The 113755-nt window shown below is 70.6% G+C and carries 111 protein-coding genes (2 of these 111 only partly in view); 60 read left to right on the top strand and 51 right to left on the bottom strand.

What is annotated here, in order from left to right:
- From DEU36_RS10380 to DEU36_RS10360, 5 genes are all read right to left on the bottom strand, one after another.
- Window positions 1-756 carry the 5' portion of an ABC transporter ATP-binding protein gene (locus DEU36_RS10380; protein ID WP_120264077.1) on the bottom strand. It extends 108 nt beyond the left edge of the window, so 756 of the gene's 864 nt are visible here — the first part of the coding sequence; the start codon lies at window positions 754-756; its stop codon lies beyond the left edge, outside the window.
- 17 nt (window positions 757-773) lie between these two features.
- The gene (locus DEU36_RS10375; RefSeq protein ID WP_120264076.1) at window positions 774-1772 is read right to left on the bottom strand and encodes an ABC transporter permease; all 999 of its coding nucleotides are present in this window, start codon (window positions 1770-1772) and stop codon (window positions 774-776) included.
- Window positions 1769-2743 (bottom strand): ABC transporter permease, encoded by a 975-nt coding sequence (locus DEU36_RS10370; RefSeq protein ID WP_120264075.1) that lies wholly within the window; start codon window positions 2741-2743, stop codon window positions 1769-1771. Before DEU36_RS10370 ends, DEU36_RS10375 begins: the two co-directional genes overlap by 4 nt.
- A 1-nt stretch (window position 2744) precedes the next feature.
- Window positions 2745-4439 carry an ABC transporter substrate-binding protein gene (locus tag DEU36_RS10365; protein ID WP_120264074.1) on the bottom strand — a complete coding sequence of 565 codons (1695 nt, stop codon included), beginning with the start codon at window positions 4437-4439 and terminating at the stop codon, window positions 2745-2747.
- A gap of 314 nt (window positions 4440-4753) precedes the next feature.
- On the bottom strand, window positions 4754-6001 hold the full coding sequence (locus tag DEU36_RS10360) for a serine hydrolase (RefSeq protein WP_120264073.1): 1248 nt from the start codon (window positions 5999-6001) through the stop codon (window positions 4754-4756).
- Window positions 6002-6079: 78 nt separating this feature from the next.
- Here DEU36_RS10360 and DEU36_RS16330 point away from each other — a divergent pair, with 78 nt between their 5' ends.
- Window positions 6080-6388, top strand: coding sequence for a DUF2470 domain-containing protein (locus DEU36_RS16330; protein WP_120264072.1), 309 nt, complete (start codon window positions 6080-6082; stop codon window positions 6386-6388).
- Window positions 6389-6457: 69 nt separating this feature from the next.
- Window positions 6458-7123, top strand: coding sequence for a heme oxygenase (biliverdin-producing) (locus DEU36_RS16325; RefSeq protein ID WP_120264071.1), 666 nt, complete (start codon window positions 6458-6460; stop codon window positions 7121-7123).
- A gap of 24 nt (window positions 7124-7147) precedes the next feature.
- On the opposite strand, the gene DEU36_RS10345 is transcribed toward DEU36_RS16325, so the two are convergent.
- The gene (locus tag DEU36_RS10345; RefSeq protein ID WP_120264070.1) at window positions 7148-8527 is read right to left on the bottom strand and encodes an ATP-dependent RecD-like DNA helicase; all 1380 of its coding nucleotides are present in this window, start codon (window positions 8525-8527) and stop codon (window positions 7148-7150) included.
- Window positions 8528-8569: 42 nt separating this feature from the next.
- Between DEU36_RS10345 and DEU36_RS10340 the strand changes: the two genes are divergently transcribed.
- Window positions 8570-9706, top strand: coding sequence for a hypothetical protein (locus DEU36_RS10340; RefSeq protein ID WP_259455304.1), 1137 nt, complete (start codon window positions 8570-8572; stop codon window positions 9704-9706).
- Between the two features lie 22 nt (window positions 9707-9728).
- Here the strand turns inward: DEU36_RS10340 and DEU36_RS10335 are convergent, their stop codons facing one another.
- From DEU36_RS10335 to rpmB, 7 genes are all read right to left on the bottom strand, one after another.
- On the bottom strand, window positions 9729-11705 hold the full coding sequence (locus DEU36_RS10335; RefSeq protein ID WP_120264069.1) for a cytochrome c oxidase assembly protein: 1977 nt from the start codon (window positions 11703-11705) through the stop codon (window positions 9729-9731).
- 220 nt (window positions 11706-11925) lie between these two features.
- Window positions 11926-12213 (bottom strand): HU family DNA-binding protein, encoded by a 288-nt coding sequence (locus tag DEU36_RS10325; RefSeq protein ID WP_036304753.1) that lies wholly within the window; start codon window positions 12211-12213, stop codon window positions 11926-11928.
- 233 nt (window positions 12214-12446) lie between these two features.
- Window positions 12447-13607, bottom strand: a complete 1161-nt coding sequence (locus DEU36_RS10320) for an alpha/beta hydrolase (RefSeq protein WP_120264068.1) — start codon at window positions 13605-13607, stop codon at window positions 12447-12449.
- Window positions 13608-13609: 2 nt separating this feature from the next.
- The gene (locus DEU36_RS16320) at window positions 13610-13732 is read right to left on the bottom strand and encodes a hypothetical protein (protein ID WP_259455303.1); all 123 of its coding nucleotides are present in this window, start codon (window positions 13730-13732) and stop codon (window positions 13610-13612) included.
- Between the two features lie 375 nt (window positions 13733-14107).
- Entirely contained in the window at window positions 14108-14413 is a 306-nt protein-coding gene (gene rpsN, locus DEU36_RS10315; protein WP_023953697.1) for a 30S ribosomal protein S14, read from the bottom strand.
- A 4-nt stretch (window positions 14414-14417) separates the two neighbouring features.
- A complete protein-coding gene (rpmG, locus tag DEU36_RS10310) occupies window positions 14418-14588 on the bottom strand; it encodes a 50S ribosomal protein L33 (protein WP_005051772.1) in 171 nt (56 codons plus the stop codon).
- A complete protein-coding gene (gene rpmB, locus DEU36_RS10305; protein WP_005051771.1) occupies window positions 14588-14824 on the bottom strand; it encodes a 50S ribosomal protein L28 in 237 nt (78 codons plus the stop codon). The genes rpmG and rpmB overlap by 1 nt, the downstream gene beginning before the upstream one ends.
- Window positions 14825-15054: 230 nt before the next feature.
- Between rpmB and DEU36_RS10300 the strand changes: the two genes are divergently transcribed.
- Window positions 15055-18093: a DEAD/DEAH box helicase family protein gene (locus DEU36_RS10300; RefSeq protein WP_120264067.1), complete on the top strand. Its 3039-nt coding sequence runs from the start codon at window positions 15055-15057 to the stop codon at window positions 18091-18093.
- Window positions 18094-18140: 47 nt separating this feature from the next.
- Here the strand turns inward: DEU36_RS10300 and DEU36_RS10295 are convergent, their stop codons facing one another.
- Genes DEU36_RS10295 through DEU36_RS10265 form a run of 7 tightly spaced genes read right to left on the bottom strand, consistent with a single transcriptional unit; the run spans window position 18141 to window position 24442 of the window.
- Window positions 18141-18878, bottom strand: coding sequence for a DNA-3-methyladenine glycosylase (locus DEU36_RS10295; RefSeq protein WP_120264487.1), 738 nt, complete (start codon window positions 18876-18878; stop codon window positions 18141-18143).
- A 35-nt stretch (window positions 18879-18913) separates the two neighbouring features.
- Complete coding sequence (locus tag DEU36_RS10290; protein WP_120264066.1) at window positions 18914-20344, bottom strand: hypothetical protein; 1431 nt, start codon at window positions 20342-20344, stop codon at window positions 18914-18916.
- Complete coding sequence (locus tag DEU36_RS10285; protein WP_120264065.1) at window positions 20334-21293, bottom strand: DUF1980 domain-containing protein; 960 nt, start codon at window positions 21291-21293, stop codon at window positions 20334-20336. Before DEU36_RS10285 ends, DEU36_RS10290 begins: the two co-directional genes overlap by 11 nt.
- Window positions 21286-22305, bottom strand: coding sequence for a permease (locus DEU36_RS10280; protein WP_120264064.1), 1020 nt, complete (start codon window positions 22303-22305; stop codon window positions 21286-21288). The genes DEU36_RS10285 and DEU36_RS10280 overlap by 8 nt, the downstream gene beginning before the upstream one ends.
- Complete coding sequence (locus tag DEU36_RS10275) at window positions 22283-22699, bottom strand: Fur family transcriptional regulator (protein ID WP_120264063.1); 417 nt, start codon at window positions 22697-22699, stop codon at window positions 22283-22285. Before DEU36_RS10275 ends, DEU36_RS10280 begins: the two co-directional genes overlap by 23 nt.
- A 10-nt stretch (window positions 22700-22709) precedes the next feature.
- A complete protein-coding gene (locus DEU36_RS10270; RefSeq protein WP_120264062.1) occupies window positions 22710-23591 on the bottom strand; it encodes a metal ABC transporter permease in 882 nt (293 codons plus the stop codon).
- Window positions 23588-24442: a metal ABC transporter ATP-binding protein gene (locus tag DEU36_RS10265; protein ID WP_120264486.1), complete on the bottom strand. Its 855-nt coding sequence runs from the start codon at window positions 24440-24442 to the stop codon at window positions 23588-23590. Before DEU36_RS10265 ends, DEU36_RS10270 begins: the two co-directional genes overlap by 4 nt.
- A 72-nt stretch (window positions 24443-24514) precedes the next feature.
- Here DEU36_RS10265 and DEU36_RS10260 point away from each other — a divergent pair, with 72 nt between their 5' ends.
- Together DEU36_RS10260 and DEU36_RS10255 are read left to right on the top strand one after the other, a co-directional pair.
- Window positions 24515-25360, top strand: coding sequence for a flagellin (locus DEU36_RS10260; protein ID WP_120264061.1), 846 nt, complete (start codon window positions 24515-24517; stop codon window positions 25358-25360).
- A gap of 97 nt (window positions 25361-25457) precedes the next feature.
- Window positions 25458-26519, top strand: coding sequence for a sugar-transfer associated ATP-grasp domain-containing protein (locus tag DEU36_RS10255; protein WP_120264060.1), 1062 nt, complete (start codon window positions 25458-25460; stop codon window positions 26517-26519).
- A gap of 7 nt (window positions 26520-26526) precedes the next feature.
- Here the strand turns inward: DEU36_RS10255 and DEU36_RS10250 are convergent, their stop codons facing one another.
- The 4 genes from DEU36_RS10250 to flgN are packed head-to-tail and all read right to left on the bottom strand — an operon-like array spanning window position 26527 to window position 29681.
- Complete coding sequence (locus DEU36_RS10250; RefSeq protein WP_120264059.1) at window positions 26527-26895, bottom strand: flagellar assembly protein FliW; 369 nt, start codon at window positions 26893-26895, stop codon at window positions 26527-26529.
- Window positions 26892-27773: a flagellar hook-associated protein FlgL gene (gene flgL / locus DEU36_RS10245; RefSeq protein WP_120264058.1), complete on the bottom strand. Its 882-nt coding sequence runs from the start codon at window positions 27771-27773 to the stop codon at window positions 26892-26894. Before flgL ends, DEU36_RS10250 begins: the two co-directional genes overlap by 4 nt.
- A gap of 13 nt (window positions 27774-27786) precedes the next feature.
- The gene (gene flgK / locus DEU36_RS10240; RefSeq protein WP_120264057.1) at window positions 27787-29190 is read right to left on the bottom strand and encodes a flagellar hook-associated protein FlgK; all 1404 of its coding nucleotides are present in this window, start codon (window positions 29188-29190) and stop codon (window positions 27787-27789) included.
- 8 nt (window positions 29191-29198) lie between these two features.
- Complete coding sequence (flgN, locus tag DEU36_RS10235; RefSeq protein WP_120264056.1) at window positions 29199-29681, bottom strand: flagellar export chaperone FlgN; 483 nt, start codon at window positions 29679-29681, stop codon at window positions 29199-29201.
- Window positions 29682-29915: 234 nt separating this feature from the next.
- Here flgN and DEU36_RS10230 point away from each other — a divergent pair, with 234 nt between their 5' ends.
- The 15 genes from DEU36_RS10230 to DEU36_RS10160 all read left to right on the top strand — a co-directional run bounded on the left by DEU36_RS10230 (window position 29916) and on the right by DEU36_RS10160 (window position 42144).
- Window positions 29916-30722, top strand: a complete 807-nt coding sequence (locus DEU36_RS10230) for a sigma-70 family RNA polymerase sigma factor (protein ID WP_259455302.1) — start codon at window positions 29916-29918, stop codon at window positions 30720-30722.
- Between the two features lie 91 nt (window positions 30723-30813).
- Window positions 30814-32193 carry a flagellar filament capping protein FliD gene (gene fliD, locus DEU36_RS10225; protein ID WP_120264055.1) on the top strand — a complete coding sequence of 460 codons (1380 nt, stop codon included), beginning with the start codon at window positions 30814-30816 and terminating at the stop codon, window positions 32191-32193.
- Window positions 32190-32567 (top strand): flagellar export chaperone FliS, encoded by a 378-nt coding sequence (gene fliS / locus DEU36_RS10220; protein WP_120264054.1) that lies wholly within the window; start codon window positions 32190-32192, stop codon window positions 32565-32567. The genes fliD and fliS overlap by 4 nt, the downstream gene beginning before the upstream one ends.
- A complete protein-coding gene (locus tag DEU36_RS10215; protein ID WP_120264053.1) occupies window positions 32564-32824 on the top strand; it encodes a hypothetical protein in 261 nt (86 codons plus the stop codon). Before fliS ends, DEU36_RS10215 begins: the two co-directional genes overlap by 4 nt.
- A gap of 110 nt (window positions 32825-32934) precedes the next feature.
- Complete coding sequence (locus DEU36_RS10210) at window positions 32935-33276, top strand: flagellar basal body protein (protein ID WP_120264052.1); 342 nt, start codon at window positions 32935-32937, stop codon at window positions 33274-33276.
- On the top strand, window positions 33273-33665 hold the full coding sequence (locus tag DEU36_RS10205; protein ID WP_120264051.1) for a flagellar basal body rod protein FlgC: 393 nt from the start codon (window positions 33273-33275) through the stop codon (window positions 33663-33665). Before DEU36_RS10210 ends, DEU36_RS10205 begins: the two co-directional genes overlap by 4 nt.
- Window positions 33665-33970 (top strand): flagellar hook-basal body complex protein FliE, encoded by a 306-nt coding sequence (gene fliE, locus DEU36_RS10200; RefSeq protein ID WP_120264050.1) that lies wholly within the window; start codon window positions 33665-33667, stop codon window positions 33968-33970. The genes DEU36_RS10205 and fliE overlap by 1 nt, the downstream gene beginning before the upstream one ends.
- Window positions 33970-35595, top strand: a complete 1626-nt coding sequence (fliF, locus tag DEU36_RS10195) for a flagellar basal-body MS-ring/collar protein FliF (RefSeq protein WP_120264049.1) — start codon at window positions 33970-33972, stop codon at window positions 35593-35595. The genes fliE and fliF overlap by 1 nt, the downstream gene beginning before the upstream one ends.
- Window positions 35592-36593 (top strand): flagellar motor switch protein FliG, encoded by a 1002-nt coding sequence (fliG, locus tag DEU36_RS10190; RefSeq protein ID WP_120264048.1) that lies wholly within the window; start codon window positions 35592-35594, stop codon window positions 36591-36593. The genes fliF and fliG overlap by 4 nt, the downstream gene beginning before the upstream one ends.
- A complete protein-coding gene (locus DEU36_RS10185; protein ID WP_120264047.1) occupies window positions 36583-37200 on the top strand; it encodes a FliH/SctL family protein in 618 nt (205 codons plus the stop codon). The genes fliG and DEU36_RS10185 overlap by 11 nt, the downstream gene beginning before the upstream one ends.
- Window positions 37197-38522, top strand: a complete 1326-nt coding sequence (locus DEU36_RS10180; RefSeq protein WP_120264046.1) for a FliI/YscN family ATPase — start codon at window positions 37197-37199, stop codon at window positions 38520-38522. Before DEU36_RS10185 ends, DEU36_RS10180 begins: the two co-directional genes overlap by 4 nt.
- Window positions 38519-38968, top strand: a complete 450-nt coding sequence (locus DEU36_RS10175) for a hypothetical protein (protein WP_120264045.1) — start codon at window positions 38519-38521, stop codon at window positions 38966-38968. Before DEU36_RS10180 ends, DEU36_RS10175 begins: the two co-directional genes overlap by 4 nt.
- On the top strand, window positions 38965-40437 hold the full coding sequence (locus DEU36_RS10170) for a flagellar hook-length control protein FliK (protein ID WP_120264044.1): 1473 nt from the start codon (window positions 38965-38967) through the stop codon (window positions 40435-40437). The genes DEU36_RS10175 and DEU36_RS10170 overlap by 4 nt, the downstream gene beginning before the upstream one ends.
- Before the next feature lie 13 nt (window positions 40438-40450).
- On the top strand, window positions 40451-40897 hold the full coding sequence (locus DEU36_RS10165) for a flagellar hook assembly protein FlgD (RefSeq protein WP_120264043.1): 447 nt from the start codon (window positions 40451-40453) through the stop codon (window positions 40895-40897).
- 86 nt (window positions 40898-40983) lie between these two features.
- Window positions 40984-42144 (top strand): flagellar hook protein FlgE, encoded by a 1161-nt coding sequence (locus tag DEU36_RS10160; RefSeq protein WP_120264042.1) that lies wholly within the window; start codon window positions 40984-40986, stop codon window positions 42142-42144.
- Window positions 42145-42246: 102 nt separating this feature from the next.
- Here DEU36_RS10160 and DEU36_RS10155 read toward each other — a convergent pair whose 3' ends face one another.
- The gene (locus DEU36_RS10155) at window positions 42247-42876 is read right to left on the bottom strand and encodes a hypothetical protein (RefSeq protein ID WP_120264041.1); all 630 of its coding nucleotides are present in this window, start codon (window positions 42874-42876) and stop codon (window positions 42247-42249) included.
- A gap of 105 nt (window positions 42877-42981) precedes the next feature.
- Here DEU36_RS10155 and DEU36_RS10150 point away from each other — a divergent pair, with 105 nt between their 5' ends.
- The 12 genes from DEU36_RS10150 (at window position 42982) to csrA (ending at window position 52779) form a co-directional block, all read left to right on the top strand.
- Window positions 42982-43248, top strand: coding sequence for a flagellar FlbD family protein (locus tag DEU36_RS10150; RefSeq protein WP_120264040.1), 267 nt, complete (start codon window positions 42982-42984; stop codon window positions 43246-43248).
- Window positions 43248-44051 (top strand): motility protein A, encoded by an 804-nt coding sequence (locus DEU36_RS10145; protein ID WP_120264039.1) that lies wholly within the window; start codon window positions 43248-43250, stop codon window positions 44049-44051. The genes DEU36_RS10150 and DEU36_RS10145 overlap by 1 nt, the downstream gene beginning before the upstream one ends.
- A complete protein-coding gene (locus DEU36_RS10140) occupies window positions 44048-44857 on the top strand; it encodes a flagellar motor protein MotB (RefSeq protein ID WP_120264038.1) in 810 nt (269 codons plus the stop codon). The genes DEU36_RS10145 and DEU36_RS10140 overlap by 4 nt, the downstream gene beginning before the upstream one ends.
- 587 nt (window positions 44858-45444) lie before the next feature.
- On the top strand, window positions 45445-46374 hold the full coding sequence (locus DEU36_RS10135) for a flagellar motor switch protein FliM (RefSeq protein WP_120264037.1): 930 nt from the start codon (window positions 45445-45447) through the stop codon (window positions 46372-46374).
- The gene (gene fliN / locus DEU36_RS10130) at window positions 46371-47021 is read left to right on the top strand and encodes a flagellar motor switch protein FliN (protein ID WP_120264036.1); all 651 of its coding nucleotides are present in this window, start codon (window positions 46371-46373) and stop codon (window positions 47019-47021) included. The genes DEU36_RS10135 and fliN overlap by 4 nt, the downstream gene beginning before the upstream one ends.
- Before the next feature lie 49 nt (window positions 47022-47070).
- Window positions 47071-47535, top strand: a complete 465-nt coding sequence (locus tag DEU36_RS10125) for a flagellar biosynthetic protein FliO (protein ID WP_183045338.1) — start codon at window positions 47071-47073, stop codon at window positions 47533-47535.
- A 26-nt stretch (window positions 47536-47561) separates the two neighbouring features.
- Window positions 47562-48266 (top strand): flagellar type III secretion system pore protein FliP, encoded by a 705-nt coding sequence (gene fliP / locus DEU36_RS10120; protein ID WP_259455358.1) that lies wholly within the window; start codon window positions 47562-47564, stop codon window positions 48264-48266.
- Window positions 48267-48278: 12 nt separating this feature from the next.
- The gene (fliQ, locus tag DEU36_RS10115; protein WP_023953659.1) at window positions 48279-48554 is read left to right on the top strand and encodes a flagellar biosynthesis protein FliQ; all 276 of its coding nucleotides are present in this window, start codon (window positions 48279-48281) and stop codon (window positions 48552-48554) included.
- A gap of 1 nt (window position 48555) precedes the next feature.
- The gene (locus DEU36_RS10110) at window positions 48556-49317 is read left to right on the top strand and encodes a flagellar biosynthetic protein FliR (RefSeq protein WP_120264033.1); all 762 of its coding nucleotides are present in this window, start codon (window positions 48556-48558) and stop codon (window positions 49315-49317) included.
- 13 nt (window positions 49318-49330) lie between these two features.
- A complete protein-coding gene (locus DEU36_RS10105; protein ID WP_120264032.1) occupies window positions 49331-50422 on the top strand; it encodes a flagellar biosynthesis protein FlhB in 1092 nt (363 codons plus the stop codon).
- Window positions 50419-52470, top strand: coding sequence for a flagellar biosynthesis protein FlhA (locus DEU36_RS10100; RefSeq protein WP_120264031.1), 2052 nt, complete (start codon window positions 50419-50421; stop codon window positions 52468-52470). The genes DEU36_RS10105 and DEU36_RS10100 overlap by 4 nt, the downstream gene beginning before the upstream one ends.
- Window positions 52471-52530: 60 nt before the next feature.
- Window positions 52531-52779: a carbon storage regulator CsrA gene (csrA, locus tag DEU36_RS10095; protein ID WP_396652159.1), complete on the top strand. Its 249-nt coding sequence runs from the start codon at window positions 52531-52533 to the stop codon at window positions 52777-52779.
- Window positions 52780-52798: 19 nt separating this feature from the next.
- Here the strand turns inward: csrA and DEU36_RS10090 are convergent, their stop codons facing one another.
- Together DEU36_RS10090 and DEU36_RS10085 are read right to left on the bottom strand one after the other, a co-directional pair.
- Window positions 52799-53821, bottom strand: a complete 1023-nt coding sequence (locus DEU36_RS10090) for a metal ABC transporter solute-binding protein, Zn/Mn family (RefSeq protein WP_120264029.1) — start codon at window positions 53819-53821, stop codon at window positions 52799-52801.
- A gap of 53 nt (window positions 53822-53874) precedes the next feature.
- A complete protein-coding gene (locus tag DEU36_RS10085) occupies window positions 53875-54615 on the bottom strand; it encodes a GntR family transcriptional regulator (RefSeq protein ID WP_120264028.1) in 741 nt (246 codons plus the stop codon).
- A gap of 183 nt (window positions 54616-54798) precedes the next feature.
- Here DEU36_RS10085 and DEU36_RS10080 point away from each other — a divergent pair, with 183 nt between their 5' ends.
- The 9 genes from DEU36_RS10080 to DEU36_RS10040 all read left to right on the top strand — a co-directional run bounded on the left by DEU36_RS10080 (window position 54799) and on the right by DEU36_RS10040 (window position 66215).
- Window positions 54799-55878 (top strand): substrate-binding domain-containing protein, encoded by a 1080-nt coding sequence (locus DEU36_RS10080; RefSeq protein WP_120264027.1) that lies wholly within the window; start codon window positions 54799-54801, stop codon window positions 55876-55878.
- A 44-nt stretch (window positions 55879-55922) separates the two neighbouring features.
- Window positions 55923-57416: a sugar ABC transporter ATP-binding protein gene (locus DEU36_RS10075; RefSeq protein WP_120264026.1), complete on the top strand. Its 1494-nt coding sequence runs from the start codon at window positions 55923-55925 to the stop codon at window positions 57414-57416.
- Window positions 57413-58384 carry an ABC transporter permease gene (locus tag DEU36_RS10070; protein ID WP_120264025.1) on the top strand — a complete coding sequence of 324 codons (972 nt, stop codon included), beginning with the start codon at window positions 57413-57415 and terminating at the stop codon, window positions 58382-58384. The genes DEU36_RS10075 and DEU36_RS10070 overlap by 4 nt, the downstream gene beginning before the upstream one ends.
- Window positions 58381-59451, top strand: a complete 1071-nt coding sequence (locus DEU36_RS10065) for an ABC transporter permease (protein ID WP_120264024.1) — start codon at window positions 58381-58383, stop codon at window positions 59449-59451. Before DEU36_RS10070 ends, DEU36_RS10065 begins: the two co-directional genes overlap by 4 nt.
- On the top strand, window positions 59444-60316 hold the full coding sequence (gene lsrF / locus DEU36_RS10060) for a 3-hydroxy-5-phosphonooxypentane-2,4-dione thiolase (RefSeq protein WP_120264023.1): 873 nt from the start codon (window positions 59444-59446) through the stop codon (window positions 60314-60316). The genes DEU36_RS10065 and lsrF overlap by 8 nt, the downstream gene beginning before the upstream one ends.
- A 47-nt stretch (window positions 60317-60363) precedes the next feature.
- Complete coding sequence (locus DEU36_RS10055; RefSeq protein ID WP_120264022.1) at window positions 60364-62016, top strand: glycerol-3-phosphate dehydrogenase/oxidase; 1653 nt, start codon at window positions 60364-60366, stop codon at window positions 62014-62016.
- Window positions 62017-62033: 17 nt separating this feature from the next.
- Window positions 62034-63524, top strand: a complete 1491-nt coding sequence (locus tag DEU36_RS10050) for an FGGY-family carbohydrate kinase (protein WP_120264021.1) — start codon at window positions 62034-62036, stop codon at window positions 63522-63524.
- Window positions 63521-65473, top strand: a complete 1953-nt coding sequence (locus DEU36_RS10045) for an SDR family NAD(P)-dependent oxidoreductase (RefSeq protein ID WP_120264020.1) — start codon at window positions 63521-63523, stop codon at window positions 65471-65473. Before DEU36_RS10050 ends, DEU36_RS10045 begins: the two co-directional genes overlap by 4 nt.
- 175 nt (window positions 65474-65648) lie before the next feature.
- Window positions 65649-66215 (top strand): manganese efflux pump MntP family protein, encoded by a 567-nt coding sequence (locus DEU36_RS10040; RefSeq protein WP_064955859.1) that lies wholly within the window; start codon window positions 65649-65651, stop codon window positions 66213-66215.
- 132 nt (window positions 66216-66347) lie between these two features.
- On the opposite strand, the gene DEU36_RS10035 is transcribed toward DEU36_RS10040, so the two are convergent.
- From DEU36_RS10035 to DEU36_RS10000, 8 genes are all read right to left on the bottom strand, one after another.
- Complete coding sequence (locus tag DEU36_RS10035; RefSeq protein ID WP_120264019.1) at window positions 66348-66599, bottom strand: DUF4287 domain-containing protein; 252 nt, start codon at window positions 66597-66599, stop codon at window positions 66348-66350.
- A 201-nt stretch (window positions 66600-66800) separates the two neighbouring features.
- The gene (locus DEU36_RS10030; protein WP_120264018.1) at window positions 66801-68237 is read right to left on the bottom strand and encodes an NAD(P)/FAD-dependent oxidoreductase; all 1437 of its coding nucleotides are present in this window, start codon (window positions 68235-68237) and stop codon (window positions 66801-66803) included.
- Window positions 68238-68319: 82 nt separating this feature from the next.
- Window positions 68320-71040 carry a DUF6923 family protein gene (locus DEU36_RS10025; protein ID WP_120264017.1) on the bottom strand — a complete coding sequence of 907 codons (2721 nt, stop codon included), beginning with the start codon at window positions 71038-71040 and terminating at the stop codon, window positions 68320-68322.
- Between the two features lie 84 nt (window positions 71041-71124).
- Window positions 71125-72297 (bottom strand): HTTM domain-containing protein, encoded by a 1173-nt coding sequence (locus DEU36_RS10020; RefSeq protein ID WP_120264016.1) that lies wholly within the window; start codon window positions 72295-72297, stop codon window positions 71125-71127.
- Window positions 72294-73034, bottom strand: coding sequence for a DUF5819 family protein (locus DEU36_RS10015; protein WP_120264015.1), 741 nt, complete (start codon window positions 73032-73034; stop codon window positions 72294-72296). Before DEU36_RS10015 ends, DEU36_RS10020 begins: the two co-directional genes overlap by 4 nt.
- A gap of 389 nt (window positions 73035-73423) precedes the next feature.
- On the bottom strand, window positions 73424-74770 hold the full coding sequence (locus DEU36_RS10010; RefSeq protein WP_120264014.1) for a dihydrolipoamide acetyltransferase family protein: 1347 nt from the start codon (window positions 74768-74770) through the stop codon (window positions 73424-73426).
- 31 nt (window positions 74771-74801) lie between these two features.
- A complete protein-coding gene (locus tag DEU36_RS10005; RefSeq protein WP_120264013.1) occupies window positions 74802-75782 on the bottom strand; it encodes an alpha-ketoacid dehydrogenase subunit beta in 981 nt (326 codons plus the stop codon).
- The gene (locus DEU36_RS10000) at window positions 75779-76915 is read right to left on the bottom strand and encodes a thiamine pyrophosphate-dependent dehydrogenase E1 component subunit alpha (RefSeq protein WP_120264012.1); all 1137 of its coding nucleotides are present in this window, start codon (window positions 76913-76915) and stop codon (window positions 75779-75781) included. The genes DEU36_RS10005 and DEU36_RS10000 overlap by 4 nt, the downstream gene beginning before the upstream one ends.
- Window positions 76916-77163: 248 nt before the next feature.
- On the opposite strand from DEU36_RS10000, the gene DEU36_RS09995 reads away from it, so the two are divergent.
- Window positions 77164-77610, top strand: a complete 447-nt coding sequence (locus tag DEU36_RS09995; RefSeq protein ID WP_120264011.1) for an SRPBCC family protein — start codon at window positions 77164-77166, stop codon at window positions 77608-77610.
- Window positions 77611-77775: 165 nt separating this feature from the next.
- On the opposite strand, the gene DEU36_RS09990 is transcribed toward DEU36_RS09995, so the two are convergent.
- Window positions 77776-79371 (bottom strand): alpha-amylase family glycosyl hydrolase, encoded by a 1596-nt coding sequence (locus tag DEU36_RS09990; RefSeq protein WP_120264010.1) that lies wholly within the window; start codon window positions 79369-79371, stop codon window positions 77776-77778.
- 160 nt (window positions 79372-79531) lie between these two features.
- Between DEU36_RS09990 and DEU36_RS09985 the strand changes: the two genes are divergently transcribed.
- The 7 genes from DEU36_RS09985 (at window position 79532) to DEU36_RS09955 (ending at window position 88169) form a co-directional block, all read left to right on the top strand.
- Window positions 79532-80554, top strand: coding sequence for a LacI family DNA-binding transcriptional regulator (locus tag DEU36_RS09985; RefSeq protein ID WP_147374380.1), 1023 nt, complete (start codon window positions 79532-79534; stop codon window positions 80552-80554).
- A 53-nt stretch (window positions 80555-80607) separates the two neighbouring features.
- Window positions 80608-82314: an ABC transporter substrate-binding protein gene (locus DEU36_RS09980; protein WP_147374379.1), complete on the top strand. Its 1707-nt coding sequence runs from the start codon at window positions 80608-80610 to the stop codon at window positions 82312-82314.
- Between the two features lie 3 nt (window positions 82315-82317).
- Window positions 82318-83304 (top strand): ABC transporter permease, encoded by a 987-nt coding sequence (locus tag DEU36_RS09975; RefSeq protein WP_120264007.1) that lies wholly within the window; start codon window positions 82318-82320, stop codon window positions 83302-83304.
- A 17-nt stretch (window positions 83305-83321) separates the two neighbouring features.
- Window positions 83322-84320 (top strand): ABC transporter permease, encoded by a 999-nt coding sequence (locus DEU36_RS09970; RefSeq protein ID WP_259455301.1) that lies wholly within the window; start codon window positions 83322-83324, stop codon window positions 84318-84320.
- Window positions 84317-86023: an ABC transporter ATP-binding protein gene (locus tag DEU36_RS09965; RefSeq protein ID WP_120264006.1), complete on the top strand. Its 1707-nt coding sequence runs from the start codon at window positions 84317-84319 to the stop codon at window positions 86021-86023. Before DEU36_RS09970 ends, DEU36_RS09965 begins: the two co-directional genes overlap by 4 nt.
- On the top strand, window positions 86020-87342 hold the full coding sequence (locus DEU36_RS09960) for a glucoamylase family protein (protein ID WP_120264005.1): 1323 nt from the start codon (window positions 86020-86022) through the stop codon (window positions 87340-87342). The genes DEU36_RS09965 and DEU36_RS09960 overlap by 4 nt, the downstream gene beginning before the upstream one ends.
- Window positions 87343-87662: 320 nt before the next feature.
- A complete protein-coding gene (locus DEU36_RS09955; protein ID WP_120264004.1) occupies window positions 87663-88169 on the top strand; it encodes a DUF1990 family protein in 507 nt (168 codons plus the stop codon).
- A gap of 118 nt (window positions 88170-88287) precedes the next feature.
- On the opposite strand, the gene DEU36_RS09950 is transcribed toward DEU36_RS09955, so the two are convergent.
- A complete protein-coding gene (locus DEU36_RS09950; protein ID WP_120264003.1) occupies window positions 88288-89352 on the bottom strand; it encodes a histidinol-phosphate transaminase in 1065 nt (354 codons plus the stop codon).
- A gap of 72 nt (window positions 89353-89424) precedes the next feature.
- Here DEU36_RS09950 and DEU36_RS09945 point away from each other — a divergent pair, with 72 nt between their 5' ends.
- On the top strand, window positions 89425-89826 hold the full coding sequence (locus tag DEU36_RS09945) for a phage holin family protein (protein ID WP_120264002.1): 402 nt from the start codon (window positions 89425-89427) through the stop codon (window positions 89824-89826).
- Window positions 89827-89877: 51 nt separating this feature from the next.
- Here DEU36_RS09945 and DEU36_RS09940 read toward each other — a convergent pair whose 3' ends face one another.
- A complete protein-coding gene (locus tag DEU36_RS09940; protein WP_120264001.1) occupies window positions 89878-91203 on the bottom strand; it encodes a hypothetical protein in 1326 nt (441 codons plus the stop codon).
- 5 nt (window positions 91204-91208) lie between these two features.
- Window positions 91209-91511, bottom strand: a complete 303-nt coding sequence (locus DEU36_RS09935) for a hypothetical protein (protein ID WP_147374378.1) — start codon at window positions 91509-91511, stop codon at window positions 91209-91211.
- A gap of 145 nt (window positions 91512-91656) precedes the next feature.
- On the opposite strand from DEU36_RS09935, the gene DEU36_RS09930 reads away from it, so the two are divergent.
- Together DEU36_RS09930 and purB are read left to right on the top strand one after the other, a co-directional pair.
- Window positions 91657-92133 carry a low molecular weight protein-tyrosine-phosphatase gene (locus tag DEU36_RS09930; protein WP_120264483.1) on the top strand — a complete coding sequence of 159 codons (477 nt, stop codon included), beginning with the start codon at window positions 91657-91659 and terminating at the stop codon, window positions 92131-92133.
- 27 nt (window positions 92134-92160) lie between these two features.
- A complete protein-coding gene (purB, locus tag DEU36_RS09925; RefSeq protein WP_120263999.1) occupies window positions 92161-93543 on the top strand; it encodes an adenylosuccinate lyase in 1383 nt (460 codons plus the stop codon).
- Window positions 93544-93661: 118 nt separating this feature from the next.
- Here the strand turns inward: purB and DEU36_RS09920 are convergent, their stop codons facing one another.
- Together DEU36_RS09920 and DEU36_RS09915 are read right to left on the bottom strand one after the other, a co-directional pair.
- The gene (locus DEU36_RS09920) at window positions 93662-94000 is read right to left on the bottom strand and encodes an amino acid transporter (protein WP_120263998.1); all 339 of its coding nucleotides are present in this window, start codon (window positions 93998-94000) and stop codon (window positions 93662-93664) included.
- A complete protein-coding gene (locus DEU36_RS09915) occupies window positions 93997-94647 on the bottom strand; it encodes an acyl-CoA synthetase (protein WP_120263997.1) in 651 nt (216 codons plus the stop codon). The genes DEU36_RS09920 and DEU36_RS09915 overlap by 4 nt, the downstream gene beginning before the upstream one ends.
- A 129-nt stretch (window positions 94648-94776) precedes the next feature.
- On the opposite strand from DEU36_RS09915, the gene DEU36_RS09910 reads away from it, so the two are divergent.
- On the top strand, window positions 94777-95700 hold the full coding sequence (locus DEU36_RS09910) for an NADP-dependent oxidoreductase (RefSeq protein WP_120263996.1): 924 nt from the start codon (window positions 94777-94779) through the stop codon (window positions 95698-95700).
- A 62-nt stretch (window positions 95701-95762) separates the two neighbouring features.
- A complete protein-coding gene (locus DEU36_RS09905) occupies window positions 95763-96188 on the top strand; it encodes a GIY-YIG nuclease family protein (RefSeq protein ID WP_120263995.1) in 426 nt (141 codons plus the stop codon).
- Window positions 96189-96207: 19 nt separating this feature from the next.
- Here the strand turns inward: DEU36_RS09905 and DEU36_RS09900 are convergent, their stop codons facing one another.
- Both DEU36_RS09900 and DEU36_RS09895 read right to left on the bottom strand, forming a co-directional pair.
- Complete coding sequence (locus DEU36_RS09900; protein WP_396652165.1) at window positions 96208-97008, bottom strand: alpha/beta fold hydrolase; 801 nt, start codon at window positions 97006-97008, stop codon at window positions 96208-96210.
- Between the two features lie 34 nt (window positions 97009-97042).
- Complete coding sequence (locus tag DEU36_RS09895) at window positions 97043-97375, bottom strand: DUF3140 domain-containing protein (RefSeq protein WP_120263993.1); 333 nt, start codon at window positions 97373-97375, stop codon at window positions 97043-97045.
- Window positions 97376-97544: 169 nt separating this feature from the next.
- On the opposite strand from DEU36_RS09895, the gene DEU36_RS09890 reads away from it, so the two are divergent.
- Together DEU36_RS09890 and DEU36_RS09885 are read left to right on the top strand one after the other, a co-directional pair.
- Window positions 97545-98915: an HNH endonuclease signature motif containing protein gene (locus DEU36_RS09890; protein WP_259455300.1), complete on the top strand. Its 1371-nt coding sequence runs from the start codon at window positions 97545-97547 to the stop codon at window positions 98913-98915.
- A 107-nt stretch (window positions 98916-99022) separates the two neighbouring features.
- Window positions 99023-99997: an intradiol ring-cleavage dioxygenase gene (locus DEU36_RS09885; RefSeq protein WP_120263992.1), complete on the top strand. Its 975-nt coding sequence runs from the start codon at window positions 99023-99025 to the stop codon at window positions 99995-99997.
- Here the strand turns inward: DEU36_RS09885 and DEU36_RS09880 are convergent.
- Entirely contained in the window at window positions 99980-101017 is a 1038-nt protein-coding gene (locus tag DEU36_RS09880) for a bile acid:sodium symporter (protein WP_259455299.1), read from the bottom strand. The genes DEU36_RS09885 and DEU36_RS09880 overlap by 18 nt on opposite strands.
- A gap of 39 nt (window positions 101018-101056) precedes the next feature.
- Between DEU36_RS09880 and DEU36_RS09875 the strand changes: the two genes are divergently transcribed.
- Window positions 101057-102079 carry a zinc-dependent alcohol dehydrogenase family protein gene (locus DEU36_RS09875; protein ID WP_120263990.1) on the top strand — a complete coding sequence of 341 codons (1023 nt, stop codon included), beginning with the start codon at window positions 101057-101059 and terminating at the stop codon, window positions 102077-102079.
- Window positions 102080-102143: 64 nt separating this feature from the next.
- Here DEU36_RS09875 and DEU36_RS09870 read toward each other — a convergent pair whose 3' ends face one another.
- The 5 genes from DEU36_RS09870 to DEU36_RS09850 form a co-directional block, all read right to left on the bottom strand.
- Window positions 102144-104186 carry an alginate lyase family protein gene (locus DEU36_RS09870; RefSeq protein ID WP_120263989.1) on the bottom strand — a complete coding sequence of 681 codons (2043 nt, stop codon included), beginning with the start codon at window positions 104184-104186 and terminating at the stop codon, window positions 102144-102146.
- A 29-nt stretch (window positions 104187-104215) separates the two neighbouring features.
- Window positions 104216-106471 carry an FAD-dependent oxidoreductase gene (locus tag DEU36_RS09865; protein ID WP_120263988.1) on the bottom strand — a complete coding sequence of 752 codons (2256 nt, stop codon included), beginning with the start codon at window positions 106469-106471 and terminating at the stop codon, window positions 104216-104218.
- Between the two features lie 102 nt (window positions 106472-106573).
- Complete coding sequence (locus DEU36_RS09860; protein ID WP_120263987.1) at window positions 106574-107860, bottom strand: extracellular solute-binding protein; 1287 nt, start codon at window positions 107858-107860, stop codon at window positions 106574-106576.
- 28 nt (window positions 107861-107888) lie between these two features.
- Window positions 107889-108791 carry a carbohydrate ABC transporter permease gene (locus tag DEU36_RS09855; RefSeq protein ID WP_120263986.1) on the bottom strand — a complete coding sequence of 301 codons (903 nt, stop codon included), beginning with the start codon at window positions 108789-108791 and terminating at the stop codon, window positions 107889-107891.
- Entirely contained in the window at window positions 108788-109723 is a 936-nt protein-coding gene (locus DEU36_RS09850) for a carbohydrate ABC transporter permease (protein WP_023953611.1), read from the bottom strand. Before DEU36_RS09850 ends, DEU36_RS09855 begins: the two co-directional genes overlap by 4 nt.
- 161 nt (window positions 109724-109884) lie before the next feature.
- On the opposite strand from DEU36_RS09850, the gene DEU36_RS09845 reads away from it, so the two are divergent.
- Complete coding sequence (locus DEU36_RS09845) at window positions 109885-110655, top strand: IclR family transcriptional regulator (RefSeq protein WP_120263985.1); 771 nt, start codon at window positions 109885-109887, stop codon at window positions 110653-110655.
- Here DEU36_RS09845 and DEU36_RS09840 read toward each other — a convergent pair.
- Window positions 110640-111986, bottom strand: a complete 1347-nt coding sequence (locus DEU36_RS09840) for an APC family permease (protein WP_120263984.1) — start codon at window positions 111984-111986, stop codon at window positions 110640-110642. The two genes, DEU36_RS09845 and DEU36_RS09840, sit on opposite strands and share 16 nt — an antisense overlap.
- A 110-nt stretch (window positions 111987-112096) precedes the next feature.
- On the opposite strand from DEU36_RS09840, the gene DEU36_RS09835 reads away from it, so the two are divergent.
- Window positions 112097-112843: an EI24 domain-containing protein gene (locus DEU36_RS09835; protein WP_120263983.1), complete on the top strand. Its 747-nt coding sequence runs from the start codon at window positions 112097-112099 to the stop codon at window positions 112841-112843.
- 18 nt (window positions 112844-112861) lie between these two features.
- Here DEU36_RS09835 and DEU36_RS09830 read toward each other — a convergent pair whose 3' ends face one another.
- Window positions 112862-113755, bottom strand: the 3' portion of a protein-coding gene (locus tag DEU36_RS09830) for a cation diffusion facilitator family transporter (protein WP_120263982.1). Its footprint extends 51 nt past the window's final position; 894 of the gene's 945 nt are visible here — the last part of the coding sequence; its start codon lies off the right edge, out of view — the gene reads right to left on this strand; it ends in the stop codon at window positions 112862-112864.

The raw sequence follows: 113755 nt of genomic DNA, 5'->3' as shown, positions 1-113755 counted from the left end.
CGTGTACTCCTCCTGGGGGTCGCTGAAGACCCCTTCGACGCTGCCCCGCTCGATCATGCGACCGGCTCGCATGACGACGATCTGCTCGGTCACTTCGCTCACGACCGCGAGATCGTGCGTGATGAGGATGAGGCCCGCACCCGTGTCGCGGCGGATCTCGGCCAGCAGGTCGAGGATCTGCGCCTGCACCGTGACGTCGAGGGCCGTGGTCGGCTCGTCGGCGATGATCAGCTCGGGCTCCATGCTCAGCGCCATGGCGATCATGATGCGCTGCCGCATCCCGCCCGAGAACTGGTGCGGGTAATGGTCGACGCGCTTCGCGGCATCCCGGATGTGCACGCGCTCCATCGCCTCGATCGCCACCCGTCGCGCCTCGCGCCGAGAGACGCCCGACCGGTGCGACCGATACGCCTCGGCGATCTGCGTGCCCACGGTGTAATACGGGTTCAGCGACGACAGGGGATCCTGGAAGATCATCGCGATGCGATCGCCGCGGACCTGACGCATCTCCCGTGCGGGAAGGGTGAGCAGATCGCGGCCGTCGAAGTCGACCGTGCCGGTGGCCGTGCCGCCCTTGGGCAGCAGCCCCATGATCGCGAGGCTCGTCATCGACTTGCCCGACCCCGACTCGCCGACGATGCCGAGGGCACCGCCTCGCGGCACCGAGAAGCTCAGGCCGTCGACGACGCGGACGGCGCCGCCGGCGGTGCGGAACTGCACGGTCAGGTCGTCGACCCGCAGGAGGTCGTCCGTCATCGGCATCCTTTCGCCGCTCATGCTTTCGCCGCCGTCCGCACGCGCGGGTCGATCGCCGCGTAGAGCAGGTCGACGACGAGGTTTCCGACGATGACGAAGAAGGCCGACAGCAGCGTCACCGCCATGATGACCGGCTGGTCGTTCGACGAGATCGAGTCGGCCGTCAGCTTTCCCACCCCGTTGATGCCGAACACGGTCTCGGTGATCACGGCGCCACCCAGGAGCCCCGCGACATCCATCCCGAAGATCGTCACGATCGGGGTCAGCGCCGGGCGCAGCGCGTGGCGACGCCACACCAGGCTCGGACGCAAGCCCTTCGCGTGCGCCGTGCGCACGAAGTTCTCCTGCAGGGTGTCGATGACGTTCGCCCGCGTCAGGCGCGTGTAGACGGCGGCGTACCCGACCGCCAGGACGATCCACGGCATGAGGAAGTTCAGGAACCACTGCACCGGGTCGTCGGCGAAGGGCACGGCCTGCGGGAACGGCAGCCACGCGAGCGAGACGACGAGGACGAACTGCAGCGCGAGGGCGAGCACGTAGTTCGGGATCGACATCGACCCGAGCGTCAGCCCGGCGATGAACCGATCGGTGAACCGCCCCTCCCGCACCGCGCTGAGGACACCGCCGACCACACCGCCCACGAGCCAGAGCACCGCGGCACCGATCGCGATCGTCGCCGAGATCGGCAGGCGCTGCACGATCATGTCTCCGACGAGCTGTCCCGTCTGGAAGGAGTAGCCGAGGCACGGTGCGCCGCACACGACGGTCGCCCCCGCGATCTCGTACTCGCGGCCGACGAACAGGCCCGAGAGGTACGTGAAGAACTGCGTGAGGAAGGGCTGATCGAGGCCGAGGTTCGCGCGGATCTGGTCGATGCGCTCGGGTGTGCAGTTCTTGCCGCAGATCTGCACGGCCGGGTCGGGCGAGAGCACGAAGAAGATCACGAACGTGAACAGCGTCACGAGGAACAGCACGACGACCATGCCGGTCGCACGCGAGAGGACGAAACGGGTCACGCGCGCACCTCCGCGCTGCCGACGAGCGCGCGGATGCGGTCGCCGAGGGTCGTGAACGAGAGCACCAGGAGGAAGAGGAAGGCGCCCGGGATGAGGAAGTACATCGGGTCGACCGCATACCAGGGCGCCGCCGAAGCGATCATCTGGCCCCAGCTGGGGGTGGGAGGCACGACGCCGACACCCAGGAACGACAGTCCCGCCTCGGTGCCGACGTAGCCGGGAACGGCGAGTGTCGCCATCACGATGATGGTCGATGAGAGGTTCGGCAGGATCTCGCGGAAGATGATCTGCACGCTCGAGGCCCCCGATGCGCGGGCGGACTCGACGAACTCCCGCTCCTTCAGCGAGAGCGTCTGCGACCGCACGATGCGCGCGAGGTAGGGCCAGCCGAACAACGAGATCACGACGACCAGCAGCAGCACGCGGTTGTCCGCCGGCAGCGCCGACAGGATCGCGATCATGAAGATGAGGGCGGGGAAAGCCATGAGGAACTCCATGACCCGCGAGATGACCGTGTCGATCCAGCCGCCGAGGTAGCCCGCGAGCATCCCGAGCACGACACCGAGCACGGTGGTCAGCAGCGTCGCCGAGAGGGCGACGGTCATCGACACCTGGGCGCCGTAGACGATGCGGGCGAAGATGTCGCGTCCGTTGCCGGGCTCGACGCCGAACCAGTGCTCGGCGCTGATGCCGCCGAGCGGACCGATCGGGATCGCACCCATGTTCGGGTCGATGGCGCTCTGGTCGAACTGGTACGGCGACCAGCCGCTGATCTGCACGATGAGCGGCGCGAACACCGCCATGAGCAGCACGAGCACGATGTAGGCCAGCGACAGCATCGCGGGCACATCGGCGAGGAAGCCTCTGAGGAGTTTCCGGCCGGACGCCGGACGGGATTCCACTGTCTCGTCGAGAGTGGAATCACCGCCCGGCGTGGCCTCGACCTCGAGGGGGGCCGAGCTGAAGGTCATGTCAGCCCTTCGAGGGGTCCTTCAGACCGACGATCGTGAGGTCGGTCATGTTGGTGTTGGGGATGTAGCCGGCGATGTTCGACCCCGGCAGGAAGATGCCGTTCTCGAAGACCATCGGCGCGATCGGCGCGAGTTCCATGATCTGCTTGTCGAGCTCACCCCATGCCTCGTTGGCCGCGTCGACGTCGGTCATCGCGCGGATCTCGGCGATCCGCTCGTTGACGGCGGGGTCGTCGAGCTGGGCGAGGTTCTGGTTGCCCTTCTCGGTGATGGCAGCACCGTCGAAAAGCGGCGGGATGAAGGTGCTCGCGCTCGAGGCCCAGTCGGGGCACCAGCCGGTGATCGCGGCGTTGTTCTGCTGCGACGGGGTGGCGATGGTCTCGTAGTAGATCGAGGTGTCGATGACGTTGAGCTTCACGTCGGCCCCGATGCGCTCGAGACCCTGCTGCACGGCTTCGGCCTGCGCCTGGGCGACGGGGTTCGAGCGGATGTCGAGGGTGAACTCGAACCCGTCGCCGAGTCCGGCCTCCGCGAGCAGCGCCTGAGCCTCGTCGACATCGCCGGTGTTGCCGTCGGACGGGTAGAGGTCGTAGTCGAGGTGTCCGCTGACAGCCGGCGGGATGATCGTCGTGGCGACATCCGCCAGCTGGTTGCCGCCGGAGGCGTTCTGGATGCTGGCACGGTCGAGCGCCCAGTTGACGGCCTGACGCACGCGCACGTCGTCGAACGGCGGCTTCGACGTGTTCAGCGACATGTAGGTCGTGCAGTAGGCGGGGGCCGTGATGGCACGCTCCTGCAGCTGCGGTGTCTGGATCCGGGGCAGCGTGGCCCCCGCGATCTTTCCCGCGATCGCGTTCTGGTCGGCGCCCTGACCGGCGATCATGCGCTCGTCGATCGTCGCGCCGTCGATGCCGATGTCGAACTGCCACTGATCGGGGTAGGCCTTGCGCACGTCGTCGGTCTCGGGCTCCCAGTGCTCGTTGCGCACGAGCTTGATGGTGCTGCCGGGGGTGTAGGCGTCGAGCGTGTACGGCCCCGACGCGATGACGTCGTTGATGAACTCGTCACCGCCGCCGGATCCGATCGGGAAGGGGACCGCGTTGGGCTGGGCGAGGACGTTGTCGAACTCGGGGAAGGGTGCCTTGAGGTGGAAGACGATCGTCTTCTCGTCGGGGGTCTCGATCGTGGGGAGGTCGCCCGAGACGTACGGGCCCTGGTAGTCGGCGGGCGCGTCGATGACGGACTTGAGGTAGGGCGAGCCGATGCCGATCTGCGGATCCCACGCGCGGGAGATGCCGAACTCCATCTCGGCGGAGGTGATGGGGTCGCCGTTGTCGAAGAAGAGGTCGTCTTTGAGCGTGTAGGTCCAGGTGAGTCCGTCATCGGAGACCTCGCCGAGACCCGTCGCGAGGTCGGGCACGATCGCGTTGGGGTCGGCGGAGTCGCCGGCCGCCTGCATGGTGAGCCCGCGGTAGAGCAGCCGGTAGAACGCGTTCACGCCGCCGTCCCACCCGCGGGCGGGGTCGAGGTACGAGAAGTCGGCGTTCTGGAGCATGTGGACGGTTCCGCCGGACTGGGGTGTGCCGTCGCTGCCGGTCTGCTGCGGCGAGCCGCCGCCGCCGGCGCACGCCGTGAGGGCGAGTGCCATGGCCGTTCCGGCGGCGAGGATGCCGGCGAATCTCCTGGTGGTGGTCATCGGTGGACCTTCCCTTTCTCTGCTCCATTGCGTCGAGTGCTGTCCATGAAACAACATCACGGTGCAATGTGCAATTGCACGATCACGCTGCATCCGTTCTACCGAGTGGAGCGGTGTCGTGCGGGCCCTGTGACACGATCGTCACGCGACGCGGCCGATTCTTCACATCCGCGAAACACAGCGAGCGGCGGCCTCGGCGCACGAGACTCGGAGAATGACGGCTACATCGGATGCCTGCGCGTCATCGCCCCGACGTTCGCGACATCCTCCGACGTTCGTCGAGGCCGCGCGAGCGAGCGAGCGAGCGAGCGAGGTCAGGGAAGCGGGCAGATCGCGACCGACGCGAGATCGCCGTCCAGCTGCTCCGCCGTCCAGGGCAGGCCCGAGGGCGGGGCGGTCTCGCCCGAGGCGGCGGGAGCCTTCGAGGCGATCGCAGCCAGCTGCCACCCGAGCACCCGGATCGCCTCAGCGGAGGCGCGGGAGTTGTTCAGCACGGCGACGACGGTGAGACCCGTCTCGCGGTCGGCGAAGGCCACGGTCTGATATCCGGGGATCGATCCGTACTGGCCGATCAGGGTTCCCGCCTGGTAGGCGCCGCCGTCGACGGTGTACCAGGTCGGCACGCCCTCGGCCACCGGGATCGGAGCACCGAATCGCTGCTCGTCATCGAAGGGACGCAGCCCCGTGGCGAGCGCACGGGCGTAACGGCCGAGGTCGCCGGCCGTCGTCACGACACCCGACGACGTGAACCCCGCCGTCGGCGACAGCGCGGTGAGGTCGGCCGCCGTCGCGCAATCGGCCGCGCCCTCGGGCGTCAGCACGGATTGCGTGCCATGCAGGCCCACATCGGCGGTGCGGGAGGGCAGCGACGATGTCCGCATGCCGAGCGGCTCGAAGACGTAGCGCTGGAAGAGCTCGGCAGCAGTGCTGTTGGCGGCCCGTTCGAGAGCCATGCCGAGGAGGACATATCCGGCATCGGAGTTCACGAAAGACGTCCCGCCCGTCGGCCCCGAGGCCGCCAAGCCATAGGCGAGAAGCTCGTGCGGCGCCCACGGGCGCGCCGGGTTGGCCTCCCACCGGCCCTGAAGCTGCGGCTGGTACGACCCGAGCCCGGACGTGCTGTCGCACAGCTGCTCGAGCGTGACCACGGGGGTCGCGGGGAACCCGACGATCCACTCCGTCACGGGGTCGTCGAGCTCGACGGTGCCGTCTGCGGCCATGCCGTACAACACGTCGCACGTCATCGCTCGAGTGACCGGCCCCGCCTTGAAGGAGTCGTCGGCGCTGACCTCGGTTCCGTCGGGATTCGTGCCGAAGCCCTGTACCCACTCGCCCGACCAGGGCACCCATACGCCGGCGATCGCGCCCGCCGACCCGGTCATCGCCATCGCGCGTTCGACCGCCGCGACGAGCTGCGCCTGCGTGTCGCCGCCGAGGTCGCCCTCGACCTGCGGGGGCGCTGCGACGGTGTCGATGTTCGCGGGCGCGCACGCCGATAGACCGAGTGCGAGAGCGACCGCAACGGCGATCCCCGCGCTCCGACGGCGTCGAGTCGCACGCATTCCTGAGCCACCCCCCGAGATGTATGCCTCCAGTGAATCACACCGCTCCTGTGGATACCGCGAACCTAGGGTGGACGCATGACACACGCTTTCGACGCCGACGCCATCTCCGGCGTGCTCGGTCACATGAACGACGACCACCGCGACGACAACCTGCTCATCGCGCGCGCGTTCGGCGAACCGGATGCCGCGTCGGCGACGATGACGCACTTCGACGGCGACGGCGGCGATTGGCAGGCGACGCGCGCGGACGGCGGCATCCGCGACCTCCGCGTTGCCTGGCCCGGCGGCCCCATCACCGAGCGCCGCGAGGTCCGTCGCGAGATCGTCGCGCTCTACGACGCCGCATGCGAGCGGCTCGGCGTCGAGCCGCGCCCGCACGACTGAGCGTTACGGATTCGTTAAGAGGTCGCGAAAACCTTCAGGTTAGCTGTACCTAAGTGCTATCGTCGGGCCATGCTCGAACCGATCCCGTTCTCGACCGCTCTCCGTGAGCGCTCCAGCTCCGCGCACTCCGGCAGCGAAGGCGCCGGGTTCATGTCCGACCTCATGCGGGGCAAGGGCACGCGTGACGACTACGTCGCGCTGGTCGCGCAGCACTGGTTCATCTACGCGGCGCTCGAAACCGCAGCCTCGCGCATGGCCGCCGACCCGATCGCCGCGACCTTCATCAGCGACAAGCTCACCCGGTTGCCCGCACTCGAGGCCGACCTCGACTTCCTGATCGGCTCCGACTGGCGCGAGCGGATCACCCCCCTGCCGACGACGGAGCGCTACGTCGCCCGCATCAACGAGGTCGGGGCGACCTGGGCCGGCGGGTTCGTCGCGCACCACTACACCCGGTACCTCGGCGACCTCTCGGGCGGCCTGTTCATCGGCAAGCTCATGGCGCGCCAGTTCGGGTTCGAGACGAACGGCATCGGGTTCTACATCTTCGGTGACATCGCCGACCCGGCCGCATTCAAGGAGCGCTACCGGGAGCAGCTCGACGCCGCCCCCTGGGACGAGGCCGAGCAGCAGCGGGTGATCGACGAGGTGCTCGTCGCCTACCAGTTCAACACCGACCTGTTCACCGATCTCGCCGCGGCGAAGGCCGCGCGCGCGGCATCCGTCGTCGCCTGACCGCGTCACGCGGCCGGCCTCCGGTCACATGCCGGCGGCGCGGACGGCGGCCATGAAACGGCGCACGTCGTGGTCGACCAGGATGTCGCTGGGCCGGAGCGGCCGCGACAGATAGAGGCCCTCGAGCGAGGTCAGGCGCGAGAGAGCGACGTAGGTCTGTCCGGGCGCGAAGGCGCCCGACCCGAGGTCGACGACCGCCCGGTCGTACGTCTTGCCCTGCGACTTGTGGATCGTCACCGCCCACGCCAGCCGCAGCGGGAACTGCGTGAACTCCGCGACGATCTCGCGGGTCAGCTTGCGCGAGCCCGGGTCGTAGGCGTAGCGGAACCGCTCCCAGACCGCCGGCTCGACATCGTGTTCCTCGCCGTCGAGTTCGACACGCACCGACGACCCCGCGATGCGGGTGACGGTTCCGATCGAGCCGTTGACCCAGCGCGGGCCGTCACCGGCGTAGCCGGCGACGTCGTTGCGGAGGAACATCACCTGAGCGCCGACCTTGAGCTGCAGCTCGGGGTCGGCCGGATAGGACGTCTCGCCCCGCCCGAAGTCGCCGCTCACGTCGGCCTTCGCCGTCTGCACCGGTCCGGTGAGCGCATCGAGATGACGCTGATTGATGCGGTTGACGGCGTCGTTGCGGGTCGCGAGCGTGATCACGGGCGGCTCATCGCCGGTGGGAGGGGGCGGCGTGCGGGCGCCCGCGGCGTTGAGGGCCGCCGCGATGTCGGCCGTGACGACGCCGTAGCGGACGGCGTTGAGCATCTCCTTGAACCCCGGGTCTGCTTGACGGTGGATCTCGCCGAGCTCGGCGATGTGCAGCGGGGCCCCCACCCGTCCAAGATCGAGCAGCCCGTCCGAGCGGATCGCACCGGCATCCGCCTTCGGCCCCGCCCACACCTGCGCGTCGAAGAACCAGAACGAGCGGTAGTGATCGCGGATGTACTTGAGCTCATCACCGCGCGGCGGCACCGGCGAGAGCTGATACGGGTCGCCGAACATGACGATCTGCACGCCGCCGAACGCCTCCGAACGCCTCCGACGCGCCTGCCGCAGCGACCGGTCGATCGCATCCATCACGTCGGCGTTGACCATCGAGATCTCGTCGATGACGAGCGTGTCGATCGCATTGAGGATGCGGCGCGTCGGCTCGGACTGCTCGAGTTCGCTGTCGGCGACCAGACCGATCGGCAGGCGGAACAGCGAGTGGATCGTCTGCCCCTCGACGTTGAGGGCGGCGACTCCGGTCGGCGCGCAGATGGCGATCTGCTTGTCGGTGTTCCACGCCAGGTGCTGCAGCAGAGTCGACTTGCCGGTACCGGCCCGACCGGTGACGAAGACGTGGTCGCGGGTCGACTCGATGCGGCGGAACAGTGCCTCCTGCTCAGCGGAGAGAGGAGGCAAGGTCACCGATTCATGGTAGCCACAGGTGAGCCTTCCTAGACTTGTGCTGTGCACGAGGCGCAGACGACTCCGGACGCCGCGATCGGCGACGATGCGTCGAGCGCGCCCTCGAGCACCCGTCGCCCCGGCCGGGGCGGTCGACGTGGCGCGCGCAGCGGTCGCCGGCTCGCCTTCGACCTCACGGCGATCGGGCTGCTGTCGGTGCTCGCGCTCGGCGCGCTCGGCGTCGGCGGAGTCGCGGTGTACCGCACCCTCTACAGCCCCGCCGCCTTCGTCGAGCGCTACCTCTCGCTGCTGAGCAGCGGCAGCGCCGCCGACGCGCTTCGCCTGCCCGGCGTTGCGATGGACTCCGCCGAGCTCGCCGCGGCGGAACTGCCGTCGACGACATCCGAGGTGCTGCTGCGCCGCGCGGCCCTCGCACCGCTGTCGGATGTTTCGGTCATCGGCGAGCGTGTGCGCGGCGACGTCACCGAGATCACGGTGACCTACCTCGCGAACGGACACCGCGGCCGCACGCAGTTCGACGTCGAGCAGGACGGCTGGATCGGGGTCGCCCCCGCTTGGCGCTTCGCCCACAGTCCGCTCTCGGCGATCGATCTGACCGTGCGCGGTGCCACCCGGTTCTCGGTCAACGGCTTCGAGCTCGACACCCGGCAGGTCGCCCCCGAGGGCGTGAACGCCGACCCGCTCGTCCCCGTCTCGATGCTCGTCTTCTCTCCTGGCGCCTACTCGATCTCGGTCGACACCCCGACGGCGCGGACGCCGGGGGTGGCCGTGCTCTCCGACGCCCCGCAGAAGGCGGTGCCCGTCGATCTGCAGACGGAGCCGACCCAGGAGTTCGTCGACGTCGTGCAGGACCGCGTCGACGAGTTCCTCGCGTCGTGCGCGACCCAGCAGGTGCTGCAGCCCACCGGATGCCCGTTCGGGTACTTCGTGCGCAACCGCGTCGAAGGCGTGCCGCAGTGGTCGATCGCACAGAACCCCGAGATCGAGGTCGTGCCGGACGGGGCGCAGTGGGCCATCCCGAGCACCCGCGCCGTCGCCCACATCGACGTCGATATCCGCTCGATCTACGACGGACGCCTCAACGAGGTGTCGGAGGACGTCGAGTTCTTCCTGACCGGATCGATCACGATCCTCCCCGACGGTACGGCATCCATCCAGGTGTCGGCCGACCAGGGCTGACGCGACGCGGTCGGCGCCGAGGTCACCTGCTGCGCGCGGCGTCCCGGCGGGCCAGCTCGGCGAGACGTTCGTTGTACTCGTCGAGCTCGGAGTCGCCCGCACGATCGACCTGGCGGTCGCGGCGACGCTGCATCCGGTCGTCCGAACGGCTCCACTGGATCGCCACCGTGACCGCGAGGATCAAGGTGGGGATCTCACCGACCGACCAGGCCACGCCGCCGCCGATGTACTGGTCCTCGAGCGGCGTCGGACCCCATGTTCGGCCCATCGATCCGAACCACTCCGCGGCGAACATGCCCGACGACATCATGATCGCGATGCCGAAGAAGGCGTGCATCGCCATGACCGCGATGAGCGTGAGCAGACGGAACGGGTACGGCAGACGGTAGGGCACCGGGTCGATGCCGATCAGTGACAGCACGAACAGGTAGCCCGAGATGAGGAAGTGGACGACCATCCACTCGTGCCCGATGTGGTCGTACAGCGACCAGCGGAACAGATCGGTGTAGTAGAAGACCCACAGCGACCCGATGAACATGATCGACGCGAACGCCGGGTGCGTCACGACTCTCGAGAAGGGCGTGTGGACGGCCCACAGGATCCACTCGCGGCCGCCCCGCGACCCGTCGTCGCGTTTGCGGATCGCGCGGGCCGCGAGGGTCACGGGCGCCCCGGCGACGAGACACAGCGGGATCGCCATCGACAGCAGCATGTGCCCGACCATGTGCAGGCTGAACAGGTAGTCCTGGTAGGCGTTGATGGGTCCGCTGGTGACCCAGAGCAGCACGAGCAGACCGAACACCCACAGCGCCGTGCGATAGATCGGCCACCTGTCGCCGCGCTTGCGCAGCCGCCGCACGCCGGCGAGGTAGAAGAACAGGCCGAACCCGACGGCGAACACCCAGAGCAGGTCGACGTCCCAGGTCGTGAACCAGCGCTCGATCGTCAACTCCGGCGGCAGCACGGTGCCGGTCAGGATCTGGGCCGGGGTCTGCTGCTCGGGAAGGGTCGTATCGACGGGCGGAGGCGTGCGGGCGAGAGCCGCGGCGGCACCGCTCGCGATGCCCATGAAGACGATCTCGACGGTGACGAGCAGCCAGAACACCCGTGCGGCGCCCGAAGACGCCAGCTTCGCGATGAGGCGACCGCGGTACGAGGCGCCGAGCACCCCCATCGCGATGAGGGCGACGACCTTGACGAGCAGCAGCGCCCCGTAGGGCGAGAACAGGTTGGCGGGAGAGAGGATCGCGACGGCGGCGCGGACCGTCCCCGACACCGCGACCACGATGAACGCGACGAGGGCGATGCTCGAGTACCGCGACACGACGGCGACCATGTCGGCGCGGTCGACGACGGGCCGGATGATCACGAGCAGCAGCAGGCCGCCGAGCCACACGGCCGCGGCGACGATGTGCAGCGCGAGGGCGGTGACCGCGATGTTGTGGTTCGCCTCCTCGCCGGAGTGCCCCTGCGTGGCCATCGGGATGAGGGATGCCGCAGCCAGGATGCCGACGATCAGGGTCGAGGTCCAGCCGCGCACGGCGAACGTCAGCACCGTCAGAACGGCACCGGCGATCGTCGTCAGCAGCCAGGCGCGCCCGGCCTCGGTGTCGACGAGGAACCGGCCGAGCTGCTGGCCGAACTCGGCGCTTGCGCTGGGCGCGGCACCCAGCAGGTTGAGGAAGGTGAAGAACGCCGTGCCCGCGCTGGCGACGGTGAAAACCGCCGCCGAGATCGACGCGGTGTCGAGGGCGGTGTCGAACGGGCGCTCCCCCGCACGCAGGGCGAACAGGGCCACGACGAGGGATCCGACCATGCCGGCCGCGGCGAGGTTGACCACGAGCTTGATGATCGGCAGTCCCCACCGCACGACGGGTCCGGGGTCGAGCAGCTGCAGCGGGGCCGCGCCGCCGCCGGCCGCGAGGCCGATGAGGACGACGATGAGAGCCGACACAGCGAGGATCGCCGGTCCGGCGAGACGCTGCGCTCGGGATTCCACCCCACAAGCCTACGGCGGTCGGCTGCCCCGGGAGGTCGGAGCCGCGAGGTCCCCCTTCGGCCGGGTATGCGGGCCGGGTTCCCGGCTCAACTGGGACCTCGCGGGGCGGGGCGGGGGCGGGGCGGGGGCGGGGGCGGGGACGGGGACGGGGACGGGGACGGGGACGGGGACGACGGAGGGGGATGCCGTGCGGCATCCCCCTCCGGTGAATCGTCGTCGATTACTTGACGGCGGCCTTCAGCTTCGAGCCGGCGGTCACCTTGACGCGCTTGCCCGCGGCGATCTTGATCTCTTCGCCGGTCTGCGGGTTGCGGCCGGTGCGAGCGGCGGTGTCGACCTGCTCGAAGGCGATCCAGCCCGGGATCGAGACCTTGCTGCCCTTGGCGACGGCCTCGGAGACGGTCGTGAAGAGCGAGTCGAGCACGCCCGAGACGGCGGCCTGGCTCTGACCGGTGGCGCTGGCGATGCTCGCGACGAGCTCGGTCTTGGTGATGGACTTGTCAGCCATAGGGTTGTCCTCCAGACGGCGGACGACGGACGCGCCGCCGACAGCGTGGGTGGTTCCCGGGGGACTCGCGTCCCACGGTTGGTCGTTCGACCGGTCCCGAATATACGCGGATTCCGCGGAATTTCGCGGATTTACCGGCATCCAGGGATGCTTTCACCCGGCGTGTCGCCCGTTTTCGGGGCGTGTGGGGCGAATGTGACGTCTGATCGGGGTCGCGGCAGCTGCAGCGACGGTCAGATCCGGCGCAGTGCCGCGACGACCTCGGCCTCCCAGCGGCGCGCCGCGGGAAGCGCCCCGACGAAGATCGGGGTGTCGTGCGTGACACCGAGATACCGGGTTGCGCTGGCCTCTACTCCGGCGCGGCGGAGCCTCGCGGCGTAGGCCGCGCCGTCTCCGCGCAGCGGGTCGTACTCGGCGGTCAGGATCACCGCCGGCGGTAGGTCGGCGAGCGAATCGGCACGCATCGGCGATGCGTACGACTCGTGCGCCCGCGCTCGATCGCCGAGATAGGTGCGGGCGACCGAAACGAGCTCACGCAGAGCGATGAAAGCCGGGATGCCGAGGGCGTACGTCGCACGCAGGTCGATGAAGCGCCCCGTGAGGTCGGTCACGGGCACCTCGAGGATCTGGACGGCGACAGGCAGCCGCGCGCGGTCGCGGTTCATCAGCGTCAGGACGGCGGCGATGTTGCCGCCCGCCGACGCCCCCGAGATCCCGATCCGGTCGGGATCGATCCCGAGGACCGCCGCCTGGTCGTGCACCCACTCCCACGCGGCGTACGCCTGCTCGATCTGAGTCGGATAGCGATGCTCGGGCGCGAGCGAGTAATCGACCGCGATCAGCACGACACCGGATGCCTCGGCACGGCGTCGGCACGCGGCATCCGCCGTCGGGTAGTCGATGCCGCCGATGCGGAAGGCTCCGCCGCCGAACACGAGGCACGCGGGCGCGGCCTCGCCCTCGACGAGGGCGGTGGGGCGGTAGACCCGGACGCGCACGTCGGGGTGGCCGGCGACCGGCACGATGTGCTCGGACGTCTCGATCGCGGGGCCGGGCGCGCCCACCGTACGGAGCTCCTGGCGGTCCCAGGCGAGCGCGGCCCTGCGGTGACGCTCGCGCGGGGTGAGGGGGCGCTTGGCGCCGGACTTCGCCGGGGCGGGGGCCGGGGCCGGGGCGGGCACGGGAGTCGCTGCGGAGGCGGCCGGCGCGGGGGTGGCCCTCGCGGGGGTGGCCGTCGCGGCGGGGGCCGTGCCCGGCACCCCGTCGGCGGCGGGAGATCGACGCGGTCGCGGCATCCGCTCTGCCACCGCTGATGTGACCGATCGCCATGCCTGCCGCAGGAGATAGCGGCGGTGGGTGCGCAGCCGTTCGGCGAAGAAGGGATCCAACGGCACAGTCAGTCTCCGTCCGGGCGCTCGGCGCGCTCGTCGAGTTCGCGCAGCCGCCGGAGCTTCGACCACGGCACGAAGACGATCCACATCACCGACGCGATCGCGCCGCCCATGATCATCGAGCTCATGTCCATCCTCCGACCGTAGTCGCAGTCGCAGTCGCGACGACCCGTCCCGAACACAGGCTCAGGGCCGACCTGGGGGTTCGGCCAGCAGCTCTCGCCGGCCTGGCCTGTCGACGGCACGGTCAACCCGGGTTGGTCCAACGCCCTGCGCGCCGAGCCAACGCCCGGACGGCCGAGCGAACCGACGCCGGGCGGTGTGCCGAACACAGGCTCAGCGGGGTCCATTCGCTGCAGCGGAGCGCCCGCGCGTGGCTGAGCCTGTGGACGGCACGATCGAGCCGGGCGATCCCGCTCGCCAGCCAGGGCCGAGCGCGGAAACGACGAAGCCCCCGGCCCGAGGAATCGGGACGGGGGCTTCGGTGCTGTGATGCAGGCGGCTTACCAGCTCGACTTGGTCACACCGGGCAGCTCGCCCTTGTGCGCCATGTCGCGGAAGCGGACGCGCGAGATGCCGAACTTCGAGAGGTGGCCACGGGGGCGACCGTCGATGGCGTCGCGCTTGCGGACGCGAACCGGCGACGCGTTGCGCGGCAGCTTCTGCAGACCGACGCGGGCGGCCTCGCGGGCCTCGTCGGTCGCGTTCGGGTCGACGAGGGTCTTCTTCAGCTCGGCACGCTTCTCGGCGTAACGGGCGACGACCTCTTCACGCTGGTTGTTGCGCGCGATCTTGCTCTTCTTAGCCATGAGATCAGCGCTCCTCTCGGAATTCGACGTGCTTGCGGATCACCGGGTCGTACTTCTTCAGCACGATGCGGTCGGGGTTGTTGCGACGGTTCTTACGCGTCACGTAGGTGTACCCCGTACCAGCGGTCGAACGGAGCTTGATGATCGGACGTACGTCCTGAGCCTTCTTCGCCATTAGAGCTTCACACCCTTCGCGATGAGGTCCTTGACGACCGACTCGATGCCGCGGGCGTCGATGACCTTGATGCCCTTAGCCGACACGTTCAGCGTGATCTTGCGACCGAGCGAGGGAACGTAGTAGGTCTTCTTCTGCACGTTCGGGTCGAAGCGACGCTTCGTCCGGCGGTGCGAGTGCGAGATGTTGTGACCGAAGCCGGGAACTGCTCCGGTCACCTGGCACACTGCTGCCATAGTGATTCTCCTTAGTACCGTGACACCGGACGGTGCCACCCAAGATCCCTTGTCTGCACCCGCGCCTCATCCAGCCGTTTCGGGCCTGTGATGGGGAGTGGGTACGTACTGCGTGCTGGAGTGCGCGCAGACAAACAGTCAGTCTAGCACGCGACGGCGTGTCGCCTTGACCGCGCACGGGTTCCGCTGGCCGGGGATGCCGCTCCCTGCCGGTCTGACATACTGCCGCTATGTCGTCGGAGGTCGATGCTCCCCTCCGGCGGTGGCGGTTCGACGGGAGGCTGCGGCACTACCAGGCGGACGCGCTCGAACGTGTCGACGCGGACGCCCCGGGGCCGCTCCACGTCGTGGCTCCCCCGGGCTCGGGCAAGACCCTGCTCGGCCTTCTGCTCGCGATGCGGCGGGGGCGGCGGACCCTCGTCCTCGCCCCGACGATCACCATCCGCGACCAGTGGGCGGTCGAGGCGCGGCGCCTCGCGCCCGTCGCCGCCGAGGTCTCGACCACGAGTGATGCGCCGGCCTCGCTGACGGCGCTGACCTACCAGTCGCTGAGCGTGCTCGACGGCGAGAACCCCCTCGCGGCCGTGGCTCACGACCGCTGGCTGCGTGAGCTCGAGACGGACGGACGGTCGACGGATGCGGCATCCGCCTGGCTCGACGCTCTGCGCTCGGGCAACCGTCGCGCCTATGCCGCGGGCATCGCCCGGCGCTCCCGCACCCTGCGGCGCCGCATCGCCCAGGAGGATCCGGATGCGCTGTCGCGAGCGCTGCATCCCAACGCCCGCGCGCTGATCGAGCGCCTCGTCGAGCACGGTGTCGACACGGTCGTGCTCGACGAATGCCACCACCTGCTCGACCACTGGGCGCTCGTGGTCGCGGCGCTCGTGACACGCCTTCGCGCTGCGGGGCGGGCTCCGCTCGTCATCGGCCTGACGGCGACGCTCCCCTCGCCCGACGACGGCAACGCCTACGACAACTACACGTCGCTGCTGGGCGGCGTGGACTACGAGGTGCCGATCCCCGCGGTCGTCCGCGAGGGGAACCTCGCTCCGTATCGTGAGCACGTGCGGTTCGTGGAACCGTCGACGGACGAGCTCGCGTTCCTCTCGGGCGCGGCGACCGGCCTCGGTGTCCTCATCCGCTCGACCTTCACGCGCGGCGACGGGGCCGACCACCTGGTGAGGATGCTCCAGCCGGCACCGGATGCCGCGGCCGATCACGGCGACGCGGCTGCCGCCGGGACGGGCGCCGCCGTATCCGGCACGGCAGCCGGGTCGTCGGCCCGGGCCCTCGCTCCGCCGCCGGCCCCGCCGGCACGCCGCGCGACGGACGAGAGCGGGACGGATGTCGACATCCGACTGTCGCGCGCGTTCGCCGACGACTTCGCGGCGGCCGAGGCGGCCGCCGCGATGCTCGCCACCGTCCATCCCGACCATCCGCTCGTCGCCCATCTCCCGCTCGCAGCGCGGCGACCGCCGACGACGGAGGAGGCGCTGCGCCTGCTGGGACGCTTCGCGCTCGACCGCATCCTGCCCGACCCGTCGGCACGCGAGCGATGGGAGCGGATCCGGGCGGCCCTCGCCGACTTCGGGTTCTCGCTGACTGATCGGGGCCTGCGCCGCACGCGCGACCCGATCGACACGATGCTGGCCTCGTCACTGTCGAAGGACCGTGCGGTCTGCGACATCCTCCGGCTCGAGCGCGATCGGATCGGGCCTCGCCTGCGCGCGCTCGTCGTGTCGGACTTCAGCGAGCACGGCAATCGACACGGCGGGCTGATCGGCCGGGCTGGCGCAGTGCGGACCTTCGACGTCGTCGCAACGGATGCCGCGACCGCCGACCTGCGCTGCGTGCTGGTGACCGGATCGACGACGCGCATCGCGACGCGCCACGCCGCGACGCTGTCAGCCGCCTGGTCGGCAGCGCTCGGCATCGAGGTGACGGCGGTCGCTGTCGCGGAGAGTCCGGCGGTGTCGGAGATCTCCGCGCCCGGCGTCGGTGCTGCAGGATTCGTCCGAGCCGCCTCGATCCTTCTGGCGCGGGGCGAGCTCGATGTCATCGTCGGAACGCGCGGACTGTTCGGCGAAGGGTGGGACTGCCCCGCCGTGAACACGCTCATCGATCTGTCGTCGGTGGCGACGGCTCCCGCGACGCAGCAGCTGCGGGGCCGCGCGCTGCGCCTGGATCCGGGCTGGCCGGAGAAGGTCGCGCACATCTGGACCGTGACGGCGATGCTCCCGCCCGAGTCGCCCATCTTCGCCGCGCCCGACCTGTCGCGGCTGCGCCGCAAGCACGAGCGGCTGTGGGGTGTGCACCGCGACGATCCGGAGCGCATCGTCCGCGGGCTCGCCGGGGTGTTGACGTCCGATCAGCGCCGCCTGATCGCGGCGGGCCCGCGGCCATCGGCGCACGCGCTCGATGCACTGACGGTCGTCGATCCGCGGGAGCACACGCGCGCCCTCTGGCGTATCGGCGATGACTACCTCGATCGAGAGTCGACGGATGCGCTGGTCGTGCGGCGCGTGAACGCTCCGACGTTCCGGACGCGCCTCCGAGCGGATGCCGCGCTCGGTGTCGGCACAGCGGCAGCAGGCGTCGTCGCCGTCATCGGGCTCGCTCTCATGATCGTCGGCGGGGCCGGGGCGCTGGGACTCGCGGGCCCCGTCGCCGGCGCGGCGGCCCTGATCGGGGCCCTGACCGCGGGGGCTCCCGTCGCTCGGGCCTGGTGGCTCGCCCGGCGCGCACACGCGGACGCTCCGGAACTGTACCGGCGGATGGCCGGCGTGGTCGTGGCGGCATTGCAACGATCGGGACGCCTCCGCGACGCCGCGACGCCAGAGGTGGTCGTCGCGCGGCCGGCGGGTGCCAGCGGCATCCAACATCTGGAACTGCGACTGACGCACGCTTCCCTCGATGAGCAGCGCGTGTTCGCCGCCGCGATGGCGGAACTGCTCGGCCCGGTGAAGACACCGCGATTCCTCCTTCAGGTGGATGCCGGCGGGCGGACACCGATCGTGCGGTGGCTGCTGTGGCGCGCGGCCCGGACCGGATCGTCGAGCGGTTCGGTCGGCTCGCAGTTCCTGCCGGTGCCTGCGGCGTTCGGCATGGCGGGACCGCGGATCCGCGCGTTCGCCGACGACTGGCAGCGGGTCGTCGGCCCGTGCACACTGCACTTCGTCGACAGCCCGGATTCGCTCGCTCTCCTCGCGAGGTCTCGTCGCGCAGGGGCCGTCGCCGACGACCTCACGGTCGTCACCCGCTGGGACTGACAGCCCCCTCCCCCTCCCCTGCCGCGCGAACCGACGCGAACGGCGCCTTATCCGGTGCTGACACGACCATTCGCGTCGGGTCGTCGCCGGGCGCGCGGCAGCGGGCGCGCGGCAGCGCGCGCGCGGCAGCGGGCGCGCGAAGCGGCTTCTGCGGCGCCGCGGCCCCACCGGAACGGCGAGACCGTCGGGTCACCGGCGATCCAGAACCTCCAGGGGAACGCGTCCGTTCCCGCGACGCCGGCGACGCCCACACGCGGGCCGGCCACGACCTCCGGCTCCGTGACATCCGGAAGATAGAGGCGGGCCGTGGCGCCGGCGCGCTCGACGCCCGCGACCGCGTCGATGCCGTCGTGGGCGGGATATCGGAGGCCGATGGCCTGACCGAGCCGTCCGGGGCCGCGGGCGAGGTCGCGCGGCGTGCGGGCCGCAGCGCGCCTCACCTGCGCGACATCCGCACCATCGACGATCTCCGCGGCGCGCAGCAGCACACCGCCGGCGACGCCCGCGGGGCCGCAGACGACGTTGACACACGAATGGATGCCGTGACTGAGGTACACGTACAGATGCCCCGGTTCGCCCCACATCGTGGCATTGCGTGCGGTCTGCCCCATGCGCGCGTGCGATCCGGGATCGGGCAGATCGCCCGTGTCGCGCCCGTGGTACGCCTCGACCTCGGTCAGCCGGGCCACGACCCGTGCACCGTCGACCGCGACCTCGAGCAGACCGCCGAGCAGCCGCGGCGCGACGTGCACCGGAAGTTCCGCGAGCTCCTCACGCGTCGCCAGGTGGAACCCGACGGGAACCCCACCCCCGCCGACGCTCACGGCCGTGGCGCGTTCTGGCACCACGAGATGTCGAATCCGCTGAGCACCGACACCTCCTCGCCCGTGCCGAGGTCGACGATGTGGGTCTGCACTCGCTCGGGCAACGGCAGCGCGTAGGCGTCATACGGATTCGAGACCGCGTCGGGGGCGATGAGGAACGCCGCGTAGCGGCTGCTCGGTGAGACACACGTGTGCAGCAGCAGGTCGTCCGGCGCGACGGTGAACACGTCACGCGTGGCCCCGTCGGCGCCGACGACGGCAGCCGAGGTCGACAGCACCGTGAACCCGTCGAGGCGGGAGAGCACGCGCAGCGTCTGGTCGGCGTCACCCGGCAGCGCCGTGACCGACTGGGTCTCACCGGCAGCGGCATCCGCGGCGCTCAGCGGCCGCTCCTCCGCCGTCGCCAGATCGATCGCCACGAGCCCGGTCGCGCGCTGCACGATGGCCTCCGTCGACCCGCGGGCGATGCCGTCGATCGTGATCGCATTGCCGAGCGACACCGGTTCACCGCCCGCAGCGGACACGAGGGTCAACGCGCCGTCGAAGCCGAGCAGCAGCACGGCATCCGTCCCCGGCACGAACCGCCAGTCGTCGACGCGCGCGTCGCCGCCCGCGAACTGCAGCTGCGCCGGCTCGTCGTCAGCGCTGGCCTCCGTGAGCGACGCCGTGAACAGCGCGCTCTCGAGACCACCCGACGAGCCGATACCCGCGTCGGTGTACGTGTAGCCGATCAGATCGCCGCGATCGGCGGTCTGCAGGTTGGTGACGAACCCGCGTCCGGGCAGGGCGAGCTCGCGCGCCCCCTCGCCGTCGCGATCCGTGACGATCAGCGTCGAGACGCCCTCGTCGTCAGCCGTCACGATCGCGAGATGCGTCGACGTCGCCCGGAAGTCCTCGATGTGCGGATCCGCGAACACGGGCACCGCGTTCGCGCCGTCGAGTCCCGTGCGGAAGATGGTGTCTTCGGCACCACCGCGCTGCAGGATGTAGGTCTCCAGCGCCGGCGTCGAGAACGACTCCTCGAGCGTGGCCGCCGGTCCCCCGCCCAGCCCCTGGACCCCGTCGACCCGCACGGTGTAGTCGGTCGCATCGCGCAGCGGCAGGGTGAAGCGGATGCCGATCTGTCGCCCCGACGTGTCGACGGTGAAGTCCGCCGCCGGCTCGATGTGCACCTGCGCGGGATCGACCTCTTCGAGCGACTGCGTCGTGGTGATGATCAGGCGCGACCCCGCGGACTCGATGCCGGCCTGCGGATCGACGCTCGTCGACGTCGCACGCGGTCCCTGCACCGTCGTCAGGACGCCGCCGGCCGCACCCACGAGAGCGAGAGCGCCCACGGCCGCCGCCATCGCGACGACGAAGCGCCGCGACCGCCGCTCGCGCGACCGTCCTCGCCGCGACATCCCGTCCGTATCCTCAGTACTCATACGGGTCCTCGGGCTCGCCGACGGTCTGCACCCCGGTGGCCTCGACGACGAGCGCACCGTCGCGGTCTCGGATGACGCCCGTGACCGTGACCCACTCCCCCGTCGCGGGGACGTCGGAGGCGTCGCCGATCGGGATGCTCGCGGGCTGCGCGTCGATGACGCAGTGGGTGATGACGAGCCGGGTCAGCCCGAAGCCCCCCGAGCTCGACGGCGTGACGAAGCCGGTCAGGCTGATCTCGTCACCCTCGAACGCCTCCGGGTTCGTCGCCGTCGCGAAGACGCTCGCCCACTCGCCGACACCGAACGACGACGTGTCGCCCGTCGTCGCGAGGGCGACCGTGTCGGCACCCTGGAAGAGCGGCGGCGTTCCGGTGTCGCGCGACATGGCGAGCTCGGCCGACAGCGTCGCCGGCGGCGTCACGAGCACCACGGCCACGATGCCGGTCGCGAGCAGCCCACCCGTTCCCGCAGCAGCGGAACCCAGCACGAGCCGCCAGTCAGGGCGAGGGCGCACGGGCGTGACGGCAGCACCCGGCGCGGCCGTGTCGCCGGCGAGGGCGGCGGTATCGGGTCCGGCGAGGACCGCGGCGCGGGCTGCGCGACGGCTGGTCGGCGGTGCGTCCTGGTGCGCGGACTCGTGCGCGGACTCATGCGCGTGCTGGTGCTCGTGCTCGTGTGTGTGCCCGGCGCCGTGGCCGTGCAGGTCGCCGTGCCCGTGCAGCTCACCGTGGTCGTGCCCGTGGTCGGCCTCGGCCCCGAGCGGCAGCGCGAAGCTCACGACGGTGCCGATGAGGCCGAGCACCGACATCCCGACGGCGAACCACGCCGATTCGGGGTTGATGTAGAGCCCGATACGCCCCGTGAGGGCGAGGGTGACCGTGATGGCCGCGAGCGCGGCGGCGAGCCCGACGCCGAACAGCCGGGTCAGCAGAGCCGATGACTTAGGCAAGGAGATTCACCATCCCTCCCACGGCGATCGCGAAGAGCACGACGATCACGACGAGCGCGACCAGCACGCGCGAGCGGAACGTCGTGCGCATGAGCGCGAGCATCTTCACGTCGACGAGCGGACCGACGAGCAGGAACGCCACGATCGAGCCGGGCGTGAAGGTCGAGGCGAACGACAGCGCGAAGAACGAGTCGACGTTCGAGCAGATCGACACGATCATCGCGAGCAGGATCATCGCGAGGATCGACAGCGCCGGGTTCGAGCCGATCGCGAGCAAGGTATCGCGCGGCACCAGCACCTGCACGGCGCCGGCGATCGCCGAGCCGAGGATCAGCGCGGGCATCACCGCCCGCAGCTCGACCACGAACTGCGCGAGACTGCGGCGTCCCTTTCCGCCCGGGTCCTCGGCCGCGAGCTCGCAGGCCGCGAGGAACCGATCGGTCAGCAGGCCGTCGGGATCGGGATGACGCGAGTACAACCAGCCGATGAGGTTCGCGACCGCGTACCCGCCCAGCAGACGCGCGATCAGGATGCCGTCGTCGAAGCCGAACGCCTGGTGGGTCGTGATGATGACGATCGGGTTCACGATGGGCGCCGCGATGAGGAACGTCATCGTCTCGGGAACCGAGAAGCCGCGGATCATGAGCCCGCGCGCGAAGGGCAGGTTGCCGCACTCGCAGACGGGGATGAGCATGCCGAGCAGCGACAGCACGGCGCGACGGGCCCACGCGCGGCGCGGCATCCAGCGTTCGATGACGCCCGGCGGCACCCAGACCTGAACGATGATCGACAGCGCGACGCCGAGCAGGACGAACGGCAACGACTCGATGAGGACGCTCAGTCCGAGCGTGACGCCGTCCTGCGCGCGGGTCGGCAGCGACGGCCCCGGTGCGAGTGCGGCGATGGCGACGAGCACAGCGACGACGGCCGCACCGATCCCGAGCGCGACGGCCGAACGCGTCGCGGGAGATGGCGCGAGCCGTGCGGTCTTAGGCGCCGCCACGCTTCTCATCGGCTCGGGCTGCGGAGCACGCGGCGCAGACGCCGAAGATGTCGACGATGTGCTCGGCCTGCGTGAAGCCGTTGGCGGCGGCGGTGCGGTGAGCCCACTCCTCGACGTCGGACGCCTGGATCTCGACGGTGAGTCCGCACGAGCGGCAGATCAGGTGATGGTGGTGACCGTCGCTCGAGCAGGCCCGGTAGATGGCCTCGCCCTCGGGGCTCTGCAGCTGGTCGGCCTCGCCGGAGGCGGCCAGGGTCGCGAGGGCGCGGTAGACCGTTGCCAATCCGATGCCGGTGTTGTCGTCGCGCAGCGACGCGTGGAGGTCCTGGGCCGAGACGAAACCGCGGGCGTCGGACAGCGCCGTGCGCACGCGCTCGCGCTGCCAGGTGTTCCGCTGAGCCATGGCGGCGAGTCTACTCGGCGCGCCTCGGCGTCGGCTGGGTGCGGAGCACTCTGCCGCGGCGGGCGCCGACGATGCGGCACACCAGGTAGATCGTGAACGAGATGGTGGTGATGTAGGGGCTCACCGGAAGCGTTCCGGCGACCGCGAGCAGGATGCCGCCGACGGCCGACACCACGCCGAACAGGGCCGCCAGCAGCGGTACCGCGAGGGGACCCGTCGCCACACGCACCGCCGCGGCGGCGGGGGTCACGAGCAGCGCCATGACCAGCAGCGCACCGATGATGTGCACGGCGACGGCGACGATGAGGCCGAGCAGCAGCATGAACCCGAGCGACACGGCCACTGTGGGCACCCCGCGCGCCGCGGCCGACTGCGGATCGAGCGAATCGAAGCGCAGCGGGCGCCAGATCAGGAGCAGGGCGATGAGCACGAACGCGCCGATGCCGATGAGCCATCCGAGCTGCCCCGACTGCACCGAGACGATCTGCCCGGTCAGCAGGCTGAACCGGTTGGCGCTGCGGCCGTCGTAGAGCGAGAGGAAGAGGATGCCGAGGCCCAGGCCGAACGGCATGAGCACGCCGATGATCGAGTTGCGGTCGCGTGCCCGCGAGCCGAGCCACCCGATGAGGGCGGCGGCGATCATCGACCCGACGATCGACCCCGTGACGACATCGACGCCGATCAGCAGGGCCGCCGCCGCGCCCGCGAACGAGAGCTCGCTGATGCCGTGGACGGCGAAGGCCATGTCGCGCTGCAGCACGAACACTCCGATGAGGCCGCCGACGAGGCCGAGGACGGCTCCCGCCCAGACGGAGTTCTGCACGAGAGCGAGGATGTCGCCGTAGACGGGGAGCCCGCCGAACATCGCGTCGCCGATGTCGCCCCAGTTCATGCGTGGTCTCCGTGGTCGTGGTGATGGTGCGAGGCGTCGGCGTCGGGGGCGCCGACGACGACCAGACGATCGCCCGCCCGCAGCACGAAGACCGGCGCGCCGTACAGGTCGGTGAGCACGGGCGAGGTCAGCACGTCCTTCGGGGTGCCGAGCGTGAACCGGCCGTTCGCGATGTAGAGGATGCGGTCGACCTTGCCGAGCACCGGGTTGATGTCGTGCGTCACCAGCAGCACGCCGGCGCCCGACCGTCGGTGCTGGTCGATGAGACCGACGACGGCTTGCTGGTTCGCCAGGTCGAGGCTCGTGAGCGGTTCGTCGCACAGCAGCAGCTGTGGGTCGTCGGCGAGAGCCTGACCGACGCGCAGGCGCTGCTGCTCGCCACCCGAGAGCACGCCGACGGGACGGTCGGCGAACGCCGTGGCGCCGACGCCGTCGAGGAGGCGGTCGACGCGCTCGCGGTCGCGCTTGCGCGGAAGCGGCAGACCGAACCGGTGACCGTCGACGCCGAGCGCGATGAGGTCGCGGGCGCGCAGCGCGGTGTCGCGCGGCAGCGGGCGGGCCTGCGGCAGGTAACCGATCGACCGGTTGCCCTTGTGTTTGACCGGCCGGCCGAGGGCCGTGATCGACCCCTCGCTCAGGCGCTCGAGCCCGAGGATGGCCCGCAGCAACGTCGTCTTGCCCGAGCCGCTCGGCCCGAGGACCGCGATGAGCTCGCCCGGCTCGACCGTGAGGTCGAGTCCGCTCCACAGTTCGCGCCCGGAACGCCGCAGCGCGGCACCACGGATATCGAGCAGGCTCACCGGGTCAGCGTACCCGCCTAACCGATCCGCCGAGGTGGCCGATAGAGGCATCCAGGAGTCCACGGACGGACTCCGGGAGCCCAGGACGGGCTTCCGCTCATCCCAATCACGGAGGAATGAACCATGGGAATGCAGATCGCCACCAACGTGGGCGCGCTCAACGCGTACCGCAACCTGTCCAGCACGCAGAACGATGTGTCGAAGTCGCTCGAGAAGCTCTCGAGCGGTCTGCGCATCAACCGCGCCGCGGACGACGCCGCCGGCCTCGCGATCTCGGAGGGCCTGAAGTCTCAGGTCAACGGGCTCAACGTGGCTTCGCGCAACGCTCAGGACGGCATCTCGGTCATCCAGACCGCTGAAGGCGCCCTGACGGAGGTCCACTCGATCCTCCAGCGCATGCGCGACCTGGCTGTCCAGGGCGGCAACGGCTCGAACAACGACAACTCGCGCGCCGCCATCTCGAAGGAGGCGGGCGAGCTCAGCCTCGAGCTGCGCCGTATCGCCGAGTCGACCAACTTCAACGGCATCGACCTGCTCAAGGGCGGCGACCTGACGTTCCAGGTCGGCGCGGGCGGCACCGAGAACGACGCGATCACGATCAACCTGGCGAACGTCGCGACCGCGGTCGGAACGCTCGCCTCCGCTGACGGCACCGCCGTCGGCGCCGGCTTCGTGATCACCGACAACGAGGCCGCACGCGGCACCGTTGACAACATCGACGCGGCGATCAACGCTGTCTCGACCGCCCGGTCGAGCCTCGGTGCCTCGCAGAACCGCTTCGAGTCGGCCATCAACAGCCTGAACGTGTCGGCGGAGAACCTGTCGGCGGCCAACAGCCGCATCCGCGACACCGACATGGCGGCCGAGATGGTCAAGTACACCGCGGCGAACATCCTGTCGCAGGCGGGCACCGCCATGCTCGCGCAGGCGAACCAGGCCAACCAGGGCGTGCTCCAGCTGCTCCGGTAAGCCTCGCGACGGTGGGTCCTGCGCCGCCCGACGCAGGACCCATCGCCGTCGCGGGCGCACCGCGGGAACGCGCCTGAGAGAACTGACGAGGAACCCGATGACATCCCCCCGAACCCTCACGCCCGGCCTCCCCTTCCTGTGGGAACGGGCGCGACGCGTGAACCCGAGCAGCCTCGTCGCCCGCGCGCGGCGGGCCGGGCAGCGGCACGGCCGCAGCACGCTCGGCGTCGTCGTCGACATGCTCTGGCAGGCCGGAGTGCGCGGTGTCGGGTTCCAGGACTACATCGACTACGACTTCGCGATGCTCACCCGTGCCGAGCGCGCGACCTACATGACCAGCCCCGTCTCGCACCGCCTCGCGGTGCGGTTCGACGATCCGGCATACCGTCATCTCTTCCACGACAAGATCGCCTTCAACGACACCTTCGCGCCGCATCTGCAGCGCGAGTGGCTGGTCGTCACCGACGACAACGCCGACGATGTGCGCGCCTTCGCGCTGCGGCACGGCACGATCGTGACGAAGGAGCCGTTGGGCCGGGCGGGCCTCGGCGTGCACCGCTACCTCGCCCGCGACGTCACCGACTGGACCCGTTTCCACCGCGGACTGCTCGAGCGCGGCGAGACGCTCGTCGAAGAGGTCATCCGCCAGCACGACGAGCTCGCGGCCCTCTGCGCCGGCACCGTCAACACGACGCGCGTCACGACGTACTTCGATGGCGAGCGCACGCACGTGCTCGCCATGGCGCAGAAGTTCGGCCGCGGCGCCGTGAGCGACCAGAACGCCTTCGGCGGCTTCTACGCGATGCTCGACGAGACCGGCCGGGCGACGGGCGACGGCTACGACTCGAACGACCGCGTGTACCCGACGCATCCCGACAGCGGCATCCGCATCGCCGACTTCCGCCTGCCGATGTTCGACGAGGTGCTCGACTTCGTCGACCGGCTCGCGCGCGTCGTGCCGCAGGTGCGCTACGTCGGCTGGGACATCGCTGTCTCGCCGACCGGCCCCGTGCTCGTCGAGGGCAACTGGGCGGCGGGCGTCTATGAGAACAAGCCGAGCGCGACCGGCATCCGCACGGGCCACAAGCCGCGTTACCTCGCCGCGATCGACGCGGATGCGGACGTGTCGGCGACGCCGCTCGCGCGCGCCGTGGCTTGAGCGCGGCTCAGCTCAGCAGAGCCCGGACGGGCAGATCCTGGCCCTCGAGGATGACCTGGGCGGCGACGCCGGTACGGCGGTTGATCACGACGGGCGCGAGGAGATTGACCCCGATGCCCTCATCCGTCATCCGAGCCACCACGAGCACGCGGGCGTCGGCCGACTCGGCGAGTCCGAGGTCGGCGACGTGCGCGTCGGAGAGCGTGGGCGAATAATCGTCGACGACCGCTCCGGGATCGACGGCGAACAGCCGCACCCTGGGATCGTCGGCGGCCGTCAGCGTGAACAGCCCGCCGCCGCCCTCGACCTCGTCGAGGGAGAACGACGTGTGCGGTGACAGTCCCGGCGGGGGCGTCACGAACTCGAGAGCGCTCATCGGAGGAAGTCCATCAGCGTCGGCTGCATCACCCGGGCGGTGACGGCCAGGGCGGACTGGTAGACGAGCTCCTGCGACTTCAGGGCGACGAGCACCTCGACGGTGTCGATGTCTTCGATCGCCGCGCGCTGGGCTTCGAGAGACACCGTCGCGTCGGCCGCCGCGTCTTTGGCTCGCATGATCTGATTCTGCCTCGCCCCCACCGTGCCCTGCACCCCCAGCATCGCGTTCATGCGGTCATCGATCTGGTCGATGCGGCCGCGCACGTCCGCTCCGCCGCGCAGATCGGCGACGATCGATCCGATCAGCGCGAAGACCGAGTCCTCGCCCGAGCCGAACACCTCGGCGCCGCTCGCGTCGACCCGCACCGTCTCGCCGTCGGCGACACGTCGGCGCACCTCGCTGCCCGGCACCCCCGCAAAGGCGAAGTCGGGCCCGAAGGCGCTGCCTTCCGCGGTCCCGGCGAACACCGACCGTCCGAGCAGCGTGGTGTTCGCCTGAGCGAGCAGCTCGTCGGCGATGGTCTCGAGCTCGAGCGCGATCGCCTCGCGGGCGTTGGCGTCGAGCGCCCCGGAGTTGGCACCGCGCAGCGTCAGGTCTCGCGCTCGCCCGAGCAGCGACGTCGACGCCGAGATGGCGTTGTCGACGGTCGTCACCCACGTGAGACCGTCGCCGATGTTGCGCGCGTACTGGTCGTTCCGGCGCTGCGCGGCGTGGAGGTCGAGGGCGGCTGCCGCCGCGGCCGGATCGTCGGACGGAGCGGCGAACGCCCGCTGCGAGGTCGCCTGGTTCTGGAGGCGGGCGAGGTCGCTCAGACCCGATTGCAGATTGCGCAGGGCGGACTGGGCGAGCGTCTGCGACGTGACTCGGCTGATCATGGCGCTCCGGGTGTCAGCGGCCGACGAGGCCGGTGCGGTTGATGAGGACGTCGAGGGCTTCGTCGACGGCGGTGAGGACGCGGGCGGCCGCCTGGTAGGCGGTCTGATACGTCAGCAGGCTCATGGTCTCCTCGTCGTTGTCGACTCCTGCGACCGACTGCTGGGCCGCCGCGGCGGCGACCGCCGTCGTCTCGGCGCGCGCCGCCCGTCCCGACTCGGCGGATGTCGCGACCGCGAGACGCGACACGACGTCGCTCCAGAGCGCATCGGGTCCGTCGGACCTCTTCCCGATGCCGGAGAGGGCGTCGGCGTTGCCGCCGTCGAGGGCTCCGGCGCCGGGAGCGGCGATCGCCAGTTCGTCGCGGCCCCGGGGCACGACGCTGAGTCCGAGCGCGGCGGGCGCACCGGCTGCGACGGCGAAGAAGTCGCCGCCCGGCGCTCCCGATGCGGTCGACCCGAGACGGTGCTGGGCGTTCACGGTCGCCGCGAGAGAGCTCGCGAGCTCGTTGTACGAGGCCGCGAGCCCGGCCAGTACTCCCCCGGACTCCGCGGGCGCGAGCACGGACAGGGTGCCGGCCAGTTCCCCGCTCGAGACGCCGACCGGCGGGGCGCCGGGCTCACGCCAAGCGAGTACGACCGGCTCACCCACGCCGATCGATCGGGGTCCGGTGACGTCCAGCTCGCGAGCGCGCGTGCCCGATACGAGGGCGTTCCCATCGACCCGCAGGGTGAGGGTGCCGTCGGATTCGACCGTGCCGACGGCACCGGAGAGCCGCGCGACCGTCTGCGCGAGCAGGTTCCGTCGGTCGATGAGCTCGTTCGCGGAACCGCCCGCGACGCCGACCTCGCGGATGCCGGCATTGAGCTCGGCGATCTCGGCCGCGGCGGCGTTGATCTGATCGACCGTCAACTCGGCGGCGTCGCGCGCCGACGACCACTGCTCGGCGACGGAACGGTAGCCGTCGGCGATGCGTGCCACGAGCGTCTCGCCCCGTGTCACCACCGCAGCCGCCGCCGCGGTGGAGTCCGGAGCATTCGACAGGTCTTGCCACGCGGTCCACAGCTGTGAGAGCTGATCGGCCAGACCGTTCTTGCCCGGCTCGGCGAGCGACGCCTCGGCGCGCACCGCGGCCTGCGCCCGCGCGGACCAGTACCCGGATGCCGCGAGGGTGTCTCGCACTCGCGCGTCGAGCACGGCATCGCCCAGGCGCGCGATCCCGTCGACGGCGACGCCCTGGCCGGCGACCGGCCCGAAGCGCGTCGAGCCCGCCGGGGGCGCGACGGCGGAGGTCTCGAGGCGCTGCCGCGTGTAACCGGGTGTCAGCTGGTTGGCGACGTTCTGCCCCGCGAGATCCATGCCGCGACGCGCGGCGGCGAGCGCGCTCGCCGCCGTTCCCAACCCGCTGAATGTCGACATCTGCGTCCTCACATCTCCCTGTCGACGATGCGCGCGGTGTCCTCGCGGACCCGCCCACCGCCGGTGGTGTACTCGCCCGTGCCGGATTCGAGCCCGGCGAGCGTCTCGTCGACTGCGCGGCTGGCTGCGCGCAGGTGCGTCTCGTTCGCCTCTTTCAGCTGCGAGACCTCGGCCATGCGCTCGGTGAGCGCGGCGCGATGCTCGGCGAAGACGTCGCGCCAGGTGCCCGTCGGCGCCGAGTCGAGCAGCTCCGCGAGTGTGGCGGCTTCGGGGACGCCCCACTCGCGTGCCACCGCGGCGACCTCGACGTCGCGGCCCAGGCCCGACTCGCGCAGTTCTTCGAGCACGCGCTCGATCTCGCGTGACGCGAGATGGATCCACCGGGTGTTCCCGGCTTCGAGCAGCAGACGCTGCTCCTCGAGTTTGAAGATCAGCATCTCGAGCAGTTCTCGCTCGCGCCACAGCTGCATCGACAGTTCGTTGGCTCCCACGGTTTCCCCCTTACCTGAGCAGCCCCCCATGGACCGCATCGAACGACTCGCTCTTCTGACGAACCGTTCTGAAGCGATCATCCTCGACTATCGGCGCATGAGTCGATCACGTTACTTCTGCTCAGGATTCCGTATGAGATCTTTCTCATTTTGCTTATGATGGCCTCAGCCGGCGTGACGGCTTCCGCGAATTCGGGCCGCGGGAGCGGGTGCACGCCACGAAAGAGGCCCCCTTTGCACATCCTCGGTCACGCGGAACGCAATCGACTCATCGAAGAGAACCTGCCCCTCGTGGGCTATCTGGCGCGCGATCTCCACTCGCGGGCCACGCACGTGCCGTTGGAAGAGCTCGCCTCGGTCGGAGCGCTGGCCCTCGTCACGGCCGCGGACGCGTTCGACCCCGCTCTGGGCGTCCCCTTCGGCGCCTACGCGCGGCGGCGCATCCTCGGCGCGTTCGCGGATGAGATGCGTTCGATGGACTGGGCGTCGCGCGGCATCCGCAAGCGCATCAAAGAGACGACGGCCGTACGCGATACCTTGACCGCACGCCTCGGCCGCGTCGCCGGCGTCGACGAGATCGCGGCCACCATGGGCCTGCCCCGCGCCGCAGTCGTCGAGGCCCTCGACGACGCCGCGCGCACGGTCACGAGCATCGACGACGCCACGGCGCTCGAGGTGCCGAGCGCGATGGTCCTGCCCGACGAGGCCGCCGTGCTCCGTGAGCGGCGCGAGGTGCTCGAACGTGCCGTCGCGGCCCTGCCCGAGCGCATGCGCGCCATCGTCCAGGCCGTCTACATCGACGAGCGCCCCGTCAAAGAGATCGCGGCCGAGCTCGGCGTCTCGCACTCCGCCGTCTCGCAGCAGCGCGCCGAGGCCATCCGGCTGCTCCGCGACGCGCTGGAACGATTCGTCGCCGAGGAACAGGCCGAACCCGTCTCGCGCGTGTCGGTCGAGACACGCGAGGCCTACTTCGCCCGGATCACCGCGATGCTGCCCCGCAGCGGCCGGGGCGTCGCGCCCGCGGCATCCGTCGCGCTCTGACATCCGTCCCGCTAACGCTCGCGCCCGCGCGGCCGATAGAGCGAACGGACGGCGCGCACGCGGCCGCACGGATGAACGACAGGACGGGCAGATGGCGATCTCGATCGACGGCCTCGCCTCGAAACTCGACACCAAGGCGATCATCGACGCGCTCATGAACGTCGAGCGCCTGCCGCGCACGATCCTCAGCGCCAAGTCCGACGACCGCAAGGCCGTCATCGCGCAGCTGCAGGCGCTGAACGCGTCGCTGCAGTCGCTGGCGACGAAGGCGAAGGATGCCGCCGGCCCGACGGCCCTGCTGCAGCGGAAGGCGACGAGTTCGGACGACAGCCTGACGGTGACGGCATCCGCGGGGGCGCCGGTCCTCCGGGCCGACGTCGTCGTCGACCGCGTCGCCACGGCCCACAGCATCGTCACGGGGCCGTTCGGCTCCGCCGCGGACGACCCGCTCGTCTTCACGGTGGTCGGCACCGACGGCAAGCCCGTCGAGGTCCGACCGACGTCGGGTGCGGCCGCGGACATCGCGCACGCGCTGAGCGCAGCCGGCACCGGCATCACGGCGTCCGCGGTGTCGGCGGGGGTCGACGCCGACGGCCAGGCGCTGTGGCGCCTGCAGATCACCGCCACCGAGACGGGCGCGGAGAACGCGTTCCAGGTGTTCCGCGGCGACGCCGCCGCGGTCGCTGCCGGCACAGCGAGCGATCTCGCCTCGGAACCCGCATCGGCGATCGTGACGGTCGGCACGGACGCGCAGGTACGGCTGTGGGCCGGAACCGCCGCGGAGCAGACCGTGACCTCGGCGAGCAACACCTTCACGTCGCTGTTCGCCGGCGTCGACGTGTCGGTGACCCGCGCATCGGCCACCCCGGTGTCGGTGACCGTCGCCGCGGACGCCGACGGCAGCGCCGCGGCCGCGAAGGCCTTCGTCACCCAGATCGGCACGCTGCTCGCGGGGATCGCCCGCGGGTCGACCGCGACCACCGCCACGACGCCCGGCGAGCAGACCCGACTGGGCGTCTTCACCGGCGACAGCACCGTGCGCGCCCTCCACCAGGCTCTCACCGGTGCGGTGCAGCTGCCGCTCGACGGGGTCGCTCCCTCGACCATGGGGCTGAGCGTCGACCGCTGGGGCGCGTTGACCTTCGACGAGGAGGCGTTCACGAAGGCGCTGGCGGACGATCCGGCCGGGGTGCAGCAGGTCTTCGCCGGCGTCGCCGCGCGGGTGCAGGATGTCGCAGACCGCTACTCCGACAAGTACGACGGTCTGCTCACGGCACGCATCACCGGACAGGAGTCCGAGGTGAAGATGCTCGGCGAGCAGCTGACGCGCTGGGACCTCCGGCTCGAGCAGAGACGCGCGACCCTCGAGCGGACCTACGCCGCGATGGAGACCATGCTCTCGAGGCTGCAGACCCAATCGTCGTACCTCGAGTCGCAGCTGTCGGCGATGTCGGGAACGGGCAACAAATGAACGCCGCCCTGCGCGCCCAACAGCGCTACCGCGAAGAGACGATCCTCTCGGCCAGCCCGTCGCGCCTGGTCACGCTCCTGTTCGACCGGCTGCTGCTCGACGTCGAGCGCGGCGAGGCGGCGCAGCGCGCCGCGGACTGGCAGACCGCCAACGATCAGCTGCAGCACGCCCAGCGGATCCTCGTCGAGCTGACCGGCTCGCTCGACGACAGCTGGAGCGGCTCGGCGGCACTCCGGACGGTGTACGACTACATCACCCGCACGCTCATCGGGGCGAACATCGGGCGCGACCCCGAGCGTACCCGCGAATGCCGCGACCTCATCGCGCCGCTGCGCGAAGCGTGGCACGGCGCGGCGGAGGCGATGCCCGCATGACGTGGGCCGACCTGCTCGACGGGCTCGAGGCGGAGCTGATGGGCGACCCCGCCGGCGCCCTCCCGTGGCACCCGCCCCCCGGGCTCGGCCCGCTCCCCGCGCATCTCGAGGACCGGGCGCGGGCGGTCGTGCGCGCGCAGGCCGACCGGTCGCGGCAGCTGCGCGCCGAGCTCGACACCGTCCGCGGGCACCTCGACGCCCTCGACCGCATCCCGCAGCGGCATCCCGACGCCGTCTACCTCGACCTCGACGGCTGACCGCGCTCGCGGCTTACGCCGTCGCTGCGGCGGCCGATAGGTGATGCTGAGCACGGATCGCTCATCCATCGGCCAGGGATCGGCCACATCGTTCGACGGAAGACGCCTTCGTGCTCGAATCTGTGACCACCACCGCGCTCACGAGCGCCCTCTCGGGCCTCGCGGAGCGCCAGCGCGCCATCGCGGACAACATCGCGAACGTCAACACCGCCGGCTACCGGGCCAAGGTCGTCAGCTTCGAGAACGCCCTGGCCCGCTCGGTCGAACGCGGCGACGGCGCCGTGACGGCGACCGTGCGCGAGTCGACCGCCGCCACACGCCTCAACGGCAACAACGTCAATCTCGACACCGAGACGCTCGCCAACATCGAGGCGGTGCTGCGGTACCAGTTCGCCGCGCAGGCCGTCGGCGGGACGTTCAGCTCGATGCAGACCGCGATGAGGACCTCATGACCTTCGACGCCATCGGCATCGCCGGGTCGGGCCTGACGGCCCACCGCACCTGGCTCGACGCCCTCAGCGACAACATGGCCAACATCAACACCGCGGTCGCGCCCGGCGACGACGCGTTCCGCCAGCGCTACATCGCGGTCGAGTCGGCCGGCGATCCGGGCGGCGTTCGCGTCGCCGGCGCCGTGTGGGGCGGCGCGGAGGGCCGGCTCGTGCACGAGCCGAACAACCCGCTCGCCGACGCCGACGGCTACGTCCGCTACCCCGACATCGACCTCGGCGAGCAGATGAGCCACCTGATCCTCGCGCAGCGCGGGTACCAGGCCAACGCGGCGGTCGTCGACCGCGCCAAGGCCACCTACGAGGCCGCCCTGCAGATCGGACGCCGCTGATGCCGCCGCTGTCGGGCATCGACGCGCTGGGCGCGGCTGCATCCGCCCTCACCTCGAGCACCCGCGCACCCCAGCAGACCGGCGGCGCCGACTTCGGCGCGAGCATCACCGGCGCGGTCGACGAGCTGCGCGCGATGCAGTCGACGTCGAACGAGCTGGCCGTCGCGGCCGTCACGGGTGACCTCGACGACATCCACTCCGCGATGATCGCGTCGTCGCGCGCCTCGGTGACCCTCGAGCTCATCGCCGCCGTACGCAACAAGGGCGTCGAGGCCTTCAACGACATCATGCGGATGCAGGCCTGATGCCCGCCGCCGTCACCTCGCTCTGGACCCGCCTGCGCGCGACGATCGCCGGGTTCACCCTCGCCCAGCGCACGATCGCGATCATCGGCATCGCGGTGCTCGCGATGGGTGTGTTCGCCCTGGCGAGCTGGATGTCGCGTCCGACCCTCACCCCGCTGTTCTCGGGGCTGTCGGCCTCCGACGCCAGCGCTGTCGTCGAGCAGCTGCGCTCCGGCTCGATCCCCTACGAGCTGACCGACGGGGGCTCGACCGTGCTCGTGCCCGAGACCGCCGTCTACGAGCAGCGCCTCGCGGCCGCGGCGGCCGGCCTGCCCAGCGCGGAGTCATCGGGGTACTCGCTGTTCGACAAGATGGGCGTGACGAGCTCGGAGTTCCAGCAGTCGGTCACGTACAAGCGTGCGATCGAAGGCGAGCTCGCCCGCACGATCGGCGCTCTCGAGAACGTGACGACGGCCTCGGTCCAGCTCGCCCTGCCCGAAGAGAGCGTGTTCGTCTCGCAGAAGATCGAGCCCACGGCATCCGTGTTCATCGAGACGTCCCGCGGGGTCGCCTTGCCGCCCGAACAGGTCGAGGCCATCGTTCACCTGACCTCGGCGGCCGTGAGCGGGATGAAGCCCGAGAACGTCGCGGTCGTCGACGCCGCCGGCCGCACCCTCTCGGCGATCGGCGGCGATGCCACGCGCAACGCCGACCAGCAGGCCGGGGCATACGAGACCCGCATGGCCGCGAGCGTGCAGCAGATGCTCGACACCGTGCTCGGCACCGGCAACGCGACCGTCTCGGTCGCCGCCGAGATGCAGCAGGCCGCGACCGAGCGCGTCGACGAGACCTACACGCCGGTCGAGGGCGCCCTGCCGGCCACCGAGGAATCGAGCACCGAGAGCTACACGGGCACGGGTGGTCAGACCGGCGTCCTGGGCGCGGAGCTGCCCGCGGGCGTCGGCGGCGCCGGCACCTACGAGTCGACGCAGACGAACCGGTCGAACGTCGTGAACAAGACCGTCGAGAGCACCTCGACCCCGGCGGGGTCCGTCGCGCGGCAGACCGTCGCCGTCGCGGTCAACGCCGACGGCACCGACGTCGTCGACGTCGCTCAGCTCGAAGCCCTCGTGATGTCGGCCGCCGGAATCGACCGCGCCCGCGGCGACCAGGTGACCGTCGAGCTCGTCGCGTTCAGCGATCAGGGCGCCGCGGCCGCCCAGGCGGCTCTCGACGCCGCTCGCGAGGCCGACGAGGCCGAACGCTCCGCCGAGACGCTCCGCACCGCGATCGTCGCCGCCGTCGTCGTGCTCGGGCTCATCGGAGCGACGATCGCCGGTATCGTCATCGTCCGCCGCCGTCGCGCGGCCGCCGAGGACGAGTCGGTGCTGACCCTGACCCCTGTCGACGAGCCGCTCGACCGATTCGACGCGCTCACCCGCGGCCTCGCGACCCCGCTCCTCGACGAGGCGCCCACGGTGCCGCTGCCCGCGGTGGCGCTCGACCCGGAGCCCGAACCCGACCCGGAGCCCGTACAGGTCGCGCTCGACCGCCGTCGCGCCGAGATCGGCGACTTCGCCCGCCGCGACCCCGCCCGCACCGCCGACCTGCTGCGCCGGCTCGTCCGGGACTCGACCGACGCATGAGCGAACTCACCGGAACCCAGACGGCGGCCGTGGTCATCATGAACCTCGACCGGGCGCAGGCCGTCGAGGTGCTCAAGCACCTCTCCGACGACGAGGCCGAGGCGATCGCGGCGGAGATCATCCGGCTGCGCGACCTCGACCTCGAGACCACGCGCGATGCGCTCACCGATTTCCAACGGGTCGTTCGGGGACACCTGCCGCCCGTCCGCGGCGGACGCGACCTGGCCACGGGTCTGCTCGAGGCCTCGCTCGGTCCCGAACGCGCCGCGGGGGTGCTGACGAAGGTGTCGTCGTCGATGACGAGCTCGTCGTTCGAGTTCCTCACCGCCGTCGAGCCGGCCCAGGTCGCGAGCATCCTCGACGGCGAGCTTCCCCAGACCGTCGCGCTCGTCATCGCGCATCTGCCCGTGGAGCGCGCGGCGGCCGTCCTGGCCGAGATCACCGACCCGGCCCGCACCGACGTCGCCCAGGCGATCGCGACGATGGGGACCGCGTCGCAGGATGCTGTCGCAGTCGTCGCAACCGCGCTGCGCGCGCGCTCGGGAGCGCTGACCACACGCGATGCCCGCGAGACCCTCGGCGGCGTGCAGCCCCTGGTCGACATCATCAACCGGTCGGATGCGACCGTCGAAAAGGCGCTGCTCGCGAGCATCGAGGCGCGCGACAGCGCTCTGGCCGAAGACATCCGCTCGCGCATGTTCACCTTCGCCGACATCGTCGTGCTCGACGACCGTGACGCGCAGCGCGTTCTGCGCGGCATCGACGTGCGCGTGCTCGCTCTGGCGCTGAAGGGCTCGTCGGGTCCCGTCGCAGACGTCATCCTCCGCAACATGACCGAACGCAACCGCGAGGCGCTGCAAGAGGAGTCGCGCCTGCTCGGAACCGTACGCGTCTCGCAGGTCGAGGAGGCCCGCGCGGCGATCGTCCGGACCATCCGCGAGCTCGAGGCCGCCGGCGACATCCGGGTGCAGCGGGTCGAGGAGGAGTATGTCGTCTGACGCCTTCACCCGCCTCGAGATCCCTCGACTGTCGGGGCCGTCGCTCACCGACGAACGCGACCGGGCCCGCGCCCGCGGTCACGCCGCCGGGTACGCCGACGGGATGCGGCTGGCCGCGGCCCACGCCGCGCGGGAAGCCGCCGAACGCGACGCGCGCGAGGCTGCCGCGACCGCGACCGAGCGCGCACGCGTTGCCGCCGCCATCGCTGCGGTCGAGCGCGCATCCGACCGGTTCGACGCCCGCGCGGCGGAGCTGACCGCCCCGGCGGTCGCGGACCTGCACGCGATGGCGATCGAGCTGGCGCAGGCGATCGTCGAGCGCGAACTCTCGGATTCCGTGCGGTCGGCGCTCACGACCGCGGCTCGGATCGAGAACGCTGTGGCTGACGTCGAGGCTCCGGAAGTGCGCGTGGTGCGACTCAACCCTGCCGACGCGGACGTCGTCACCTCTGCCCTCGCCGAGACGCTGCCGCGATCGGTGGCGTTCGAGGTCGACCCCGACCTGGCGCCCGGCGACGCGACGATCCGGCTCGCCGACGGTGCGATCGATCTGCGGATCGCAGCCGCGTTCGCGCGGGCCCGCCGTGCCCTCGAGGAGCGCGCGTGAGCGGGGGCTGGCCGGCGGTCATCGAGGCGGTGAGACCGATCCGGACCGGCGCGGTCTCGCGGATCGTCGGGCTCGGTGTCGACATCCGCGGCGTGCACGGGGCGGTGGGCGATCTCGTCGAGCTCGGCGGGCAGACCGCCGGGGCCTCCGGCATCCCCGGCATTCCCGCGGAGGTCGTCGCCGCCGACCGCGGCGTCCTGCGCTGCATGCCGCTCGGAGTCACCGACGGGCTGCGGGTCGGCGACCCGGTCCGCGCCCTCGCCGGCCGTGCCCGAGTGCCGGTCGGACCCGCTGCGCTCGGGCGCGTGCTCGACGGCCTGGGTCGCCCCATCGACGGGCGCGGCCCCCTCGTCGCCCCGCGCGTCGACCTCGACCATGCGCCTCCCTCTGCGATGGGGCGCGAACGCATCACCGACCCGCTCATCACCGGGGTCCGCGCGATCGACACGCTCACCCCCCTCGGCCGCGGCCAGCGCGTGGGCCTGTTCGCCGGGTCGGGTGTCGGCAAATCGTCGCTGCTGTCGATGATCGCGCGCGGGTCGTCGGCCACCGCCAACGTCATCGCCCTCGTCGGCGAGCGCGGGCGAGAGGTGCGGGAGTTCCTCGAAGACGACCTCGGCCCGGACGGTCTCGCCCGCTCGGTCGTCGTCGTCTCGACATCCGATCAGCCGGCCATGGCGCGGCTGCGGGCCGCGTCCACCGCGACACGCATCGCCGAGTCGTTCCGCGACGAGGGGCAGCACGTGGTCCTCATGATGGACTCGATCACCCGAGTCGCCATGGCCCAGCGCGAGATCGGACTCGCCGCCGGCGAACCGCCCGCGACGCGCGGCTACCCGCCCTCCACCTTTCCCGTGCTCGCGCGTCTGCTCGAACGCGCCGGCACCGATCGCCGCGGGTCGATCACGGGCATCTACACGGTGCTCGTCGAGGGAGACGACCACAACGAACCCGTCGCCGACACCGTGCGGTCGATCCTCGACGGGCACCTCGTGCTCGATCGGACGCTCGCCGTCACCGGCCATCACCCGGCGATCGACGTCCTGGGCTCGGTGTCGCGGCTCGCCGGCAAGGTCGCGACCGGTGAGCAGCGCCGCCTCGCGACGACGCTGCGGTCGGTGCTCGCCGCGCGCCAAGAGGCGCAAGACCTCATCGGTGTCGGCGCGTACCAGTCGGGAGCGAACCCGCGGGTCGATGCCGCCGTGGCGTCCGCGCGCGCGATCGACGCCTTCCTCCGCCAGGATCTCGACGACCGCTCCCCCGCGGGCGAGTCGTGGCGCCGGCTCGGCGAACTCGTCGCATCGTTCGGAGACGTCTCATGAAGCGCGGCTTCCCCCTGGCCGGACTGCTGCGCATCCGCGGCATCCAGCAGCGCGCCGCCGCGGCGCACCTCTCGCGCGCGGCGATGGAGCAGCAGCGCACCGAGGCACGTGACCGGCAGCTGCGTGCAGCGCTGACGACGTCGGCCGACGCCCCGGGCGACGTCCGCACCCTCGCGGCTCTCGCCGCCAGTCGTGTGGCCGCCCGCAGCCTGCTGACCGACCTCGACACGCTCCGCAGCGCGCAGCGCGACGAGGTCGACGCGGCGCGCGCCCGGTTCACCGACGCCCGCCGCGCGGAGCAGGGCATCGAACGGCTGGCCGACGCGTTCCACGATCGAGAGCGCGCGAGACGGGATGCCGCCGAGCAGGCCGTGCTCGACGAGGTCGCGCTGCGCTCGACGGCTGACGACTATCCGGCACCAGACGCACCGGAGGAGACGCCGTGAACCTGTGGGGAATCGCCCCCGCGGCGACGGTCGCGGTCGCGCGCCCTCGCGGCGGGCCGAACGATGGCGGCGGCGACGGTGCGGTGGCCGCGGATGTCTTCGCGCTCGTACTCGCCGGTCAGACCGCGACCGCGCCGATGGGCGGCGAGGACGCCTCCGGGGTCGGTCGGGATGTCGCCGGGGTCGGATCCGAGGTCGAGGCCGGGGTCGGGTCCGGGGTCGAGGCGGCGACCGGGGAACTCGCGGCGACGGCCGCGCCCGCGGCGCCTCGGGCGGGTTCGAATGCAGCCGGCGTCGGGGATGCCGGTGCCTCCGGCGATCCGGTGGTCGGGAGTGCGATCAGCGGGAACCCCGTCGTCGGAGACGCCGTCAGCGGGAACACCGTCAGCGGGAGTCCCGTCAGCGGAGATGTGATCGCGGAGGAGGCAGGGGCGACGGCCACCGTCGCCCGGGTCGTGGCGGCGACGGCCACCGCTGAGGATGCTTCCAGGGTCGCTGCCGACCCGCGCCGGATCCTGACTTCCGACGTCTCGCAGCTCGAGGCCGACCGGGCGGGAGCGGCGACGGGAGAGACCGCCGTCGCGGCGACGGGAAGCACTGCGGCGACGGCAGGAACAGGAGGATCGGCTGCAGCGGGATCGGGGCCGACAGTCGGCGTCGATGCGGAGATGCGCCTGGCGCCCGCGGGACCCGCCCCCTCGTCAGGGTCTGCGGCGACACCGAGGCCGTTCGTCACTCCCGAGGCCACGGACGCGTTCGCCTCCGACAGGGTGGCCGTTCAGCCCGGCGCGTCCGAGGCCCCGCAGACCACGCGAGTCGACGTGGCCTCGCCGTCGACGGTTGCGGCTCCTGCGGGCGCAGCCGCGGCATCCGCTGCTCCGATACCGACGACGGCGCCGCTCGGACCCGCACCATCCTCCGCGTCCGCGCCCGCACCGACCGCACCTCCCGCGCCGACGGCCGCGCCGCCTCTCGCACCGCAGCTGCGCGCGCCCGTGCTGTCACTCGTCACCGCCGAGCCCGGACGTCACACCATGGTGCTGCGCGTCTCACCCGAGAGCCTCGGACCGATCACCGTCACGGCGCACATCTCCGGATCTGCCGTCACCGTCGAGCTCGCCACCGGCACGCCGGCGGCGCACGATGCGATCCGCGCGCTCCTGGGCGAGCTGCGGCGCGATCTCGCCGCGCTCGCACCCTTCTCGTCCGTCAGCCTCGCCGCGGGCGACGATCCGTCGCCGACACCGTCGTCGCTGCCGACCGTCGGCCACCAGGCGACGCCGAGCGGTCCGGGCGGTTTCGGCGCGCAGACATCCGGAGGCGGCTCGTCCGGCGGAGCATCCCCGCAGAGCCCCGGCGTGCACGGCAACGAGCACACCGGTCGTGCGTCCGACCCCGACGACACCGGCATCGCCGGGCCCCACCGCCCCGCGCCTCTCGAGGCCGGCCGCATCGACCTCTACGCCTGAATCGGAGAATCCCATGAGCAGCATTCCGCCCGTCGGCGTCGTGGGCGCCACGCCCACGGCATCCCCTCCCCCCGCCGCCCCGAAGCAGACGCTCGACTCGGAGGTCTTCCTGCAACTGCTCGTCGCGCAGATGAAGAACCAGGACCCGAGCTCGCCGCTCGACACCAACGAGATGATGGCGCAGACGACGCAGCTCGCGATGATGGAGCAGCTCGTCGCGCTCACCACCACCTCGTCAGAGCACTTCGCCCTCACCATGCGCCAGACCGCCGCCGCGCTCGTCGGTCAGCAGGCCTCGTACGTCGACGCGGACGGCACGACCCGCGGCGGTCGCGTGACCCAGGTGTCGTTCGAGAAGGGCGTCCCGCTCGTCACGATCGGCGGCACCGCCGTGCCCCTCGACGTCGTGTCGGGGATCTCCGTGACGGATGCTGCGGCGCCCGCGGCATCCGCATCCTGAATCACCTCGCCGACGCCCCGCCCCTCGCCCCCGCGCATCCCGCCAGTCCCACCGAAAACGTCAGCCCCCTCACCGAAGGACACACCATGCTCCGCTCGCTCTACGCCGGCATCTCCGGCCTCCGCTCGCACCAGACCATGCTCGATGTGACGGGCAACAACATCGCCAACGTCAACACCGTGGGGTTCAAGGCGGGATCGGTCCAGTTCCAGGACACGCTCTCGCAGATCGTGCAGAACTCCCGCGCGGCGCAGGCCGGCGCCGGCGGCACGAACGCCGCTCAGGTGGGCCTGGGCACCCAGGTCGCCGCCGTCCGCACCAACTTCACGCAGGGGTCGCAGCAGGCCACCGGCGTGCCCACCGACCTCATGATCGCCGGTGACGGCTTCTTCGTCGTACGCAACGGGGCCGAGACGCTGTACACGCGCAACGGCTCGTTCGGCTTCGACTCCGCGGGTCGCCTGACCACCAAGGACGGCGCGCTGGTCCAGGGCTGGACCGCCGTCGACGGCGTCGTGCCGACGGGCGGGCCGGTCGGCAACATCGCCCTCCCCGTCGGCGCGACCTCGCCCGGGCGGCGCACCGAGAACGCCAGCGTCACCGGCAACCTGCCCTCCGGCGCCGCCGTCGGCGAGAAGCTCGTGCGCGATGTGACCGTGTACGACGCGCAGGGCGAATCGCGGCAGCTCGCGCTGACCTTCACGCGCACCGCGGGCGGCTGGGATGTCACCGACGGCGCCGCGACGACGCAGCTCGCCTTCACCGACGGACGCCTGACCACGACGCCCGCCACCATCACCTCGGGGGGTGTCGCCGTAGACCTCTCGGCCATCACCGGTTACGCCGACCTCAGCACCGTCAAGCTCGGCGGGCAGGACGGTCGCGCGCCCGGCAGCCTCGTCTCGTACACCCTGTCGGCCGACGGCAGCCTCGTCGGCGCGTTCAGCAACGGGGCGACCTCGGTGCTCGCGCAGATCGCGCTCGCATCGTTCGACAACCCCGAGGGGCTCGAGAAGGCCGGCTCGTCGCAGTATCGCGCCGGAGCGAACTCGGGCGCGGCCGCGGTCGGCACCGCGGGCACCGATGATCGCGGCGGGCTCGTCAGCGGGGCGCTGGAGATGTCGAACGTCGACCTCTCGCAGGAGTTCACGAACCTGATCGTCGCGCAGCGCGGATTCCAGGCTAACGCCCGCATCATCACCACGAGCGACGAGGTGCTGCAGGAGCTGACCAACCTCAAGCGCTGATCGCCGCGGAGCGCAACTCCTCAGAATCCCCGTGGGTTCGCCCGCATGACCCGCAGGCGGCGCCGGCTGCGACGGTTTCTGAGGAGTTGCGCGCGCGGCCGGTCAAAGCCACAGCGGGCGCGCTCGCGCTGATGCCGCGTCGAGCGCCTCCGCATCGAGCTCGGTGACCGTCTCGGGTATGCCCCGGGCGGTCCACTCGACTCCGACCTCGAACGTCGCGCCGGGGGGCGTCGGCCAGACCCAGAACTCGCGCTCCCAGCTGTCGGCGTAGCCCTGCGGGCGGGCGAGTCCCTCGAGCACCGGCCCCTCGACCTGCGTATCGGTCACGTCGCCCCGCGCCCACGGCGAATCGTCCTGCGTCGTGACGGTGCGCCCGTCGGCGAAGCGGACGCCCCAGCGCAGGCCCGTCGGATCGAACCGCTCGTCGAGCTGACCCCGGCCGTGGGCGCGGTCGAGGTATCCCCAGATCCGCTGCCGCGCGAGCCGACCTGTCTCGGCGACACGCACCGCCAGCCGCAGTGCCACGCCCTCTCGGTACACCCGCGCGAGGACGAGCGACACCACCGTGTCGGACGAGCGACCCACCTCCCGGTCGAGCGCCACGATCGCGGGCGCGACGTGCCACGGCGGGCCCATCCATGGCGGCATGTCGAGCGCCGGATGATCGTCGTCGGGGATGTCCCGCGGTGCGACGGGTCGGAAGAACGAGGGCTGCGGTGACGACGCTGACACGAGCGCAACGCTAACCGACCGCCGCGTCCTGCCGACAGTCCTCTCGGAGCCGCCGTACCCGCGACGACCCCGATCCCCCACGCGCCGACCGACGAGAAGGGCGACATGATCGTTCTGACACGACTGAACCGCCACCGGTTCGCCGTGAACCCCGACCTCGTCGAACGCATCCAGGCGAGCCCGGATACGACGCTGACACTGGTCGACGGGGCGACGTTCGTCGTCGCCGAGACGATGGATGCCGTCATCCAGAGCATCGTCGATTTCCGCGCCCGCGTGCTCGCGACGGCGCTCGGCCATGCCGCGGCCTCCGGGTCGGCATCCGGTTCGGCCTCCGGGTCGGCCTCCCCGGTCACGGGGGGCGAGCGCTGATGGATCCGTCACTGCTCATCGGCATCCTGCTGGCCTTCGGCGGCCTGTGGGCGATGATCCAGCTCGAGGGGGCGAGCCTCAACGCCCTGCTGCTGCCGGCGCCGATGGTGCTGGTGTTCGGAGCGACGATCGCGATCGGGATCGCCGGAGGCACGCTGCGCGATGCCGCGGGCGCCGTGCGCGCGCTGCCGCGAGCGTTCGTCGGCATCAAGGGCTCCACCGAGGCGCTCATCGACACCGTCGTCGGTTATGCCGAGAAGGCGCGCGCCGAGGGCCTGCTCGCGCTCGAGAGCGCGGTGGCGGACGAGAAGGACCCGCTGCTGCGCCACGCCCTCCAGAGCATCGCGGACGGCACGGATGCCGAAGACCTCCGCGTCGTCCTCGAAGACCGCGTCGCCACCGTCGCCGCGGAGCGCCGCACGGCCTCGCGGTTCTACTCCGCTCTGGGCGGGTACGCCCCGACGGTCGGCATCGTGGGAACGGTCGTCTCGCTCACCCACGTGCTCGAGTACCTCGACAAGCCCGACCAGCTCGGCCCCCTCATCGCGGCGGCCTTCGTCGCCACCCTGTGGGGCCTGCTGTCAGCGAACTTCATCTGGCTGCCGATCGGCACCCGCCTGCAGCGCCTCGCCGAGATCGAGGTCGACCGCATGACGCTCGTGACCGAGGGCATGCTCGCCGTCCAAGCGGGCAATCCCCCGATGCTCGTCGCCGAGCGCTTGCGCGCCCTCGCCCCCGAGACCAAGCCGGGCCGCGGTCGCGCGAAGGCGACGGCCGACGAGCCCGCGGACGCCGGGGTATGAGCGCGCCGCGTCGCCGCCGCGTCATGGAGTCCTCGCACGAGGGCCCCGACGAGCGCTGGATGGCGTCGTACCTCGACATGATCACCGTGATGATGTGCATGTTCATCGTCATGTTCGCGATGTCCAACGTCGACCAGGAGAAGTTCGAGCAGCTGCGCGCCTCGCTCGCGACGGGGTTCGGTTCGGAGATCTCCGAGACCCGTGACGTCTCGGAGGGTGTCGTCGTGCCGCCCGAGCTCATCGACGAAGAGGGCGAGGGGTTCGTCGAGACGCCGACCGGGCCGACGCCGGCCGAGCAGGAGTACAGCTCGCTCGACGACCTGCGCTCACGACTCGAGGGTGCTCTCGCCGAGCAGGGCCTGGGCGACGCCGCGACCTTCACGATCGACGACCGGGGTCTCACGATCGGTCTCGTGAGCGCCGAGACGTTCTTCGACACCAACAGCACCGACCTGAGCGATCGCGCCCGGGCCGTGCTCGACGCCGCGGGAGCCGTTCTCGCCGCCGACACGCACCTCATCTCGGTCGAGGGTCACGCCGACGCCCGACCCGCCATCGCGCCCTTCGTCGACAACTGGGAGCTCTCGACCGCGCGGGCCAACGGCGTGCTCGGCTACCTCGTCGACGCGCGCGGCGTGGCCCGCGAGCGCATCAGCTCGGTGGGCTTCGGATCGTCGCGGCCCCTCGCGGAGGGGTCGAGCGCGGAGGCCCTCGCCCAGAACCGTCGCGTCGACATCGTCGTGCTCTCGGATGCCGACGCCCAGGTGCGCGGCGAGCTCGCCGGCCTCGCCGCCGCCGACGGCTGACCCCGCGCCGCGCCGTCGCGCTGGCCAGCGCTCACCTGGCAGCTCCCACCTCATCCCAGGCCCCGAGCGGGCAGCAACTGCCAACCCAAAGCCGACGCGCGCCCACACCCAGCATCCAGATGGCAACTCCCGCCCCAAACCGGGCTCTGAGTGGGCAGCCACTGCCAACCCTGGTCCAGCCCGCGCCCGAACCAGAGCCCTAGCCAGCATCTGCCCGCCAGCTCCCGCCCCAACCGGGCACTGAGTGCAGCACATGCCAACCCAACCCTGGCGCGCGCCCGCGGCCAGCACTCACCTGGCAGCCCCCACCCCAACCCAGGCTCCGAGCGGGCGCGAACTGCCACCCCAACCCGAGCCCACACCACCCCCAGCACCCACCTGGCAGCTCCCACCCCAACCCGAGCCCCGAACGGGCGCGAACTGCCACCCCAACCCAAGCCCACACCACCCCCAGCACCCAGCTGGCACCTCCCGCCCCAACCCGGGCCCCGAACGGGCGCGAACTGCCACCCCAACCCAAGCCCGCGACGCCGAGCGTGCGCGGCCCGCGCCTAACGGAGCCGCACGCGTGACCGATAGTCCCCGCCGTGCAGACCGTGCCGATCGCCCCGAGCGCGCGAACCGAGGATGCCGCGACCGCGGCCCCGGAACGCTACGACTTCGGCCGACCCGCGGCGCTGTCCCGAGAGCACACGCGCGCCCTGGCGGGAGCCTTCGACGCCTTTGCACGTCAGTGGGCGATGCTCCTCGCTGCGAAGGCCCGCGTGCGCGCGCACATCGCCCTCGAACGGGTGAGCCTGGAGACATACGACGAGTACGTCGCGACGGTCCCGCCCACGACGACGCTCGTGCTGTGCTCGGATGCCGCTTCCGACGACCGCGCCGTCATCGAGTTCCCCCTGCCGTCGGCCCTGTCGTGGATCGTGAAGATGCTCGGTGGCGACGGCTCGCAGCGCCCGGAGGCCCGCGCTCTCACGGCGATCGAGCAGGCGCTGATCCGGTCGCTCATGGACGAGACCCTCGGGCATCTCCGCACGGCCCTCGGCTCGCTGCTGCCCCGCGAGCTGAGCGTCGGCGCGGTGCAGTACAACGCCGCCTTCGCCCAGGTCGTCGGCGGTCAGGACCTCGTGGTCGTCGCCCGGTTCTCGATGCGCCTGGCCGACCGCACCGAGACCGCGACGATCGCCCTCCCCGCCGCGACGTTGCTCGAACGCCTGTCCGACAGCGCTTCGGCGCCGCGTGCGACGAACGACCCCGGCCTCGTCCGCCGGCACATCGAGCAGACCCCCGTCGAGGTGACGCTGCGGCTCGCGCCGCGCGCCGTGCGGCCCGCCGAGGTCCTCGACCTCGCGGTCGGCGACGTCATCTCGCTCGCACACGCGGCCGAGCGTCCCCTCGATCTCGCCGTCGACGAACACGTCGTCGCATCCGCTGCCATCGGGTCGCACGGCGCGCGCCTCGCGTGCGTCGTGACGGCATCCGATCTCTCCCCCGCGCTGTCCGAGGAGTCGTCATGACCAGCACCACCACCCACGAGGCCGCGGCCGCGGCCGCATTCGCCGACCGGCTGCCCACGGCGTCGCGCATCACGGCCCGACCCGGCACGAACGCGGGCGAGACCGGCGATGCGGTCATCGTCTCGTCGGTCGGCGACACGAGCGCGGCGCTCGCGGTCGTCGTGTTCGACGAGTCGGCGCTCGTCGGCGCTGACGCCGGACTGCCGTTGCACGAGCGGTTGCGCGACGCCCTCGACGCCGCCGCGACGGCCTTCGGCCCGAGCGTGCTCGGCGAGGCGACGATCGGAGACGCCTCGGCGCTCTTCGCGCACCCCGCCGCGCAGGTGTTCGACCTCGTCGACGAGGATGCCCGCGTGATCGGGCGCCTCGCGGTTCGCGTATCGCACCCCGCCGCGGCCTCGCCTCGTCGCCTGCAGCGCATCGCAGGCGTCGAGATGGAGCTGACGGTCGAGGTCGGCCGCACGCGCATGACCGTGCGCGACGTGCTCGACCTCGAGCCCGGCCGCATCATCGAGCTCGACCGTTCGGCCGGCGCCCCCGCCGACGTCAAGCTCAACGGCCGCCTCATCGCGCACGGCGAGATCGTCGTCGTCGACCAGGACTACGCGGTGCGCATCACGCGGATCATCGAGAACGCGGAGGCCTGACATCGACGATCTGCTGCTTGCACTGCGCGTCGTCGTCTCCCTCGGCGTCGTGCTCGCGATCGTGTGGGTGCTGCAGCGCCGCTTCTCGCGCGGCGGCGGCATCGGCGGCCTCGGCGGTGCGGCGGGCGCCCGGGCGAGAGGCGCGCGGAGCCGCAGGTCGGCACGCTCGGATGCCGTCACCGACATCACCGTCGTCGCCAAGCGCGGCATCGGGCCGAAGGCGCAGGTCGCCGTGGTCGAGATCGACGGCGCCCGCTACGTGCTCGGCATCACCGAGGGCGGCGTGTCGATGCTCGATCGGATCGACCCTGCCTCCGATGCCCCGTCACGGGATGCCGAGCACGACGAGCTCGGCACGAGCCGTCCGGCTCTGCGGGATGTCGCGGGCGGCGCGCCCCTGAGCCCGCCGGTGCCCCTCCTGCGATCGCAGGCCCGCGCCGAACGCACCGCCCGCCCGGCGATCATGACCGCGCGTGATGCCGCACAGGTGCTGCGCCGGGCCCTGGGCGCGTGATCTCGGGCGGCGCGCTCGGCGCGCTCGTGCTCGTCGCCGCCTCGGCGCCGCCGCCGAACGGCGGGGTATCGGTCGACATCAACGGCATCGACGGAACGCCCTCGTCGTCGGTGCTCACGCTCATCGGCATCACGCTGCTGTCGGTCGCCCCCGCGCTGCTGCTCATGATGTCGTCGTTCACGAAGATCTTCGTCGTGCTGGCGATGACCCGGAACGCCCTCTCGCTGCCCACGATCCCGCCCAACCAGGTGCTCGCGGGCCTCGCCCTGTTCCTCACCCTCTTCGTGATGTGGCCGGTGCTCACCGAGATCAACACGGTCGCGGTGCAGCCCTACGTCGACGGCTCGATGACGTTCACCGACGCCGTGGGCGTCGGCTCCGACCCGCTGCGCACGTGGATGCTGTCGTTCACGCGTGAGGAGGACCTCGCGCTCATGACCCGGTTCGCGGGGGCCGACAACCCCCAGGACCCGGCGAGCGTCCCGATGATCACCCTCATCCCCGCGTTCATGATCTCGGAGCTGCGCGCGGCCTTCATCATCGGCTTCGTCATCTTCGTCCCGTTCCTCGTCATCGACCTCGTCGTCGCGGCGGCGCTGATGTCGATGGGCATGATGATGCTCCCGCCGGTGATGATCTCGCTGCCCTTCAAGATCCTCCTCTTCGTGCTCGTCGACGGGTGGGGGCTCATCCTCCGCACGCTCATGGAGAGCTACGGAGCGGGCGGATGACCGGGGGCACGCGTGAACCCTGAGGCCGTCCTCGACATCGGCATGGAGGGCGTCGTGCTCGCCGCGAAGCTGGCCGCCCCGCTGCTGATCACGGCACTCGTGGTCGGCTTCGCCATCTCGCTCCTGCAGTCGATCACGCAGATCCAGGAGGTCACGCTCTCGTTCGTGCCGAAGGCCGTCGCCGTCGCGATCGCACTCGTCGTGTGCGGGCACTGGATGATCGCCGAGGCGATCGCCTTCACGCACACCATGTTCGACCGCATCCCGCACCTGCTCTCGGGCGGCTGAGATGCAGCTGCTGCTCGACTTCGCCTGGATCGAGGCCACGGGACTCGCCGCGGTCCGCACGACCGCCTTCGTCTTCACGGCCCCGCCCTTCTCGTACGGCGCTTTCCCGGCCCGCATCAAGGCGATGGTCGCGATCGGCGTCGCCCTCGCCCTCAGCGGCACGGTGGCGCCGGGCTACCAGAGCCTCGACACCGGCGCCTTCTTCCTCGCCCTGACCGCTCAGGTCGTCACGGGGGCGCTGCTCGGCTTCCTCGTGATGACGTGCTTCGCCGTCGTGCAGTCGGCCGGCGGCCTGATCGACGTCTTCGGCGGATTCCAGCTCGCGCAGGGCTTCGATCCGCAGATGAACGTCAACGGCGCCCAGTTCACGCGCCTGTTCCAGATGATCGCCCTCGCCCTGCTCTTCGCGAGCAACGGCTACCAGCTCATCCTCGCGGGGCTGGCCCGGAGTTTCACGGCCGTCCCCGTCGACGGGATGCTCGACCTCGCCCGCCCGGTCGAGCTGCTGGTCGACACGGCGTCGCAGCTGCTCGTGGCCGCGTTGCAGATCGCCGGTCCCCTGCTGCTCGTGCTCTTCCTCGCCGACATCGCGCTCGGGCTCGTCAGCCGCGTCGCCCCGGCGCTCAACGCGTTCGCGCTCGGATTCCCGCTGAAGATCATCCTGACGTTCCTCCTCGCCGGCAGCGTCATCCTCGCCCTGCCCGCCGTCGTCGGGGCGCTCACCGACCAGGCGACCGGCCTGCTGATCGGCGGAACCCGATGAACGGCGGCGCCTCATGAGCAGCGACAGCGGGGAACGCACCGAGCAGGCGAGCCGCCGGCAGCTGCGCGAGGCTCATCGCAAGGGCAAGCTCTCGCGCAGCCAGGACCTGTCCGCCTGGCTCGCGATCGGCACCGTCGCGCTGGTCCTCCCCGCCATGATCGGGGCGGGCGCGGATGCCGGGGCCGCGCAGTTCGTCGAGATCGCCGCCGTCATCCGCCACCCCGACCCCGAGCACGCCGTCGCCGTCCTGTCGTCGGCGCTCGGCAGCATCCCGGCCGTCGTCGGCACGGCGCTGCTCGCCGTCGCGATCGTCGCGATCGTCGGGTCGGTCGCCCAGGGCGGCGTCCATCTGCGCGGGGTGCCGGCGCGCTTCGAGCAGTTCAACGTGCTGAACGGCGTCAAGCGGCTCTTCGGCCTGCAGGCCCTCTGGGAAGGCGCGAAGGCGCTCCTCAAGACCGCCGCCATCGGCCTCGCCCTGTGGTTCGTCGTCGCCGGTCTCATGCCCGTGCTCACGATGAGCGGCGCCCACCCGATCACCCGGCTGCTCGAGATCGCCTCGAACGTCGTGACCGCGCTGCTCATCACCGCCGTCGCCGTCGGCATCCTGCTGGCCGCGATCGACGTCCTCGTCGTCATGCGCCGCAATCGCAAGCACACCCGCGTGACGAAGAAGGAAGCGCGCGACGAGCACAAGAACTCCGAGGGCGACCCGCTCATCCGCAGCCAGCGCCGCGCCCGGCAGATGGCGATGAGCCGAAACCGCATGATCGCCGCCGTCGGAGATGCGGATGTCGTGCTCGTGAACCCCACGCACATCGCCGTCGCGCTGCGCTACGAGCCCGGCAAGTCGGCGCCGCGGGTCGTCGCGAAGGGGCAGGGCCTCATCGCCGAACGCATCCGCGAGCGGGCACACGAGGCCGGCGTCCCGCTCGTCCGCGACATCCCGCTCGCCCGTGCCCTGCACGGCGCGTGCGAGCTCGGCCAGGAGATCCCCGGCGATCTCTACACCGCCGTCGCCCGCGTGCTCGTCTTCGTCGACGGGCTCAAGCGCCGCGGCGCGGCACGCGGCGTCCACACCGTTCCCGAGAGGAAGGCACCCCGATGAACATCCTGAGAAGGTCGCTCGTGCCGATCGGGGTCGTCGGCATCATCATGCTGCTGATCGTGCCGGTGCCGCCGCCGATCCTCGACGTCCTCATCATCACCAACATCCTGTTCGCCCTGCTGATCCTGCTGACGGCGATGTTCGTGAAGCGGCCGCTCGATTTCGCGGTCTTCCCCTCACTGCTGCTGGTGGCGACGCTGTTCCGGCTCGGCCTGAACGTCGCCTCGACGAAGCTCGTGCTGGGCGAGGCGCACGCGGGACAGGTCATCGACGCGTTCGCCGCGATCGCCGTGGGCGGATCGCTCGTCATCGGCATCGTGGTGTTCCTGATCCTCATCGTCATCCAGTTCGTCGTCGTGACGAAGGGCGCCGAGCGCGTCGCCGAGGTGGGCGCCCGGTTCACCCTCGACGCGATGCCCGGCAAGCAGATGGCGATCGACGCCGACCTCAACGCCGGTCTCATCAGCGACGCCGAAGCGCGGCGCCGGCGCGCCGAGATCGCTGCCGAGGCCGACTTCTACGGCGCGATGGACGGCGCCTCGAAGTTCGTCAAGGGCGACGCGATCGCCGGACTCGTCATCATCATCATCAACCTCGTCGGCGGGGTCGCGATCGGCATGCTCTCGAAGGGCATGGAGGCGGGCGAGGCCCTCAACACCTACGCCCTCCTCACGATCGGCGACGGCCTCGTCACGCAGATCCCCGCGCTGCTGATGGCGGTCGCGACGGGCATGATCGTCACCCGGTCGGGGGCGGAGTCCGACATGGGCTCGGCCGCGGCGGCGCAGCTGACGCAGTCGCGCAACGCCCTGTCGATCGCGGGCGGCGCGGCGATCGTGATGTCGTTCATCCCCGGGATGCCGATGCTGCCCTTCCTCGTCATCGGCGCGACCCTGCTGCTCATCGCGCAGCGGGTCGGGCGCCGCGAGCAGACCCAGGCTGCCGAGGACGCCCCTGCCGTCGATCCTCGCGGCGCCGTCGACACCCCCGAGGAGCTGGCCGAGCGGATGCGGGTGCACGCGCTCGAGATCCTGCTCGCTCCCGACATCGTCGACCTCGTCACCGGCGGCCCCGACGACCTGCTCGGACGCGTGCGGGCGCTGCGACGCAAGACCGCTCTCGAGCTCGGACTCATCGTTCCGCCCGTCCGCACGCGCGACAGCATCGAACTGCCGCCGTCGACCTACGTCATCCGGGTCGCCGGGATCGAGGCGGGTCGCGGCGTCGCGCCTCGGGCCTCGCTCCTCGCCCTCGGCTCGGGGCTCGAGACCCTGCCCGGCCGGTCGTCGCCCGACCCGGTCTTCGGGATCGACGGCAAGTGGGTGCCCCTCGAGATGCGGCACAGCGCCGAGCTCGCGGGCGCGACGGTCGTCGACCGCGCGAGCGTCATCATCACGCACCTCTCGTCCGTCATCCAGGCCCACGCCGCCCGACTGCTCAGCCGCGAAGACGTCCGCCAGCTCACCGAGACGCTGCGTCAGTCCAGCCCCGCGGCCGTCGAAGAGCTCACGCCGGCGCTGCTGTCGCTCGCCGAGGTGCAGCGCGTGCTGCAAGGCCTTCTCGCCGAGCGCATCCCGATCAACGACCTGACCCGGATCTACGAGGCACTCGCGTTGCGCGCCAAGACGACGGCGGACCCCGACGCCCTGATCGAGACCGCGCGCCTCGCCCTCGGTCCCGCCGTTGCGACGCGGTTCGCCGAGCAGGGGCGGCTGCGCATCGTCATGATCGACCCGCTGCTCGAGCAGTCGATGCTCGAGGCCATGCGGCCGAGCGAGGACGGCCCGCACATCGCGCTCGACCCGCATCGGCTCGAGGCGGTCGTGGCCTCGACACGCGCCGCTCTGGAGGCGGCCGGCCCGGGGCCGGAGCCTGTGCTCGTGTGCGCCCCGTCGCTGCGTTCCGCCGTCCGGCGCCTCATCTCGTCGCAGACGGACGGTCTGCCTGTGCTGTCGTACACCGAGGCGACGGCGGGTGGCCTGGCGATCGACACCGTGGGCGTGGTCCGAGACACCGTCGGCGACGCGCAGGCCATCACGACCGCATGAGACTCGCGTCGGCCGCGGAGCGCGCGCAGCGCGTACGGAAAGTAGGGTGATCGAGTGCTGGTGTTGACGAGACGAGTCGGTGAGAAGGTGCTCATCGGCGACGACATCGAGCTCACGGTGCTCGAGGTCAAGGGCGACAGCATCCGGCTCGGCATCGAAGCCCCGCGGTCGACCCGTATCCAGCGCGCCGAGATCGTCGCTGCCGTCGAGACCGAGAACGTCTCGGCCGCCCGCTCGTCCGCGGACGAGCAGCAGGCCCTCCTGAACGCACTCGTCCGCCGCCAGGGCGCGGCCCCGACGGCGGACTGAGAGAGCTTCGGGCGGCAGGTCAGCCCGCGAGCGCCCCGGAGATCTCGTCGATGTTCTGCTGCATCCAGCCCACGTAGTCGACGCCGTCGGGCATGAGCTCGGTGAACTCCAGCACGGGGATGTTCAGCTCGCCGGCGAGCTTGGTGATCTCCGTCGTCTCGGCGCCGCCCGTCTGGGCGTTCACGATCACGATCCGCACGTCGCCGGAGCGCAGGATCTGCTGCGCCTCGAGGAGCGTCGCGGGAGGCACGTCCTGCCCCTCCTCGACGGCCTCGCTGAACGCGGCCGGAGTCGCGTTGTCGAGGCCCGCCGCGGCGGCCAGGTACAGCGGCACCGGCTCCGTCACGAAGATCTTCTCGCCCTGATGGGCCGCCGAGATGGTGTCGAGCGACGTCTCGAGACCGTCGATCCGTTCGATGAGGGCCTGGGCGTTCGCCTCGAAGGTGTCGGCGTTCGCCGCGTCGAGCTCGCCGAGCTCGTGCGCGATGTCTTCGACGAGGTGGGCGATCGTGTGCGGGTCGTACCAGACGTGCTCGTTGAAGCCCTCGATGTGGTCGTGACCTTCGTGGTCGTGACCGTGGTCGTGGTCGTCGGACGCGTGGTCGTCGGCTGCGTGCTCGTCGGCTGCGTGCTCGTCGGCGTGGTCCTCGTGCCCCTCGGCCCCGGGGAAATCGTGCGAGAACTCGACCGCCGTGAGCACCGGAGCGGTGCTGCCGCTCGACTCGACGAGCCCGTCGAGGAACGAGTCGTAGCCCCCGCCGTTCTCGATGACGAGGTCGGCCTGCGACACCGTCAGCTGGTCGCGCGCCGACGCTTCGTACGAGTGCGGGTCCTGCGCGAGCGAGGTCACGATCGAGGTCACCTCGACGGCGTCGCCGCCCACCTCGGCAGCCAGCGAGCCGTACACGTTCGTCGAGGCGACGACGCTGATCTTTCCGTCGTCCGAGCCGCTCGCGGCCGGCGAGGAGGTACCGGCGCAGCCGGCGAGTGCGAGGGATGCCGCGGCCACGAGCACGGCTGCGGGGAGGAGTCGACGGGTCATACCCTCGATTGTACGTTACTGATAATCGTTCTCTTGACCGCAGCAGCCCGACATCAGCGGATTCCCACGTAGAAACGCGACTCGTCGCTCCGGTGGAGCGCCAGATATCGCTCGAAGGGCCGCCCGTCGGCATCCCACGCGATCGACTCGATCGAGAGCACAGGCTGGCCCGGCGCCAGCTCGAGGAGCTCGGCGTCGGGCGGCTCGGGGACGACAGCACTGAGCCAGCGGTCGGCTCCGCTGGGCTGCACTCCGAAGTTGCGCCGGAGGTGCTCGTACAGCGACCGGTTCTCGAGGTTGGCGCGTGCGAGGGTGGGAAAACGGTCGTGCGGCAGCACCGTGTCGACCAGCAGCCAGGGCGTCTCGTCGACACGCCGCAGACGACGCAGCCGCACCACGGAAGCACCCACGGGGATGCGCAGCGCCTCGGCGTCGGCGGCATCCGCGGTCCCGACCGCGAAGTCGAGCACGCGGGTCGTGACCACCCGCCCCGTTCCGGCGAGATCGTCCGACGAGCCCGCCATCGAACCGACGAAGCGGAGGTCGGGTCGCGCCGGCGAGACGAATGAGCCACGGGCCCGCACCTTGTAGATCAGCCCGGCGCGCACCATGTCGGCCAGCGCCTCTCGGACGACGGTGCGCGAGACCCCGAAACGATCGATGAGCTCCGACTCGGAGGGCAGCGCCTGGTCGGGCCGCAGGCGCCCCGACTCGATCTCGCCACGCAAGGCGAGCGACAGCTGCTGCCACAGCGGGAGATCGGACGAGCGGTCGAGCGTCGTCGCTGCGGTCATGGGAGCCTCCTCGATCGGGCCGTCACGGCGAGCGTATCCGGCGCCGTGTTGACACCCGGCGGCCCGCTCCCTATCTTAGTCATCACCAACTTGTCATGACAGGTTGGTTGTTACGAGTTGGGCAGCCCGCACGCCCTCGTGACATCGGCACCTCGCAACGATGCGACACCAGGAGGCACAACGATGACGTTCCCGACCACCCGCCGCATGCTCGCCGCAGCGGCCGCGACAGCGATCTCCGCTCTCGTCCTCGCGGGCTGCGCCGGCAGCCCGACCGACACCACCGCCGGCGGCGAACCCCAGGGCCTGAAGGTGGCCCTGTCGAACGGGTTCGTCAACGGCTGGCGCCTGACCCTCATCGACAAGTTCGAGACGGAGGCCGCGAAGCTCAAGGAGAGCGGCGTCGTCTCCGACTACAGCGTCGTCAATGCCCCGGGCGAGAACAGCGCGACCGAGCAGGCGTCCCAGATTCGCAGCCTCATGCTTCAGAACCCCGACGTGCTCATGGTCATCCCGGCATCCTCGACCGCCCTCGTCCCCGTCATCGAGGAGGCGTGCGCCGCCGGCATCACCGTCGTGATCGTCGACGCCGACATGGACACCAGCTGCGGCGTCGTCGTGCGCAACGACTACGGGCAGTGGGGCGCCGACTCGCTCCAGCCCGCCCTCGACGCCATCGACGGCAAGGGCGACATCATCCTCAACCGGGGCGTCATCGGCTCGCAGCCCGACGAGGCGTTCTACGCCCGCCAGCAGGAGATCCTCGCCGGCTACCCCGACGTGAAGGTCGCCGCCGAAGTGAACGGCTTCTGCGACGCCGCGACGGCGCAGAAGGAGATCGTCGCGATCCTCGGCTCGATGCCGACGATCGCCGCGGTTCCCGGATGCATCGGCGGCATGGGCGTCGTCCAGGCCTTCCAGTCGGCCGGGCGCGACATCCCGGTCGTCGTCTTCGACACCGACGGCAAGTCGCTGTCGTTCTGGAAGGAGAGCGGCATCGACAACGGGTCGTTCGCGGCGCTGACCGATCCCGGACAGATCGTCGCCGCCCTCTACGCCGCCATCGCCAAGCTGCGCGGCGACGAGGTGCCCGACGACGTGGTCCTCCCGCTCGTGCAGGTCACGCAGGAGAACCTCGACTACTGGGTCGAGACCCTCGGCACCGACGAGTACGCCGCCAACGCCTGGGACGAGGCGACCACCGACGCCGCCATCGCGGCTCTGCTGGCCGGCGACGACGTCGCCACGCCCGCACTGCCCTGACACCCGGTGATGCCGTGGCCGACCAGCTCGAACCAGGAGACCCGATGACAACCCTGTCGCACACCCCCGCGACCGCACCCTCGGACGTGGCGCTCGTCACGGCCGAGGCCGTCGCCAAACGGTATGGAAACACGACGGCCCTGGCCGGGATCGACATCTCGGTGTCGGCCGGCGAGATCCTCGGCCTGGTCGGCCACAACGGCGCCGGCAAGAGCACCCTCATGCGGGTGCTCGCCGGGCGCGAGCAGCCCGACGCCGGCAGCATCCGCTGGCAGACCGGCGCCGCGACCGCGAAGCCCGGCACCGAGCAGCCCGGTGTGCGGATGATCTACCAGGAGCTCGCCCTCTGCCCCGACCTCACGGTCGCCGAGAACATCGCGCTCTCGGATGCCGGCACCCGAGGTGCGGGCTGGAACCGCCGCGCCGAGCGGCGGGTGTCGCGCAAGCTCGACGAGGTCTTCCCCGGACACGGCGTCTCGGCGCTGCGCCGGGCCGGCGACCTCACGATGGCGCAGCGGCAGATGGTCGAGATCGGGCGCGCACTGTGCACGCCGTCGCTGTCGCTGCTCATCCTCGACGAGCCGACCGAATCGCTCAGCATCAACGCGACCCGCCAGCTCTACGACGCCCTCCGCGGCCTCGCGGCCGAGGGCGTCGGCATGGTCCTCATCTCCCACCGGATGCAGGAGGTGCTGGCCCATGCCGACCGGATCGCCGTCATGAAAGACGGACGCGTGGTCGACGTGGTCTCGGCGCGAGAGACCGACGAGGACGCACTGCTGGCGGCCATGGGCGGCGAGGTGCACGCCGACACCGCCACGGTGCGCCGGGTGAGCGCGGCGAGCGCTCGGCCCGAGATCGACGCGACGGGCACCGTCGCCCGGATCGACGGAGGCGAGGTGCCGTTCTCGGTCTCACCGGGCGAGATCGTGGGCCTCGCCGGCCTCGCCGGCCACGGTCAGGACGAGCTGCTGCACCGGCTCTGGGCCAACGCGCGCGGCGTCCGTGTCGTACGCGGGCGCGCCTACGTTCCCGGCGACCGCCAGACCAGCGGGATCTTCTCGCTCTGGAACGTCGCCGACAACCTCACCGTCTCGGCCACGCGTCATCTCGCGAGGGCCGGTATCGTCCCGCCCGCCCGGCGCCGGCGGCTCGCGGAGGAATGGGTGCAACGCCTGAACGTGAAAGGCGGCGCACGCGCACCGATCACGTCACTGTCGGGCGGGAACCAGCAGAAGGTCATCGTGGCGCGGGCGTTCGCGACCGATGCTCCCCTGGTGCTGCTCGACGACCCCTTCCGCGGCGTCGACGTCACCACGAAGAACGAGCTCTACGCCCTCATGCGCGTCGAGGCCGCACGCGGCCGCTCGATCGTCTGGTACTCCACCGAGAACGGCGAGATGGCGCACTGCGACCGTGTCTACGTCTTCCGTGCCGGGCGCGTCGTCAGCGAGCTCGCGGGCGACGACATCACCGACGAGCGCATCATCGCGGACTCGTTCGGAATCGACGCCGAGACAGTCCAGGAGGACCGATGACCACCGACGTGCTCTCCCCGCCCACCGCGCCGCAGCGCCTGCGCGCCTCCGCCGTCAACGGATCGCCCGCTCTCCTCGCACTCGTCGCGCTCATCGCGATCTTCGCCGTGACCGCCGTCCTGCAGCCCGGGATCCTCAGCGTGCCCGGCCTGACCCTGATGCTGATGTCGTCGGTGCCGCTCGTGCTCGCCGCCCAAGCGCAGATGATCATGATGGCCGTCGGCGACATCGACCTGAGCGTCGGCTATCTCGTCGGCCTCATCACGGTCATCGCGGCGACGCTTCTGCGGGAGACCCCCGCCCTCGCGATCGCCATGATCGCCGGCATCCTCGTCGTGTACGCACTGCTCGCCTGGGTGGTGCAGCGCCGCGGGGTGCCCTCGATCATCCTGACGCTGGGCATGTCGTTCGTGTGGCTGGGGATCGGACTGCAGATCCGGCCGACGCCCGGCGGTCAGACCCCCGACTGGCTCTCGGCGCTGTCGACCTGGCGGCCGACCTGGTTCCCGGCACCGCTCATCTTCATCGCCGCGGCCACGGTCCTGGGATGGTGGATCACGCGACGCTCCCTCGCCGGGGCACGCATGCGCGCGCTCGGCTCGCAGGCCGCGACGCTCGAGAAGACGGGCACCTCGCTCGTCGCGACCCGCGCGACGGCGTACGTCGCCGCGGCCGCGCTCCTCGTCGTCTCGGGCCTGCTCCTCGCCTCGCAGACCTGGTCGGGCGACATCAACGCCGCCGGCGAGTACACCCTCATGACGATCGCCGCGGTGATCCTCGGCGGGGGCACCTTCTCGGGCGGCCGCGCCCTGCCGATCGGCACGACGCTCGGCGCGATCACCCTCGGCCTCATCACCGTGCTGCTCAGCCTCATCAACCTCCCGTCCGCCCTGCAGTCGGCCGCACAAGGCGTCATCGTCATCGCCGTGCTCGCGGGCCGCATGATCACCGAGAGGATCGCGCGATGACCTCCGCCTCCATCCCGCTCCCGGCGCTCCGCCGCGGCCCCGTCTGGCCCGCCTGGGGGTGGTCGCTCCTCGGTGTGCTCGCCGTGTGGGCAGTGATCATCGCCGTGCGCCCCGGGTCGCCCATCGACCCCATGGCCCAAGCTCTCTCGCTTGCGCCGTTCCTCGTGCTCGTCGCCCTCGGACAGATGCTGGTGATCACCCTCGGCCCGGGCAACATCGACGTCTCCGTCGGCACCGTCATCTCGATGGCCTCCTACGTCTCGGTCGGCGTGGGCGCCACGGCGGGGCCGGCGATCGGGCTCGCCGCCGGGGTCGGCTCGGGGCTCGCCGCGGGCGCGGTCAGCGCCGCCGCGATCCTGCTCCTGCGGGTGCCGCCGATCATCGCGACCCTCGCGACGAGCCTCGTCGTCACCTCTGCGACGCTCCTCCTGGCGGATGCCGCACGCGCCGGCGCTGACGCGAGCCTGCGGGCCTTCGTCACCGCGAAGGCCTTCGGCATCCCGGTCATCGCGCTCGTCGTCGCGGCAATGACGGTGATCGTCTGGCTCGCCCTCACCCGGACCCGTGTCGGTGTCGCCGTCATCGCCGTCGGCCAGAGCGTTCGCGCTGCCGAACGCGCCGGTCTGCCGGTGGCGGGGGTGACGGTCACCGCCTACCTCGTCTCGGCGGGCCTGGCGGGACTGGTCGGCGGCCTGCTCGCCGCGTTCATCTCCCCCAGCACGGTGCTCGGCAGCTCGTACATGCTCGACTCGATCGCGGTCGTGGTGATCGGCGGCACCCTCATCTCCGGCGGTCGCCCCGTACCGGCCGGCGCCTGGACCGGCGCTCTCTTCTTCGTGCTGCTGTCGGGGCTGCTCAATCTCGTGGGGTGGTCGATCGGCGCTCAGAACGTGCTCAAGGGCGTGCTCGTCGTCCTCGTCGTCGTGATCGCCTCGGCCGCCACCGGAACCGGCCGCAGCTCTCTGCACCGGCTGCGGGCGAGCCTGCATCGCCCCGCCTCCGTTCCCTCGGCCCGACGCGCCGACACCGACCCCATCCCGAAGAACAAGGAGAACATCCATGGCTGACCTCGACGACCTGCGTGAGGGAACCGACTACTCCGGCCCCGCCGTGGCCGGAACCGGCTACCCCATCAAGGGCCAAGCGGGCCAGGACTGGGGGCTGCGCGCGCGGATGTCGCGCGTGTTCGACCCCCGCGACGGCAAGACCGTGATGCTCGCGTTCGATCACGGCTACTTCCAGGGCCCGACCTCCGGCCTCGAGCGGCTCGACCGCTCGATCCTGCCGCTGGTTCCCCAGGCGGACGCTCTGATGTGCACGCGCGGAGCCCTGCGCACGACCATCCCGCCGCACTCGTCGAAGGGCATCGTGCTGCGCGCCTCCGGCGGTCCCAGCGTGCTCAAGGAGCTCTCCGACGAAGAGATCGCCGTCTCGATCGACGACGCCGTGCGACTGGATGCCGCGGCCCTGGCCGTGCAGGTCTTCATCGGCGGAGACAACGAGACGAAGTCGGTGCGCAACATGACCACCCTCGTCGACGCGGGCCAGGCCACCGGCATCCCGGTGCTGGCCGTCACCGCGGTCGGTCGCGACATGGTGCGCGATGCCCGCTACTTCCGCCTCGCCACCCGCATCAGCGCCGAGCTCGGCGCGGCGTTCGTGAAGACCTACTACGTCGAGGAGGGCTTCGAGACGATCACCAGCGCGTGCCCCGTCCCGATCGTCATCGCCGGCGGCAAGAAGGTCGAGGAGCGCGAGGCCCTGCGTGTGGCGTCGCGGGCGATGGCGGAAGGCGCGGCGGGCGTCGACATGGGACGCAACGTCTTCCAGTCGGCGCACCCGGCCGCCATGCTCGCGGCCGTCCGCGGGGTCGTCCACGACGGCCTCAGCGCCGACGACGCCTTCGACCTGTTCCAGACCCTCTCCCACTGAACCGTCTCGGGGCGCCCGCGGGCGCCCCGAGACCCGAAGGATGCAGCATGCCCTCGCTTCGTACCCATGCCGAGCCCACCTCGGCCGACGTCGTCGTCATCGGCGCCGGGATCAACGGTCTCGCCATCGCCCGTGAGGCCGCCGGCCGCGGCCTCCACGTCGTCGTCATCGACCGTGACGACATCGCCGCCCGCACCTCGGCGATCTCGACCCGTCTCATCCACGGCGGCCTGAAGTACCTCGAGCGGGTGGAGATCCCGCTCGTCCTCGAATCGATCCGCGAGCGCAACATCCTGCTGCGCACCGCACCGCATCTCGTGCGCCCCTACCCCATGCTCATCCCGTTCTCGCGGGGTGCCTCGCGGCCGGGATGGCTGCTCTCGTGCGGCCTGCTGCTGCACGACATCCTGTCGTTCGGCAAGAAGCTGCCGCGCAACCGCATCGTCTTCTCCAAGCGCCTGGCCCGCGAGTGGCCGTCGGTGGCCGCGGGCGGCGTGAAGTGGGGCGGGCTCTTCCAGGACGCGCACGTGCCGGTGACCGAGCGCTTCGGCATCGAGCTCGCCATCGACGCGGCCAACCACGGCGCGACGGTGCTCACCCACACCCCCGTCATCGATCTGATCCGGGAGAGGGGACGCATCGCCGGCGTACGCTACCTCGACCGCGAGGACGGTCGCGAGCGGACGCTGCACGCCCCGGTCGTCGTCAACTGCGCCGGCCCCTGGGTCGACGCGATCCTCGACCTGCAGGGCACGCACCCCCGCCGCATCGGCCCGACGAAGGGGAGCCACCTCGTCGTCGACGCGTTCCCCGGCGCGCCCGACACCTGCATCTTCTTCGAGTCGCCCGATGACGGCCGCCCCATGTTCGTGCTGCCGTGGTGGGACGGCAAGTACATGATCGGCACCACCGACCTGCCCTACGACGGGTCGATCGACGAGATCGTCGTCGACGACGACGAGGTCGACTATCTGCTCCGCGCGGTAAACGGCCTCATCCCGGGGGCCGGTCTGCGACGCGACGCCGTGCTGTGGTCGTTCTCGGGAGTGCGCCCGCTTCCTTACGTGGCAGACCTGAGCGACCCGGCGTCGGTCAGCCGCGACAGCGAGATCGTCGTGCACACCGGCGACGCCTCGGGGCTGCTCACCGTCATCGGCGGGAAGTACACGACCCACCGGGCCCTGGGCGAGCAGGCGCTGCGACGCATCGAGGCGGCGCTGGGCCTCGGCCGGCGGCGCTCAGCGACCCGCACCTCCCGGTTCCCGGGCGCGCCCGCGGGCGATCACGAGAGCTTCATCGCTGACAGCGTCGCCCGCAGCGCCCTGCCCGAGCGCAGCGCCCGTCGACTCGCCGACCTGTACGGAACCCTCAGCCGCCCGATCGAGATGCTGGCGGCATCCGACCCATCTCTCGCCGAGGTCATCGACGACGAGAGCGGCGCGATCGCCGCGGAGGTCGTCTACGCCGTCCGCGAGGAGGGCGCCCACACGCTCGAAGACGTGCTCATCCGCCGCACCGCGATCGCGCTGAACAGCGACGTCGGCCTCGGCTGTGCGGCACGTGCCGCCGACGTCCTCGTCGCGCACGGCGGCTGGAGTGCCGAGCGCGCGGAAGCCGAGCTGGCGCGATACCGTGAAGCCGCTCGGCGCTTCGCACCCCGAACCCTGCGCCCGGCATCCGCTCAGCCGACGGCCGCCTGAGCGAGAAACGAGGATCGATGAAGATCTGCGTCATCGGCATCGACGTGGGACTCACGTCTGCCAAAGCAGCGGCGTTCGACGACGCCGGGCGGGAGATCCGCACGGTCTCGGCGCCGAACCCCCGCGTCGCCGTCTCGCGCGAGCGGCAGGAGATCGCGATGGACACGCTGTGGGATGTCGTCGCCGACGTCCTCCGCGACCTGACGTCATGGCTCGCCGCCGACGGGTGGACGGTGTCGGCGGTCGGCGCGACCGGCCACGGCAACGGTCTCTACCTGGTCGACGAGCAGCTGCGGCCGGTGCGGCCCGCCATCGCCTCGACCGACAGCAGGGCCGAGCACGTCGTCGCCGCCCTCGACCCCGCGGCGGTCGAGCGGATGCGGCTGCTCACCGGCTCGCTCCCGTGGGCGGCGCAACCGGGCGTGCTGCTGCGGTGGCTGCTCGACAACGAGCCGGAGTCGCTCGAACGAGCACGCTGGGCACTGACCTGCAAGGACTGGATCACCGCGTGCCTGACCGGCGTCGCGAGCGCCGACACGTCCGACTCGTCGGGATGCGGCCTGGTCAACCTCCGCGAGCGGGAGTACGAGCCCGAGGTCTTCGACATGCTCGGTCTGCCCCGCGAACTCCAGCGCATCCTGCCGCCCCTGCACGCGAGCGACGAGGTCGTCGGGACGATCAGCGCCGACGCGGCCGCACGCTCGGGCCTGACCGCGGGTACACCCGTCGTCGCCGGCTGCATGGACTGCGTCGCGAGCCCGCTCGGCGCCGGGTCGACCGACCTCGGCGATGTCACGGTGATCGTGGGCACGTGGGCGATCAACGCGGTCGTGGTGCCGACGAATGCCGTTCCCCCGCGCGTCACGATCAACGCGCTGCTCCCCGATCCCCGCCTCATGCTGGCCATGGAGGTCGCGCCCACGTCCGCCGCGAGCATCGAGTGGGCGTCCGGGCTGCTCGGCGCCCGCGCGACTCTCCCGTTGACTCCGCGCGACCTCCTCGAAGCCGCGCACGGCGCACCCCCGCTGGCGGACGGGCTGCTCTTCCTGCCCTTCATCCACGGCGCGCCCGAGCATCTCGGCGCCTCCGGCACCTTCGTCGGAATCAAGGGCAGCCACGGCTACCCGCACGTCGCCCGCGCCGTCGCCGAAGGCATCACGCAGTACCACCGCGTGCAGATCGAGAAGGTCGTCGCGACGGGCGCCGTCGTCACCGACGCTCCGTGGACCCTCGCCGGCGGCGGGGCGAAGAACCCCCAGTGGGCGCAGATGTTCGCCGACGTCATCGGTCACGCGATGCGCCGGCAGCTCGGCACCGAGCTGGGCGCGCGCGGCGTCGCCTCGCTCGCGGCACGGGGCGTCGGGGTCGACATGACGCCGTGGGGCGTCGAGCCCGACCCCGCGCTCGTCGTGCCACCGGGCATCTGCCGCACCGCGTATCAGCAGCAGGCGGCCCGCTTCGACCGCGTCGTGTCGTCGATGACGAGCGTCTGGGAGGCCTACGCATGACGCCCTCGTCGGGCGTGTCCGACGCCCTCGACGAGATCGTGCGCGTCAGTCGGGCCCTCGGCGGCGATCCCTCGTTCGTCCTCCATGGGGGCGGGAACACGTCGATCACCGCGCGAGGCGAGGACGTCACGGGCGAGCCCGTCGACCTCGTCCTGGTCAAGGGGAGCGGATGGGATCTCGCCACGATCGAGCCGGCAGGATTCGCGCCGCTGCGTCGCGACCGCCTCGAGCGCCTGCTGCGCCTGCCGCACCTCGACGACCCGACGATGGTGAACGAGCTGCGCCAGGCCTCGCTCGAAGCAACGGCGCCGACGGCCTCGATCGAGGCGCTGCTGCACGCGCATCTCCCCGGCCGGGTCGCGCTCCACTCGCATGCCGACGCGATCGTCGCCGTGACCGATCGCGACGTGCCCGACGACGAGATCGCCGCGGCACTGGGCCCGCGGGTCGCCGTTCTGCCGTACGTGATGCCCGGCTTCCCGTTGGCACGCCTCGTGGCCGACACCGACCTCAGCGGCGTGGATGCGCTCGTCCTCCGCAATCACGGCCTGTTCACCTTCGGCGACGACCCCGACGCCGTGCTCGCCCGCCACCGCGAGATCGTCGCCCGGGCGGCCGAGCTCTCGGGGATCGTCGCGCCCGACGAGACGGATGCCGGTCAGACGGATGCCGGTGGTCACGATATCCCCCCGCGCGGCACGCTCGAGACAATCGCGGGCCTGCGCGCCGACATCGCGCGCGCCGCCGGACGGCCGATGCTGCTGCGGCAGAGCCGGTCGCGCCGTGCCGCCGCGTTCGCCGGCCGCACCGATCTCGACGCGGCCACGACCCGCGGAACCGCGACCCCCGAACACGTCATCTACACCAAGCGGCATCCGCTCGTCGGGCGCGATGTCGCGGCCTACGCGAGCGCGTACCGGGCCTACGTCGAGCGCCACCGGCACCGCCAGCCGGGCCCGATGACGCCGCTGGACCCCGCGCCGCGCGTCGTGTTCGACCCGGAGCTCGGGATGCTGACCGCCGGCGACACCGTGCGGGACGTCAGGGTCGCGGCCGACATCGCGGAGCACACCATCGCCGTCATCGAGGCGGCGGACGCGCTGGGCGGCTACCGGTCGCTCGACGAAGCGCAGAGCTTCGACATCGAGTACTGGTCGCTCGAGCAGGCCAAGCTCGCCGGCCGCCGCCGCGCGCCGCTCGCGGGGGAAGTCGCCATCGTGACGGGCGCCGCCTCCGGAATCGGGCGGGCCGCCGCGGAGCGACTGCTCGCCGATGGCGCCGCCGTGGTCGGGGTCGACCTCGATCCGAGCGTGCCGCACGCATTCTCGGGTGACGCCTGGCGCGGGGTGGTCGGTGACGTCGCCGACGCTGCCGTCGTCGAGCGCGCCCTCGACGAGGCGGTCCGCTCCTACGGCGGCGTCGACATGCTCGTCGTCGCTGCCGGGATCTTCCCCCGCAGTCAGCCGATCGCCGACCTCGACGATGCCGCGTGGGAGCGCGCCGTTCGCGTCAACGCCACCGCGCCCCTGCGCCTGATGCGGGCGGCGCACGCGCACCTCGCGCTGGCGCCCCGGGGCGGGCGCGTGGTGCTCGTGTCGACGAAGAACGTCGCGGCACCGGGCCCCGGCGTCGCGTCGTATTCGGCGAGCAAGACCGCAGCGGCTCAGCTCGCGCGGGTCGCAGCGATCGAGTGGGCCGCTGACGGCATCCGGGTGAACCAGGTCGAGCCCGACGCGGTCTTCGACACGGCGATCTGGACACCCGAGCTGCTCGCGGAGCGCGCGGCCAGCTACGGCCTCAGCGTCGAGGAGTACCGCACACGCAATCTGCTGCGCGTCGAGGTCACGAGCGCGATGGTCGCCGAGGCGGTCGCCGTCTTCTGTGAGCAGCTGCCGGCGACGACCGGCGCTCATCTGAGCGTCGACGGGGGCAACGACCGGGTGATCTGAGGCGGCGCCGATTTTCGGGGGACCGAACGATTCGCCCGCCCGAAATGCTGTCAATCAGGGCTTTTCGTCATTTTCGACGGCCCGCGACTGGCAAGCTCGAGAGCGGCCGATCTCCGTTCGACGGTGCCCGGGACGATCGCCGGCCATCCCGTCATCCCCGCTTCGAGGAGGAGCCATGTCGCCCTGGGCGCTGTTCATCCTGGCCGTCGGCGTCTCCGCTGATGCGTTCGCCGTGGCTCTCGGAAAGGGACTGCAGTTGCGTGCCCACGTGGTGCGGGGCGCCCTGCTCATCGCCGGCGCCTTCGGCCTCGCGCAGGCGGTGATGCCGCTGATCGGCTGGCTGCTGGGCAGCACGTTCGCCGAGGCGATCGCCCCGTTCGACCACTGGATCGCCTTCGGCCTCCTCGCCGCTATCGGCGCCAAGATGCTGTGGGAGGCGTTCCGTCCCGACGAGGACGACGCGGATGCCGCATCCGGCCTCTCCGCTCGCGAGATCGTGCTGCTCGCCCTCGCGACGAGCATCGACGCCCTCGCCGTCGGCCTGTCGTTCGCATTCCTCGACGTGCCGCTGTGGATCGCGGTCGTCTCGATCGGCCTCGTCACGTTCGCGCTGTCGTTCGTCGCGGTGCTGATCGGCCACCGCATCGGCACGCGCTGGCGCAAGCCCGCCGAGATCATCGGGGGCATCGTGCTCATCGGCATCGGCACGCAGATCCTCATCGAGCACCTGGTCGCCGGCTGACTCCGCGCGGGTCGCGGTCGCGAGCCTCGGAGAATCACGCGAACCTCGGATCTTTGCGCGCGAACAGTCCGAGGTTCGCGACATCCTCCGAAGCACGGATGCCGGGGCGCGTGAGCGCCGGAGCGAGGCGGGTCAGCCCGCGAGCTTCGCCTTCACGTACGCGACCACGGCGTTCGCGTGACCGTGGCCGAGTCCGTGCTCGGTCTTGAGCGACTCGACCACCTGCATGTGCGACATCCCGGTCGAGAGCTGATCGGCTGCGATGTCGAGCCAGTGCTGGATCGGCAGCCCGTACGTCTTCTCGATGCTCGGGAAGTACGACGCCGGCCCCTTCGGCTTGTTCGCGGGATCGATGTCCGGAGCGGGGACGCGCGACGCACTCATGCGCCGAGGCTACCGCCGACCCGCGCTGCCGCGGGCGAGGAGTTTTTGCGAAGTCTCGTCACGAAACGGGTGGGCGGGCATCTCTTCGGTAGGTCGCGAGACCTGTCCGGCACTCCCCGTCGGGCCCCTGCCGGCCCCCAACCGGTGGGGAACCGTGTAGCGAGAGGGGGAGCGACTTCGGCCGATCCCCCTCTCGTGACGTCACGCCGACGCGGAACGCGCTCGAGGCCTCGCGTCCGCCAGCGCGCGATGGGCCGCGTTGTAGCCGCACATCCCGTGCACACCCGGCCCCGGCGGAGTGGCCGCCGAGCACAGGTAGACGCCGGGAACCCGGACGTCGTAGGGCGATGCCGCCGCTGCCGGGCCGAGGAGCAGCTGGCCGAGCGTCTTCGCCCCGGTGAGGATGTCGCCGCCGACGAAATTCGCGTTGTCGCGTGCGAGATCGCCTGTCGAGTAGCTGCGTTGCGCCACGATTCGGGAACGGAAACCGGGGGCGTAACGCTCGATCTGGCGGATGATGGCCGCCGTCGCGTCACCCGTGTATCCCTGCGGGACATGGGCGTAGGCGTACACGGGCGCCAGGCGGCCGACGCGGCGTGTCGGGTCGGCGACATCCTGCTGTCCGACGAGCACGAATGGCCGCTCGGGCATGCGGCCGCGCGAGGTCTCGGCCTCGGCCCGTGCGATCTCGGCGGCCGTTCCGCCGACGTGCACCGTTCCGGCGCGCGACACGTCCGGGTTGGTCCAGGGCACCCCGTCTTCGACGACGAAGTCGACCTTGAACGCGCCAGGTCCGCTCGTGAACCGCCGAAGACGGGTTTTACTCCAGCGCGGAAGAGCATCGCCGACGATGCCCTCGACCTGCGTGGGATGTACATCGAGCATCAGGATGTCGTGGGGTGGCAGCTCCGCCCGGCTGCGAACCCGATGCCCGGTGACGAAGGTGACGCCGCGTTCCCGCAGCGAGGCGACGATGGCATCGGTGAGCTTCGAGGTACCCCCGACCACCACGGGCCACCCGACACCGTGAGCGGCGGTGAGAAGCGCGGCCGCCACCGCCCCCGCGAAGGGGCGTGAGAAGGGCTGGAACGAGTGAGCGGCGATCCCGGCGTACAGCGCTGCGGCGGGTTCAGAGGTCAGCAGCCGCGCGATCAGACTCGGCGGCGGAGCTGCGACCATTCCGAACCGGGCGAAGAGAAGGGGATGCCGCGGAATATGGAGCGGCGGTTCGAAGAGTTCCGGGGCGAGGGCATCGAAGCGGCGTGCCGGGGCGCCGAAGAGGCGACCCCACGCGGGTGCGCCGAGGCCGTGCACGGTCATCTCCACCGATCGGTGCAGCAGTGCGGTGCGGCCGCCCTCGAGCGGATGAGCGACCTCGATCGACGCTTTGCCCCACTGCACATCCGGCGCAAGCTCGGCGATGTAGGGCGAGATGAGCGCGAGCGGATGCACAGCGGCGCAGTGGTCTTGGACGATCCCCGGGATCAGCGGCTCGGCCGCGCGGGCGCCGCCGCCCAGCACATCGTTCGCCTCGTAGACCGTCACGGCGTAGCCGGCCCGGTTGAGGACGTGGGCGGCGGCGAGCCCGTTGGGGCCGCTGCCGACGACGACGGCGGTGCCTTGCGCGACAGCGGCCATGGCTGTGCACCTCTCTGGAAAGTAGGGAAGGTGGGGCGGGGCCCGAAGGCTCCCGCCCCACCCTTGGAATGGTACGAGGGGATTACTCCGCCTCGACCTCCCGGTTCTTGCGGCGTCCGAAGACGGCAGCGAGCACGCCCAGGAGAGTCAGCATCGTTGCACCGATGCCGATACCCATGGCAGCCGCCGTGTCGCCTCCAGTACGCGCGAGCGAGCCGTCGGACTTGCTCGACGCGCTGTTGCTCGACGCCTGAGCGCCGGGGTCGGTGCCGTTGTCGGCCGAGGCCGACGTCTCAGCGCCGGGGTCAACCGAAGCCGAGTTCTCAGCGCCCGGATCGACCGACGCAGACGCCGAAGCGTTCACGTTGGTGTTCGGGTCAGCCGAGGAGTCAGCATCAGCCTGGAACTGCACCGAAGCATCCGTCGACGAGCTCGACGTTGCCGCCGCCTTCGCCGCCGACGAGGCGTCAGACTCTGCCGCGACCGACGCGTCAGCGTTGGTCTTGTCAGAGTTATCAGCCTGCGCGGCCGGGCTCGCCGAGACCTGAGCGGCAGCAGACGGGTCCGAAGACACATCAGCCGACGCCGCACTCGACGCATCCGGGTTAGCAGCAGCCTTCGCTGCAGCCTCCGCGTTCGGGGTTGCCGCAGCCGACGCAGCCGACTCAGCATCCGGGGTCGCTGCAGCCTGAGCCGCCGCCTGAGCGGACGGGTTGCTGTTGTCATCAGCCTTCGCCGACGCCGACGCAGACGCCGAAGCGTTCACGTTGGTGTTCGGGTCAGCCGAGGAGTCAGCATCAGCCTGGAACTGCACCGAAGCATCCGTCGACGAGTTCGACGTTGCCGCCGCCTTCGCCGCCGACGAGGCGTCAGACTCTGCCGCGACCGACGCGTCAGCGTTGGTCTTGTCAGAGTTATCAGCCTGCGCGGCCGGGCTAGCCGAGACCTGAGCGGCAGCAGACGGGTCCGAAGACACATCAGCCGACGCCGCACTCGACGCATCCGGGTTAGCAGCAGCCTTCGCTGCAGCCTCCGCGTTCGGGGTTGCCGCAGCCGACGCAGCCGACTCAGCATCCGGGGTCGCTGCAGCCTGAGCCGCCGCCTGAGCGGACGGGTTGCTGTTGTCATCAGCCTTCGCCGAAGCCGACGCAGACGCCGAAGCGTTCACGTTGCTCTGGGGCTCCTCGACCGGGGTCTTCGTCGAGTCCTCGGGCGACTCGACGTTGCCGGGCTCGCCGGGCTGTCCCGGGGGCACGTTGCCCGTCGCGAGGGCGGTGTTCTCGACCGAACCCTTCTTAGCGTCGTCGGCAGTGATCACGTACGGCTCGGTCGACTCGCACTCAGCCGACTGGCCGGGCGCGAGAGCGATCGGGTCGCAGCTGACGCCGACGCCGGCGTTCTGCAGGAACTCGTCGCGGATCGCAATGTTCTCGATGTTCGCGATTCCGGTGTTGGTGACCTTGAACCGCCAGAAGATCTGGTCGCCCGGGTCGGTGATGCCGTTGTTATTCGTGTCGACGACCTTCGAGACCTCCTTGTCGAGGTTCAGACGTGCGGTCACAACCCGCGCACAGTCGGTGGAGGACGTGTTGTTCCCGTAGTCGGGGTCATCCTCCATGCCCACCAGCTCGGCCGTGTTCGTCACACAGCCGCTGATGTCGTTCGCGGCCGTGACGCGGACGCGGAAATCGATCTTCTCGCCGGCTCCGACCTCACCGCCGTTGATGAGCAGAGTCTCCCGGCCGTCTGCGCCCGTCTGGGTGGTCAGCGTGACACCCGGGCTGTCGACCAGGATCGCGTTGCTCAGCCCCGCGGGGAGCACGTCCTTGAGGAACCAGCCTCCCGACGGGGAACTGCCGACGTTGCTCACCGTGAACGAGTACTCGAACGACTCACCGGGCATGAACTCCACCGGGCCGGTCTTCTTCAGCGCGATGTCAGCCGGGTCACCGAAGTTGTAGGCCCCATCGTTGTCGATAGTGGAGTTCGCCGTCCCCACGCCTATCACTTCAGCGACCTGTGAGCCGGCGACACGTACATGCACGACCCTGCCGGAGGCGTTGTCGACAAACCCGAGCAACCCGGATCCCGTCACCCAGGCAGCACCGTAGTTACTCGTCCCGCCCGTCCGGAGTCCCGGCGCGTCGATCCTCGTCACAGTGTTGCTGGATACGTCATAGCGCAGCAGGTACCCACCCGAACTCGCCGACCAGAAGTAGCCGTCCGCGTAGACAAGATCGTTCGGGCTGTCGTTTCGCACAGTCCCCGAGAAGGTGTGGGTCTCCTGCGCACCCGTTGCGAGGTCGATCGAGGCGATGACCGTTCCACCGGTCGAGTAGAACCACAACTTCCCGTCGTGGTATTCCATGCCCGACCAGCCCGTCACATTCGGTGCGACGGGTCCGGTCAGCCCGGCCACTCGGGTCGCCACACCACCCTGACCGATGCGATAGAGCGGGTCGCGCACCGCGGTGCCCGGGTAGAGCGTCGCATAGATGAAGCCGTCATCCGGGTTGAAAGCCATCGTCGACAGGTCGCCCGGCTGGACGGAACCCAATCGGTCGAAGCTGTACTGTCCCGATGTCGGCGAGTATTTGACGTCAAAGAGCGAACCGGCGGATGTCCGGTTCGATTGCAGGAGCCATACCTGACTCTTGTCGGTGGGCCACGGGTCACCCGCAGCCGCATTGGCCGCGGTCGCCGCACCCATCACGGCGAGGCTGATGACAGCCGCCCCCGCGCCGACCGTCAGCGCTCTGCGCTTCCAACGCCCCGGCGGGCGTGCATGTTGCTCATTCGTCATTCTGAGCGTTCTCCTTTGTTATCGGAAGTACCGGTGTCCCGGTGCTCTTCCCCCAATACGCCGACCGGCCGAGCCGGACGGCGGTCACCGCGAGCCCGCTCCCACGAGCTGCGCGGAGTCTGTGTGGTCCTGGGCTTCGGCCGCGGAGGGATCGACGTCCTCGGTCGTGGCAGGCATGCGCTGAACCTGGAGTTCTCCCCCTCCGGGACTCGATGCGGCCGCACGCCACTTCTCCGTGAATGTCTGAGCGATTCCCGCCCAAGACCGGTCGCGGATGAAGATCGCATCGATCGCGACCATCGTCAGCGAGAACCAGGGCAGGCCCATGAGCACGGCGATTCCGATGTGGAAGCCGAGCATTCCGAACAGCGCGATCAGTCGGGTCGGGCGCGTCAGCAGCATGAACGGGAACCCCGCTTGCAGGAACAGCGTGCCGAGTGTCAGGAAGGCGACAGCCGGCCCCCAGGCCATGAAGAAGTCCGACAACGCGGGCCAGGTGCCGAAACGCGCCGTCTCGAGCGGGTGATAGATCGCCCAGCCCTCACGCCAGGGTGCGCCGCCGGCCTTGAACAGGGCGCCCGAGGTGTACACGAAGATGACCTGTGCGGCCAGAGCGACGAGCGTGAGGTTGTGCGCGACGATGCCGATCTGACGCGGCGCGGATCCATCGCGGAACCACTCGCCCTTGCGTGCCCGACGGCGAGCGTCGAGCGACCACCGCGCGGCAGGGTCAGCGAAGAAGAGCAGGATCATCGCGATGCGGAACATGTTGTCGCCCTGGTCGCCGACCATGTCGTTGGCCTCGATGAAACCGACCCAGAGGCAGAAGAACACCGGAAGCACGACGCGGAATCGCCAGCCGAGGATGAACAGGATGCTCAGGCCGATCAGCGCGACGTAGAGCGTGGAGTAGGCCAGGTCGTTGCCCATGGCGTTGTGGAATGACGAGAAGAGCCAGATCTTCGGAAAGTCGCTGAGCGGGTCCGCCATCTCGCGGTTCCAGGCGGAGCCCGAGCCGAACGAGTAGTAGCGGGTGTTGAAGTTCGTCAGCAGCAGTCCGAGTCCGGTGAGGCCGAACAGGATGCGGGTCACGGCCAGGCCGTAGAGCGCCTTCTTCGAGTCATGAAGCCAGTGGTTCGCGGCCGAGAACGTGCGGGTCGCGGCGACAGTCGTGGTCTGTGCGAACTGCGCGATGAGCGAGCCGACGAAGGTGAGGATGCGGGGCGTCGCCGTAGCGTTCGAGTCGGTGGTGCTCATCGGTTCAGGCCCTTCAGGTAGGTCTCGTACTGCGACCGGAACACCTCGGCGAAGCGGTCTTCGTTCTGTCCCGGCTCGGTGAACACCTCGCGCCAGCCCGGGCGGATGACGGTCGGGTCGGGGCGCTGAGCGTTCGGGTTGTTGCGCTCGGCGAACGGCACGACGTTCTGGCGGCTCACGCGGAACTGAACCGCGGTGACGTCGTCTCCCCAGATCGCGTGGGCGACCTGGGTCGCATAAGCGGTCGCCATGCGGTCGTCGCCGACGTAGGCGTCGGGATCGACCTCGTCGTCAGCACTCTCGAGCTCGGCCGACAGCGTCGACAGCCACTCGTCACCCATGTGGTTCTCGAGGGTCAGCGCGCGCTGGCTCTCGGACAGCCCGTCCCACGACTTCTTGAAGGTGCTCGCGAGTTCCTCGGCCTGGATGCCGGCCCGCGGCGGGAACAGGTTGTTCTTCACCATGGAGAGCTCGACATCGGTCGCGCTCACCCAGCCGGTCTCGGACTCGTTACCCGCGTCATCGGTCACGAGGGCGCGAACGTTGAAGTGATAGTCGCCGTTGATCGGCTCGGGCGCGAACACACTCCACGACTGACCGAACAGCGGCAGCATGTACGAGCTGAGCGCGTTCTCGGGAGGGAGCTGGCGCAGCGCCGAGGGCGGATAGATCCACAAGAACGAGGCGAAGACGTGCCACGCCGTCAACAGCACCAGTGCCGTCGAGACGATGCGCACCGTCCATCGTGTCGACGCCTTGGCGTCTCCGTCGTTTCTCGCGGGCGTCGGCCTCCACCGCGCCGATGGCATTGTCCTGGTCATTTCTCTCCCCGTGTACGTGGTCTCGGGGGCGTCCGTGAATGCGCCCTGACTTCGAGACCGCTGCGACGACGGATCGTGACGCGGAATGCGGGAAGTTTTTCGTCAGCACGGCGCGGGGCATCCGTGATCGCGGTTTCGGCGTCACGATCCGGGCGCGACGACGTGCCCCCCATGGGTCGACAGCTACCGCTTCGTCATCGACGAGCGGTACCGGACCTCACCCCGCGGGGATTCCCTCCCACGCCGAAGGGGGGAGCGTGATCACGCTCCCCCCTTCGCAGGTCTCCGACGACGTACCGGCGGAATCAGTCCAGCAGCAGTGCGGGTTCCTCCAAGACGGATGCCACGTCGGCGATGAACCGGCTCATGCCGTCGCCGTCCACGACGCGGTGATCGAACGAGCCCGACACTGTGGTGACGAAGCGAGGACGCACCTCGCCGTCGACGACCCACGGCTTCTGCCGGATGGTGCCCATCGCGACGATGCCCGACTCGCCCGGGTTGATGATCGGGGTGCCGGCATCCATGCCGAACACGCCGATGTTCGTGATCGTGATCGTGCCGCCCTGCTGCTCGGCGGGCGAGGTCTTGCCCTCACGCGCGGTGAGCGTCAGCTTCTCGAGTGCGCGGGCGAGACCGCGCATGTTCAGGTCTTGGGCGTCCTTGATGTTCGGCACGAGCAGGCCGCGCGGAGTCGCCGCCGCGATGCCGAGGTTGACGTAATGACGCACCCGGATCTCAGCGCCGTTCTCGGTCTCGACCCACGCCGCGTTCACCATGGGCGTGCGGCGCACCGCCCACACGACGGCACGCGCCATGATCAGCAGCGGTGAGACCTTGATGTCGGCGAAGTCGGGCGACGCCTTCATCCGCTTGACGAGTTCCATGGTGCGTGTCGCGTCGACGTCGGTCCACACCGACACGTGCGGTGCGGTGTGCGCGGAGTCGACCATGTGCTTGGCCGTGACCTTGCGCACGCCCTTGACCGGGATCGTCTCCTCGCGGTCGTCGGTCGGCCCGGCCGAGACGACCGCCGGCGGAACCGGGATGGTCTGCTCGCGCACCTCGGGTCGGGCAGGCGTCTGGAGGTTGCGGAAGACGGATGCCTGCGACGCGTGGTTGACGACGTCCTCACGCGTCACCTCACCCGCAGCCCCCGTCGGCGTGACCGACGCCAGGTCGACGCCGAGGTCGCGCGCGAGTTTGCGGATCGGGGGCTTCGCCACGACGCCCACGGCTGCGCGGGCCGGTGGCTCGGCCGGCTTGCGGCGACGCGACTGCACCTGACCGGCCCCGCCGTACCCGACGAGGACCGATCCGTTCTCCTCCGATGCGTCGCCTGCGGCGGCCGGCTTCTCAGCAGGGGTCTCGCCGTGCTCGGAGTTGCCGCTCGCGGCATCCGCGCCCCCGGCCGCGCCCGCGATCGTGATGATCGCAGCACCCACCTCGACAGTGGTGCCTTCGTCGACGAGCAGCTCGCCGACCGTGCCCGAGAACGGCGACGGCAGTTCGACGAGCGATTTGGCGGTCTCGATCTCGACGAGGACGTCGTTGACCGCGACCTCGTCGCCGGCGGCCACGCGCCACTGCACGATCTCGGCCTCGGTGAGGCCTTCGCCGACGTCCGGCAGATGGAAGGTCTGGGTGCTCATGAGGGAATCCTCTCGCAGGCGCGTCGGGTGGTCAGTAGGCGAGGGCGCGGTCGACGGCCTCGAGGATGCGGTCGGCGTCGGGGAGGTACGCGCCCTCGAGCTTCGCGGCCGGGAACGGGACGTCGAAGCCCGACACCCGCAGCACGGGAGCCTCGAGCGAGAAGAACGCCTGCTCGGTCACGGTCGCGGCGATCTCGGATCCCAGCGACGTGAACCCGGGTGCCTCCTGCCCGTAGACCATGCGTCCGGTGCGCCGCACCGAGTCGAGGATCGGGCCGTAATCGACGGGCGACAGCGAGCGCAGGTCGACGACCTCGCACGACACGCCCTCGCTCTCGGCGAGCGCGGCAGCCTGCAACAGCACCGTCACCATCGCACCGTGACCCACGAGCGTGACGTCGGTTCCGCGGCGGACCACGCGCGAGGCGTGCAGCGGCAGTGCCCGCGCGGCGAGATCGACCTCGCCCTTGGTCCAGTAGCGCGACTTCGGCTCGAGGAAGACGATCGGGTCGTTCGAGGAGATGGCGTCCTGGATCATCCAGTACGCGTCGTTCGGCGTCGAGGGCGACACGACCCGCAGACCCGGGGTGTGCGTGAAGTACGCCTCCGGGCTCTCCTGGTGGTGCTCGACGGCGCCGATGTGCCCGCCGTAGGGAATCCGGATGACGACGGGGAACGACATCCGTCCATCGTGCCGGTTCGTGAGCTTCGCGAGCTGCGTCGTGATCTGGTCGAAGGCGGGGAAGACGAATCCGTCGAACTGGATCTCGCACACCGGTCGGAAGCCGGCCATCGCGAGTCCGATCGCGGTTCCGACGATGCCCGACTCGGCGAGGGGCGTGTCGAGCACGCGCCGGTCGCCGAACTCGGCCTGCAGACCCTCGGTGACGCGGAACACGCCCCCGAGGCGGCCGATGTCCTCACCCATCATCAGCACGTGGTCATCGCCCTGCATCGCGGCGCGCATGCCCGCGTTGAGCGCCTTGCTGAACGGCAGCGTCTCGACGCTCATGCGCGTCCCTCCTCGAAGGATGCCTCGTAGTCGGCGAGCCACTTCCGCTGCCGATCGACGAGGGGGTGCTGCTCGCTGTAGACGTGAGCGAACATGCTGTCGGCCTCGGGAGCGGTGAGCTGGTTCGTGCGGACCCGGACGTCGTCGGCATAGGCCGCAGCCGCAGCATCCACGTCGTCGAAGAAGGATGCGGCGGCGCCGCGGCTCTCGAGATAGGCGCGCATCCGGGCGATCGGGTCGCGCCGCGCCCAGAAGGCCTCTTCGTCGCTCGTGCGGTACTTCGTCGGGTCGTCGCTCGTCGTGTGCGCACCCATGCGGTAGGTCAGCGCCTCGATCGCACGGGGCCCCTCACCGGAGCGGGCCTCGTCGAGGGCGAGCTTGGTGACGGCATAGCTGGCGAGCACATCGTTGCCGTCGACACGGATCGACGGCATCCCGTAGCCGGCGCCGCGGCGCACGAGCGGGACCTTGGACTGCGTCGAGACCGGCACCGAGATCGCCCAGTGGTTGTTCTGCAGGAAGAAGACCTGCGGGGTGTTGTAGCTCGTGGCGAAGACCATCGCCTCGTGCACGTCGCCCTGGCTCGAGGCGCCGTCGCCGTAGTAGACGATGACCGCTTCGTCGCGCTCGGGGTCGCCCGTGCCGGTGCGCCCGTCGAAGACCATCCCCATGCCGTAGCCCGAGGCGTGCAGCGTCTGCGAGCCGAGCACGAGCGTGTAGATGTGGGTGTTGCCGTTGCGGGGGTCGGTCGGGTCCCACCCGCCGTGGGTGAGGCCGCGCATGAGCCGGATGATGTCGATCGGGTCGACGCCGCGGATCGTGCAGACCACATGCTCGCGGTACGACGGGAAGAGGTGGTCCTGGGGCCGGGTCGCCCGCGCGGAACCGACCTGAGCGGCCTCCTGGCCGAACGACGGAGGCCAGAGCGCGAGCTGCCCCTGACGCTGCAGGTTCGTGGCCTGGCGGTCGAAAGCCCGCACCGTCACCATGTCGCGGTAGAACGTCTCGAGCTCCGTGTCGGCGAGCGCCTCGATCACCGGCAGGTAGCGTTCGGCTTCGGGCGACGGGTCGAGTGAGCCGTCGGCCGCGAGGACGCGGACGAGAGCGGGATCGAGTTCAGCTTCGTCGGTCACCCTCCCACGCTAACGCCCCCGGTATGACCCGATCTGCATGCGGTCGACAACGGATGCCGCGATTCGCGGTCGACACGGCACAACCCGGGGTGGGTTGGTGGGGGTGGGGTGGGGTGGGCGTGGCGCGGATGCAAGGGATCGTGGCCGACACCCCGGGGCGACGGCATCCGAGTCGGGGTGTCGCACTGGATCCCTTGCATCGCGGTGCGACGGGCGCGAGCGGGCGGGGGGGGGGGGAGGATCGGCGGATGACGTCGTCATTCGAGATCGTGACGCGCGCCGCGGTATCGGCGGAGGCGCTGTTCGACGCGTCGCGTGACATCGGGGCGCACGTCGCCTCGATGCGCGGCACCGGCGAGCGCGCGATCGATGGTGTGACGAGCGGCCTGATCGGGCTCGACGAAACGGTGACCTGGCGGGCATGGCATTTCGGCATCCCGTTCCGGATGACGTCGCGGGTCACGGCACTCGACCGCCCGCTCCGCTTCGTCGACGAGCAGGTCTCCGGGCCGTTCCGCGTGTTCCGGCACGAGCACCTCTATGTCGAGCGCGACGGGATGACGATCATGACCGACCGCGTGACCCTCGCCTCGCCCGTTCTCGGCCGACTCGCCGAACGCCTCGTGCTCGTGCCCTATCTGCGCCGCCTGCTCACCCGCCGGGCCGAGCATCTGGTGACATCCGTCTCGGGCTGATCGCCGCGCCGCGTCCGGCCACCCGGTGCCGCCCGCGCCGCGCGCACACCGCGATACAAGGGATCACGACCGACACCCCGGGCCGGCGGCATCCGCACCGGGGTGTTGCCGTCGATTCCTTGCATCCGCGCACGGGCACCCACACCCCCCACCACGCCGGGCCGGTCAGCGGCCGAGGTCGATCACGGCCGCGCCGAAGGGCTCGAGGCGCAGGGTCGTGCCCTCGACACGCGCCCCGAACGACAGGAGAGGGATGCCGCGGCCACCGAGCGCCACGTCGCAGGGCCGGTCGGCCGGATTGAGCGCGACCAGAAGCGACCCTCCCCGCCGGTACACGAAGGGGTAGCCGGTCGATTCGACCGTCACGTCGGCCCGCGCCGACAGTCGGGGATCGCCCCGCCGCAGCGCGATCGCTTCACGTAGGAAGTGCAGGAGGGATGCCGGGTCATGCAGCTGCCGCGCCACGGTCGGGGCGTCCGGGGCCGGGTCGGCGGGCAGGTACCTCGACTCGTGGGCGCGCTGCCCGAGAATCTCCACCGTTCCCCAGGCCATCGGCGTGCGCGATCCCGCTCGCTCGTACGTCGGCCCGAGCGACGACCCCTCGAGAGGGCCGACGCCCGGCAGGTAGCGCATGCCGATCTCGTCGCCGTAGTAGATCGAGGGCATCGCCGGCCAGGTCAGCACGAGCAGCAGCGCCGCGCGGGCCTGCCGCGCATCGCGGTCGCCGCTGACCATGCGCGTGAAGTCGTGGTTCGCCGTCGGCAGCCCGACGATCCCCCGGCTGCCGGCCTCACGGATGGCATCGCGCGCCTCGGACCACGCCTCGACGAAGTCTGCCGCGTCGCCTCGACCGGCGGCGTCGGCCCACGCGTCGCGGGCGGGCCATGCCTCGTGGACGGTGCCCGAGCCGTTCTCGAACAGCGACTTCAGCGGCATCCCGTCGAAGTCGCCGCCGAACTGCAGGAAGAAGTCGACGTCGAATCCCGCGGGCACCGCTCGTGCCGGGTCGCCCCACTCGGAGATGAGGATGCGGCCCGGGTGCGTGCGGTCGAGACGACGGTGCACGTCGTGCCAGAGCTTCGCGGTCTCGACGTGTCCGGGATCGTCCTTCACGAGCGACGCGGCCATGTCGACGCGGAATCCCGCGACACCGCGGTCGTACCACCGCCGGATGATGTCGACGAGGGCATCTCGGTTGCGCGATGGCCCGGGTGCATCGACGGCCTGACGCCACGGCTCGTCCGGATGAGGCCGGGCGTAGCCGAAGTTCAGCGCGGGCTGGAAGTGGAAGAAGTTCGGCTTGTAGAACCCGCGGTCCCCGCGCGGCACCGGCACGAATCCGTCTGCGGCCACGGGGCTGAAGACGTACCGGTCACCCTCCGGGTCACCGTCGACGGGCGCGGCCAGCGCGTCGCCGAACCACACGTGCTCGTCCGAGGTGTGACCCGCCACGAGGTCGAGCACGATCCCGATGCCCCGCCGCTCGGCCTCGGCGAGGAGCCGGTCCATCGCCGCGTCGCCGCCGTACCGGTCGGCCACACGGTCGAAGTCGGCGACGTCGTACCCGGCGTCGCGGAAGGGCGAGACGAAGACGGGGTTGAGCCACACGGCATCGACGCCGAGCCAGGCGAGGTAATCCAGTCGCGCCGCGACACCGTCGAGATCGCCGATGCCGTTGCCGTCAGCGTCGGCGAAGCTCTGCGGATACGCCTGATACAGGACGAGGCGGTCGAGGCGATCGGCCAGGGGAACGAGGGTCATGACGCTGCTCCTTCGCAGGTTTTCTCGATGCAAGGCTTGATGTAACCGGTTACACGGAGGTACAGTCCCCAATGTATCCGGTTACATCGCCGGATCACAGAGCAACCCGGCACCAGACACCAGCACCCGCACCCGACACGACGAAGTGAGGTGGGCCCGCGTGGCTTCCGATTCCCCCGCCGTTCGCCCGACCATCCGCGACATCGCCCGCGAGGCCGGGGTGTCGGTCGCGACCGTCTCGCGCGTCACGCACGACGATCCGCGCGTCGTCGCCGAAACGAAACAACGCGTCCAGGCCGCGATCGACCGGTTGGGATACCGCCCCTCGGCTCTCGGCCGCGCCCTGTCGTATCAGCGCACGAACACTCTCGGCATCGTGCTGCCCGGACTCGGCGGCCCCTACTTCGCCCAGCTCATCGAGGGCGCCGAGTCGGTGGCGGTCGAGCGCGGCGTCGTCATCAACGTCGTCGGAACCCACCTGCGGCCCGACGCCGCCGGGGCCGTGCGCCAACTCGCCGAACGCACCGACGGACTCATCATCGCCGGCGGCACGCTGCCGTCCGACGAGGTCGCCGCGCTCGCACGCTCGGGCCGAGTGATCGTCGTCGCCGGCGAGGCCGACGAGGCAGCGACCGTGGTGACCGACGGCCGCGCGGCCGCCGCCGAGCTCACCGGCCACCTCGCCGACGTGCACGGGTACCGCCGCATGCGCTTCGTCGGTGAGCCCTCGGGGTCACCCGACACGGCGTGGCGTTACGAGGGCTTCCGCGACGCTCTCGAGCAGCGCGGTCTCGCCGAGGCGGGTGAGCCCGTCCGGCTCGGCCTCGACGTGCGCAGCGGCGCGGTCGCCGCCCGGATGCTGCACGATGACGCGGATCTGCCCGATGCTCTCGTCTGCGCCAACGACGAGCTCGCGATCGGCATGCTGGCCACACTGCCGGGCCTCGGCCACCGCATCCCGGCGGATGTCGCGGTCACGGGCTTCGACGACCAGGCTCTCGCCGGCATCGCCTCGCCGCGCCTGACGACGGTGCACCAGCCGATCGCCGAGCTCGGCGCTCGCGCAGCGGCCGGTGCGCTGGGCGACGACATCCGATCGCACACCGTCCTGCCGACCCGACTGGTCGTGCGGGAGTCGTGCGGCTGCGCGCCGGAATCGACGCCGGAGGCGATGCCCGACTGAGAACGCGACCGGTCGAGGAGCGACCGGCCTCACAGAGGAACGAGGAGGTTCCGATGAGAAGACGCAGAGGACTGGCGGCGGGAGCGATCGCCCTGACCGCGCTGCTCGCGACATCCGCGTGCGCGAATGTCGGCCTCGAGCCCGCACCCGAAGCCCCGCCGGGCTTCATCGACGAGCTGCGGATGCCGTCCGAGGCCGGCGGGTCGGTGCAGGGACTGCTCAACTACAACTGGCTCTCCCCCAACGCGACGGTTCAGACCTGGCTCTTCGAGCCGCTCATGATCCGAGACCGATTCACCTGCGAGGCCGTGCCCTGGCTCGCCACCGACTACGAGTGGGAACGCCCCGACCGCCTCGTGCTGACCCTGCGCGAGGGCGTGGAGTGGAGCGATGGCGAGCCCTTCACCGCTGACGACGTCGTGTACACCTTCATGGCGGGCAAGGAGTTCCCCGCCGCCGACAAGTCGGGCCTGTGGGGCGACTTCTTCGGCGCTCCCGCCGAGAGCGTCACCGCGGCCGACGACCACACCGTCGTCTTCGACTTCGCGGGTGCCGCGGTGCCGAAGACCGACGCCATCCTGCAGAACACCAAGATCCTGCCCGAGCACATCTACGCCGCGCAGGGCGATCCGACCCTGTTCGTCGACGAGCAGGGCGTGGGCACCGGCCCGTTCACCCCCGAGTCCTACAACGGGCGCCGCCTCGTGCTCGAGCGCAACGAGAACTACTGGAACGCCGACGAGGTCCGCGTCCAGCGCCTCTCGCTCGAGGGCCAGTACGACGCGAACTCCGGGGCACTGAAGCTCCGCAGCGGCGCGCTCGACCTCTACCGCGGCGACATCCCCAACCCCAACCGCTCGGTGGTGGCGCCCGACCCCGAGAACGCGCATTTCTTCTACCCGCCCGACGCCATCACCGCCCTCGTGCTCAACAACGAGCGCCCGGTGCTCAACGACCCGAGATTCCGCGAGGCCTTCGCCTACGCGCTCGATCGCGAGGCGCTCAGCCAGCGCGCGAGCTTCGGCATCATGGAGCCGGCGAGCCAGACGATGCTGCTCCTCCCCTTCCAGGAGCAGGCGGTGCCCGAGCAGTGGCGGGGCAAGGAGTTCATCCCCTACGACCCCGCGCGGGCGAACGAGATGCTGGATGCCGCCGGCTACGAGCGCGGGCCCGACGGGCTCCGCGTCGACGAGAACGGCGAGCCGCTGTCGTTCGTCTTCAGCGTGCAGGCCGGGTGGATGGACGTCATCGCCATGGCGGATGTCGTCGCCCGCAACGCCGCCGACGTCGGCATCTCGGTGCGCATGGTCACGACCGATCCCAACGCGATCGAGGGGATGCAGAAGGCCGGCGACTTCGACATGACGGTCGACTTCATCAGCGGCGGATGCCAGCGGGCGCGCGACCTCGGCGCGAAGCTGCAGGCCTCGCAGATCTCGACCGAGCAGGAGCTTCTGCTGAACCGCGCCCGCTACGTCAACCCGGAGATCGACGCTCTCATCGCCGAGTGGACCAACACCACCGACGAGAGCCGCACCGCCGAGATCGAAGCCCGGATCATCGACATCTTCATGACCGAGTTCCCCTACATCGCGCTGCAGTACGCGCCGAACCGGCTCATCTACCGCACGAACAACGCCGTCGGATGGCCGAGCGAAGACAACCCGTATCCGGTCGACCAGCTCATCCGCGTCCTCCCGAACCTGCGCCCGCCGGGAGAGGCGGATGCCGGCGGGGCGGATGCCGGCGGGGAGGACTGAGCCATGGCCTACTACGCCCGCAAGACCGGCTACTTCCTGCTCACTCTCTGGGCCGCGATCACGCTGAACTTCATCATCCCCCGGCTCCAGCCCGGCGATCCGGCCGAGATCATGGTCCGTCAGCTCAACGGCCAGGGCGAGATCGATCCGGCCCAGGTGGCCGCCGTGAAGGCGATGCTCGGCTACTCGAACGACAACGTCTTCATCGCGTACGGCGACTATCTGCGACAGCTCGCGTCGTTCGACCTCGGCACGTCGTTCACATACTTCCCGTACCCCGTCGCCGACGTCATCGGCCAGGCGCTGCCGTGGACGCTCGTTCTCGTCGGCATCACCCAGATCCTCTCGTTCGTGCTGGGCACGCTGCTCGGGGCGATCGCCGCGTGGCGGCGCAACAGCCGTTTCGACGCGACGATCTCGGTCGGCTCGACCTTCGTCGGCAACCTGCAGTCCGTGTGGATCGGTCTCATCGTCCTGTTCGTCTTCGCGTACACGCTCGGTTGGTTCCCGGCATCCGGCGGCTACGGCTACACGACCCCGGGGCTCTCCCCGATCCACATCGCCGACGTCGTCTCGCATGGGTTCCTCCCGGCGCTGACGCTGATGGTCACGGCTCCGATCGGCTTCATCCTGTCGATGCGGAACACCATGGTGCAGGTGCTCGGCGAGGACTACATCCGCCTCGGCGCAGCCGCCGGACTGAAGGAGCGCACCCTCGCCCTCGGCTATGCGGCTCGGAACGCGCTGCTCCCGGTCATCACGGGGTTCGCGTTGTCGCTGGGTGTGCTCATGGGCGGCTCGATCCTCATCGAGACGGTCTTCGACTACCCCGGCATGGGGCGCCTCATGGGCGAGGCGACCTCGAACCGCGACTTCCCCCTCATGCAGGCCATCCTGCTGGCGACGATCGTCATCGTGCTGACGGCGAACTTCATCGTCGACCTCCTCTACCCCCTCATCGACCCCCGGGCCCGCCGGGCCAAGGCGTGAAAGGCAGGTGACGAACGATGTCCGATGAGACCCCCATCCCCCAGCCGGCCTCGATGCCGCAACCGGCGCGAACCGAACCGATGCGCACCGAGCCCGTCCGCACCTTCCGGCGGCGCGTGACCGACGAGGATGCATCGACCAAAGAGATCGTGGCGGTCGTCCGACCCGCCCGGTGGTACGCCGTCATCTGGTCGAGCAGGAAGGCGCGCGTGGGCATCGTGATGCTCGTGGTGTTCCTGCTCGTCGCGGTGTTCGCCGATCTCCTCTCGCCGTACCGACCGAACGACGCGACCTTCGCGCCGTCGCAGGATCCGAGCTGGACCCACTGGATGGGCACGAACACGCTCGGCTACGACATCTGGACGCAGCTCGTCCACGGCACCCGCCTCTCGTTCGCGATCGGGGTGCTCGGAGGACTCGCCACGATCGTCATCGCGATCGTGGTCGGGCTGCTCGCCGGCTACCGCGAGGGCGGGCTGCTCGACGACATCCTGTCGTTCCTGACGAACCTGGCCCTGGTGATCCCGGTGCTCCCGCTGATGATGGTCATCGTCGCGTACAGCGAGACGCGCGGGCTCGGTCTCCTCGTCTTCGTGATCGCGATCACCAGCTGGGCGGGCGCATCGCGCGAGATGCGATCGCTCATCATCTCGATGCGCAACCGCGATTACGTCACCGCCGCGCGGTTCGGCGGCGACGGGATGCTGCGCATCGTGTTCCGGGAGATCATGCCGAACATGTCATCGCTGATCGTCTCGGGCTTCATCGGGGCCGCGACCGCCGCGATCGCCGCCGAGGCCGGCCTGTCGTTCATGGGCTTCGGCGATCCCAACACCGTCAGCTGGGGTCAGATGCTCGCTCAGGCCAACGCCAACGGCGCGCTCGTTCAGGGCCTCTGGGTCTGGCTGGTCGCGCCCGGCGTCATGCTCGCGCTCCTCATGACGTCGCTGACGTTCGTGAACTTCGGCGTCGACATGCTCAGCAACCCGCACCTTCGCGAAGAGGAGAAGTCATGAGCCCGACATCCGATCCGAGCGCGGCGCCCGTGCTCGATGTGTCCGACCTGTCGGTGCAGTACCGGCCGAAGCTCGGCGCCACGCTCGACGCGGTCAAGCGGGTGTCGCTGCGCGTCGCACCCGGCGAGTTCGTGGGACTCGCCGGCGAATCGGGCTCGGGCAAGACGACGTTCGCACAGGCCGTGCTGCGCCTGCTGCGGAGCCCGGGGCACATCACCGGCGGCTCGATCCGATGGGGCGATCGCGACGTCACGGCACTCGCCGACGACGAGCTGCGCCCGTTGCGCTGGTCGTACGTGTCGACGGTGTTCCAGTCGAGCATGAACTCGCTCAACCCGGTCGTGCGCGTCCGGAAGATGTTCGAGGACATCCTCGCCGAGCACACCGGGGCGGGCACAGCGGCTGCGCGGGCACGCGCGGAGGAGCTGTTCGACCTCGTCAGCGTCGACGCCCGGTTTCTCGACATGTACCCGCACGAGCTGTCGGGCGGCATGAAGCAGCGGGTGAACCTCGCCCTCGCGCTCGCGCTCAAGCCGAAACTGGTGCTGTTCGACGAGCCCACCACGGGGCTCGACGTCGTGGTTCAGAAGTCGATCCTCGACAAGATCCGTGAGCTGCAGGAACGCGAGCGATTCGGTGCGATCCTCATCACCCACGACATGGGCACGCTCCTCGACTTCGCCGACCGCGTCGCCGTCATGTACGAGGGCGAGATCGTCGAAGACATGAGCGCGCAGGATGCCGTGACCACGGGCCCGCGGCATCCGTATTCCATCCACCTCGTCGGGTCGTACGCCGAGCTGCTCGGCGAGGACGTCGCCGGGTACACCGGAGCCGAGCTCGAAGCGCCCGTCGAGGTGTCGCAGGAGGCTCCGGTCGAGCACGCCCCCGTCATCGACGTCGAGAACCTCCACCGCCGGTTCTCGAAGCGGCAGGGGCTGCGGACGGAGCATGTGGATGCCGTGAAGGACGTCTCATTCACGCTGCGCGAGGGCGAGGTGACGGCGCTGGTGGGCCAGTCGGGCTCGGGAAAGTCGACGATCGCGCGCATCCTCACCCGCATCGACGATCCGACTTCGGGCTCGGTGCGCTACTACGGACAGAAAGACGGCGAGGCGCACGACATCACGACGCTCCACGGCCGGATAGCGCGCGAGTATCGGCGCAACGTGCAGTACGTGTTCCAGGATCCGTACGCCGCACTCAACCCGACGCTCACCGTGGGGTACTCGCTGTCGCGACCGCTCGCGAACTTCCTGCACGTCGGGCGTCGCGAGGCCGTGGAGCGGTCGGCGAGCCTGCTCGAACAGGTCGGCCTGACCCCGGCGGGCCGGTACCTCGGGCGTCTCCCGCACGAGCTCTCGGGCGGCCAACGTCAGCGCGTCGTCATCGCCCGCGCCCTCGCCGCCGAGCCGCGACTCGTCGTCGCCGACGAACCGATCGCGAGCCTCGACGTGTCGATCCGTGCCGAGATCCTCGAGGTGCTGCAGTCGCTCGTCGCCGACCACGGCGTCGGGATGCTGTACATCACCCATGACCTGCTCTCGGCCAAGAGCCTCGCCAACCACGCGCTCGTGCTCCGAGGCGGCGAGCTCATCGAGGCGGGGCCGGCCGACCAGGTCATCGACAACCCGCAGGCCGAGTACACCCGACAGCTGCTCGATGCCATCCCCAACCCGTTCGAGAGAAGGACCGCCGCGTGACCGACACTGAGCTTCCTGGCATTGGGCTTCCTGGCACTGGGCTTCCTGTTGGTGAGCTTCCCGCGGACATCCGCGAGCTCACCGAGCGCGAGGTCGACGCATCGATCCGGTGGCTGTGGGCGCACGCGACCGCTGGTCTCGACAGCCCCGGTTGCGGACTCGTGCTCGACCGCGACGACCTGCCGGGGGTCGCGACCGTCGCGGCGACCGGCTTCGCCCTGGCGGCCTGGTGCGTCGGCGTCGAGCGCGGCATCCTCGACCGCGGCGACGTCCGCGACCGGGCCGCCGCGACACTGCGCACCCTGGAACAGTCGGTGCCGCAACGCGGCGGGTTCCTCGCGCATTTCGTCGACGCGGCCACCGGCGAGCGCCAAGGCCGATCGGAGTACTCCACGATCGACACGACGCTCGCGCTCTGCGGCGCCGCGGTGGCGGCATCCTTCTTCGCCGGCGACGGCGACGCCGGACGGGAGATCGGCGAGCGCACCGAGCGCCTGCTGCAGCGCATCGACTGGCCGTGGATCATCGACGACTCGGGCGACCGGACCGTCGTGCGGATGGCGTGGGTCGCCGACCGCGAGGACGATTACGCCGACGGCGCCGATGAGGCCGGATTCGTGAGCGCCTGGTCGATGACCGCCGAGCAGCTGCCCATGTACCTCCTCGCTGCCGGCCACGAGTCGGTGTCGCCCGAACTCGCGCGCGCGCTGTGGCGGGGGTTCGACAAGCCCGTGGGATCGTACGGCGGGCACGAGTGCGTGCACGAGCCGGCCGGAACCCTGTTCACGTACCACTTTCCCCTCGCGTTCTACCCGTTCCAGCGGGTGCGCGACCTCGACGGGCGTGACTGGTGGGCGAACGCTCGTGAGGCGTCGTTGGCCTCGCGCGCGTGGTGCGCAGACCAGGCGGGACGATGGAAGACCTTCGACGCTGGACTCTGGGGTCCGGCGGCGGGCCTCGGCCCGGGCGGGTACGTCGTCAACGGGGCGCGCCCCGCGCTGCGCGAGCCGCACGCCGACGGCACGGTGCCGCCCGTCTCGCTCTTCGGGGCGCTCGCCCTCGCGCCCGATGAGGTGGCGCCCGCACTGCGGGTGCTGCGCGATGAGCACCCGGGCGCGTGGAACGATTGGGGCGCAACCGACGGAGTCAACCTCGACGGCGACGAACCCTGGTACGCCGAGCCCCGATACGGGCTCAACAAGGGGGCAACCGCGCTGCTCGGCGCCGCGGCACTCGGCTCGACGCTCGTGTGGGACGCATTCTCACGGCATCCCTGGATCGCACGAGGCGCTGACAAGCTGGGCTTCACCCCGGCCTAGGTCGCTGGTCGTCGCGACTCGCGTGAGCTGACACCTCGCGCCCCCACGGGCCGCGGCCAAGGGCGCGAACTGCCAAGCGAACGCCGCCGAGCGACGGGGGGTCTTTCTGACCTGGCACTTCCCGCCCACACCGCCCCCCGATACGGGCACTACCCGCCAAGCGAACCCCACCCAGCCGCGGGCGCCTCGCGAACCAGGCCCTCGCGCCGCGACGCAAGTGATGATGACCGACACCCTGCGGCAGCGGCATCCGTGCGGGGTGTCTCGTCGATTCCCTTGTATCCGCGCACAGCCGGAGAGGCGGGTGGGATGCTGGACGCATGAGCCTGCCGCACCGCGATGAGTGGAACGCCGATGGGCAAGGCTTCCGCCGGTTCGAGCGGACCGTGCGCGTGGGTACGGGCGATGCCGCCTGGCGACGAGCCCGCACCGACCTGCTCGCCTGGCGGGTCAAGACGCGCAGCGGATTCCGGGTGGTCCCCGATGTTCCCCCCACTGTGAACGGGCGACACTGGCTCGAGATCGGATTCGGGCCGCTCACCCTCCGCGAGCCGGTCGAGGTGGTCGCGTTCGTCGACGAGCCCGACCGCGTGGGGTACGTCTACCTCGCGCTGCCCGGCCATCCCCTCGAGGGAGAGGAGACGTTCCTCATCACGCGACGCGGCGACGAGGTGCTCTTCACCCTGCGGTCACTCTCGCGACCGGCGCCGACGTGGTTCTGGCGGCTGGCCTATCCCGCCGTCCGCGTGGCGCAGGCGATCGTGCGCACGCGCTACCTCAGCGCGCTCCGGCGCGGCGACCGCTCCGCCGGCCCGCTGAGCCGCTGAGTCACTGAGCCGCGACGCAAGGGATCGTGGCCGACACCCCGCGTGGACGGCATCCGTCGCGGCGTGTCGAGCCAGAACTGTTGCATCCCGGCACGTGGCTCCCCCGCGACGTGCCGGGTCAGCCGACGACGGATGCCGCGGCCGCGACGATCCGCTCGATCGACTCCTCCTCGCCCACCGAGATGCGCACTCCGTCGCCGGCGAACGCCCGGACGATCAGGCCCGCCGCGTCGAAGGCCTCCGCGATCTCGAGCGCCCGCTCGCCCGCGGGCAGCCAGACGAAGTTGCCCTGCGCGACCGGGACGTCCCAGCCGGCCTCGCGCAACCGGTCGGCGAGCGCGTCGCGGCGCACGGCGATGTGACGCACCCGTTCGAGCAGCTCGTCCTCGGCGTCGAGGCTCGCGAGCGCGGCTTCCTCGGCCTGGGCCGTGACCGAGAGCGGGATGCCGGTGCTGCGGGCCGCGTCGAGGATGCGGTGGTCGCCGATGGCGTATCCGACGCGAAGTCCGGCGAGTCCGTACGCCTTCGAGAAGGTGCGCAGCACCACCACGTTGGCGTGGCCGGCGGCGAGCACGGCGGCGCCGGTGACGGCATCCGGATCGGTGACGAACTCGGCGTAGGCCTCGTCGAGGACGATGAGGACGTCGGAGCGGACGCGCGCGACGAACGCGTCGAAGGCCGCCTGGCTGACGACGGGCCCGGTCGGGTTGTTGGGGCTGCAGACGATGATCATCCGCGTGCGGTCGGTGACGGCATCCGCCATCGCGTCGAGATCGTGTCCGGCGTCAGCGGCCAGCGGCACGGCGACGGCGGTCGCTCCGGCGACGGTCGCGAGCCCCGGGTACGCCTCGAACGACCGCCAGGCGAACATGATCTCGTCTCCCGGGCCGCTCGTGGCCGACGCGAGCTGGTACAGGATCGACACCGATCCGGCGGCCACGTGCACACCATCGGGCGCGACCGCGTAACGGTCTGCGAGCCGCGAGCGCAGGCGGCCCGCCGAGGCGTCGGGGTACCGGTTGAACGTGGTCGCCGCGCGCACGGCCTCGACGACGCCGGGCAGCGGGTCGAAGGGGTTCTCGTTGCTCGACAGCTTGAAAGCGTCGGCTGAGGCCTGACGGCCCTGGCGGTATGCGGGCAGGGCCGCGATCTCGGGTCGGATGCGCACGGGCAGGTCGGTCACGATGCGAGTCTACGGATGCCGTCACGCCGATCGGATGACGCACGGGGGCGGCCGTGGGAGACTGACGGCACTATGAGCCTCATCATCCGACTGATCGTCAACGCCTTCGCGGTCTGGATCGTGACGCTGATCCCGGCGCTGGAGGTGTCGGTCGTGGCGTTCCCGCCGGGCGGTGACCTGCAGCTCGTGCTCACACTGCTTCTGATCGCCCTCATCTTCGGGCTGGTCAACGCGGTCGTCGGCACTGTGCTGAAGGTGCTCGCGTTCCCGCTGTACATCCTGACCCTCGGCCTGATCTCGTTCATCATCAACGGCTTCCTGCTGTGGCTGACCGGATGGGTGACCTCGGGCTGGGACTGGGGCCTGCGCATCGGCGGCTTCTGGGTCGCTGTGCTCGCGGCCATCGTCATCGCATTGATCAACTGGGTCGCCGGCATCCTGTTCCGCCCTCGTCGCGACGCCGACCGCCGCTGACACCGACCGCCGCTGACGCCCACCGGCACCGGCGCAGCCGAGATCGGAGGATCACTCGGGCCGCTGCACACGGTAGGTCGTGACTTCCGCGGGCTCATCGCCCACGAACTGCGCGAGACGCTCGTGGACGTCTCCGACGCGGGGATCGCCCGACGCGTCGGCGAGCGAGGCGGTGTCTCCGTACGCGTCCATGGAGTGAGCGCCGAGCGTGATGTCCGCGATGCCGGGCGGTGGATCGGCGATCCGCTCGACGACGATGCTGCCCGGCGCCCCGGCACGATCGAGGTGGCCGCCGGACTGCAGGGCAGGGACGAGGTCGTCGGTGTGCCGCAGCGTGACCTGGACCGTGGAGACACCGGGATCCGCCTGCACCGGCGAGCCGAAGGTCACGTTGCCGACGACGCGGAAGGGTCCGTCCAACGCGAGCCGTGACGTGATCGCGCCGCCCTGGGAGTACCCGACGGCGAGTACGGCGTCACCCGAGCGAGCACCGGCCGCTCGGAGAGCGGTGACCACCGATTCGTACGACGCCGAGGTGCGGCCGGCGTACAGCTGAACGTTCGACGACATGTCGAACGGTTCGCGGCCGCCGAAGCCGAGCGGCGATCGGGTTCCGGCGACGTAGACGGCGAAGCGCCTCTCGCCTCCGGCGACGGTGTACCGCTCGACGCGCAGCTGATCACCCTCGCGCGGGATGCGCTCGGCGAGCGTCGCGAGGGTGAGCGGCGGCGAGGCCGATCCCGGTGGCGCCGCCGACCGGGCGACCTCGACGAGCGGCGCCGGCCCAGCACCTCCGACCGACCCGGGCCCGCCCCGCGCGGGCGGCGTACGCCCCAGCCCGAGCGCTCCGAGAGCCGTCAGGGCGAGGCCGCCGGCCGCGACTGCCGCGCCGCCGAGCAGACCCAGCGGGACGGTGGCGCCGCCGATCTGGCGCTGAAGCTCACCGTGCCGCAGTAACGGCCACGTCATCAGCAGCAGGTCGGCGCGGCCGCCGGCGCTCGGTGAGCGCTCGCGCGCCTCGGCGATGCGGTGATCGAGGAGCGCCGTCACCCGGCGATCGCCGTCCGCGGCGGCCCGTCGCGACACCTCGAGCTCGACGATGTCGTAGACGTCGGCGGCATCCCGCAATCCTCCGGCGAGAGCCGAGGCCTCGACCGCGAGCTCATGGAGAACGCGGGCGAGATCAACGGCGACGGCCGCGGCAGGCCACGCGGTCGCATCGTGCGCGGCGAGCTCGCGCGTGCCCGTCTCGAACGTCGACCGAAGTGCGTCGCATCGCGTCGACAGCCCGACGAGCACGGATGCCGCGGCCCGGAGCTGCCCCGTATCGACGGCGATGACCCCACCGTCGCGGATGTCGAGGGAGTCGTCGCTCACGGACCTCACGGGCCGCCCGCCACGAGCCGGACCTGAACCCGGCGCAGCTCGTCGTCGAGCTGATCGACGCGAGCCGCGACCCCATCCGCCCACGCGCGCCATGCGTCGAGGCGCGAGCGGTAGTCGCTCGCCGCCCGTGCGCGCCAGGCCGTCTCGTGCTGGAGCTCGGCGGCGCGGCGCCGGACCGCGTCGAGCTCGTCGCGCAGGGAGGGCAGGCGCGAGCGCAGCACCGCGATCATCTCGAGCGTCCGCACCGCGGCAGCATCGAGCCGCGCGGCGTCCGGAACGAGCAGGTGAGGAGAGGTCATGCCTGCCACGATGCCGCTGCGGGAAGCCGCAGAGACCGCCCTCGTCCGCCGCCGGGGAGGAGGTCGTGCGCCGATACGTCTGTGCAGGAAAGGCCGCATCCTCCACAATGGGACGGTGACCCGACGCGCCGACCCCTTCCGCGTCATGTTCGTCTGCACGGGGAACATCTGCCGCTCCCCCATGGCCGACGTGGTCTTCCGCTGGTTCGTCGACCAGGCGGGACTCGGCGACCGCGTGGTGTCAGCGAGCTCGGGAACCGGCGACTGGCACGTCGGCGAGCCCGCCGACGGACGAACACTCGAGGCGCTCGAGCGTCGCGGATACGACGGACGGGGGCACCGGGCGCGCCGCTTCACCCTGTCCGACTTCGATCGTTCCGACCTCATCGTCGCGCTCGACCGCTCGCACGAACGCGTCCTGTCGAACTGGGCGCGCACGACGGCCGACACCGACAAGCTCGGCCTGCTGATGTCGTTCGACGCGCACGCGGGTGGCGACCTCGACGTTCCCGACCCGTACTACGGAGACGCCGGAATGTTCGACGAGGTGCTCGGTATGATCGAGAGCGCGAGCCGGGCGCTCTTCCGGCAGCTCGAACCCGCGATCCGCACCACGTCCTGAGCGCCCGTTCACACTGAATGGAGCCTCGTGACCTCTCTGCCCCCGCAGCCCCTGAGCCCCCTCGACGGTCGCTACGCCGCCGCCGTCGGCTCCCTCGCCGACTACCTCTCCGAAGCCGGTCTGAACCGCGCGCGGGTCGAGGTGGAGGTCGAGTGGATCATCGCCCTCACCGACCGGAGCCTGTTCGGCAGCTCGCCTCTCTCGGATGAGCACAAGACGCAGCTGCGCGGGCTGTACCGCGACTTCGGACAGACCGAGATCGACTGGCTCGCGGCGAAGGAGGCGGTCACCCGCCACGATGTGAAGGCCGTCGAGTATCTCGTTCGCGATCGCCTGTCGGCCCTCGGCCTCGACGCGATCGCCGAACTGACCCACTTCGCCTGCACGAGCGAGGACATCAACTCCGCCTCCTACGCCCTCACGGTCAAGCGTGCCGTCGAGAACGTCTGGCTGCCGAAGCTGCAGGCAGTGATCGACGCGCTCGGCGACCTCGCCCGCGAGCACCGCGACGCCACGATGCTCTCGCGCACGCACGGTCAGCCCGCGACCCCTTCGACGATGGGCAAGGAGATCGCCGTGTTCGCCTGGCGTCTCGCCCGCGTCGCCAAGCAGATCGAGGGCGGCGAGTACCTCGCGAAGTTCTCGGGCGCCACCGGCACCTGGTCCGCGCACCTCGCGGCGGAGCCCGACGTCGACTGGCCCGAGCTCTCGCGCTCGTTCATCGAGGGCCTCGGCATCGACTTCAACATCCTGACCACCCAGATCGAGTCGCACGACTGGCAGGTCGAGCTCTACGACCGCGTCCGGCACGCCGGCGGCATCCTGCACAACCTCGCCACGGATGTCTGGACCTACATCTCGCTCGGCTTCTTCGCGCAGATCCCCGTCGCCGGCGCGACCGGGTCGTCGACGATGCCGCACAAGATCAATCCGATCCGCTTCGAGAACGCCGAGGCGAACCTCGAGATCTCGGGCGGCCTGTTCTCGACCCTCGCGCAGACGCTCGTCACGAGCCGGATGCAGCGCGACCTGACCGACTCGACGACGCAGCGCAACATCGGCGTCGCCTTCGGTCACTCGCTGCTCGCCCTCGACAACCTGCAGCGCGGGCTGACCGAGATCTCGTTGTCGCGCGACGTGCTCCTGAAAGATCTCGACGCGAACTGGGAGGTGCTCGCCGAGGCGATCCAGACCGTCGTCCGCGCCGAGATCGCCGCCGGTCGCTCGCAGATCACCGATCCGTACGCGCTCCTGAAGGACCTCACCCGTGGCCGCCGCGTCGGCGGATCCGAGCTCGCCGAGTTCGTCCGTGGGCTCGACATCGGTGATGCCGCCAAGGAGCGCCTGCTGGCACTGACGCCCGCGACCTACGCCGGCCTCGCCGACGACCTGGTGTCACGCCTGCCCTGAGGCCTCGTCGTCAACGCGCCGCACCGAAAACGCACCGCCCCGTCGAGAAAGCTCGCGGGGCGGTGCGTTCTCGCGTGAACGGTACGCGCTGGGCGATACCTCAGCGCTGGGCGGTATCTCAGCGCTGGGGCGACGAGGGTGACGAGCCGGATGCCGGGTCGTCGGGCGTCTCGGACTCGTCGGGGTACAGCACGGGCCGGTCGACGCGCTTGCTCACCTGCGCGGGGTCGACGGCGAGCATCAGTAGCGCGATGATCACGAGCGTCGCGATGAAGGCGATGCCCGCGACGACCAGGGCCACCACGACGGCGCGTTCGACGTCTTCGCGCGGGATCGACTGGAACGCCCCCATCGAGACCAGGGTGATGACACCCGAGAAGATCGCCGCGACGAACGCGAGGCCCAGCAGCTGGACCGGACGCATGATCTCGCGGCGGGTGGGGTGTTCGCCGCTCACGATGCGACCTCCGGATCGGACGAGGGGGATGACGGAACGGATGCCGCCGGCGCGAGCTCCTCGCGCCGCGGCGAGAAGCCGGCGATTCCGAGGAAGACGGCCACGACCGCGGCGTAGCCGCCGAACAGCCCGACCCCGATCGTGATGCCGGTGAGCGTGAAGGCTCCGGCCTCCTCGATGACGTAGTCGAGCCGGTAGGCCGGGTTGACCAGCAGCAGGCCGACGACCAGCAGGAGCGTGACCGCGCCGATGAGCACCTCGTCGCGCGCGACCGGGGCACCGGAACGGCGACCGCGGATGCCGCCGATCAGCTCGATCACCCCCGTGAGCGCAGCCCACGAGATGACGACGACGAAGAAACCGACCGTCGTCCGCAAAGGCGGCACGCCGGCGAGGATCGCGGCGATCAGGGTGATGACGCCGAGGACGATCGGCAGCGCGCGGCGGCCCGCGGGACTCGTCAACCAGGCTCCGACGAAGAACACGATCGCGGTCGCCGTCGCGAAACCGCTGAAGACCGACATCCCGACGGTCGCCGAGTGATCGGGCGAGAAGGTGATCATCACCGCCGCGACGGCCGCGAAAAGGGCGCGCGCGAGCTGGACATGCCGCACCTCGAAGGTGCGGGCGGCGGATGCAGCAGACACGGCGGACTCTCGCGATTCAGAACGGGATCCCCTGATTCTACGCGTCCGACCCGGGAGGCCGCCCGTCGGCGGCATCCCCACCGCATCCTGTCGGGAATCCCGCCGCACGCGCCGACGTTGGAGCGACACATGAAGGCACTGACGTACAACGAGTTCGGCGGCAACGACCGCTTCGAGATCACCGAGCGGGAGATGCCCCACATCGGACCCGACACCCTCGTGGTGCGCGTGGTGGCCGCGGGCCTGAACCCCGTCGACTACAAGGTGCGCGAGGGCTACTTGCAGGGGCTCCTCGACGTTCAGCTGCCCGCCGTTCCCGGCTGGGATGTCGCCGGCGTCGTCGAGAAGGTCGGTCTCGACACCCCCGAGTTCCAGGTCGGCGACCCGGTGCTCGCCTACGCCCGCGCCGACGTCGTCAGCGGCGGCTCGGTCGCCGAATACATGGCGGTTCCCGTGCGCACGGCCACGCGCAAGCCGGACGGTCTCGACTTCGCCGCCGCCGCCGCCATCCCCCTCACCGGCCTGACCGCGCTGCAGGCGATCGAGCGGTCGGCCGTCGGCGAGGGATCGACCGTCCTCATCCACGGCGCGGCCGGCGGAGTGGGATCGTTCGGTGTTCAGCTCGCCCGCCTGCGCGGCGCGCGCGTCATCGGCACCGCGTCGGAGCGCAACTACGACTACCTCCGAGGGCTCGGCGCCGAGCCCGTCGTCTACGGCGACGGCCTCGCCGACCGGGTGCGCGAGCTCGCCCCCGAGGGCGTCGACGTCGTGCTCGACTTCGCCGGCGGAAGCTCGCTCGACTCCACGAACGACCTGCTGCGCGACGGCGGGGTCGTGACATCGATCGCCGACCCGAGGGCGGCATCCGAGTTCGGCGGCAACTACATCTGGGTGCGCCCGGACGCCGCGCAGCTCGCCGAGCTCGCGCGTCTCGCCGCCGACGGTTCGCTGCGGGTCGAGCTCGCCGAGACCTTCCCGCTCGACGACGCCGCCGCGGCGTATGCCCGTCTCGAAGAGGGACACACGCGCGGCAAGATCGTCGTCACGGTCTGACCCGACCGGATGTCGGAGGCGGGCGCGATCCTGGAGTCGTGCCCGCCTCGCCGATATCCGAGATGCCGTCCCCGTGCCGCGTCTGCGGCGGGCGGGCGGGCGGGGTCGACGCCGACACGGGGCATTGGCTGTGTCGGCGCTGCGGGTGGCGCCTGGGCGATGCGTTCGACGCCGATCTACCCCGACCGGTCGTCCCCGTCGTCTACTACCTGCGATTCGGCGCACGCGTGAAGATCGGCACGAGCGAGCGGCCGCGTCAGCGGCTGGCCGCGATCCGGCACGACGAGCTCCTTGCGCTCGAGCGCGGCGGCCGGCCGCTCGAACAGCAGCGGCACCGCGAGTACGCGGCGCTCCGCGAAGGCGGTGAGTGGTTCACCTTCGCCGACCCGCTCACTGTGCACATCGAGACGTTGCGGGCAGCGGCATCCGACCCGTGGCTCGCCTACGACCGCTGGCTCGGCGACGCCTACCGGCGCGCATCGTCATGACGCCGCGGCCGGCGCCGGGTCATCCTTCGGTGAGGAACTCGATCGCGGTCTGTCGGAACACCCGCGACCCCGGCGCATTGAAGTGATGCCGGTCGGGGATCTCGACGAATCGTCCCTGCGGCGTCGCGGCGGCGAGGGCTTTCGATCCCTCGATGATCGCGTCGCGCGATCCTGTCGCGAACAGCACAGGCTGCTCCGGCGCGTTGGCGGGGTCGGGGTCGACGGTGCCCGAGGCGCGCATGCCGCCGGCGATCGCCAGCAACGCCCGCAGGTCGTTGCCCGGAACCCGTTCGGTCAGTCGAACGTAGTTCTGCGTGACCGGATCGGTCACCTCGGTGCCGTTCTCGACGAGCGCCCGCACCTGGTCGATGTCGAGGCGGGCGAGCGGGATGCCGTCGGGCACGCCACCCAGCACACCGCGGGTGATGCGCGCCGAGAAGTCCTTCAGCACCTCCCAGCCCACGCGCGCACCCAGCGAGTATCCGACGTACATCGCCGTGTCGACGAGGTAGGTGTCGAGCACCGCCTCGACGTCGGAGGCGAGCTGATGGAGGTCGTAGTCGGACGCGCGATGCGGCTTGTCGCTCGCCCCGTGACCGCGCTGGTCGAGACCGAGGACGCGGAACCCGGCACGCTGCAGGTCTCGCACCCAGCCGGTCGAGACCCAGTTGTCCTTCGTGTTCGACGCGAATCCGTGGACGACGACCACGGTCGGAAGTTCATCCTCCCCCCACGAGTAGGTGGCGATGCGATGGCCGTCTTCGCCGACGAGGACGAATCGCGGTTCGGACAGCTCGGTCAGACCGGAGGATGCGGGGATGCTCACTGTTCCATTCTCCCGCCCAGCGGGGCCGTCATTTCTTCGCGGGGTCGTGACCCCAATTCATGAGCGAATAGCGCCAGGCCGTCTCGGTGATGTCACCGGAGGGGCGCTGCGCGAGGTGCCGGCTGACATAGCCGACGACCTTGCGCATGTGAGAGACGTCGGACTCGGTCAGATCGCCTTTGTTGGTGCGCAGGATGTCGACGATGCGGCGGCCCGACCGGTGACCCGTCGACTCGCCTCCGCCCTCCTTCTGCCCGACCTCCTTCGACTCGTCGGTCTCGAGCCACTTCTCGAGTTCTGCGGGGCTCATGTTCACGGCGTCGCGGAACTCGTGCCGCGTCTGGTCGTCGTCGTCGCTCATGGTGCGATCGTGCCCGCGGCGGCTGCCGGGATGCATCCTCTTGACAGCGCGGCGTTCCGGTCGGTTCCTGGTGGTCGCCGATTCCTCCACAATTCGACAACGGCGTGAGTCGTCCAGATTCGCAGGTGTATTCGACGTAAATGTCGGAGGTCACTGCGATTATGGGAACATGACATCGAGCGGCGACCGGGCACCAGAATTCGGACATCCGGATTCGGGTTCGCACGCGCCCGCATTCGCCGCATTCGCCGAGGCGCTCGACCTCTTTCATGTCGGCGAGGTCGCGCGGATGCGTGCGTTGGCCGATCTGGGACGGTCGGCGTTGCGTGAGGCCCGGCACGGTGGGGTGCGGGGCATGGCCTCCGATATGGAGTTGCGGTCGGTTGCGGCTGAGGCGGCGGGGATGGCGCGGTTGACGGATCGGCGGTTGCAGGGCGAGATCGATCACGCGATGACCGTCATCGACGACTACCCGGCCGTGTTCGCGGCGTGGGTGGAACGGCGGATCGAACGCGGACACGTGGATGTGATCGTGCGGGTTGGGACGGGAGTACCCGATGAGGTGCGAGGGTCGTTCGCGGATGCCGCGATCGATGTGTGCGAGCGGGATGTGCCGTCCCGGGTGCGGGGTGCGCTCGAGGTTTTGGCGGCGCGGGTGCACCCCCAGTCGTTCACGGAGCGGCATGGTGCTGCGGCGGCGGAGCGGTGCGTGAGGGTCTTCCACGGGGCCGACGGGATGTCGAACCTCGTCGCCAACCTGCCGACCGTCATCGCCACAGGGATGCTTGACCGGCTCACCCAGATGGGACAAGCCGTGAAAGACGCCCGGGATGCGGGTGGTTGCGGTGATGCGGTGGAGGCGGATGCTTCCTCGGCCGGTGCTGCGGGCGCGGGGGCAGATGCTGCACCTGACGCCCGGACGATGGATCAACTGCGTGCTGACATTCTCGGCGACCTCGTCCTCGGCGGAGCACCCGTGGTCGACCCGACCTACGGGACGGACCGGGCCGGCGGGCTCGGGGCGATCCGGGCGCGCGTGCAGGTCACCGTCACGGCGGAGACCCTGATGGGCCGTGACGAGCACCCCGCCGACGCGGTCGGTGCCGGACCGATCGACGCCGACACGGCGCGTGAACTCGCCGGGCAGGTCACCGAGTGGGACCGGTTGTTCATCGACCCGGTCACCCGCACCCCGGTCGAGATCGACACGTACCGGCCGACCTCGTCGATGAAGAAGCTCCTGATGGCGCGGGATCAGCACTGCCGGTTCCCCGGATGTCGGCGGGCCGCGATCCGGTGCGAACTGGATCACACCATCGACTACGCCCTCGGCGGGCACACCCACATCTTCAACCTCGCCCACCTGTGTCAGCGACACCACTCGATGAAGCAGTTCACGAAATGGAAGGTCAGACAGCTCGGCGGTGGGGTCCTCGAATGGACCTCACCCCTCGGCCGGGTGTACCGCGAAGACGTGCCGATACCCGCGGTGTGCTTCACCATCGACTCGGGTGGACCACCGGAGAGACCACCCTTCTGACGGCGCGCCCGTCTCGCGCGGGTCTCATATCCGGCGCATAGGCTCGTCCAACGTTACGGATGGGCTGGCGGGCGATGCTCGGTGCACAACCAACCGAGGAGTCAGACGTGAGCCGCATCCCCGAACCCGACCGCACGCCCGCGGGGCCGGCCTACGAGGGCCGCCTGCTCGACCGCGCCGACGACGAAGTCGTCGATCAGGGCGCCGCGTTCGACATCCGCACGCTGATGACCCGGCGTTCCATGCTGAGCCTCGCCGGCATCGGCTTGGGCGCCGCGGCTCTCGCGGCCTGCACTCCCACGGCGACGGTCTCGCCCGCCGCATCGCCCACGGCGACACCCACCGCGACACCCACCGCGACACCCACCGCGACAGCCGTCGCGAACGCGGGCCTGCCCGCCGGCGAGATCCCTGACGAGACCGCCGGGCCCTACCCCGGCGACGGCTCGAACGGGCCCGACGTCCTCGAGCGGTCCGGCATCGTCCGCAGCGACATCCGATCGTCCCTGGAGGGCGGCGCAACCGCGGACGGCGTGCCGATGACCCTCCGGCTCACGATCCTCGACACCGCCCGAGGTGATGTGCCGTTCGCCGGGGCTGCCGTCTACGTATGGCAGTGCGACGCCGCTGGCGGGTACTCGATGTACTCGACCGGGATCGAGAACGAGACCTACCTGCGAGGGGTGCAGGTCACCGACGCGTCCGGCGTCGTCACCTTCACCTCGATCATTCCCGCCTGCTATCCGGGCCGGTGGCCGCACATCCACTTCGAGGTCTACCCGGACGCGGCGGCGATGACCGACGCCGCGAATGCCATCGCGACGTCACAGGTCGCCCTTCCCGAGAACGTCTGCAGCACCGTCTACGCGCTCCCCGCCTACAGCGGTTCCGCGCGCAACCTTGCGCAAGTGTCGCTCGCCTCCGACAACGTGTTCGGCGACGATGCAGGCGCCCTCCAGCTGGCCACCGTCACCGGCGACACGACATCCGGATACGTCGTCTCGCTCACCGCTCGCGTGGACACGACGACGACACCGGCGGCGGGCGCCGCTCCGGGCGGGGTCTCACCCCGCCGACCCTGACCTTTGCGCGCCGCGGTCGGGCATGAGCCGGGGCACGACCGCGACCAGCACGACCATCGCGACGAGCTCGACGAGCGTCTGCGTGACCACCACGAGCGGAGTCAGCGCGAACTGCGCCGGGAGCGCGAGCGCGAGCGGCAGGACGACGAGCGAGTTGCGCGTCGCAGCGCTGAAGACCACCGCTCGCCGGCGCGAGACGTCGAGTCCGGCCAGACGGCTCGCGACGATTCCCACCACCACTGCGCACGGCACGAACGCGACGAAGATCGGCACCACGGGCGCCAGCGACACCATCGCATCCCCGACCGCGGCCGTCTGCGAGGCGACCGCGACGAACAGCGTCAGCATCATCACCGGCACCATGGCACGCAGCAGCCCGGACGACACCGACCCGACGCGTGGCGAACGGCGCGCTGCCGCCTGCGCGACGGTAGCGAGCACAAGCGGAACGACGATGAGCAGGACGAACGCTTCGGCGAACGGGCGCGGATCGATCACCGCGACAGCCTCACCCCCGGCCATCACCCACACGTACGCGGGCAGAAGCAGCAGCTGCGCGATCATGAGCAGCGGCGTCGCCGCCAGCAGCCGCTCACGCGATCCTCCAGCGAGGCCGGCGAAGACGATGACGTAGTCGACGCAGGGCGTCAACAGCACCAGCAGCACGCCCAGCAGGAGCGCGGCGTCATGGGCGACGAACCGCGACAGCAGCCACACGGCCACCGGCACGGCGACGAAGTTCGCGACCATCACCGCGCCGATGAACCGCGCGTCACGCACAGCCTCCCGCAGCCCGGCGAGCGGGATCGAGAGGAACGTGAGGAACAGCAGGACGCCCAGCACGGGGGTGAGCGCCGGCTCGATCGCCTCACCGAAGCTCGGCATCGCGAGTCCCGCGACCCCGCCCACGACCAGCGCCACCAGGAACATCGCCGCTTGGTGCCGTTCCACCACCGCGAGCGCCCGCATCATGCCAGCATGCCGCACCGGAAGCCAGAAGCACCCCGGCAGCCGTCGCATGAGGTGGAATGGGAGGACCGCTACGGAAGGACAGCCACCATGCGCGGAGTCATCATGCACGCCCCCGGCGACGTCCGCGTCGAGGAACGCGACGACCCGACGATCGAGAAGCCCACGGATGCCGTCATCCGGGTGGCCGCGGCCTGCATCTGCGGCTCCGACCTGTGGCCCTATCGCGGCGAAGACCCCATCAAGCGTCCCATCCCGATGGGGCACGAATACGTCGGCATCGTCGAGCAGATCGGTGACGACGTCAGCGGGCTCTCGGTCGGCGACTTCGTCGTCGGCTCGTTCATCGCCTCGGACAACACGTGCGAGATCTGCCGCGACGGCTACCAGTCGCACTGCGTCGACCGCGTTCCCATGGGCCGCCTCGGCTCGCAGGCCGAGCGGCTGCGCGTCCCCCTCGCCGACGGCACCCTCGTCGTCGTCCCGGGCGAGCCCACCGACGACCAGATCCGCGGGCTCCTGGCGGCATCCGACGTGCTCGGCACCGGCTGGTTCGCCGCCGTCGCCGCTCAGGCCGGCCCTGGCAAGACCGTCGCGGTCGTCGGCGATGGCGCCGTCGGACTTCTCGGCATCCTGTCGTCCAGGCAGCTCGGGGCCGAGCGCATCATCGCGATGTCGCGCCACGCCGACCGCCAGGCTCTCGCCCGCCGCTTCGGCGCCACCGACATCGTCGAAGAGCGGGGCGCCGACGGCGTCGCGCGCATCAAAGAGCTCACCGACGGCCTCGGCGCGCACTCCGTCATCGAGGCGGTCGGGACCCAGGAATCGATGATGCAGGCGATCCGCTCCACCCGCGCCGGCGGTCACGTCGGCTACGTCGGCGTCTCGCACGACGTCGAGCTGCCCGGCGCCGAGCTCTTCGGATCGGGCGTGCACCTGCACGGCGGCCCCGCCCCGGTGCGGCAGTACCTGCCCGAGCTGATCGACCTCATCATGTCGGGGGCGATCGACCCGGGTGCCGTGTTCGACCTGACCCTGCCCCTCGACGACGCCGCCGAAGGGTACCGGGCCATGGACGAGCGCCGCGCGACGAAGGTGCTGCTCACCCTCTGACCGGTACCGGGATGCACGGCGCGTCTGCCGCGATCCCTTGCATGCGGGACCGCGGCAGACCGGCTCAGCCCCGCGCCGTGACCGCTCGCCGGCGCACCCGGGCGACGATGAGGAGCAGGCCGCCGAGGCTCAGCCCTGCGGCGAGCGCCAGCGGCGCGAGCGAGACCTCACCACCGGATGCCGCGAGCGAGCCGACCGCCCGGGCATCCGAGCTACCGCCCGGCGCCCCGGCCGGACCGGTGCCCGACGAGCCTCCCGGCGAATCCGTGCCGCCGGGGGTTCCCCCTCCCGGTTCTCCCGCGCCTGGCTCGCCCCCGCCGGGCTCACCTTCGCCGGGAGCCGCCGTGATGTCGGCGAGTCCACCGTGGGTGAGGCTCAGGTACGGCGCCGAATGGATCGTCGTCATGGGCCCTTCCTCGGCCAGCAGCGCTGCGCGCTCGTCGGTCGGGAAGTGGTTCTGCGCCAGCTCGAAGTAGCTCATGCTGTGCGCCGTGATCCCCGCGTCACGCAGGTAATCGATCGTGCGCACGTTCGCGAGCTTCGCCGGGTCGCCCGTGTAGTAGGAGAAGGATGCCGGGTCGGCGACCCATCTCGTCGCGGCATCTGCGGCATCCGCGAGCCCGCGCCCGTTAGCGTTCACGTGATCGTGCACGTCGTAAGCGTGCGCCGACAGCGTCTCGGCGACGAGGAAGAGCGGCAGCAGAGAGAAGTGCGTGTACCAGATGCCGTAATCGCCGACGCCGTTGTTCCGGTCGACCTCTTCCGGAAGGTGCCCGTTCTCGTCGATCTGGTGATCGAGCAGCTCGACGGCGCGCGCGCTCGCAGCGTCGAGCCCCGCCTCGTCGTCGAGGTAGGCCGCGACGGCGGTCGTCGTCTCGAGGGCCCAGCTGCCCCAGTTGTTCGTGCGATGCAGGATCGACGCAGCGACCGGTGTCGCCGTCTCACGCAGGAAGCCGGCGAACACGGCCTCGGATGCCGCACTCCACACGGAAGTGCCGCGCAGCAGCTCCGCGGCGTGGACGAAGGCCGGGAAGTGGTAGCTGAAGGCGAGCGCGGAGTCCTCCCGGGTACGCACGCATTCGACCGTCGTGGTCCAGGCATCGATGAACTGCGCGGCGTGCGCGCCGTAGCGGGCATCACCCGACAGGCGATACGCCAATGCGAGCTCGTAGGCGGTGTTCGCGTCGTTCTGCAGCCCGTCCCGCGCCGCACGGTGCGCGGTCGGATCGTTGTAGAAGAACGGCACGAAGAAAGTCGTGGGAGGAGCAGGTGTTCGCTCGAGACCCGCGTCGGCGGCCGTGAGCAGACGCGCGTACGCAGACGTCTGCGGCTGCTCACCCGCCGCGATGCGCGCCGACACCGCGTCGATGCGCGCGTCGCTGACGAGCACCTCGCCGCGACCCGCATCCGTCGCCGGTGAACCCGACCATCCGACGCAGTCGGTCGGCACCGGCTCGGCGCGATCGATGACGCCCGACAGCTGCACGGCGTCGACCGACATCCGGACGTCGCGGTGCGCCGCGAGCGCGAACCCACTGCCCGAGAAGGTGGCGTCTGTGACCTCGATCAGCGTCGTCACCTCCCCGGCGCCACCGAGACCCACCCGCATCCGCTCACCGTCGAGCGACGCCGTGACTGTCACCGGGCCGGCACCGGGGCGGGCGTCGGTCTGCGCGGTGCCGAGCACGGCGACCTGCCCGTCACCGGCTGCGCGGATGACCGCCAGCTCTCCGCTGTTGCGCACGAAGACGGTGTAACCGGACTGCGTGTAGTCGTCGGCTGTTCCGGTGCGACGCACCGTGAAGCCCGCCCACGCGCTGGCTCCCCCGCCCGCAGAGGCGAAGGTCACCGTCGCCGTCGCCGCTTCGGCGAGGCCGCGGCCGGTCAGCGCGAGGATCGATCCGCGCGACGACCCCGGCTGCACGACTCTCGCGACGCCGTCCGCCGCCTCCCACGTTCCGGCTGCGGGCAGCCAGTCGGGAGTCAGCTCATCGAACGCCTCCTCGATCGTCGCGGGCGGCGCCGGAGCGGCGACCGCGGGCAGAGCCGGTATCGCGAGCGCGACGGCTCCGATCACAGCGAGCGAGAATCTCCATCGATTCTTCATGTCGTACCTTTCGTCGGGGTGTTCGGTGTTCACATCACGCGCAGCGACACGATCCGCGCCTGCGCGGCACCGTTCGTGGCCGTCACCCGCACCCGCAGGCCCGTGACCCCGTCGACCTCGACATCGTGCACACGCTGTCGTCGGCGGTTCGCCGTCACGCTGACCCGTTCGACCCAGACACCGTCGGCGCCGCAGGTCTCCACGACGTAGTCGCGCACCAGCTCGGGGAACACGCGGTCGGGCGTGCGGTGGTGATGCAGCGTGTTGAGCTCGACGTCGGTGTCGTCATCGAACACCAGGCGCACGGCCGTGATCGACTGCTCGACGTCCCACGCGAGGGCGAGATGCGGCGCCGCGTCGTCGGGGCGCGACATCCACAGGTTCGGACCGCCGAAGAACCGCTGATAGCCGCCGACCGCCTGCTGGGCCGCGAAGGCCGATGTCTGGGGATGCAGGCGCACGCGCGGCGTGCGCCCTCGCATCGGGATCGCCGGCCACGCGATGACGCTCTCGGACTCGTCGACGGCGACGTTCTGATCACCGTCGGCCTGAGGTCGGTGCGGCAGGGTCAGCACTCCCGGCACCTGCGCCTCGGCGAGCACGACGCTCACATCGGGATCGGCGCCCAGGACCACGACGACGTTCTCGGGCTCAGCCGGGGTCCACACGAGCGGCAGCCGCACCCACTGCGGGTCGGCGGCTGCCCTCACGTCGACCGAGACCCGCATCCGTTCGTCGATGGGAACCGCGTTCTGCCGACGCCCGGTGGTCCACAGGGCGGCGGTGAGGGTGGTGCCGCGGGTCACCTTCAGCAGGACGTCGACGCCGTCGAGCCGCGGGTCCACCGGGACGAGCACCCCCAGGTCGGAGTCGAGCGGTTGCTCGGCGACAGCGGCATCCGGCACGAGTTCGACAGGGTCGAGCGTGGTCGCCACCGATGACGCCGATACGCGGGCCTGCCGCGCCAGGTCGGCCGGATCGGTGTTGCGCACGCCGAACACCGAGGCGTCCTGGCGCAGGAGCACCTGGCGCAACGCGTCGGCGTGGTCGGCCGCCAGCGCGCGCGGACGCACCCCGAGGTCGAGCGCGAGGGCGGCTCCGGTTCCCGCCGCTTCGCCGCCCGCGCCGCATGTGGCCATGACACGGGTCGAGCCGAACGCGACATGGCTCGCCGAGATGTCACGACCCGCTACCAGCAGGTTCGCGACGTTGCGCGAGTAGTAGCTGCGGAACGGGATGCCGTAGATGCCGTTCGAGTACCGCTGGTGAGCCCCGGCCTCGGTGGCGTACATGCCCTCGACCGGGTGCAGGTCGATCGACCAGCCGCCGAACGCGACGTCGTCGTGGTGGTCGACCTGATCGAGGATGTCGTTCTGGGTCAGCACGTGGTCGCCGAGGAATCGGCGGTACTCGCGCTTGCCCGGGATCGTGCCGACCCATTCGAGATCGAGGGTGTCGGCGTTGAAGCGGCCCGAGTTCTTGATGTAGTCCCAGATGCCGAAGATGACGGAGCGCAGCTCATCGCGGATCGCCTCGTTGTCGTGCACGGTGTCGAGGTGGCCGCCCCATTCGATCCACCAGTAATGCGCACCCGAGTCGCCGGACCGCAGGATCCGCGACGTCGGGATCGGGGTGGTCGTGATGTCCTTCGCCGAGTCCGGCGCGACGAAGTCGACCGGTCGCCCCACATCCTTCGTGTAGAAGAGGATCGTCGAGCCGAGGAGCTCGTCGTCGGCCGTCTCAGGCGCCCACGCCTCGCCGAACTCGTCGCGGGACTCGCGTCCGATCCGGAACTCGGCGCCGGCCAGGTACCCGATGAGCCCGTCGCCGGTGCAGTCGAGGACATACGGGCTCCGGAACGTCGTGGCGATCTCCGACCCCATCGTCCACCCGTGCACGGCCGTCACGACCCGCTCGCCGTCGACGTCGTCGGTGTCGATCTCGCGCACATCCGTGTTGAGGAACAACCGGATGTTGGGCTCCGCCCGCACCGCGTCGAGCACGACCTCGTCCCAGATGATCGGGTTGCCCTCCGGGTTGCGGTACTGGTTCTCGACGTAGAGCTCACCGATCACGCCGCTCTCGCGGGCGAACCGCTGGATGCCGTGCGACGTCGCGCCGACGACCCAGACCCGCACCTCCGACGACGAGTTGCCGCCCAGCACCGGCCGGTTGCCGATGAGCGCCACCCGCTTCCCCAGCCGCGCGGCGCTGATCGCCGCGCAGACGCCGGCAAGGCCGCCGCCGACGACGGTGATGTCGGATTCGATGTTCTGAGTGCGCATGGTTCCTTCAGGGCAGGGGGATCACCGGCGGGAGCGAGACGGCTCCCGCCGGTCGGATGGCGGTCTGATCGAGCGGTGAGACGGACGCGGGCCCGGGCGGGCTCAGAGCAGGCGGGAGATCGCCTCCCCCGCGCTCTTCATCGCCGCGGCGGGCTGCGCCTGGCCGATGAGGACCGCCTGCACCTGTTCGGCGATCGCGGTCTCCATCTGCCCGTAGGCGGGGTACTTCCACAGCGGGCTGGGCTTCGCCGTCGCCGTGATCGACGACGTGAATGCCTCGACGAAGGCGTTCGAGGTGACCGCGTCCGACGACAGCGCGGCATCCGTCGTCGGCGGCAGGCCCAGCGCCGTGAAGTACGTCTCGCTCTGCGCGGTGTCGCTGGTCAGCCACGACGCGAAGTCAGCCGCCGTCTGCGACCCCTCGCCGTCGACGACGACGACGAGGTGTCCCCAGAGGACGTGCTGCGGGGTCTGACCGGCTTTGAGAACCGGCCGCGCGATCGGGATCATCTTGTCGCTGAGCGAGGCGTCGGGCGACTGCGAGAGCACGGCCGACTTGCCCACGGGCGCATCGTCGTAGAGCGCGGTCGCACCCTGAGCGAAGAGGGTGCGGGCGGCGGCCCGGTCGACGTCGGGCGCGATGAGCCCCTCGTCGTAGAGCTTCTTGTACCACTCGACGGCCTTGATCGACGCTTCGTCTCCGATCGCCGACTCGTCGCCGTCGACGATCGGCGAACCGAAGGTCTGCATCCACACGACGATGTCCTTGAGCTGCGCGGCCTTCGTGCTCGCCGCGTAGGGGATCACCCCGATCCCCTTGAGCGCACGCAGGCCATCCTCGAACTCCTCGATCGTGGCGGGGGTGAGCGACGCCCCGGCACGGTCGAACAGCTCGGCGTTGCCGATGAGGCCGACGGCGCCGATCGTCCAGGGCAGTCCGAGCTGCTTGCCGTCCGACTTGCCCGCCCCCAGTGCGGCGTCGGTGAACCCCTTGCCCTGCGTGAACGCGGACAGGTCGGTGAGCTTCCCGAGCGCGGCGAGCGCCGACAGCCAGGCGACGTCGAGCTGCGCGGCACCGGCGAACTGGCCACCCCGCACCTGCAGCGTCAGCTGGTTGAGGTAGTCGTTGTACGGGTAGGCGACCGTGTCGATCCCGATGCCCTCGGCCTGCCGGAAGCTCGTCAGGGCCGACTCGATCGCCGGCTTCGCCGCTTCCTCCGACAGGCTCCACGACGAGAACGTGAAGTCGGTGGCGGTGCCGCCGCCCGGCGTCGCGGCCGGCGCACCGGAGCCTCCCGGGGCGCAACCGGCGAGCCCGAGCACGGCGGCGCCGCCGATGCCGAACACCGAGTACCGCAGCAGCGTGCGCCGCGAGATGTCCTGGACCATGAATTCTCCTTCGAATCGGGTGGGTGGGTCAGCCCTTGACCGCGCCGGCGGTGATGCCGCCGACGAGGAAGCGCTGAAGCAGGATGAACGCGACGCAGACGGGCACCGACACCACGAGGGATGCCGCCATGAGCGCGGGCCACGAGGTGCTGGCCTCGGAGATGAAGGTGTTCACGAGGCCGGGCGGCAGCGTCTGCCGATCGGGCCCGGCGAGGGTGAGCGCGAAGATGAAGTCGTTCCACCCGCGGACGAAGGCGAACAGCCCGGCCGCGACGAGACCGGGGGCCGCCAGCGGGAACACGACCGAGTGGAAGATGCGCCACGGACCGGCACCGTCGATGCGCGCGGCCTCGATGAGGTCGTCGGGGAGCGCGTCGAAGAAGCCCTTCAGCATCCAGACGCACAGCGGCAGCGTGAACGTCGTGAACGACAGGATCAGCGCGAGGTAGGTGTTCAGGAGACCGAACTGCGCGAAGACGAGGTAGAGCGTGACGAGCAGCAGCGCCTGCGGGAACATCTGGCTCGACAGCACGAAGTACATCAGCGACTTGCGGCCCGCGAAGCGGTACTTCGAGAAGGCGTATCCCATGTACATCGACACCACGACCGACAGCACGGCGGTCACGACCGACACGATCACGCTGTTGCGGAGGTAGCCGAAGATCTGCTCGTTGCCGAAGACCGCCGCGTAGTGCTCGAACGTCACCTGTGTGGGGAAGATGGCCGGCGGGAAGGCGAACACGCGGTCGCTCGGGGTGAGCGACGTCACGAGGAGCCAGTACACGGGAGCGAAGCCGAAGAGGACGATCACCGCGAGCGCGATCCACATGCCCCAGCGGATGCGGGTGCGTCGGCGTCGGGTCGGACGCGGGGGCTCGGGGGCCGCCGCGGCCGTTGCCGCGGGCACGGGGACGGGGGTGATGGTGCTCATCGGGAGCCTTCCTTCTCGCCACGCTCGGAGAGCCACACGTAGACCACGACGAGCACCGTCAGCAGCGCCATCCAGACGATGCCGAGCGCGCCGGCGTGACCCAGGTCGTAGCCGCGGAAAGCGGTGTCGTACACCTCGGTGGCGAAAGTGCTGGTAGTGCCCGCGGGGCCGCCGCCGGTCAGCACGAAGATCGTGTCGAAGTGCTGGAAGTTCCAGATGAACTCGAGCAGCACGACCAGAGCCGCGACGCCGCGGATGTGCGGCCAGGTCACGGCGAAGAATCGGCGGACGACTCCGGCTCCGTCCATCGAGGCCGCCTCGTGCAGTTCGCCGGGGACCGTCTGCAGTGCGGCCAGCAGCATGACCATCACCCAGGGGAAGGTGTTCCACGTCTTCGCGATGATGAGCGCACCACGAGCAGTGTCGGTCTGGAAGAGCCAGGCGACCGGACTGTCGATGGCACCGAGGCTCATGAGGATGCCGTTGAGCACACCGTAGTTGGCGTCGAAGATCCACATCCAGAGGAACGAGACGACGACCCCGGGAATCAGCCACGGGATGAGGAAGGCGCCCCGCAAGATGCGCTGGCCCGGGAAGCGCTGGTTCAGCACGAGCGCGAGCGCGAGCCCGATCAGGAACGGGGCGATGGTCGCGCCCACGGTGAAGATGAGGGTCTGCCAGACGAGCCGACCGAAGTCATCCGCAAGGACGGCGGACAGGTTCTCGAGCCCCACGAACTCCATGCCCGGATAGAGCAGGTTCTCGTCGAAGAACGCCGAGACGAGCGACCGCAGCAGCGGGTAGAGCACGATCGCGCAGAGCAGCACGAACCCGGGCAGCAGCAGGAAGACCAGGAAGGTGCGCTCGCTCAGCCGCGAGCCGAGTCGGCCCCGCCCGGGGCTCTCGTGAGCGGTCACGCTCGAAGAGGTCATCGTCGTCCTTCGTTTCGTCGTCCGGGCCGTCGTCTGCGACTCCCGGGGTAGCGACTATCCGCGTCGCCGAACTCAGAGTGCACGACGTGCGCACAGTGCGCAACCGTCATGCACTATGTGCATAATGGGGTGACGGACGTCGGCGGCGAAAGCGAGGAAGCATGGCTGCGGAGAAGGGCGCCAATCAGAGCGTCGAGAAGGCGATCACGGTTCTCGAGACCTTCTCGGGGGGCGAGCCCATGCGCGTGAGCGATGTCGCGCGCGAAGCCGGGATCGGTCAGTCGACCGCGTCCCGACTGCTCGCGACTCTCGAGGCCGGCGGGCTGGTCGAACGCGATCCGCAGACGGCGCTGTACTTCCTCGGCGCCGAGCTCATGACCCTCGCGGGCATTGCGATCAATCAGAACCGGGTGCACCGAGTCGGCCGTCAGATCGCGCAGAGCCTCGCCGGCGAAATCGGTCTCGGCGTCAACATCGCCCTCCTTCGCGGCGCGGAGCTGGTCTACCTCTGCAACTTCGAAGGGCCGCTGTCACCGAAGTCGCACACGCTGATGGGGCAGCGCGTGCCGCTGCATGCGACCAGCATCGGCAAGGCCACGCTCATCGGCACGAATCGCGAGAAGCGCCTACGGCTGTTGCCGGAGCTGCCCGGCTTCACCGAGGCGACCATCACGACGCACGAAGCGCTCGACCGCGAGGTCGCGCTGACCGCGAGACGCGGCTACGCGATCGAGGTCGAGGAGTTCGTGCTCGGACGGGCCTCGACCGCAGCGCCGATCCTCGACCGCAGCGGGAAGATCGTCGCGGCCGTCTCCATCTCCGGGCCGCTCACGGCGATCGATCTCGAGGCGCGCGGCGCGGAGCTGGGCCGCACGGTCGTCGAGACCGCCGACCGCATCAGCTCGGGCCTCGGCTATCAGGGCCCGGCCTGAGCCTTGCGGTCCGACCGGCGGCGCCCCGCGCGTGCGATGAAGAACAGGATCGTGCCGACGACGATGTAGCCGGCGGTGCCGAGCCACACCGGCCCGGTCTGCTGCGTGAGCAGCACGATGCTGGCGATGATCGCGAGCACGGGCACGACCCGCGGCACCGAGAAGTGCTTGTGCTCGACTTTGTCCTTCTTCAGCACCAGGACGCTGACGTTCGCCGACAAGAAGACGAGCAGAAGCAGCAGCACCGTCGTCTCCGCGAGTGTTCCGATGTCACCGAGCACCGTGAGGAGCATCGTGGCGCCCGCGACGACGAGGATCGAGACCCACGGCGTGCGACGCTTCGACAGCACGCGGCCGAAGGCGTGGGGCAGGAGCCCCGATTCGGCGAGACCGTAACCCACGCGGCTGGCCATCACCATGAACAGCAGGGCCCCGTTGGCGATGGCCACGAGGGCGATGAGGCTGAACAGCCACGGCGGGATCGCGAAGCCGCTCGCGGTCACGACGTCCAGCAGCGGCCCGGTCGACTCGGCGAGCTCGGCAGGGGGCACGACGATGACGGCCCCGATCGCGATGAGCAGGTAGACGACCGCCGCGGTGATGATGGCGCCGAAGAGCGCCCGGGGGTATGACTTCGACGGGTTCTTCACCTCTTCGGCCATGTTGGCCGCCGCCTCGAAGCCGAGGAACGAGAAGAAGGCGACGATGGATGCCGCGAACGCCCCCTGCAGCGGAGCCACGTCCGGGGCGAACTCGAAGATCCGTGCCGGCTCGCCGCCGCCGCCCGCGAAGACCATCGCCGCGACGAAGATGACGATGACGAGGCCCGACACCTCGATGATCGACGCCACGAAGTTCGTCGCGAGCGACTCACGCACACCGCGGAGATTGATGAGGGTGAGGACGGCGATGAAGGCGATCGCGACGGGGATCGGCGGAATGTCGAACAGCGCGGCGAAGTAGTCGCCCGCGAACGCGTTCGCGAGCGCCGCCGCCGTCGTGATGCCCGACGCCATCATGAGGAAGCCGACGAGGAACGACAGGAACGGGATGCCGAACGCCTTGTCGACGTAACGAGCCGCCCCGCCCGCGTGCGGGTACTTCGTGATCAGCTCCGCATACGTTCCCGCCGTGAGCAGAGCGACGACGAGCGCGATCAGCAGCGGCAGCCAGATCACACCGCCGACATCGGTCGCCATGGTCCCGACGAGCGTGTAGATGCCGGCGCCGAGGGTGTCGCCCACGATGAAGGCGAACAGGAGGGGGGTTCCGATGGCCCGTTTCAGTCCAGGCCGATCGTCGGCGATCGGCGCACTGGTGTCGTTGGTCATCGCATCACTTCAGCGGCTCGCCCCGGATCCGAACAACCCCTGGCGTCGGCGCGCGATCTGTGGTTGTGCCCCTGACACGCGCGTGCCACCGGTGCAGGCAGGATGTGAACATGCCCGACGCTCCCGCTCGCCTGTTCCTTCGCGGCGCCGCTGACCTCGCGCGCGGCTTCGGCTTCTGGTCGCGCCGACCGGGGGCCATGGCGCTCGGCCTCATCCCCGCCGCGATCGTCGGGCTCGTGCTGCTCGGCGGGCTCATCGCGCTCGGCGCCTTTCTGCCTCAGATCGTCGACGCCCTCACCCCGTTCGCCGACGCCTGGCCGGGACTGTGGGCCACGCTCGTGAGGATCGCCGCGGGCACAGCGCTCCTGGGCGGCGCGATCGTGCTCGTCGCGGTGTCGTTCACGGCGCTCACCCTCATGGTGGGCGAGCCGTTCTACGACCGCATCTGGCGCGCCGCCGAAGCCGACCTCGGCGGGCCCGTTCCCGACAGCGAGAGCGGATTCTGGCGCTCGGTCGGCGATGCCGTCGGACTCATCGCCCGCGGTCTGCTCGCGGCGATCATCGCGGCCCTCGTCGGCCTCATCCCCGTCGTCGGCGGCGTGCTCGGGTCGGTCACGGCGGTGACGCTCACCGGCTGGCTCCTCGCGGATGAGCTGACCTCGCGCGCCCTGTCCGCACGCGGCATCCTGGCCGCCGACCGGCGCCGTCTACGCCGCACGCACCGCGCCCGATTCCTGGGCTTCGGCGTGGCTACGCAGCTGTGCTTTCTTGTTCCGCTCGGGGCCGTCGTCGCGATGCCGGCTGCCGTCGCGGGGTCGACCCGGTTGGCGCGCGCGGTGCTCGACGCCCGCGACTGAGGCCCCCGCGCCCCAGAGTCAGTCGTGGCGCACCGAGTCGGGCTCTTCGTCTCGGATGTGCTCGTTCTCGATCTGGAACGTCGAGTGCAGCACCGAGACCTCGAAGTGCTCCGCGACGCACGAGCGCACCTCTTGCAGCACCTCGGCGGCGTGGCCGTCGGTGAAGCACCGGTCCTCGACCACGACGTGAGCCGTGATCGTCGGCAGCCCCGAGGCGACGGTCGACGCGTGCAGATCGTGCACGTCGGTCACGTGCTCGAGGCGCAGGATGTGCGCGCGCACGTCGTCGAGGTCGAGCCCCTGCGGCGTGAACTCCATCAGCACCGACGCCGTCTCGCGCATGAGCTTGACCGCGCGGGGCACGATGAGGGCGGCGATGAACAGGCCGGCGACGGCATCCGCCTGGGCGAAGCCGGTCGTCGCGATGACGATCGCCGCGACGATGACCCCGACGGACCCGAGGGCGTCGTTGAGCACCTCGAGGAAGGCCGCGCGCATGTTGAAGTTCGCGCCACGGCTCGACGAGAGCACCGCGATCGCGACGATGTTGGCCACGAGCCCGACCACGCCGAAGACGAGAAGCTCGAGCGCGGGAACCTCCGGCGGCTCGAACAGGCGACGGATGCCTTCGATCGCGGCGTACACGCCCACCACGAGCAGCAGCGCTGCCTGGGCGAACGCCGCGATCACCTCGATCCGGCGGAAGCCCCACGTCCGACGGGCGTTGGCGGGCCGCATCATGAGGTTCGCGGCCACGAGCGCGACGAGCAGGCCCGAGGCATCGGTGAGGGCATGGGCGGTGTCGGTGAGCAGGGCGAGGCTGCCTGTGACGATCGACCCCACTGCCTGGGTCACGACGATCGCCGCCGTGATCCCGAAGGCGATCCAGAGCTTCATCCGGAAGTCGGCGGG

Source organism: Microbacterium sp. AG238 (assembly GCF_003610405.1).
Classification (GTDB): domain Bacteria; phylum Actinomycetota; class Actinomycetes; order Actinomycetales; family Microbacteriaceae; genus Microbacterium.
Note: the sequence above shows the minus strand (reverse complement) of the source record. Positions and strands in the feature narration are given on the sequence as shown.

Bases quoted from the DNA above. Each gene is read 5' to 3' on its own strand.
- DEU36_RS10370 (WP_120264075.1), bottom strand. From the start codon at position 2,743: ATGACCTTCAGCTCGGCCCCCCTCGAGGTCGAGGCCACGCCGGGCGGT.
- DEU36_RS10365 (WP_120264074.1), bottom strand. From the start codon at position 4,439: ATGACCACCACCAGGAGATTCGCCGGCATCCTCGCCGCCGGAACGGCC.
- DEU36_RS10360 (WP_120264073.1), bottom strand. From the start codon at position 6,001: ATGCGTGCGACTCGACGCCGTCGGAGCGCGGGGATCGCCGTTGCGGTC.
- DEU36_RS16330 (WP_120264072.1), top strand. From the start codon at position 6,080: ATGACACACGCTTTCGACGCCGACGCCATCTCCGGCGTGCTCGGTCAC.
- DEU36_RS16325 (WP_120264071.1), top strand. From the start codon at position 6,458: ATGCTCGAACCGATCCCGTTCTCGACCGCTCTCCGTGAGCGCTCCAGC.
- DEU36_RS10325 (WP_036304753.1), bottom strand. From the start codon at position 12,213: ATGGCTGACAAGTCCATCACCAAGACCGAGCTCGTCGCGAGCATCGCC.
- DEU36_RS16320 (WP_259455303.1), bottom strand. From the start codon at position 13,732: ATGAGCTCGATGATCATGGGCGGCGCGATCGCGTCGGTGATGTGGATC.
- rpsN (WP_023953697.1), bottom strand. From the start codon at position 14,413: ATGGCTAAGAAGAGCAAGATCGCGCGCAACAACCAGCGTGAAGAGGTC.
- rpmG (WP_005051772.1), bottom strand. From the start codon at position 14,588: ATGGCGAAGAAGGCTCAGGACGTACGTCCGATCATCAAGCTCCGTTCG.
- rpmB (WP_005051771.1), bottom strand. From the start codon at position 14,824: ATGGCAGCAGTGTGCCAGGTGACCGGAGCAGTTCCCGGCTTCGGTCAC.
- DEU36_RS10300 (WP_120264067.1), top strand. From the start codon at position 15,055: ATGTCGTCGGAGGTCGATGCTCCCCTCCGGCGGTGGCGGTTCGACGGG.
- DEU36_RS10290 (WP_120264066.1), bottom strand. From the start codon at position 20,344: ATGAGTACTGAGGATACGGACGGGATGTCGCGGCGAGGACGGTCGCGC.
- DEU36_RS10280 (WP_120264064.1), bottom strand. From the start codon at position 22,305: ATGAGAAGCGTGGCGGCGCCTAAGACCGCACGGCTCGCGCCATCTCCC.
- DEU36_RS10275 (WP_120264063.1), bottom strand. From the start codon at position 22,699: ATGGCTCAGCGGAACACCTGGCAGCGCGAGCGCGTGCGCACGGCGCTG.
- DEU36_RS10270 (WP_120264062.1), bottom strand. From the start codon at position 23,591: ATGAACTGGGGCGACATCGGCGACGCGATGTTCGGCGGGCTCCCCGTC.
- DEU36_RS10265 (WP_120264486.1), bottom strand. From the start codon at position 24,442: ATGCCTCTATCGGCCACCTCGGCGGATCGGTTAGGCGGGTACGCTGAC.
- DEU36_RS10260 (WP_120264061.1), top strand. From the start codon at position 24,515: ATGGGAATGCAGATCGCCACCAACGTGGGCGCGCTCAACGCGTACCGC.
- DEU36_RS10255 (WP_120264060.1), top strand. From the start codon at position 25,458: ATGACATCCCCCCGAACCCTCACGCCCGGCCTCCCCTTCCTGTGGGAA.
- DEU36_RS10250 (WP_120264059.1), bottom strand. From the start codon at position 26,895: ATGAGCGCTCTCGAGTTCGTGACGCCCCCGCCGGGACTGTCACCGCAC.
- flgL (WP_120264058.1), bottom strand. From the start codon at position 27,773: ATGATCAGCCGAGTCACGTCGCAGACGCTCGCCCAGTCCGCCCTGCGC.
- flgK (WP_120264057.1), bottom strand. From the start codon at position 29,190: ATGTCGACATTCAGCGGGTTGGGAACGGCGGCGAGCGCGCTCGCCGCC.
- fliD (WP_120264055.1), top strand. From the start codon at position 30,814: ATGGCGATCTCGATCGACGGCCTCGCCTCGAAACTCGACACCAAGGCG.
- fliS (WP_120264054.1), top strand. From the start codon at position 32,190: ATGAACGCCGCCCTGCGCGCCCAACAGCGCTACCGCGAAGAGACGATC.
- DEU36_RS10215 (WP_120264053.1), top strand. From the start codon at position 32,564: ATGACGTGGGCCGACCTGCTCGACGGGCTCGAGGCGGAGCTGATGGGC.
- DEU36_RS10205 (WP_120264051.1), top strand. From the start codon at position 33,273: ATGACCTTCGACGCCATCGGCATCGCCGGGTCGGGCCTGACGGCCCAC.
- fliE (WP_120264050.1), top strand. From the start codon at position 33,665: ATGCCGCCGCTGTCGGGCATCGACGCGCTGGGCGCGGCTGCATCCGCC.
- fliF (WP_120264049.1), top strand. From the start codon at position 33,970: ATGCCCGCCGCCGTCACCTCGCTCTGGACCCGCCTGCGCGCGACGATC.
- fliG (WP_120264048.1), top strand. From the start codon at position 35,592: ATGAGCGAACTCACCGGAACCCAGACGGCGGCCGTGGTCATCATGAAC.
- DEU36_RS10185 (WP_120264047.1), top strand. From the start codon at position 36,583: ATGTCGTCTGACGCCTTCACCCGCCTCGAGATCCCTCGACTGTCGGGG.
- DEU36_RS10175 (WP_120264045.1), top strand. From the start codon at position 38,519: ATGAAGCGCGGCTTCCCCCTGGCCGGACTGCTGCGCATCCGCGGCATC.
- DEU36_RS10165 (WP_120264043.1), top strand. From the start codon at position 40,451: ATGAGCAGCATTCCGCCCGTCGGCGTCGTGGGCGCCACGCCCACGGCA.
- DEU36_RS10160 (WP_120264042.1), top strand. From the start codon at position 40,984: ATGCTCCGCTCGCTCTACGCCGGCATCTCCGGCCTCCGCTCGCACCAG.
- DEU36_RS10150 (WP_120264040.1), top strand. From the start codon at position 42,982: ATGATCGTTCTGACACGACTGAACCGCCACCGGTTCGCCGTGAACCCC.
- DEU36_RS10145 (WP_120264039.1), top strand. From the start codon at position 43,248: ATGGATCCGTCACTGCTCATCGGCATCCTGCTGGCCTTCGGCGGCCTG.
- DEU36_RS10140 (WP_120264038.1), top strand. From the start codon at position 44,048: ATGAGCGCGCCGCGTCGCCGCCGCGTCATGGAGTCCTCGCACGAGGGC.
- fliN (WP_120264036.1), top strand. From the start codon at position 46,371: ATGACCAGCACCACCACCCACGAGGCCGCGGCCGCGGCCGCATTCGCC.
- DEU36_RS10110 (WP_120264033.1), top strand. From the start codon at position 48,556: ATGCAGCTGCTGCTCGACTTCGCCTGGATCGAGGCCACGGGACTCGCC.
- DEU36_RS10105 (WP_120264032.1), top strand. From the start codon at position 49,331: ATGAGCAGCGACAGCGGGGAACGCACCGAGCAGGCGAGCCGCCGGCAG.
- DEU36_RS10100 (WP_120264031.1), top strand. From the start codon at position 50,419: ATGAACATCCTGAGAAGGTCGCTCGTGCCGATCGGGGTCGTCGGCATC.
- DEU36_RS10090 (WP_120264029.1), bottom strand. From the start codon at position 53,821: ATGACCCGTCGACTCCTCCCCGCAGCCGTGCTCGTGGCCGCGGCATCC.
- DEU36_RS10085 (WP_120264028.1), bottom strand. From the start codon at position 54,615: ATGACCGCAGCGACGACGCTCGACCGCTCGTCCGATCTCCCGCTGTGG.
- DEU36_RS10080 (WP_120264027.1), top strand. From the start codon at position 54,799: ATGACGTTCCCGACCACCCGCCGCATGCTCGCCGCAGCGGCCGCGACA.
- DEU36_RS10075 (WP_120264026.1), top strand. From the start codon at position 55,923: ATGACAACCCTGTCGCACACCCCCGCGACCGCACCCTCGGACGTGGCG.
- DEU36_RS10070 (WP_120264025.1), top strand. From the start codon at position 57,413: ATGACCACCGACGTGCTCTCCCCGCCCACCGCGCCGCAGCGCCTGCGC.
- DEU36_RS10065 (WP_120264024.1), top strand. From the start codon at position 58,381: ATGACCTCCGCCTCCATCCCGCTCCCGGCGCTCCGCCGCGGCCCCGTC.
- lsrF (WP_120264023.1), top strand. From the start codon at position 59,444: ATGGCTGACCTCGACGACCTGCGTGAGGGAACCGACTACTCCGGCCCC.
- DEU36_RS10055 (WP_120264022.1), top strand. From the start codon at position 60,364: ATGCCCTCGCTTCGTACCCATGCCGAGCCCACCTCGGCCGACGTCGTC.
- DEU36_RS10050 (WP_120264021.1), top strand. From the start codon at position 62,034: ATGAAGATCTGCGTCATCGGCATCGACGTGGGACTCACGTCTGCCAAA.
- DEU36_RS10045 (WP_120264020.1), top strand. From the start codon at position 63,521: ATGACGCCCTCGTCGGGCGTGTCCGACGCCCTCGACGAGATCGTGCGC.
- DEU36_RS10040 (WP_064955859.1), top strand. From the start codon at position 65,649: ATGTCGCCCTGGGCGCTGTTCATCCTGGCCGTCGGCGTCTCCGCTGAT.
- DEU36_RS10035 (WP_120264019.1), bottom strand. From the start codon at position 66,599: ATGAGTGCGTCGCGCGTCCCCGCTCCGGACATCGATCCCGCGAACAAG.
- DEU36_RS10030 (WP_120264018.1), bottom strand. From the start codon at position 68,237: ATGGCCGCTGTCGCGCAAGGCACCGCCGTCGTCGTCGGCAGCGGCCCC.
- DEU36_RS10025 (WP_120264017.1), bottom strand. From the start codon at position 71,040: ATGACGAATGAGCAACATGCACGCCCGCCGGGGCGTTGGAAGCGCAGA.
- DEU36_RS10020 (WP_120264016.1), bottom strand. From the start codon at position 72,297: ATGAGCACCACCGACTCGAACGCTACGGCGACGCCCCGCATCCTCACC.
- DEU36_RS10010 (WP_120264014.1), bottom strand. From the start codon at position 74,770: ATGAGCACCCAGACCTTCCATCTGCCGGACGTCGGCGAAGGCCTCACC.
- DEU36_RS10005 (WP_120264013.1), bottom strand. From the start codon at position 75,782: ATGAGCGTCGAGACGCTGCCGTTCAGCAAGGCGCTCAACGCGGGCATG.
- DEU36_RS09995 (WP_120264011.1), top strand. From the start codon at position 77,164: ATGACGTCGTCATTCGAGATCGTGACGCGCGCCGCGGTATCGGCGGAG.
- DEU36_RS09990 (WP_120264010.1), bottom strand. From the start codon at position 79,371: ATGACCCTCGTTCCCCTGGCCGATCGCCTCGACCGCCTCGTCCTGTAT.
- DEU36_RS09980 (WP_147374379.1), top strand. From the start codon at position 80,608: ATGAGAAGACGCAGAGGACTGGCGGCGGGAGCGATCGCCCTGACCGCG.
- DEU36_RS09975 (WP_120264007.1), top strand. From the start codon at position 82,318: ATGGCCTACTACGCCCGCAAGACCGGCTACTTCCTGCTCACTCTCTGG.
- DEU36_RS09970 (WP_259455301.1), top strand. From the start codon at position 83,322: ATGTCCGATGAGACCCCCATCCCCCAGCCGGCCTCGATGCCGCAACCG.
- DEU36_RS09965 (WP_120264006.1), top strand. From the start codon at position 84,317: ATGAGCCCGACATCCGATCCGAGCGCGGCGCCCGTGCTCGATGTGTCC.
- DEU36_RS09955 (WP_120264004.1), top strand. From the start codon at position 87,663: ATGAGCCTGCCGCACCGCGATGAGTGGAACGCCGATGGGCAAGGCTTC.
- DEU36_RS09945 (WP_120264002.1), top strand. From the start codon at position 89,425: ATGAGCCTCATCATCCGACTGATCGTCAACGCCTTCGCGGTCTGGATC.
- DEU36_RS09935 (WP_147374378.1), bottom strand. From the start codon at position 91,511: ATGACCTCTCCTCACCTGCTCGTTCCGGACGCCGCGCGGCTCGATGCT.
- DEU36_RS09930 (WP_120264483.1), top strand. From the start codon at position 91,657: ATGTTCGTCTGCACGGGGAACATCTGCCGCTCCCCCATGGCCGACGTG.
- DEU36_RS09910 (WP_120263996.1), top strand. From the start codon at position 94,777: ATGAAGGCACTGACGTACAACGAGTTCGGCGGCAACGACCGCTTCGAG.
- DEU36_RS09905 (WP_120263995.1), top strand. From the start codon at position 95,763: ATGCCGTCCCCGTGCCGCGTCTGCGGCGGGCGGGCGGGCGGGGTCGAC.
- DEU36_RS09895 (WP_120263993.1), bottom strand. From the start codon at position 97,375: ATGAGCGACGACGACGACCAGACGCGGCACGAGTTCCGCGACGCCGTG.
- DEU36_RS09890 (WP_259455300.1), top strand. From the start codon at position 97,545: ATGACATCGAGCGGCGACCGGGCACCAGAATTCGGACATCCGGATTCG.
- DEU36_RS09880 (WP_259455299.1), bottom strand. From the start codon at position 101,017: ATGCGACGGCTGCCGGGGTGCTTCTGGCTTCCGGTGCGGCATGCTGGC.
- DEU36_RS09875 (WP_120263990.1), top strand. From the start codon at position 101,057: ATGCGCGGAGTCATCATGCACGCCCCCGGCGACGTCCGCGTCGAGGAA.
- DEU36_RS09870 (WP_120263989.1), bottom strand. From the start codon at position 104,186: ATGAAGAATCGATGGAGATTCTCGCTCGCTGTGATCGGAGCCGTCGCG.
- DEU36_RS09865 (WP_120263988.1), bottom strand. From the start codon at position 106,471: ATGCGCACTCAGAACATCGAATCCGACATCACCGTCGTCGGCGGCGGC.
- DEU36_RS09860 (WP_120263987.1), bottom strand. From the start codon at position 107,860: ATGGTCCAGGACATCTCGCGGCGCACGCTGCTGCGGTACTCGGTGTTC.
- DEU36_RS09855 (WP_120263986.1), bottom strand. From the start codon at position 108,791: ATGAGCACCATCACCCCCGTCCCCGTGCCCGCGGCAACGGCCGCGGCG.
- DEU36_RS09850 (WP_023953611.1), bottom strand. From the start codon at position 109,723: ATGACCTCTTCGAGCGTGACCGCTCACGAGAGCCCCGGGCGGGGCCGA.
- DEU36_RS09845 (WP_120263985.1), top strand. From the start codon at position 109,885: ATGGCTGCGGAGAAGGGCGCCAATCAGAGCGTCGAGAAGGCGATCACG.
- DEU36_RS09840 (WP_120263984.1), bottom strand. From the start codon at position 111,986: ATGACCAACGACACCAGTGCGCCGATCGCCGACGATCGGCCTGGACTG.
- DEU36_RS09835 (WP_120263983.1), top strand. From the start codon at position 112,097: ATGCCCGACGCTCCCGCTCGCCTGTTCCTTCGCGGCGCCGCTGACCTC.